The organism is Psychrosphaera aestuarii (assembly GCF_017948405.1).
GTDB classification, from domain to species: Bacteria; Pseudomonadota; Gammaproteobacteria; order Enterobacterales; family Alteromonadaceae; genus Psychrosphaera; species Psychrosphaera aestuarii.
On the sequence record NZ_CP072844.1, the window covers coordinates 1960833 to 2076175 of the forward strand.

Annotated in this window: 96 protein-coding genes, 6 tRNA genes, 4 rRNA genes, 2 pseudogenes and 1 riboswitch (2 of these 109 cut by a window edge); of the genes and pseudogenes, 47 read left to right on the forward strand and 61 right to left on the reverse strand. The window is 39.7% G+C overall.

The features are described from left to right. Positions 1–419, forward strand: partial view of a zinc-binding dehydrogenase gene (locus tag J9318_RS08925; protein WP_210559596.1) — the end only. It extends 610 nt beyond the left edge of the window; only the last 419 of its 1029 coding nucleotides appear in the window; its start codon lies beyond the left edge, outside the window; its stop codon occupies positions 417–419. Positions 420–490: 71 nt separating this feature from the next. Here the strand turns inward: J9318_RS08925 and gndA are convergent, their stop codons facing one another. From gndA to malQ, 4 genes are all read right to left on the reverse strand, one after another. After that, positions 491–2017 carry an NADP-dependent phosphogluconate dehydrogenase gene (gene gndA / locus J9318_RS08930; protein WP_210559597.1) on the reverse strand — a complete coding sequence of 509 codons (1527 nt, stop codon included), beginning with the start codon at positions 2015–2017 and terminating at the stop codon, positions 491–493. Positions 2018–2116: 99 nt separating this feature from the next. Beyond that, positions 2117–4165: a glycogen debranching protein GlgX gene (gene glgX, locus J9318_RS08935; RefSeq protein ID WP_210559598.1), complete on the reverse strand. Its 2049-nt coding sequence runs from the start codon at positions 4163–4165 to the stop codon at positions 2117–2119. Further along, positions 4162–6324, reverse strand: a complete 2163-nt coding sequence (gene glgB, locus J9318_RS08940) for a 1,4-alpha-glucan branching protein GlgB (RefSeq protein ID WP_210562418.1) — start codon at positions 6322–6324, stop codon at positions 4162–4164. The genes glgX and glgB overlap by 4 nt, the downstream gene beginning before the upstream one ends. A gap of 157 nt (positions 6325–6481) precedes the next feature. Next, on the reverse strand, positions 6482–8689 hold the full coding sequence (gene malQ / locus J9318_RS08945; protein ID WP_210559599.1) for a 4-alpha-glucanotransferase: 2208 nt from the start codon (positions 8687–8689) through the stop codon (positions 6482–6484). A 222-nt stretch (positions 8690–8911) separates the two neighbouring features. On the opposite strand from malQ, the gene gap reads away from it, so the two are divergent. Then, positions 8912–9925 carry a type I glyceraldehyde-3-phosphate dehydrogenase gene (gap, locus tag J9318_RS08950; protein WP_210559600.1) on the forward strand — a complete coding sequence of 338 codons (1014 nt, stop codon included), beginning with the start codon at positions 8912–8914 and terminating at the stop codon, positions 9923–9925. Positions 9926–10016: 91 nt separating this feature from the next. After that, positions 10017–10862, forward strand: a complete 846-nt coding sequence (locus tag J9318_RS08955) for a D-hexose-6-phosphate mutarotase (RefSeq protein ID WP_210559601.1) — start codon at positions 10017–10019, stop codon at positions 10860–10862. A gap of 94 nt (positions 10863–10956) precedes the next feature. Here the strand turns inward: J9318_RS08955 and J9318_RS08960 are convergent, their stop codons facing one another. The 5 genes from J9318_RS08960 to zwf are packed head-to-tail and all read right to left on the reverse strand — an operon-like array spanning position 10957 to position 16607. Next, positions 10957–11604: a bifunctional 4-hydroxy-2-oxoglutarate aldolase/2-dehydro-3-deoxy-phosphogluconate aldolase gene (locus J9318_RS08960; protein ID WP_210559602.1), complete on the reverse strand. Its 648-nt coding sequence runs from the start codon at positions 11602–11604 to the stop codon at positions 10957–10959. 37 nt (positions 11605–11641) lie between these two features. Then, on the reverse strand, positions 11642–12595 hold the full coding sequence (locus tag J9318_RS08965; RefSeq protein WP_210559603.1) for a glucokinase: 954 nt from the start codon (positions 12593–12595) through the stop codon (positions 11642–11644). A gap of 7 nt (positions 12596–12602) precedes the next feature. Next, positions 12603–14420 carry a phosphogluconate dehydratase gene (gene edd / locus J9318_RS08970; protein ID WP_210559604.1) on the reverse strand — a complete coding sequence of 606 codons (1818 nt, stop codon included), beginning with the start codon at positions 14418–14420 and terminating at the stop codon, positions 12603–12605. An 18-nt stretch (positions 14421–14438) separates the two neighbouring features. Beyond that, on the reverse strand, positions 14439–15137 hold the full coding sequence (gene pgl / locus J9318_RS08975) for a 6-phosphogluconolactonase (RefSeq protein WP_210559605.1): 699 nt from the start codon (positions 15135–15137) through the stop codon (positions 14439–14441). Then, entirely contained in the window at positions 15138–16607 is a 1470-nt protein-coding gene (gene zwf, locus J9318_RS08980; RefSeq protein ID WP_210559606.1) for a glucose-6-phosphate dehydrogenase, read from the reverse strand. A 290-nt stretch (positions 16608–16897) separates the two neighbouring features. On the opposite strand from zwf, the gene J9318_RS08985 reads away from it, so the two are divergent. Together J9318_RS08985 and pyk are read left to right on the forward strand one after the other, a co-directional pair. Beyond that, on the forward strand, positions 16898–17746 hold the full coding sequence (locus J9318_RS08985) for a MurR/RpiR family transcriptional regulator (protein WP_155693520.1): 849 nt from the start codon (positions 16898–16900) through the stop codon (positions 17744–17746). Between the two features lie 280 nt (positions 17747–18026). Continuing rightward, positions 18027–19463, forward strand: coding sequence for a pyruvate kinase (gene pyk / locus J9318_RS08990; RefSeq protein ID WP_210559607.1), 1437 nt, complete (start codon positions 18027–18029; stop codon positions 19461–19463). A gap of 110 nt (positions 19464–19573) precedes the next feature. Here the strand turns inward: pyk and J9318_RS08995 are convergent, their stop codons facing one another. Further along, positions 19574–21841, reverse strand: a complete 2268-nt coding sequence (locus J9318_RS08995; RefSeq protein WP_210559608.1) for a TonB-dependent receptor — start codon at positions 21839–21841, stop codon at positions 19574–19576. A gap of 294 nt (positions 21842–22135) precedes the next feature. On the opposite strand from J9318_RS08995, the gene J9318_RS09000 reads away from it, so the two are divergent. Further along, positions 22136–23359, forward strand: coding sequence for a NupC/NupG family nucleoside CNT transporter (locus J9318_RS09000; RefSeq protein WP_425314334.1), 1224 nt, complete (start codon positions 22136–22138; stop codon positions 23357–23359). 83 nt (positions 23360–23442) lie between these two features. Here the strand turns inward: J9318_RS09000 and cysB are convergent, their stop codons facing one another. Then, complete coding sequence (cysB, locus tag J9318_RS09005) at positions 23443–24417, reverse strand: HTH-type transcriptional regulator CysB (RefSeq protein WP_210559609.1); 975 nt, start codon at positions 24415–24417, stop codon at positions 23443–23445. Positions 24418–24626: 209 nt separating this feature from the next. Here cysB and J9318_RS09010 point away from each other — a divergent pair, with 209 nt between their 5' ends. Continuing rightward, the gene (locus J9318_RS09010; protein WP_210559610.1) at positions 24627–25388 is read left to right on the forward strand and encodes a hypothetical protein; all 762 of its coding nucleotides are present in this window, start codon (positions 24627–24629) and stop codon (positions 25386–25388) included. Next, on the forward strand, positions 25382–25822 hold the full coding sequence (locus J9318_RS09015; protein WP_210559611.1) for a GNAT family N-acetyltransferase: 441 nt from the start codon (positions 25382–25384) through the stop codon (positions 25820–25822). Before J9318_RS09010 ends, J9318_RS09015 begins: the two co-directional genes overlap by 7 nt. Positions 25823–25847: 25 nt before the next feature. Here the strand turns inward: J9318_RS09015 and J9318_RS09020 are convergent, their stop codons facing one another. Continuing rightward, positions 25848–26774: an electron transfer flavoprotein subunit alpha/FixB family protein gene (locus J9318_RS09020; RefSeq protein ID WP_210559612.1), complete on the reverse strand. Its 927-nt coding sequence runs from the start codon at positions 26772–26774 to the stop codon at positions 25848–25850. Beyond that, a complete protein-coding gene (locus tag J9318_RS09025; protein ID WP_210559613.1) occupies positions 26771–27523 on the reverse strand; it encodes an electron transfer flavoprotein subunit beta/FixA family protein in 753 nt (250 codons plus the stop codon). Before J9318_RS09025 ends, J9318_RS09020 begins: the two co-directional genes overlap by 4 nt. A gap of 237 nt (positions 27524–27760) precedes the next feature. Between J9318_RS09025 and J9318_RS09030 the strand changes: the two genes are divergently transcribed. Next, positions 27761–28231 carry an acyl-CoA thioesterase gene (locus tag J9318_RS09030; protein ID WP_210559614.1) on the forward strand — a complete coding sequence of 157 codons (471 nt, stop codon included), beginning with the start codon at positions 27761–27763 and terminating at the stop codon, positions 28229–28231. Between the two features lie 5 nt (positions 28232–28236). Here J9318_RS09030 and J9318_RS09035 read toward each other — a convergent pair whose 3' ends face one another. After that, positions 28237–28998 carry a class I SAM-dependent methyltransferase gene (locus tag J9318_RS09035; protein ID WP_210559615.1) on the reverse strand — a complete coding sequence of 254 codons (762 nt, stop codon included), beginning with the start codon at positions 28996–28998 and terminating at the stop codon, positions 28237–28239. A 70-nt stretch (positions 28999–29068) separates the two neighbouring features. Between J9318_RS09035 and gloB the strand changes: the two genes are divergently transcribed. From gloB to J9318_RS09050, 3 genes are all read left to right on the forward strand, one after another. Beyond that, complete coding sequence (gene gloB, locus J9318_RS09040) at positions 29069–29848, forward strand: hydroxyacylglutathione hydrolase (protein ID WP_210559616.1); 780 nt, start codon at positions 29069–29071, stop codon at positions 29846–29848. A gap of 94 nt (positions 29849–29942) precedes the next feature. Beyond that, positions 29943–31571, forward strand: coding sequence for a LysM peptidoglycan-binding domain-containing protein (locus J9318_RS09045; protein WP_210559617.1), 1629 nt, complete (start codon positions 29943–29945; stop codon positions 31569–31571). Between the two features lie 52 nt (positions 31572–31623). Further along, positions 31624–32235 carry a hypothetical protein gene (locus J9318_RS09050; protein WP_210559618.1) on the forward strand — a complete coding sequence of 204 codons (612 nt, stop codon included), beginning with the start codon at positions 31624–31626 and terminating at the stop codon, positions 32233–32235. Positions 32236–32246: 11 nt separating this feature from the next. On the opposite strand, the gene J9318_RS09055 is transcribed toward J9318_RS09050, so the two are convergent. After that, on the reverse strand, positions 32247–34676 hold the full coding sequence (locus J9318_RS09055; protein ID WP_210559619.1) for a Lon protease family protein: 2430 nt from the start codon (positions 34674–34676) through the stop codon (positions 32247–32249). 272 nt (positions 34677–34948) lie between these two features. Here J9318_RS09055 and leuS point away from each other — a divergent pair, with 272 nt between their 5' ends. The 4 genes from leuS to nadD all read left to right on the forward strand — a co-directional run bounded on the left by leuS (position 34949) and on the right by nadD (position 39818). After that, complete coding sequence (leuS, locus tag J9318_RS09060; RefSeq protein WP_210559620.1) at positions 34949–37537, forward strand: leucine--tRNA ligase; 2589 nt, start codon at positions 34949–34951, stop codon at positions 37535–37537. 91 nt (positions 37538–37628) lie between these two features. Then, complete coding sequence (locus J9318_RS09065; RefSeq protein ID WP_210559621.1) at positions 37629–38111, forward strand: LPS-assembly lipoprotein LptE; 483 nt, start codon at positions 37629–37631, stop codon at positions 38109–38111. 8 nt (positions 38112–38119) lie between these two features. Beyond that, positions 38120–39172: a DNA polymerase III subunit delta gene (holA, locus tag J9318_RS09070; protein WP_210559622.1), complete on the forward strand. Its 1053-nt coding sequence runs from the start codon at positions 38120–38122 to the stop codon at positions 39170–39172. A 10-nt stretch (positions 39173–39182) separates the two neighbouring features. Next, positions 39183–39818 (forward strand): nicotinate (nicotinamide) nucleotide adenylyltransferase, encoded by a 636-nt coding sequence (gene nadD / locus J9318_RS09075; protein ID WP_210559623.1) that lies wholly within the window; start codon positions 39183–39185, stop codon positions 39816–39818. 33 nt (positions 39819–39851) lie between these two features. Here the strand turns inward: nadD and J9318_RS09080 are convergent, their stop codons facing one another. The 8 genes and pseudogenes from J9318_RS09080 to lrp all read right to left on the reverse strand — a co-directional run bounded on the left by J9318_RS09080 (position 39852) and on the right by lrp (position 47415). Beyond that, positions 39852–40145 carry a DUF3301 domain-containing protein gene (locus J9318_RS09080; protein WP_210559624.1) on the reverse strand — a complete coding sequence of 98 codons (294 nt, stop codon included), beginning with the start codon at positions 40143–40145 and terminating at the stop codon, positions 39852–39854. An 82-nt stretch (positions 40146–40227) separates the two neighbouring features. Next, positions 40228–41541 (reverse strand): serine--tRNA ligase, encoded by a 1314-nt coding sequence (gene serS, locus J9318_RS09085; protein ID WP_210559625.1) that lies wholly within the window; start codon positions 41539–41541, stop codon positions 40228–40230. 42 nt (positions 41542–41583) lie between these two features. Beyond that, complete coding sequence (gene crcB / locus J9318_RS09090) at positions 41584–41958, reverse strand: fluoride efflux transporter CrcB (protein WP_210559626.1); 375 nt, start codon at positions 41956–41958, stop codon at positions 41584–41586. 4 nt (positions 41959–41962) lie between these two features. After that, complete coding sequence (locus J9318_RS09095; protein ID WP_210562420.1) at positions 41963–43294, reverse strand: replication-associated recombination protein A; 1332 nt, start codon at positions 43292–43294, stop codon at positions 41963–41965. Between the two features lie 64 nt (positions 43295–43358). After that, positions 43359–44066, reverse strand: coding sequence for an outer membrane lipoprotein periplasmic chaperone LolA (gene lolA, locus J9318_RS09100; RefSeq protein ID WP_210559627.1), 708 nt, complete (start codon positions 44064–44066; stop codon positions 43359–43361). Continuing rightward, positions 44059–45582 (reverse strand): annotated as a pseudogene (locus tag J9318_RS14155) (DNA translocase FtsK); the annotation flags it as partial. The gene lolA and the pseudogene J9318_RS14155, both read right to left, overlap by 8 nt. A 747-nt stretch (positions 45583–46329) precedes the next feature. Continuing rightward, a pseudogene (locus J9318_RS14160) lies at positions 46330–46755 on the reverse strand (DNA translocase FtsK 4TM domain-containing protein); the annotation flags it as partial. 189 nt (positions 46756–46944) lie between these two features. Further along, positions 46945–47415: a leucine-responsive transcriptional regulator Lrp gene (gene lrp / locus J9318_RS09110; protein ID WP_210559628.1), complete on the reverse strand. Its 471-nt coding sequence runs from the start codon at positions 47413–47415 to the stop codon at positions 46945–46947. 131 nt (positions 47416–47546) lie between these two features. On the opposite strand from lrp, the gene ald reads away from it, so the two are divergent. Further along, positions 47547–48677 carry an alanine dehydrogenase gene (ald, locus tag J9318_RS09115; protein ID WP_210559629.1) on the forward strand — a complete coding sequence of 377 codons (1131 nt, stop codon included), beginning with the start codon at positions 47547–47549 and terminating at the stop codon, positions 48675–48677. Between the two features lie 89 nt (positions 48678–48766). Here the strand turns inward: ald and J9318_RS09120 are convergent, their stop codons facing one another. Further along, positions 48767–49594, reverse strand: a complete 828-nt coding sequence (locus J9318_RS09120) for a hypothetical protein (RefSeq protein WP_210559630.1) — start codon at positions 49592–49594, stop codon at positions 48767–48769. Between the two features lie 168 nt (positions 49595–49762). On the opposite strand from J9318_RS09120, the gene trxB reads away from it, so the two are divergent. The 4 genes from trxB to infA all read left to right on the forward strand — a co-directional run bounded on the left by trxB (position 49763) and on the right by infA (position 52522). Further along, a complete protein-coding gene (trxB, locus tag J9318_RS09125) occupies positions 49763–50713 on the forward strand; it encodes a thioredoxin-disulfide reductase (protein ID WP_210559631.1) in 951 nt (316 codons plus the stop codon). Between the two features lie 49 nt (positions 50714–50762). Then, positions 50763–51494 carry a leucyl/phenylalanyl-tRNA--protein transferase gene (aat, locus tag J9318_RS09130; RefSeq protein ID WP_210559632.1) on the forward strand — a complete coding sequence of 244 codons (732 nt, stop codon included), beginning with the start codon at positions 50763–50765 and terminating at the stop codon, positions 51492–51494. Between the two features lie 12 nt (positions 51495–51506). Beyond that, positions 51507–52208: an arginyltransferase gene (locus J9318_RS09135; protein WP_210559633.1), complete on the forward strand. Its 702-nt coding sequence runs from the start codon at positions 51507–51509 to the stop codon at positions 52206–52208. Positions 52209–52303: 95 nt separating this feature from the next. Continuing rightward, positions 52304–52522, forward strand: coding sequence for a translation initiation factor IF-1 (infA, locus tag J9318_RS09140; protein ID WP_105053115.1), 219 nt, complete (start codon positions 52304–52306; stop codon positions 52520–52522). A gap of 73 nt (positions 52523–52595) precedes the next feature. On the opposite strand, the gene clpA is transcribed toward infA, so the two are convergent. Together clpA and clpS are read right to left on the reverse strand one after the other, a co-directional pair. Then, positions 52596–54866 carry an ATP-dependent Clp protease ATP-binding subunit ClpA gene (gene clpA / locus J9318_RS09145; protein ID WP_210559634.1) on the reverse strand — a complete coding sequence of 757 codons (2271 nt, stop codon included), beginning with the start codon at positions 54864–54866 and terminating at the stop codon, positions 52596–52598. 27 nt (positions 54867–54893) lie between these two features. Next, complete coding sequence (gene clpS / locus J9318_RS09150; RefSeq protein ID WP_210559635.1) at positions 54894–55214, reverse strand: ATP-dependent Clp protease adapter ClpS; 321 nt, start codon at positions 55212–55214, stop codon at positions 54894–54896. Between the two features lie 189 nt (positions 55215–55403). On the opposite strand from clpS, the gene cspD reads away from it, so the two are divergent. Further along, positions 55404–55613 carry a cold shock domain-containing protein CspD gene (gene cspD / locus J9318_RS09155; RefSeq protein WP_210559636.1) on the forward strand — a complete coding sequence of 70 codons (210 nt, stop codon included), beginning with the start codon at positions 55404–55406 and terminating at the stop codon, positions 55611–55613. A gap of 50 nt (positions 55614–55663) precedes the next feature. On the opposite strand, the gene J9318_RS09160 is transcribed toward cspD, so the two are convergent. After that, positions 55664–55963: a PilZ domain-containing protein gene (locus J9318_RS09160; protein WP_210559637.1), complete on the reverse strand. Its 300-nt coding sequence runs from the start codon at positions 55961–55963 to the stop codon at positions 55664–55666. 15 nt (positions 55964–55978) lie between these two features. After that, positions 55979–56350 (reverse strand): response regulator, encoded by a 372-nt coding sequence (locus J9318_RS09165; protein WP_210559638.1) that lies wholly within the window; start codon positions 56348–56350, stop codon positions 55979–55981. Between the two features lie 195 nt (positions 56351–56545). Between J9318_RS09165 and J9318_RS09170 the strand changes: the two genes are divergently transcribed. Continuing rightward, the gene (locus J9318_RS09170) at positions 56546–57301 is read left to right on the forward strand and encodes a TIGR04219 family outer membrane beta-barrel protein (protein WP_210559639.1); all 756 of its coding nucleotides are present in this window, start codon (positions 56546–56548) and stop codon (positions 57299–57301) included. Positions 57302–57435: 134 nt separating this feature from the next. Here the strand turns inward: J9318_RS09170 and hrpA are convergent, their stop codons facing one another. Further along, positions 57436–61470, reverse strand: a complete 4035-nt coding sequence (hrpA, locus tag J9318_RS09175) for an ATP-dependent RNA helicase HrpA (protein ID WP_210559640.1) — start codon at positions 61468–61470, stop codon at positions 57436–57438. A 142-nt stretch (positions 61471–61612) separates the two neighbouring features. Beyond that, entirely contained in the window at positions 61613–62044 is a 432-nt protein-coding gene (locus J9318_RS09180) for a CBS domain-containing protein (RefSeq protein ID WP_210559641.1), read from the reverse strand. Positions 62045–62286: 242 nt separating this feature from the next. Here J9318_RS09180 and J9318_RS09185 point away from each other — a divergent pair, with 242 nt between their 5' ends. Further along, positions 62287–62961, forward strand: coding sequence for a LysE family translocator (locus tag J9318_RS09185; protein ID WP_210559642.1), 675 nt, complete (start codon positions 62287–62289; stop codon positions 62959–62961). Positions 62962–62978: 17 nt separating this feature from the next. Then, positions 62979–64412 carry an exodeoxyribonuclease I gene (gene sbcB / locus J9318_RS09190; RefSeq protein ID WP_210559643.1) on the forward strand — a complete coding sequence of 478 codons (1434 nt, stop codon included), beginning with the start codon at positions 62979–62981 and terminating at the stop codon, positions 64410–64412. A 117-nt stretch (positions 64413–64529) separates the two neighbouring features. On the opposite strand, the gene rrf (J9318_RS09195) is transcribed toward sbcB, so the two are convergent. The 11 genes from rrf (J9318_RS09195) to J9318_RS09245 form a co-directional block, all read right to left on the reverse strand. Further along, positions 64530–64644 (reverse strand): 5S ribosomal RNA (rrf, locus tag J9318_RS09195). A gap of 82 nt (positions 64645–64726) precedes the next feature. Then, positions 64727–64841: ribosomal RNA gene (rrf, locus tag J9318_RS09200) — 5S ribosomal RNA — on the reverse strand. A gap of 162 nt (positions 64842–65003) precedes the next feature. Beyond that, a 23S ribosomal RNA gene (locus J9318_RS09205) occupies positions 65004–67884 on the reverse strand. A gap of 301 nt (positions 67885–68185) precedes the next feature. Beyond that, positions 68186–68261 (reverse strand) — tRNA-Ala (locus J9318_RS09210). Positions 68262–68305: 44 nt separating this feature from the next. Beyond that, positions 68306–68382 (reverse strand) — tRNA-Ile (locus J9318_RS09215). Between the two features lie 108 nt (positions 68383–68490). After that, a 16S ribosomal RNA gene (locus tag J9318_RS09220) occupies positions 68491–70024 on the reverse strand. Together the 16S, 23S and 5S rRNA genes with 2 tRNA genes alongside form the textbook arrangement of a ribosomal RNA operon. A 682-nt stretch (positions 70025–70706) precedes the next feature. Next, on the reverse strand, positions 70707–71606 hold the full coding sequence (gene mmsB, locus J9318_RS09225; RefSeq protein WP_210559644.1) for a 3-hydroxyisobutyrate dehydrogenase: 900 nt from the start codon (positions 71604–71606) through the stop codon (positions 70707–70709). A 16-nt stretch (positions 71607–71622) separates the two neighbouring features. Further along, entirely contained in the window at positions 71623–72744 is a 1122-nt protein-coding gene (locus tag J9318_RS09230) for an enoyl-CoA hydratase/isomerase family protein (protein ID WP_210559645.1), read from the reverse strand. 10 nt (positions 72745–72754) lie between these two features. Further along, a complete protein-coding gene (locus J9318_RS09235) occupies positions 72755–73531 on the reverse strand; it encodes an enoyl-CoA hydratase (protein WP_210559646.1) in 777 nt (258 codons plus the stop codon). A gap of 11 nt (positions 73532–73542) precedes the next feature. Further along, positions 73543–74700 (reverse strand): acyl-CoA dehydrogenase family protein, encoded by a 1158-nt coding sequence (locus J9318_RS09240; RefSeq protein WP_210559647.1) that lies wholly within the window; start codon positions 74698–74700, stop codon positions 73543–73545. Positions 74701–74820: 120 nt separating this feature from the next. After that, complete coding sequence (locus J9318_RS09245; RefSeq protein ID WP_210559648.1) at positions 74821–76317, reverse strand: CoA-acylating methylmalonate-semialdehyde dehydrogenase; 1497 nt, start codon at positions 76315–76317, stop codon at positions 74821–74823. A 224-nt stretch (positions 76318–76541) separates the two neighbouring features. On the opposite strand from J9318_RS09245, the gene J9318_RS09250 reads away from it, so the two are divergent. The 6 genes from J9318_RS09250 to J9318_RS09275 all read left to right on the forward strand — a co-directional run bounded on the left by J9318_RS09250 (position 76542) and on the right by J9318_RS09275 (position 83152). Next, positions 76542–77363 (forward strand): AraC family transcriptional regulator, encoded by an 822-nt coding sequence (locus J9318_RS09250; RefSeq protein ID WP_210559649.1) that lies wholly within the window; start codon positions 76542–76544, stop codon positions 77361–77363. 99 nt (positions 77364–77462) lie between these two features. Beyond that, entirely contained in the window at positions 77463–78149 is a 687-nt protein-coding gene (gene phoB / locus J9318_RS09255) for a phosphate regulon transcriptional regulator PhoB (protein WP_210559650.1), read from the forward strand. Between the two features lie 9 nt (positions 78150–78158). Beyond that, positions 78159–79460, forward strand: coding sequence for a phosphate regulon sensor histidine kinase PhoR (gene phoR / locus J9318_RS09260; RefSeq protein ID WP_210559651.1), 1302 nt, complete (start codon positions 78159–78161; stop codon positions 79458–79460). 76 nt (positions 79461–79536) lie between these two features. Then, complete coding sequence (locus tag J9318_RS09265) at positions 79537–80385, forward strand: tryptophan 2,3-dioxygenase (RefSeq protein ID WP_210559652.1); 849 nt, start codon at positions 79537–79539, stop codon at positions 80383–80385. Positions 80386–80452: 67 nt separating this feature from the next. After that, the gene (locus J9318_RS09270; protein WP_210559653.1) at positions 80453–81199 is read left to right on the forward strand and encodes a TrmH family RNA methyltransferase; all 747 of its coding nucleotides are present in this window, start codon (positions 80453–80455) and stop codon (positions 81197–81199) included. Between the two features lie 72 nt (positions 81200–81271). Next, the gene (locus J9318_RS09275) at positions 81272–83152 is read left to right on the forward strand and encodes a methyl-accepting chemotaxis protein (RefSeq protein WP_210559654.1); all 1881 of its coding nucleotides are present in this window, start codon (positions 81272–81274) and stop codon (positions 83150–83152) included. Between the two features lie 17 nt (positions 83153–83169). On the opposite strand, the gene J9318_RS09280 is transcribed toward J9318_RS09275, so the two are convergent. The 12 genes from J9318_RS09280 to hemA all read right to left on the reverse strand — a co-directional run bounded on the left by J9318_RS09280 (position 83170) and on the right by hemA (position 96500). Then, positions 83170–84039, reverse strand: coding sequence for an NAD(P)-dependent oxidoreductase (locus tag J9318_RS09280; RefSeq protein WP_210559655.1), 870 nt, complete (start codon positions 84037–84039; stop codon positions 83170–83172). A gap of 12 nt (positions 84040–84051) precedes the next feature. Beyond that, positions 84052–85173, reverse strand: coding sequence for a succinylglutamate desuccinylase/aspartoacylase domain-containing protein (locus J9318_RS09285; RefSeq protein WP_210559656.1), 1122 nt, complete (start codon positions 85171–85173; stop codon positions 84052–84054). A gap of 12 nt (positions 85174–85185) precedes the next feature. Further along, complete coding sequence (gene lysC, locus J9318_RS09290; protein WP_210559657.1) at positions 85186–86568, reverse strand: lysine-sensitive aspartokinase 3; 1383 nt, start codon at positions 86566–86568, stop codon at positions 85186–85188. A gap of 77 nt (positions 86569–86645) precedes the next feature. After that, positions 86646–86816, reverse strand: a riboswitch (Lysine riboswitch). Positions 86817–86957: 141 nt separating this feature from the next. Continuing rightward, positions 86958–88076 carry a beta-ketoacyl-ACP synthase III gene (locus J9318_RS09295; RefSeq protein ID WP_210559658.1) on the reverse strand — a complete coding sequence of 373 codons (1119 nt, stop codon included), beginning with the start codon at positions 88074–88076 and terminating at the stop codon, positions 86958–86960. Positions 88077–88187: 111 nt separating this feature from the next. Beyond that, positions 88188–89045, reverse strand: coding sequence for a 3-deoxy-8-phosphooctulonate synthase (gene kdsA / locus J9318_RS09300; RefSeq protein ID WP_210562422.1), 858 nt, complete (start codon positions 89043–89045; stop codon positions 88188–88190). Positions 89046–89098: 53 nt separating this feature from the next. Next, positions 89099–90340 (reverse strand): DUF819 family protein, encoded by a 1242-nt coding sequence (locus tag J9318_RS09305; RefSeq protein WP_210559659.1) that lies wholly within the window; start codon positions 90338–90340, stop codon positions 89099–89101. A 62-nt stretch (positions 90341–90402) separates the two neighbouring features. Further along, positions 90403–91206, reverse strand: coding sequence for a tetratricopeptide repeat protein (locus J9318_RS09310; protein WP_210559660.1), 804 nt, complete (start codon positions 91204–91206; stop codon positions 90403–90405). 30 nt (positions 91207–91236) lie between these two features. Beyond that, positions 91237–91596, reverse strand: a complete 360-nt coding sequence (locus tag J9318_RS09315; protein ID WP_210559661.1) for a SirB2 family protein — start codon at positions 91594–91596, stop codon at positions 91237–91239. 85 nt (positions 91597–91681) lie between these two features. After that, the gene (locus J9318_RS09320; protein ID WP_210559662.1) at positions 91682–93232 is read right to left on the reverse strand and encodes a response regulator; all 1551 of its coding nucleotides are present in this window, start codon (positions 93230–93232) and stop codon (positions 91682–91684) included. An 81-nt stretch (positions 93233–93313) separates the two neighbouring features. Next, on the reverse strand, positions 93314–94168 hold the full coding sequence (prmC, locus tag J9318_RS09325; protein WP_210559663.1) for a peptide chain release factor N(5)-glutamine methyltransferase: 855 nt from the start codon (positions 94166–94168) through the stop codon (positions 93314–93316). Next, the gene (gene prfA, locus J9318_RS09330; RefSeq protein ID WP_210559664.1) at positions 94168–95253 is read right to left on the reverse strand and encodes a peptide chain release factor 1; all 1086 of its coding nucleotides are present in this window, start codon (positions 95251–95253) and stop codon (positions 94168–94170) included. The genes prmC and prfA overlap by 1 nt, the downstream gene beginning before the upstream one ends. Continuing rightward, positions 95250–96500 carry a glutamyl-tRNA reductase gene (hemA, locus tag J9318_RS09335; protein WP_210559665.1) on the reverse strand — a complete coding sequence of 417 codons (1251 nt, stop codon included), beginning with the start codon at positions 96498–96500 and terminating at the stop codon, positions 95250–95252. The genes prfA and hemA overlap by 4 nt, the downstream gene beginning before the upstream one ends. A gap of 133 nt (positions 96501–96633) precedes the next feature. On the opposite strand from hemA, the gene lolB reads away from it, so the two are divergent. The 3 genes from lolB to J9318_RS09350 all read left to right on the forward strand — a co-directional run bounded on the left by lolB (position 96634) and on the right by J9318_RS09350 (position 99198). Continuing rightward, positions 96634–97236 (forward strand): lipoprotein insertase outer membrane protein LolB, encoded by a 603-nt coding sequence (gene lolB, locus J9318_RS09340; protein WP_210559666.1) that lies wholly within the window; start codon positions 96634–96636, stop codon positions 97234–97236. A 36-nt stretch (positions 97237–97272) separates the two neighbouring features. Then, positions 97273–98166 carry a 4-(cytidine 5'-diphospho)-2-C-methyl-D-erythritol kinase gene (gene ispE / locus J9318_RS09345; RefSeq protein WP_210559667.1) on the forward strand — a complete coding sequence of 298 codons (894 nt, stop codon included), beginning with the start codon at positions 97273–97275 and terminating at the stop codon, positions 98164–98166. Between the two features lie 75 nt (positions 98167–98241). Beyond that, positions 98242–99198 carry a ribose-phosphate pyrophosphokinase gene (locus J9318_RS09350; protein ID WP_210559668.1) on the forward strand — a complete coding sequence of 319 codons (957 nt, stop codon included), beginning with the start codon at positions 98242–98244 and terminating at the stop codon, positions 99196–99198. A 68-nt stretch (positions 99199–99266) separates the two neighbouring features. On the opposite strand, the gene J9318_RS09355 is transcribed toward J9318_RS09350, so the two are convergent. Together J9318_RS09355 and J9318_RS09360 are read right to left on the reverse strand one after the other, a co-directional pair. Further along, positions 99267–99638: a hypothetical protein gene (locus J9318_RS09355; RefSeq protein WP_210559669.1), complete on the reverse strand. Its 372-nt coding sequence runs from the start codon at positions 99636–99638 to the stop codon at positions 99267–99269. Continuing rightward, positions 99628–100038 (reverse strand): hypothetical protein, encoded by a 411-nt coding sequence (locus J9318_RS09360; RefSeq protein ID WP_210559670.1) that lies wholly within the window; start codon positions 100036–100038, stop codon positions 99628–99630. Before J9318_RS09360 ends, J9318_RS09355 begins: the two co-directional genes overlap by 11 nt. A gap of 290 nt (positions 100039–100328) precedes the next feature. Between J9318_RS09360 and J9318_RS09365 the strand changes: the two genes are divergently transcribed. The 8 genes from J9318_RS09365 (at position 100329) to J9318_RS09400 (ending at position 104933) form a co-directional block, all read left to right on the forward strand. Then, the gene (locus tag J9318_RS09365; protein ID WP_210559671.1) at positions 100329–100952 is read left to right on the forward strand and encodes a 50S ribosomal protein L25/general stress protein Ctc; all 624 of its coding nucleotides are present in this window, start codon (positions 100329–100331) and stop codon (positions 100950–100952) included. 26 nt (positions 100953–100978) lie between these two features. Continuing rightward, complete coding sequence (gene pth / locus J9318_RS09370; protein WP_210559672.1) at positions 100979–101569, forward strand: aminoacyl-tRNA hydrolase; 591 nt, start codon at positions 100979–100981, stop codon at positions 101567–101569. 47 nt (positions 101570–101616) lie between these two features. Further along, the gene (gene ychF, locus J9318_RS09375) at positions 101617–102708 is read left to right on the forward strand and encodes a redox-regulated ATPase YchF (protein ID WP_210559673.1); all 1092 of its coding nucleotides are present in this window, start codon (positions 101617–101619) and stop codon (positions 102706–102708) included. 329 nt (positions 102709–103037) lie between these two features. Then, positions 103038–103114, forward strand: a tRNA-Met gene (locus J9318_RS09380). A 36-nt stretch (positions 103115–103150) separates the two neighbouring features. Further along, positions 103151–103235 (forward strand) — tRNA-Leu (locus tag J9318_RS09385). Positions 103236–103268: 33 nt separating this feature from the next. Next, positions 103269–103343: transfer RNA gene (locus J9318_RS09390), tRNA-Gln, on the forward strand. A gap of 8 nt (positions 103344–103351) precedes the next feature. After that, positions 103352–103426: transfer RNA gene (locus tag J9318_RS09395), tRNA-Gln, on the forward strand. Positions 103427–103583: 157 nt separating this feature from the next. Then, complete coding sequence (locus J9318_RS09400) at positions 103584–104933, forward strand: OmpP1/FadL family transporter (protein WP_210559674.1); 1350 nt, start codon at positions 103584–103586, stop codon at positions 104931–104933. A gap of 16 nt (positions 104934–104949) precedes the next feature. Here the strand turns inward: J9318_RS09400 and J9318_RS09405 are convergent, their stop codons facing one another. Next, positions 104950–106194, reverse strand: coding sequence for an FAD-dependent monooxygenase (locus J9318_RS09405; protein WP_210559675.1), 1245 nt, complete (start codon positions 106192–106194; stop codon positions 104950–104952). A gap of 196 nt (positions 106195–106390) precedes the next feature. Between J9318_RS09405 and miaB the strand changes: the two genes are divergently transcribed. The 5 genes from miaB (at position 106391) to lnt (ending at position 111995) form a co-directional block, all read left to right on the forward strand. Further along, positions 106391–107821, forward strand: a complete 1431-nt coding sequence (gene miaB / locus J9318_RS09410) for a tRNA (N6-isopentenyl adenosine(37)-C2)-methylthiotransferase MiaB (RefSeq protein WP_210559676.1) — start codon at positions 106391–106393, stop codon at positions 107819–107821. 88 nt (positions 107822–107909) lie between these two features. Beyond that, complete coding sequence (locus J9318_RS09415) at positions 107910–109004, forward strand: PhoH family protein (RefSeq protein ID WP_210559677.1); 1095 nt, start codon at positions 107910–107912, stop codon at positions 109002–109004. After that, positions 108994–109452: an rRNA maturation RNase YbeY gene (gene ybeY / locus J9318_RS09420; RefSeq protein ID WP_210559678.1), complete on the forward strand. Its 459-nt coding sequence runs from the start codon at positions 108994–108996 to the stop codon at positions 109450–109452. Before J9318_RS09415 ends, ybeY begins: the two co-directional genes overlap by 11 nt. Before the next feature lie 90 nt (positions 109453–109542). Continuing rightward, on the forward strand, positions 109543–110412 hold the full coding sequence (locus J9318_RS09425; RefSeq protein ID WP_210559679.1) for a CorC family transporter: 870 nt from the start codon (positions 109543–109545) through the stop codon (positions 110410–110412). Between the two features lie 14 nt (positions 110413–110426). Next, on the forward strand, positions 110427–111995 hold the full coding sequence (lnt, locus tag J9318_RS09430; protein ID WP_210559680.1) for an apolipoprotein N-acyltransferase: 1569 nt from the start codon (positions 110427–110429) through the stop codon (positions 111993–111995). Here lnt and J9318_RS09435 read toward each other — a convergent pair. The 5 genes from J9318_RS09435 to J9318_RS09455 form a co-directional block, all read right to left on the reverse strand. Next, positions 111922–113079, reverse strand: coding sequence for a MalY/PatB family protein (locus tag J9318_RS09435; RefSeq protein WP_210559681.1), 1158 nt, complete (start codon positions 113077–113079; stop codon positions 111922–111924). The genes lnt and J9318_RS09435 overlap by 74 nt on opposite strands. A 38-nt stretch (positions 113080–113117) precedes the next feature. Then, positions 113118–113471, reverse strand: a complete 354-nt coding sequence (locus tag J9318_RS09440) for a DUF1428 domain-containing protein (protein WP_210559682.1) — start codon at positions 113469–113471, stop codon at positions 113118–113120. 11 nt (positions 113472–113482) lie between these two features. Beyond that, entirely contained in the window at positions 113483–113965 is a 483-nt protein-coding gene (locus J9318_RS09445) for a hypothetical protein (protein WP_210559683.1), read from the reverse strand. Positions 113966–114104: 139 nt separating this feature from the next. Then, positions 114105–114764, reverse strand: a complete 660-nt coding sequence (locus J9318_RS09450; protein WP_210559684.1) for a CoA transferase subunit B — start codon at positions 114762–114764, stop codon at positions 114105–114107. 10 nt (positions 114765–114774) lie between these two features. Further along, a protein-coding gene (locus J9318_RS09455; RefSeq protein ID WP_210559685.1) for a CoA transferase subunit A crosses the window boundary here: on the reverse strand, positions 114775–115343 show its 3' portion. The gene runs 130 nt beyond the window's last position; only the last 569 of its 699 coding nucleotides appear in the window; the start codon falls outside the window, past its right edge — the gene reads right to left on this strand; the stop codon is at positions 114775–114777.

Here is a 115343-nt window from a genome sequence, read left to right on the forward strand (position 1 = left end):
ATTATATTAACAAAGACATACAAGGTAGTGTTTTAGAAATCACCTGTCAAAGAGGTGTTGATGCTATCATTGATACTATTGGTGGAGAGACAACATCACAAGATCTAGGGGCGCTTAAGTTTACAGGTTCTATTGCCTGCTTGACACCTTTTGACCCGATAGAAAAAGAACCCTTGTTTACTAAAGCCCCTACTTTAATCGCCATCTCTTTAAATGGAGCCTGGCTATCTGAAGATATGTGTGCTCAGTTAAAGCTAGCTTTCATTGGCAAAAAATTGTTTGAATGTGTTTCGAAAGGCAAGTTAAAAACGCCCGAAATCATCGATGTAAAGTTTGATGCTAGCGCGATTGAATATGCATTAAAACAACAATTGCAGAGAAAGGTTAAGGGCAAACAAGTTGTAATGTTATGCTCATAAACGCAAAAAGCCGCTTTAAATAATTAAGCGGCTTTTTATTAACTGTGACCTTTTGATCGGACGTTAAGTTATTATTTAACCTTAACGATAGGTCTACCAGCAACACTCCATTCAACGTGATACATCTTAGCGCTAGGTTGATCAACGCGAGCAAATGTATGAGCGCCAAAATAGTCTCTTTGCCCCTGAAGTAAATTAGCTGGTAACACGGCACTTCGATAAGAGTCGTAATAAGCTAGCGCTGATGAAAACGCGCCAATTGGAATACCCATCATAGATGAGTTGGCAACGGTACGACGCCAATTTGCTTGATATTTGGCGATTTGGTCGGCAAAAAATGGATCAATTAACAAGTTTGCTAACTCTTCATCTCGCTCGTAAGCTTCTGTGATCGACTGTAAAAATACAGCACGAATTATGCAACCCGCTCGCCAAATTTTTGCTATCCCGGCAAAATCTAAGTTCCATCCTTGTTCTTTAGCCGCCATGCTCATCAATTGAAAACCTTGAGCATAAGCACAAATTTTAGAACAATATAACGCATCATGCAGTTGCGCTATCACCTCGTCTTTGTTTAGCCCTAATTCACTAATCTCTGGACCTTTTAATATGACCGATGCTGCTACCCTATCGTCTTTTAACGTCGATAACGCTCTCGCATAAACCGCGGACGTAATTGTTGGTGAAGGAGCCCCGACTTGTAAGCTACTTACTGCAGTCCACAAACCCGTACCTTTTTGACCGGCTTTATCTAAAATAATATCAACTAATGGCTGATTTGTTTCTGAATCAACTTGTTCTAGAACTTCTGCGCTAATTTCAATCAGGTAACTGTTTAATTCACCTTCATTCCAGTCACGAAATACTTTCGCGATTTCTAATGGCGTCATCGATAAGCCAGTGCGCATGATGTTATAAGCTTCACAAATCAGCTGCATATCAGCGTATTCAATACCGTTATGAACCATTTTTACATAATGGCCCGATCCCGCTTCACCGATATAGGTGGCACAAGGCTCACCCTCTAATACTGGATTACCTGGCTCGTGACGCTCGATTGGTTTTCCTGTGGCAGGATCTACTTTTGCTGCAATCGCCTTGAACATTGGCTCTATACGAGTCCAAGCATATCGATCGCCGCTAGGCATTAGTGATGCTCCAAACCTAGCACCTACTTCGCCACCGGAGACCGCAGTTGTAAAGAATAAAAACTTACCTTCGTAACGTTTTTCACGCTCAACAGTATCAGTCCATAAACTATTTCCCGTATCAACAATAATATCATCGGCCTGAATACCGGCATCAATTAATTTATGACACACATCGTCAACAGGGTTTCCAGCAGGGACAGAAATTATAATTAAATGAGGGGAAGAAAGTTTGGAGAGAAGTTCAGTATAAGAAGTACAAGGGAATATTCGTTGGTCGCCGTTTCTACGTTCAAGTTCATCCTGATTAATAGCGGACTCTACTTTTTCGGTATCTAAGTCGAACGCGGCAATTTTATAACCATTATCGGCTAAGTTCAGGGCTAAATTCTTACCCATGACACCTAATCCAATAAACCCAATATCACATAACGATGATTTATCTGTCATATAAACTTCTCTTTAGAGTGAGCGTTACTTTCAAAATTTGCCGAATTATACAGAAGTCATGCCTAAGTTTATATAAGGCTTGGAAATTAAATATTAACGTCATAAAGGTAATCGCCACAAGCTCAATGAGCGAGGTGATTGGTTATAATGAGTCTGAGTCACTGTAACTTCCTTTAATTCGTTGACTAGACTGGTATCCAATATTCTCTGCGCCGATTTAAAATCACACAAATTATAGTCTACATGACGTTCCGACGCGTTAAGAATTAACAACAACTGATAGCCAAGATCGTCATCGGCAACGACTAAACCTAAACACTGATTTTCATTATTTTGCCAATCGTCTATCTGCTTACTTTCACCATTAGGTTTTAACCAGTTTACATGGTGGTGATAATCGCTATGTTCAAAGTCGTCATCATGTAAAAAACAACGTTGCAGTAATGGAAAACGTTTTCTTATTTGGATCACATATTGCGTAAAACTCAGAAGCGATTGTTGACTTATATCCAAATTCCAACTTAACCAACTAATTTCATTATCTTGGCAATAAGCGTTGTTATTTCCTTTTTGTGTGCGACACACTTCATCACCGGCAAGAAGGTGCGGAACCCCTTGGGAAAAAAGTAAAGTGGCTAATAAGTTTCGTTTTTGTTGTTGTCGCAGTGAGTTGATCGATATGTCATCGGTCTCCCCTTCGACACCATAGTTTTCTGAAAAGTTACCATTATGGCCGTCTCGGTTTTGTTCTAGGTTCGCTTCATTTCTTCGCTGCTGATAGGTCACCAAATCATGCAATGTAAAGCCATCATGATAAGTAATATAGTTAACGCTGGAGGTATGGCTTCGTCGGCCTTTTTTAAAAATATCGCGAGAACCTAACAACCGACTTGCAAGCTCTGGGACTAAACCCAAATCCCCTTTCCAAAATCGCCTCGCGGTATCTCTATACCGATCATTACATTCGAACCATTGCGACGGAAAGTTACCTAATTGATAGCCTTCTGGCCCAATATCCCAAGGTTCAGCAATTAATTTAGCAGCACTTATTACAGGATCTTGTGCCATAGCTCTAAATAAAGCTGCTTTTCGATTATAGCGGTCGCCGTTGCGCCCAAGCGTTGCAGCTAAATCAAACCGAAAACCGTCCACTTGCATTTCCGTTAACCAATAGCGCAATGAGTCCATTATAATTTTTATACCAAAATCACTATCCGCGTTAATGGAATTTCCACATCCAGAATAGTTAACGTAGTTAAAGTTGTAGTCGCCTTCATCACGTAAGTAAAACTCAGCTTCAACTAGACCTTTAAAACTCAATACAGGGCCTTCTGTGCCACCCTCGGCTGTATGGTTGTAAACCACATCAAGAATCACTTCGATGCCGTTGCGGTGTAACTCACGAATCATGGTTTTGATTTCTACAACCGCGTCCTCATTTGCGTATCGTTGATCTGGCGCAAAAAAACTTACCGGGTTATAACCCCAATAATTTGTCAATCCGAGGTTTTGTAACCTCGGCTCCGACATAAAACTGAAAATTGGCATCAATTGAAGACTCGTTATGCCAAGGGATTTAATATAGTCAATACTCGCAGGGTCGATAAGCCCCAAGTATTTACCCCTATTGGATTCAGCGACTTCCCTATTATTGATTGAGAAGCCTTTTACATGCAATTCATAAAGTATCGTTTCATGGCGACTGATATTTGGTTTAGTCACGCCTTGCCAGTCAAATTCACATAACTTAATCTTAGCTTTTGGCAGCATAAATGGGTTTTTGTTAACGTATTGACTCTGTTGCCATACTAAGGATTTATTTAGCGACTTAGCGTAAGGATCGATCAATAGGCGTTGATCAACATCATGGCCTTTTCGAGGTACTTTTTGGATTGCTTGCAATGCATAGAGCCAACTGTCATCAACTCCCAGTATTTCACTATGAAATACTTTTCCCGTTCGACTTGTCAGTTCTACTTTAGTAATGAATTCTTCGGTATCTGGTTTAAAAAAATGTACAAATATTTGAGCCGCATCAGGGGCATAAATAGCAACATTTATTGTGTTGTTATTAAATGTCAGTCCAAGTTTAGTTGCACTTCCTGGCCCAACTCTTGTTAATCGTATGTCCGATTCAGATGTAATCATGAAATGTTCGTTTTAGTTAGATAGAGCGCACTAAGTGGCGGTAAGTTAATCACCATACTATTTTGCTTTCCTTGCCAAGGAATTGAATTTGTATCAAGTTGATAACCGACATTGTAATTGCTCCCCCAATAATACTTACTGTCAGTATTTAGCAGCACTTGATACGTGCCTGTGGTATTCACACCGACTCGATAATCGTCTCTCGGAATAGGCGTAAAATTACAAATAACAATAATTTCATTACCTTCTGCGTCTCGTCGGATAAACGCTAAAATGCTCTTTTCTTCATCTTGATGATCAAGCCACTCAAATCCATTTGTGTCATAGTCAAGTTGATGTAAAGCCTTATTAGTTTTATATAAATTATTTAAGTCTCGATATAGAGTCTGTATTCCTTGGTTTTTATCATTTTCTAACGCATTCCAAGACAATTCGGTGTTGTGGTTCCACTCTTCAAATTGCGCGAATTCATTACCCATAAAGTTGAGCTTTTTACCTGGATGCGCAAACATATAACCTGCATAAACCCTTTGATTTGCAGCCTGTTGCCACTCATCCCCAGGCATTTTTCTAATTAACGATCCTTTGCCATGAACGACTTCGTCATGAGAAAGAGGTAGCACGAAATTTTCGTCATATTGATACACTGTTGAAAATGTGATGTCTCGGTGGTGATAACGTCGATACATAGGATCTTTATTCATAAAGACTAGGCTGTCATGCATCCAACCCATATTCCATTTATAATCAAAACCTAAGCCACCTTCCTCAATTGAATGAGAAACACCTTGATAAGACGTTGACTCTTCTGCAATTGTTATGGACTTTGGAAAACATGACTTAACCTCATGATTCATCCATTTTAAAAGGCTAATCGCTTCGTAGTTATGATTTCCACCATCGACATTAGGTAACCATTCACCCTCATTTCTAGAGTAATCTAAGTACAACATAGATGCTACCGCATCAACTCTAATGCCATCGACGTGAAATTTATCGCACCAATAAACGGCACTTGCTACTAAAAACTGACGAACCTCATCTTTACCAAAATCGTAAATACAAGACTGCCAATCTGGATGCCAACCTTTTTTAGGGTCTTCATAATCGTATAAATGTGTGCCATCAAAGTTCGCTAATCCATGCGCGTCTTCAGGGAAATGAGCAGGAACCCAATCAACGATAACTCCAATTTTAGCTTGATGACAAGCATCTACGAAGGCTTTAAAACCATCAGGATCACCGAATCTGGAGGTAGCAGCAAACATGCCGGTTGGTTGATAACCCCAAGAGCCAGTAAACGGATGCTCTGATATTGGTAATACTTCTATATGCGTAAAACCCATTTCCACAACATAAGGGATAAGTTCGTCAATTAACTCATGATAGCTTAATACCTGATTGTTATTTTCAATGTCTGTTTTGTTTTTCCAAGACCCTAAATGAACTTCATAAATAGACATAGGCTCTTGGTAATGATTAAGTTCTGGTCTGTTCTGCCACTCTGTATCTTGCCACTGGTATTGATTATGATCGTAGACAACGCTGGCAAATGAAGGATATTGGTCGTGGTAAAAACCAATAGGGTCGGCTTTATGAGGAAGTCGCTGTAAATGCTGATCTTTAAGTTCAAATTTATACTTTGAACCAGCCGTTACACCCGGTACGACTAATACAAAATGACCGCAATTGGTTTTTTCCATTGGTAATGCACGACCGTCCCAATGATTAAAGTCACCTATAACACTGCAACTTTGAGCATGAGGGGCATAAACAGCGAAGCGTGTTGCTGGCATATTACTATCTAGCGTAATAAGCTGTGCACCTAACTGATTGTAAATATTCGATGCGCGCTCTCTTACATGATGTACTGCGTAATAAGCTTCTTGTTTATATTGGTAGGGATCATCAACAATTGTTTGTTGTAAGCCACCGGCATGGCTTTTAGTGACTCTCAAGCGATATCGAAACGCTTTACGTCGTTTTGGTAACTCACAGATGAATAACCCCAAGTCATCTGCAATGTCGAAGGTCGCTAACTGTCGATTACGCTTGGCTTCAAGTAATTCAACTTTAACCGCTCCAGGAAACCAAGCTCTAATAAAATAACCTGGCTGTTGTTCGTTCTTGAATAAACCTAACTCGTTAAACGGATGGATAAGAACTGCGCGATTAAGACTATTCGCTAGTGCCGAGCTACTATTAGGTTTATTTTCTGAATTCACTTTTACCACCCATTATAAAGCTAGTGTTTTAATATAAATTGAAACGGGTTTTAATCAAAAACAGCACCTCTTGGTGCTGTTTTATAACGAGTTAAGCTTGCGATCGTGCTTTTGTTAAATCGTGTGTTAGTTGATTAATTTCAGGTTTATTAAAAATATCCTCTAAATTAACGCTTAACTTACGGCGCCAATTTGGATATTCCTCACTAGTGCCCGGAATATTAACTGGCATATCCATTTGCAACCAATCTTCTAACTGCAAACTAAGCAACGCCGTTGCTCCTTTTGCCATGTGCAACTGCAGTCCGTAGTTTAGCTCTTGAGACATGCCAACATAGTTGGCGTCACGACCGACATTGTCAGAAACACTATTATGGCCATGCAAACTGTCTAGTATTGCTTGTTTAGCCTTAATTCGATCGTCATACAACGATTTCATTAATTCATCGCCTGAATACAGTCCTATTTGTTGGCCAAGCTCTAAGTCTTTGCAATGCCAATAGCCGATTAAGGTTGGCATATCATGCGTCGTTAACGTCGCCATAGCTTGTTCTGGATAATGTGAAGGTGAGAAAAATCCACCGTCTTCAGCCTGTTCAAAGAAAAATACTTTATAAGAATGAATGCCATTTTCTTGCAATTTACCAACGATATCATCAGGCACTGTCCCTAAGTCTTCACCAATAATTGCACACTCATTTAAGTGGCTTTCTAACGCTAAAATAGCTAACAAGTCATCGACCGGATAATACACGTATGTGCCCGCCTTAGATGATTCACCTTTAGGTACCCACCAAAGACGAAGTAACGCCATGACATGATCGATACGCAACGCGCCACAGGCATGCATATTCGAGCGAAACAGATCAATAATTGGCTGATATGCTTGCTGATAGAGCTTAACGGGATCCATCGGCGGCAGACCCCAATTTTGTCCAAGCGGACCAAGTACATCTGGCGGAGCGCCTACAGAAGCGTCAGTACAATACAAATCTTTATTTGCCCAGATTTCAGTACTACCCTCGCTTACACCCACCGCTAAATCACGATACGTTCCCATTGCCATGCCTTTTTCAGCACTTACGGCATTGGCTTTTTCCAGTTGCGTTAAAGCAATGAATTGAATATAGGCATAAAAATCAACTAATTCAGCATGTTCCGCCACAAAGTTCTTTACCGCAACCGAATTATAATCTTTAAATTCTGCTGGCCAGACAGGCCAACCCCAGTTGTCACCAATATAGCGGCCTTCAGATTTGAAATGGTCTTGAATTGCATCAAAGGTAGCTAATTGCAAAAGACTATCGCCACCGTCTTTTTTGAAAGACGCAAATGCTTCAGCGTAAGAGGTTTGTTGTTTTAGTTCATTTTCTAAAAAATAATTATAAAGTGGTTTGAGTGCTCGAATTTTTAAATCCATCACTGACTCATAATCAACCAGTTCACTTTGTTTCGCACGAAGAAGTTGTTGCTTAAAGGCGTCGCTATTAACTAACTCTTGGGTATTTTGATCCTTGCTAAATCCGACGACCTGTTCCACATCAATGTATATTACATTTAACCAACGACGAGATGATGGGCTGTAAGGGCTACAGGCATTTCCGTTGTTTGGATATAAAGCATGAATAGGATTTAAACCAACAAAATCTGCACCTCTATCAGCAACTTTTTCAATTAAATATGCTAAGTCAGAAAAGTCACCAACGCCCCAGTTTTTTTCGCTTTTTACGCAATATAATTGAACACTCGGGCCCCAAAGCTTTTTACCATTTACAATATCCGGTTGCTTATAACATTGTTGCGGAGCGACGATTAAACGACCCTCCCCTAGCGGTTCATCGTTCCCATCCTCTAACAGTGTAAGGTCGAAATATCCCATATCTAATTGAAAGTCTATTTCGATTAAATATTGCTGTATTTCAATATCATTGATTTCAACGTTCGCAATTAGTTGATTATCGATTGGTACGACTTTAATTTCTTTAATTAAAGCACCTTGCTGATACACTTTTAACGTTAACTCATCATTCACAAAGTCAATTGGTAGCTTTATAAATACAGGAACAGGCTGATCAACTCGTGAGACGGTAACTGGCTCTAATACGGTTAACCATTGTTGTTTCGTTTCCTCTTCAATCACGTTTAATAGCGCAATTTCATCATCAACTGGATAACCCATAGCCGCGAGAATTTTTGTTTTAGAAGTGTGCTCAATGATGGCTTGGTTTCCCCAAGCATCCGTATACTCAGATTCGATACCGCGGGCGTCCGCCAGTTGTTCGATCAACGATTGGTTCATTGTTATTCCTTGCTGGGAAAAGCTTTGATTAGATAAGCAATCAGAATTATGGGCGCTTACTATAATGTCGTTTACGTAAGTTTGACCACTACATACGTTTGCAAAACAATATTTTAGTATCAGACGCTTCGAAATACTACTGCTCATTACTTTACTTTTAACTTAATTAGATGTAATTTTATTACACTTTTGAAATTACAGTTCACTTTTACAGGGTTACATATGACAATTCGTGTTGCAATTAATGGTTTTGGTCGCATCGGCCGTAATATTCTTAGAGCTTTGTATGAATCAGAAAAAGACTATGACCTTAAAATTGTCGCTATTAATGACTTAGGTGATGCTAGTATTAATGCGCACCTTTTAAAGTATGACACTGCACATGGCCGATTTAACGCTAAAGTACAAAATACAGAAGATAGTATTACCGTTAACGGAGACAAAATTGCAGTAACATCAGAACGTAATCCAGCTAATTTACCTTGGAAACAGTTAGATATAGATGTTGTTTTTGAATGTACCGGTATTTTTGCATCAAAAGAAGAAGCCAGTGCTCATATAGAAGCGGGTGCTAAAAAAGTGATCATTTCTGCGCCAGGTAAGAATGTAGATGCAACTATTGTTTACGGCGTTAACGAAGACATATTAACAAGCGATATGACGGTAATATCTAATGCGTCATGTACAACCAACTGTTTAGCGCCAATGGCTAAAGTTCTAAATGATACAGTAGGCATTGAGTCAGGTTTAATGAACACTATTCACGCTTACACAAACGATCAGCGTTTAAGTGATGTTTATCACACTGATTTGCGTCGAGCTCGTGCTGCTGCAATGTCAATGATCCCGACCAAAACTGGCGCTGCGGCGGCCGTTGGTCTAGTTGTTCCAGAGTTGGCTGGTAAAGTTGATGGCTTAGCCGTACGCGTTCCTACTATTAATGTATCACTGGTAGACTTAACGTTTATTGCCAAGCGTGACACGACAGTAGAAGAAATCAATCAAGTTATAAAGGCTGCCGTCGCCAAAGGCGGATCTTTAGCTGAGGTACTTGCTGTTAACGAAGAGCCTTTAGTTTCTGTTGATTTTAACCATATCCCATACTCGTCAAACTTTGACGCAACGGAAACCCGCGTAACAGGTCGCCTCGTAAAAGTAATGAGCTGGTATGATAATGAGTGGGGCTTTTCTAACCGCATGTTAGATAACGCAGTTTTATTTATGAACGCAAAATAAACAAATTGTAAGTAAGCTAAATACCTTTTAGTTAGCTATAATAAAAAGCGGTTATTTAACCGCTTTTTTAGTGCTTAAACGATGGAAGATAATGAGAACAAAGTACGTAACCACCAAGTTATCAAACGGACAAAAGATTTATCAGGTTGATCACCCTTTTTGCACTGCAACAATAAGTGAATTTGGCGGCCAGCTTTTATCTTTTCAAGACCAACAAGGCGACGAGTGGTTGTGGCTATCCAAGTCTGCTATAAAAGATGGAAGCAAAGCTATTCGTGGTGGCGTACCTATTTGCTGGCCTTGGTTCGGACCTAATGTTGATAAAACTCTTCCACAACATGGTTACGCTCGATTAGTAAATTGGGCACTTGTTTCTGTAGAAGAGGATGAATTTGGCGTACAATTGACACTTCAGCCAGACTTTGTAAATTCTAAATACGAAATCCACAACCTTTCGTTGTTTATGAAAATAGATCTGGGAACGTCGTTATCGATTCAGCTTCATACCGAAAACATCTCCAATTTTTCAGTCAGCTTCAGCCAAGCTATCCATACCTATTTGGCGGTAGATGATATAAACGAATGCAGTATAAGCGGCCTAAATGGCTGTGTGTATTTAGATCAGTTAAAAAACAAAATCAGTCATCAGGAAAATGACTTAGTGCTCAACCAATGGACTGACTCCATATATTCAAACGTACAATCCCCTATTACCTTAGCCAATCGTGGTAAAACTTCTAAAAGCATCGATGGTAATGGCCACGACTCTGTCGTGATATGGAACCCTTGGCAAGATGGCGCTCGACTACTATCTGACTTTGATGATTTAGGCTACCAAAACATGATATGTATTGAGATGGCTAACACAGGCACAACAACGTTAGCACCTCGACAATCGCACACACTAACTCAAGTTATCAGTAAAATCACAAGCTAAATCGTTAATGATTAGATTTTATCAATTAGCGGCCAAAACTTAAAAAGGTAAGCATGACGCTTACCTTTTTAATAAAATGTCTTGTTGTCACTCACTATTTAATTTGGCCTTCGACAGCAGCGCGAGCCAAACGAGTTATTTCTTCCCAGCGTTTCTCTTTAACCACTACATCTGGGCACAACCAAGAACCACCACAACACAATACGTTGTCTAATGCTAAGTAATCTTGATAATTAGAAGGATTTATTCCTCCAGTTGGACAAAACTTAACATTTGGGAACGGACCTCCAATCGATTTTAACGACTGTACGCCACCCGATGCTTCTGCAGGAAAAAACTTAAAATGGGTATAGCCTTTATCTAGCCCTACCATCAACTCTGAAATAGAGGATACGCCAGGGATTAACGCAATAGAACCACTGTTGCCGGCATCTAGCAACTCTGGTGTTAAACCGGGACTTATAGCAAATTTAGCACCCGCTTCGGTAACTTGTTGAAGTTGCTTAGCATTGGTTACCGTTCCAGCGCCAATAATTGCTTGCGGGCAATGTGTCGCTATTTCTTTAATTACCTCAATGGCTGCAGGGGTTCGAAGTGTAACTTCAAGTACACGTATACCGCCAGCGACTAACGCGTTTGCAATAGGCACCGCATCTTCAACGTTGTCGATGACCAAAACAGGCACTACAGGTCCAGCAGCAAATACTTCCGCTGAGTCAATTAACCATTTACGATCTGTCATTTTGAATCCTTAAATAAATCTCTGTAGTTAGCTGTAGTTATAATTCTTGTTTTATGTAAGCTGCGCAACCTAGTAAACCTGGTTGAGGTTCGGTTACGACATAAACAGGAATACCAGAAACGTATGGTTTAAATCGGCCTTTAGCCTCAAAACCAGCTCTAAACTCACTTGTTTTTAGATAGTCAATAAAACGAGGAACTATACCGCCAGCAATATATACACCACCAAAAGTCGCCATTGTTAACGCTAAATTACCGCCAAAACTGCCTAAAATCCTGCAAAACACCCGCATCGCACTTGCAGCCATTTCATCAGTATTATTAATACCATGAGTAGTAATATCTGCAGGTTGAAAGTTTTGTTCAGGTTGTTTATTGATAGTGCATAATGCTTGGTAAATTTGAACTAAGCCCAGGCCAGATAGTAACTGTTCCGCAGACACGGTCGTGTACTTATGCTGCAAATGCTCCAAAATAGCGACTTGTTCAGCATCGGTAGGCGCAAAATCAGCATGTCCGCCCTCTCCACCTAAAGCTATCCACTTTTGTCCACTATGAACTAAATGAGCCACACCTAAACCAGTACCTGCACCGTATATCGCAATAGGCTTGTGCTCTTGAGCTTCGCCGCCACCAACTTGGGTCTTTTGTTCGTCTTTTAGCGAAGGTATCGCCATTGCAATTGCTGTGAAATCATTGATGACATACAACTTATCAAAGCCAAACTTCTGAGCAATCTTGTTTTGTGAAAAGCACCAATGGTTATTGGTCAAATCGACTTTATCGCCAGTAACTGGACAGGCAACATCGATACACGCGTAATGAATGTCAGCATCGATAAAAGATAAGTATTGTTCAATTGCATCATCTATTTTTGCGAAGTCTGCACACCTATAAGTTTGCACATGCTCCATTGATAAATCAGTAAGATTTGCAATTGCCAGTCGAATATTAGTGCCGCCTACATCTGCGACTAAAGCTTGTAATGACATTTTTTCCTTACGCCTCGTGAAAAACACAACTAGCACCTTCTTCAGACGTTGTTAACATCTGCCTCAAGCCATTAAACATCTCACGGCCCATACCTTCACGTTCTGCGCTAAGGTCTTTTGGTGTCACCGTTCGTTTTGCTAACTCTTCATCAGAAACATGAAGTTTTACTAAATTGTTCTCTGCATCAATTTCAATCAGATCACCATTTTGTACTTTAGCAATTAAACCGCCATCTAACGCCTCCGGATATAAATGAATAGCGGCTGGTACCTTGCCAGAGGCTCCGGACATTCGCCCATCAGTAACTAGAGCAACTTTATAACCTTTATCTTGCAATACTCCTAACGGTGGTGTCAGTTTGTGAAGCTCTGGCATACCAACAGCTCTCGGACCTTGATAACGAACTACAACCACACAGTCTTTATCTAAATCACCCGCTTGGAAAGCACCATCTAAATCATGTTGGCTTTCAAAAACAACCGCTGGCGCTTTTACATGTGTTCGACCCTCACGTAAAGAAGATGTCTTAATTACCGCGCGACCTAAGTTGCCGTCTAATACGCTTAAACCGCCGTCCGCTTTAAATGGCGTTTCAATGGTTGCCAAAACTTCAGGATCAAGGGATTTTTCTGGAGCCTCGACCCACTCTAACTTACCGTCACGTATGACAGGCTCTTTGGTATATTTATCTAAGCCTTTCCCGCATATAGTATTAACATCGTTATGAACTAGGCCACCGCGCAACAATTCTTTTATTAGCAATGCCATACCACCTGCCGCTTGGAAGTGATTAATGTCAGCCTGACCATTTGGGTATATTTTTGTAAGTAATGGCGTCGCTGATGACAATGCATCAAAGTCATCCCAATTCACGATAATGCCGGCAGACTTCGCCATGGCAACTAAATGCATTGTATGGTTTGTTGAACCGCCGGTTGCAAGTAATGCAACGATGCCGTTTACCACTGACTTTTCATCGACGATATGACCAATTGGCATATAATCTGTGCCCAAGTCGGTAATACGCGTTGCTTGAATGGCTGCGGCTTCTGTAAGCGCTTCGCGTAATTCTGTGCCTGGATTTACAAAAGATGAACCAGGTAAGTGCAGACCCATTACTTCAACAACTAACTGATTTGAATTCGCAGTGCCGTAAAAGGTACAAGTACCAGCTGAGTGATAAGACTTAGACTCGGACTCTAATAGTTCATCGCGGCCGACTTTACCCTGAGCATAAAGCTGACGCACACGTGCTTTTTCTTTATTTGGAATGCCGGATTCCATTGGTCCTGCAGGAATAAATACGAATGGTAAATGGCCAAAGGACAACGCCGACATCACAAGACCAGGGACAATTTTGTCACAAATGCCCATCATTACCGCACTATCAAACATATTGTGTGATAGACCTACCGCCGCACTCATTGCTATCACATCTCGGCTCATTAAGCTGAGATCCATGCCTGGCTGACCTTGCGTAACACCGTCACACATAGCTGGAACACCGCCAGCAAATTGAGCGACTGACCCAACTTTTTCAACTGCTGCACGAATTTTGTCTGGGTACACTTCGTAAGGTTGATGTGCTGACAACATATCGTTATAGGCAGATATCATACCTACATTGGCTTTAGTTAAGGCTGTTAAGTCTTGTTTTTGTTGACTACTACAAGCTGCAAATCCATGCGCTAAATTGCCACAAGATAAAACGCCTCGATGAGGCCCCTTTTCGCGTGCTCGCTCTATTTTTTCAAGATACGCTTTACGTGTCGCTTTACTACGCTCAATAATTCGATCAGTAACTTCTTGTATAATTTTATTCATTTTATCTCCTAACAATGACTATTTAGTCGTTGCTAACATAACTGTCATCGGAACGTCAGATTGATTTAAAAATGCACTGATGGGTGCTTTGCGAACATCAGTCTCTGATCCAACTCGATTTAATACTGCTTCTTTGCTCTCGCCAACAAGATGTAAATATAGTTGCTTAGCATTCATTAACGCCGTTTTGCTAAATGTCATTCGCTGGTGTGGTGCTGTTGTTGGCTGAGTCGCTAATATTGGCTTTTCTGTCGTTAAACCATCATCTAGTTGTAAACAGCATGGAAAAATAGAAGCTGTGTGACCATCTTCGCCCATACCTAAAATCACAATGTCAAAGGGGGTTTTAATTTTTGATACGTTAGCAGTAACATCTTCAACTGCATCAAACGCATCGGTGTGCGTTGTTTTCATACCAACAAAATTCGCGTCAGCTGCCTTACTTCTTAATAAGTGCTCTCTAACCATAGTTTCATTAGACGCAGGATCGGTAAGAGGAACCCAACGGTCATCAACTAAAGCAATATCTACTTTTGACCAATCCAGCTCAGCGTCTTTTAGCGCTTCAAATAAAGGCTTTGGCGTATTGCCACCTGACACTAATAAACTCGCACGGCCATCTTGTTCAATACCGGCCGATAATTTTTCAACGATTTCTTTAACAAATTGATTATTCAATTCAGAAGATGTCGAAAACTTTTTAATTGTCGCGTTCATTTATTCGTCCCACTCTCTATCGTCTTTTGCCAACATAGCAATTGACGCTACAGGCCCCCAAGATCCGGCTGAGTATGATTTAGGAGACTCATTGGATTTATCCCAAGCGTCCAAAATACCGTCAACCCAAGTCCACGCGGCTTCAACCTCATCCCTACGAACAAATAGGGACTGATTCCCCAACATAGCTTCTAACATCAAACGTTCATAAGCATCAGCGATACGGTCATTTTTAAAAGTATCTGAAAAGCTTAAATCTAGTTTTGTTTGTTGAAGTTCCATTTTTTCGCCAAGCCCAGGAACCTTATTCATTAAATGAATTTCAACGCCCTCATCAGGTTGTAGTCGAATGGTCAATTTATTTGCGGGCAGTGTTTTATATGTCTCTTTAAATATGTTGTGCGGTAACTCTTTAAAATGAATAACGATTTCAGTGCCCTTAATTGGCAGTCGCTTTCCTGTTCTTAAATAAAACGGTACACCCGCCCATCGCCAGTTATCGATATCAACTCGCAATGAAACAAAGGTTTCTGTGGAGCTTTCCGTATTTGCTCCTTCTTCCTCTAGGTAACCAGGTACAGCTTGGCCGTTAACAAATCCAGAGGTGTATTGACCGCGTACGGTTTTATCAGATGCGTTGTCGACTGTAATTGGTCTAAGCGCTTTTAATACTTTTAATTTTTCGTTTCGAATACTGTCAGCACTGACATCAACGGGCGGTTCCATAGCTAATAAAGATAGGATTTGTAACAAATGGTTTTGGACCATGTCACGCATTTGACCTGCGTCATCATAATATCCCCAACGCCCTTCTACGCCTACTGACTCTGCAACTGAGATTTGAACGTGATCGATACATTCATGGTCCCAGTTGTTAGTAAATATCGCATTTGCAAAACGAAGAACGAGCAGATTTAACACGGTCTCTTTGCCAAGATAATGATCGATTCGGTAAATTTGTTCTTCGGCAAAATGTTCGGCTATTTTATCGTTAATTACTTTAGAGGAAGCTAAACAATGTCCGATTGGTTTTTCTACGACAACTCGAGTTTCTTCATTTACTAAACCTGCAAATTTTAAACCGTCACAAATTGCACCAAATACAGAAGGTGGCGTTGAAAAGTAATTCACCATTGTTCTTGTAGATTGATCAACGACGCTAGATATACGTTTATAATCTTCAGCTTGAGTCATATCTACTTGGCAATACTCCAATCTAGCTAAAAATCGAGATTTAATATCACTATCAACCGGTTCTTTTAAAAATCGTTCTAGGCTCTCAGATACAATATTTTTATAACTTTCCAAGTCATGTTCGTCACGAGCAACACCTACTATTTTAGTATCCTCTGCAAGTAGCTGCGAACGTTCCAGTTGATAAAGCGCAGGAATTAATTTACGTCGTGCAAGGTCACCCTTGGTGCCGAACAGAACTAAATCGCAAGGTTTATGGCTTAATTTTTTGGCCATTGATGACTCCACTAAGATGGTCAGTTTATTGTAATTAAACTACATAGCTCTAATGCTATCGAACATATGTAGGCAATGTAAACCCGATTTATGTAATTTTTTTACATAAAAGTAAACTTTTAACTAATTTTGTTGTTTTTCATTAGTAATTAATTTCTAATGCAATACATAAAGTCGAATTGTTATAAATATCAGTCTAATTTTAACCTGTAATTTACAAATAGTGGCAGGTTTTAATCAGTTTCTAATAGTAGCGTAAATTAAGGCTTGTTAGGATTTAAGGAATAAGAATGAATATTCTTGAAAAAATAAACTTACAAATTACAACATTCAGTAAATCTGAGCGTAAAGTCGCAGAAGTTATTATAGACAACCCTGAACAGGCGATACACTCTAGTATAGCTACGTTGGCTAAAATAGCAGATGTTAGTGAGCCTACCGTTAACAGATTTTGTCGTCGGTTAGATACAAAAGGTTTCCCAGATTTCAAACTGCACCTTGCACAAGGTCTTGCAAACGGTACGCCGTATGTTAACCGTCATGTTGACGAAAGTGATGGTCCTGAAGAGTATACGGCGAAGATTTTTGAATCGACGATGGCCTCTTTAAATAGCGCCCGTAAAAGTATTGATATTTCACAAGTAAATAGAGCTGTTGATATCTTAACTCAAGCTAAGAAAATTTCTTTTTTTGGGCTGGGCGCATCAGCATCTGTGGCGCAAGATGCTCTAAATAAATTCTTTAGATTTAACGTTCCTGTAAACTGCTTTGAAGATATAGTCATGCAGCGTATGAATTGCATGAATAGTAGCGAAGGTGACGTTGTAATGCTTTTTTCACATACAGGTAGAACTAAGCAATTAGTAGAGATAGCCGAAATTGCTCGTCAAAACGATGCAACGGTTATAGGCGTAACTTCTAAAGACTCTCCATTAGCAAAAGAATGTAATATTTGTTTAAGTCCGGACGTTCCAGAGGACACAGATCTTTACATGCCAATGGCATCAAGAATTGCACAACTGGTAATTATTGATGTTCTTGCAACTGGATTTACTTTAAGACGCGGACCTAAATTTAGAGACAACCTCAAAAAAGTGAAAGACTCACTGCGCCCTTCCCGTTTTGACAAACGCGATTAATAGCTTAGATCGTTATTCATTGTGATTACCCATTAAAGCAGACATTGATAATTCATATGTCTGCTTTTTTATACATTAACAATTACTTAATACAGATTTCACTTGGCATGTTTGTGATTTAAACCGTTAATTTTTGTTTACTGTTCTATACTTCTTAGTAGTTCATTCTGTAATATTTATTCACAAAGTTCTGTATAAAGCCTTGTAATTTTATTTTATTCTTTCAAAATGTAATTAAATTACAGTTTGATTGTATTTCAACCTATGGAGTTTCCCTTACATGTCCAACGTACTGAGAAGAACGAAAATCGTTTCAACTTTGGGTCCTGCTACTGACAGAGATAATGTTTTAGAGCAAATTATTGCTAGCGGCGTAAATACAGTTCGCCTTAACTTTTCTCACGGTAGCGCTCAAGACCATATAGACAGAGCATTACGAGTAAGGGAAGTAGCCAAAAAATTAAATACGTATGTGGCGATTTTAGGCGACTTACAAGGACCAAAAATTCGAGTTTCGCGTTTTAAAAACGGTAAGATCTATCTTAACGTAGGTGATAAGTTTGTTTTAGACGCCGAAATGGACAAAGACGGCGGCGACGAAAATCAGGTTTGTATCGACTACAAAGATTTGCCTAAAGATGTATCAAAAGGCGACTTGTTGCTATTAGACGATGGTAGAGTACAACTTTTAGTCGAATCAGTTGAAGGCTCAAAAGTATTTACCGAAGTAACCGTTGCGGGTCCATTATCGAACAATAAAGGTATAAACCGAAAAGGTGGTGGCCTAACCGCTCCAGCGTTAACTGAAAAAGACAAAGCTGACATAGTCACAGCGGCAAAAATCGGCGTTGAATACCTTGCGGTATCGTTTCCTCGTAACGGCGCCGACTTGGAATATGCGCGAAAACTTGCAAAAGAAGCCGGTTTTTCTCCTAAAATAGTTGCCAAAGTAGAACGTGCAGAGACCGTAGCCACCGACGAAGCGATTGACGACATTATATCTGCTTCAGATGTAATCATGGTTGCTCGTGGCGACTTAGGTGTAGAAATTGGTGATGCTGAACTTGTTGGTGTACAAAAAAAATTGATTGCCCGTTCGAGACAACTTAATAAGGCGGTGATCACTGCAACACAAATGATGGAATCTATGATTTCTAGCCCAATGCCAACTCGTGCAGAGGTAATGGATGTATCAAACGCGGTATTAGATGGCACTGACGCCGTCATGTTATCAGCCGAAACAGCGGCGGGTGATTTTCCTGTTGAAACAGTGAAAGCCATGGCGAATGTGTGTCTTGGTGCTGAAAAACACCCTAGCGTCTTAAGCTCAAAACATCGTATGGATGTTCAGTTTGATAACATATCTGAAACGGTTGCAATGGCAACTATGTATGCAGCAAATCATATGAAAGGCATCAAAGCGATTGTTGCACTAACGGAGTCGGGAGGCATGGCTCGCCTACTCTCTCGTATTAGTTCGGGATTACCAATTTATGCAATGTCGCGCCACGAAAAAACGCTAAATCGTTGTGCTCTATTCCGCGGTGTTTACCCTTGTATGTTTGACTCAACAAAATTTGAAGACGACGCAAGAGAAGCATTAAAGGAGTTACTTGTAGAGGGTCGCCTTAAAAAAGGTGATTTAATCTTATTAACTCACGGCGATAAAATGGAAACTATTGGTGCTACAAATACGATGAAAATAATGACGGTTTAAGTCATTTTACTGAATAGAGTTGTAAACGTTGAACGACTTATAAAAAGTGCCAATATTAAAAACAAAAAAGCCCAAACAATGTTTGGGCTTTTTCTTATAAAGAATAACGTTTAGAAAAAGTTCTTCTTAACTTCGATACCCCAGCTCATCGGCTCATTAACAATACCTGTATTATTGTTAAAGTCGATACCAGCTTTAAGGTTATCTTCATCAGTGATGTTACGACCAAATACAGCAACTTCAAGATCTAAATCATAGTGAACGTATCCGATACGTAAACCTAACTCAAACTGACCGTCTGTTTTGTATTCTTTCGTTTCATAGATGAATAAGTTTGTATCACCTTGATGAGAATAATCTGTGTAAATAAACAATTCTCCTTCATCAGCAATTGGCATCGCATAACGAGCGGTTGCTGTGAAAATCGTTTTTGGTGCGTTAGGGAAAGGATTGCCATCAACGTATGCAAACCCATCTTCATTTAAACGATCTGTAGGAGTACAAGCACCCGAACCACAAGTTGCAATTAGTAAATTTTCATCTTGAAGTTCAGTATCGTTGTATGAGAAACCAGCGGTTAACGTTAGGTTTTCGTTAACTCGAATTTCTGAATCAATTTCAAAACCTGTGCCTACACCTTTACCTGCATTGGTAAGTCCAATGTTGTTACCATTACCACCAACCGCAGTTAATTGAATATCATCGATTACATAATGGAAAACCGCACCGTTTAAGCGAAGTGTATTGTCAAATAAGTCAGTTTTAAAACCAGCTTCATATGACATAATCGTTTCAGCGTCAGCAACTGAAGGGTAGCCTTCAAAAGCGACATCACGGCCTTGTATTGATTGAGCACGGAAACCATTAGATAAACGAGCATAAACACTCATATTATTATCAATAGTATAGTTAGCCATTGCTTCCCATGACCATTGCCCGTCATCAACTGAAAATGGCGTGTACTCTTGAATAGAAGCAGCACCGATAACAACGGCAAATCCGTCTTCATTCTGCTTACCCACGCTGATTGATTTTTCGTCGTATGTGTAACGAAGACCACCGATGATAGTTAAGTCATCATTAACCGCGTAGGTTGACTGACCAAAAATAGCCCACGTAGAGTTATCGTGGAATACCTCGGTCGCGCCGAAGAAGCCATCTATACTTTCAACACCAAAAGATGAGTCAAAATAGAATAAACCTGTTTGCCATGTTAACTGGTCATTTCCGTTACTAGAAATGCGAAGCTCTTGAGTAAACTGTTTTAAGTCATTAAGACGATCTTCTGTTACTGCACCAAAAGGAATAAACCCAGGGCCGTTACGATTTTCAATCGTACAGTATTCGTTTATAACGCCATCTTGACAAATATAACCACCGTCGATGTCACCTTTTGAGCGCCCATCTGCATTTTCTAACGCAGTGATCGAAGTTAATGTGAAAGCGCCTAAATCGTAATTAATATTTAAGCTCAAACCATCTTGGTCATACTCTTGAGGGTTGTTATCGCCATCGTCATACCAAACCGTATCACGATCATAATTTTCATTTAGCTCATTACTTCCAGTAGTAAGGATATTTGCACGCATCACAGAGGATGTACCTTCTAATGAGCGCTTGTGGAAGTTAAAGAGAATGTCTAAATCTTCAGTAGGATTGTAAGCCAGTTGTAATCGCATAGCTTTTTCATCATGGCCGCCTAATGCGTCGTTTTCACCTGTAAAGCCATTATCAATCCAATCATCTTTAGACTGATTCAACACAGATAAGCGAGCATTTAAGTCATTTGCTAAAGCACCACCAACAGCACCTTCAAGGTTAACCAGTCCAAAACTACCAGCACCCGCTTTAACATAAGCGTCAAAGTCTGAGGTTGGTTTACGACTTGTAAACTTAATGATACCTGCTGTCGTGTTTCGGCCGAATAGTGAGCCTTGAGGACCACGAATGACTTCAACTTGGTCTATATCAAAAAGCGGGAAACTCTTTAATACAACGTTTTCCATTACTACGTCATCCATAATAATAGAAACAGGTTGTGATGCTGCTAAATCGAAATCTGAGTTACCTAGACCACGCATGTAGAATCTTGGTGCTACTCGTCCGTTCGAAGACTCAGCGTATAAACCTGGTACGCGAGCCGCTAAAGACAAAATATCGTCGCCTGAAGAAAACGTGTTTTCAAAACGCTCTCCCGACATCGTTGCAATTGAAACTGGAACATCTTGAATAGACTGTGTACGTTTTAATGCGGTAACAGTAATTTTTTCAAGTTTTGCATCGTCTTGCTCTTGGGCATTTTCTTGAGCGTTCACATTTAAAGATAGTGAAGCTAGTAATGCAGCTTGGATGCTAAGTGCTAATGCAGCCTTTTTCATAAATTTATCCTGAAGATTTAGTTAGAAGTCTTTTTATATCAATCAATTACTTACACAACTCATCGGATGAGAAGATTGACAGAGAAACTTAAGCATGTGCATTGTATGCGAAATAGAAATTTTTGTTTAGTTTAAATTCAGACTTTTTGTCACATTAATTTCATATCTGGCAGATAGATAGTGATAATTTTAGTTAAAATTTAATAAAACGCTTGAATCATTTCATAATCTCCCTATGATCCGTCACCGTGAAAAAAATAATATCTAAATTGTTAGGAGCAAGTGTTTGTGGATATTGATTGGATAAGAAGTTTATTAGGGATCACTGTTCTGTTGATATTAGCGTTTGCTTTATCCACAAATCGTCGTGCAATAAATAAACGAACGGTAATTAGCGCATTTTTATTGCAGTTTTTCTTAGGGGCGATGGTTTTATACTGGGAACCCGGTAAAGATATCTTGCTTAATGTATCTCAAACACTGTCCACCGTGTTTGATTATGCAACCGATGGCATTGTCTTTATGTTTGGTGACAAGATAGGTGGCAAAGAACTTGGCTTTATTTTCGCGGTTCATATTTTACCTGTTATCGTATTTTTCTCATCTTTAATTGCTGTTTTATATTACCTTGGTGTTATGGGTAAATTGGTTAGCATTTTTGGTGGTGCACTTAGAAAGATAACTGGAACAAGTAAACCTGAGTCAATGTGTGCTGCGGCGAACATTGTTGTTGGCCAAGCAGAAGCGCCGCTTGTAGTTAAGCCTTTTCTTAAAACAATGACACGCTCTGAATTATTTGCAGTTATGGTTGGTGGTATGGCGACGGTAGCAGGTGCTATTATCGCTGGTCTAGCGAGTATAGGTATTGAGCTCAAATACTTAATCGCGGCGAGTTTTATGGCAGCCCCTGGTGGTCTTTTAATGGCTAAAATGATTTTACCAGAAACAGAAGAGCCAAAAAATGAACTGTCCGAATTAAAATTAGAAAGTTCTGGTCACGTAAACGTCATTGATGCAGCTGCAGACGGTGCGGGTGAAGGTGTGAAATTCGCAATATCAATCGCAGCTATGCTTATTGCCTTCATTGCTTTGATTGGTTTAGTAAATGGTATTTTAGGCGGTATCGGTGCCTGGATTGGCTACCCTGAGCTAACTTTACAATTAATTCTTGGTTATTTATTTAGCCCGGTGGCATTTATAGTTGGCGTACCTTGGTCAGAGGCACAGCTTGCTGGTTCATTCTTAGGCCAAAAGTTAATCCTTAATGAATTTGTCGCTTACTTAGATTTCCTAAATTATAAAGGTGAGCTAAGTGAAATGACTCAAGTCATAGTTACTTTTGGACTCTGTGGATTTGCAAACTTGTCATCAATTGCAATACTAATTGGTGGTGTTGGTAGCATGGCTCCAACTCGAAGACATGAGTTGGCTGAGCTTGGTTTAAAGGCCGTCATGGCAGCAACCCTAGCGAACCTTATGAGTGCTGCAATTGCTGGTCTGTTTGTCTCACTCACCTAACGTTCATATAACTGCAGAACGTATCTTATAGGATGCGATTTTAGCAAAAAAAACCGGAGAATCTTCTCCGGTTTTTTTATGAATTATTTATTTGGCAAGGTTATTGTTTCAAACATCTTATCAACCTCTTCTTGATTCTTCAGTAAACAAGCTTTCTCTACTCTGTCTTTGGTTAAGTGCGGAGCAAAACGTTCAATAAAGTCATACATATAACCTCTTAAGAAGCTGCCTTTTCTAAACCCAATTTTTGTAGTTGACGCCTCGAATATATGAGACGCATCAATAGTAACGAGATCAGTATCTGAATCATCCATGGCCATCGTCGCAATAACACCCACTCCAACACCTAACCTTACATAAGTTTTAATAACGTCTGCATCAGTGGCGGTAAACACTATTTTAGGCTGTAACCCCTGCTCTGCAAACGCTTTATCTAATTCCGATCTACCAGTAAAACCAAATACATAAGTTACCAACGAATACTTTGCTATGTCATCGAGCTGAATCTTAGTCTTGAGCTTAGCTAACGGATGATCTTTTTGAACAACGATAGACCTGTTCCAGTGATAGCAAGGAAGCATAACTAAGTCGTTGTAAAGATGTAATGCTTCTGTTGCTATTGCAAAATCTGCATCACCTTTTGCTGCTGCTTCACTAATTTGTGAAGGCGTTCCTTGATGCATATGCAAAGAAACTTTTGAATATTTTGACATGAAACCTTGGATAACACTCGGCAATGCATAGCGAGCTTGTGTATGCGTGGTTGCAATATTTAGCTTACCTTGATCAGGAAGCGTATGCTCTTTCGCGACCTGTTTAATGCTGTCAACTTTGCTCAGTATATCGCGTGATAATTCTATAATGTCACGCCCCGACGGTGTAACGTGAGTAAGATGTTTACCGCTGCGACCGAACACTTGCACGCCTAGCTCATCTTCTAACATTCGAACTTGCTTACTTATACCAGGCTGTGACGTAAATAAACTCTCAGCGGTTGCAGATACATTCAAATTATGGTTTTCGACTTCTACAATATAACGGAGTTGCTGTAGCTTCATGTAAATATTTCCCAGTTTGCTTATTCTAAAAATATATACATAATCCAACATTTATTCCATAATTTTTTATATGTTATAAAAGTGTTATCACTACACTAATGTTTAAAATTTGTTTACTATGCAAAGATAGAGACATTTAGTCTAAGCTAGTTACTTGTAACTGTTAATTATTTTTAAGTCTGTGACTAGCCTACTTTTAAGGATTTTTTATGCTTTTCGCCATTATCGTTGGCTTGATTCTTGGTTTAGTCGTAATTGTCGTTGTAACTAACACAATGCAACAACAAAAGAAAAAACTAGAAGACGAACGCCGTCGAGAGATTATTAAGTTTCGCGCAATTTTAGACGAGACAGAAGAAGCTATTCAAAATACGGCTGGTATTCCATTATCGCAAGAAGGTTTTGGCATACTTCTAAATCGTGAATTGTATGCATTAAAAAGCATGCTTGAATTAACGCCTGGCAACAAAGACGTCAAAAACCGTATTCAACAAGTGCAAACCAAGCTAGAAAATAATGACTTTATAGCTGGCGATGCTGAACTAATGACATTACCAGAAAATGAAAAACAATTGATAGGCATAGTGCAAGGCATTAAAAAGTTTAGACTCATTCTTCGCTCAGAGCATGGTAAAGGTAGAATTTCTAGTGAAGCCTTTGTTCGTGAGGATAAAAAGTTTGAAAAATTGCAGCTTCGTATAAATATCGAAACTCAATTAAAGCGCGGCAAAATGGCAATGAGTAAAAATATGACGGGTTCAGCTCGCCAGTATTTTGAAAAAGCAATTATCACTCTTGATAAGCAAAACTACGCAGACGAATATATTATTTCGCGAAAAGCAGAGATTGAGCAACTACTCGAACAAATTACTCAAGATCTTAAGTCAGCTAACCTTGATGATGTTAAGAAAAAGCAAGCTGAAGAAAAAGATGATTTAGACGCCTTGTTTGCACCGAAGAAAAAATGGTAACAGCTTCTATTAAAATAGAAGTCTTTAAGAGAAATAATCAACGAGTCGTTAACGCCTTTTATAAACAATACAAGCGAAATGTTAGTGTTAACAGTAAAGACTTTGTTGTCGTCGCTGTTGAGCAAAGTAAAAATGATAGCGAAAATAAAATCCTTGGTGTGGCTTTTATTAGAAAAATACCAGGGCTACAACCGCCTGAATTATTATTTAGAAGTCTGTTTGTCGCGCCAATACACCGCAACAACGGTATTGCATCAAAAATTATTCATTTAACGCTTCAGCACTTCCCTAGCAAAGCCATTTACACAATAACTGATAAAAGCTTGATTGATTTTTACTCTCAATTTGGCTTTACTGTTTGTAATACGCCACCAGACTCCATTAGTAATTTAAAGACAAAAAAAAGCCCAACCGTAATGGTTAGGCTTTCATAGTTTCCAAAACAGTCAATCTGTTTAGTTAGATTGAAGATTCCAGTTCTGGAAGTGCTTCGAATAAGTCTGCTACTAGACCGTAGTCTGCAACTTGGAAAATCGGCGCTTCAGCATCTTTGTTGATTGCAACAATCACCTTAGAGTCTTTCATGCCTGCTAAGTGTTGAATTGCTCCAGAAATGCCAACCGCAATATATAGATCTGGAGCCACTATTTTACCCGTTTGACCTACTTGCATGTCATTTGGAACAAAACCAGCATCAACAGCGGCGCGAGACGCACCAACAGCGGCGCCAAGCTTATCGGCGATACCGTCTAATAATTTGAAGTTATCACCATTTTGCATACCACGACCACCAGAGATCACAACACTTGCCGCTGTTAATTCTGGTCGTTCAGACTCAGTAAGCTCTTGTGAAACAAATGACGACAAACCAGAGTCACTCAATGAATCAATTGAGACTAATTCAGCACTGCCACCCAAGCCCGCTTTATCAAACGCCGCCGTACGAATAGTAATAACTTTTTTCGAATATTCTGATTGTACAGTTGCTATGGCGTTACCAGCATAGATTGGGCGCGTGAATGTATCCGAGCCTTCAACCGAAATAATGTCTGATATTTGCTCTACGTCTAATAGAGCAGCAACACGAGGCATAAAGTTTTTACCTGTTGTAGTCGCTGCCGCTAGAATATGTGTGTAATTATCAGCTAGTTCAACAACTAGAGCCGATAAGTTTTCAGCTAGCGCATGTTCATAAATGGCATTATCAGCAAGTAGTACTTTAGCTACACCGTCAATCTTACAAGCTTCATCAGCCACTGCTTGGCAGTTTGAACCGGCAACTAAAAGAGTGATGTCACTACCAATTTTAGAAGCTGCATTAACCGCTTTTAATGTGTCTACTTTTAATTCGCTATTGTCGTGCTCTGCGACTAATAAAATACTCATGCGATCACCTTTGCTTCATTTTTTAACTTTTCTACAAGCTCTGCAACAGATTCAACGATAACACCACCAGCTCGTTGAGAAGGCTCTTCTACCTTTAAAACTGTCATTTTGCTTGTTAGTTCAACACCTAAGTCGGCCGCTGAAATAACTTCTAGTGGTTTGCGTTTCGCTTTCATAATATTCGGTAATGAAGCATAACGAGGTTCATTCAAACGAAGGTCTGTTGTAACTATCGCAGGAAGTGATAAAGCAACAGTTTGTAAGCCACCATCAACTTCACGAGTAACAGACACTTTGTCAGACTCAAGTTCAACCTTAGATGCAAATGTACCTTGTGGCATATTTGTTAGTGCCGCTAACATTTGACCTGTCTGATTATTATCAGAATCAATAGACTGCTTGCCTAAAATCACTAAATTCGGCTGTTCTTTTTCAACTAGCTTAGTGAGTAGTTTTGCCACTTGCAATGAGCCTAGCTTAACATCAGCTTCAACTTGAATAGCACGATCTGCGCCTAACGCTAAAGCCGTACGAAGTTGTTCTTGGCAAGCTTTATCGCCAATAGAAACCACAATAACTTCTTCTGCTTTACCCTGCTCTTTTAAACGAACGGCTTCTTCAACTGCGATTTCACAAAATGGATTCATCGCCATTTTGACATTGGCTAAATCTACGTCTGAATTATCCGGCTTAACACGTGCCTTCACGTTGTAGTCGATAACCCTTTTAATAGGTACTAGGATTTTCATATTCTCTCCCAAAATTTACACCAAACTAGCTTTGCTATTCAGTATAGGTTTGATTATCAAATTTATGGCAGACAATTTAATATCAGTTTACGTAAACGTCAACTTTATACACGATGCAACCCGCAATTATTTGTAAAGATAAGTGTTATCTTTCGTTATAAGTGATTATTTTGTATAAAAATGTAGCAATATTCTAAATTGGTACCACACTTAACGTATAACTTAAGAGGTATTTAAATGCATAAACCAAGTCGAAGTGTTGAGTTTCGTTTCCTAGCTGAACCTACCGATGTAAATTTTGGTGGAAAAGTACATGGTGGCATTGTAATGAAATGGATTGATCAGGCTGCGTACGCCTGCGCGGCTGGTTGGAGCGGTAAATATTGTATAACGGTTTCTGTGGGCGCGATAAGATTTGTTCGCCCTGTTCTTGTTGGTAACCTTGTTACTGTTGAGGCTACCGTCGTCCATACAGGTAATTCAAGCATGCATATATACGTCAGCGTCAAAGCAACGGACCCAAAACTAAGTAATCCACTTGAAACAAACCATTGTATTATTACATTTATTGCTGTGGACGCCGACGGCGACAAAGTCCTTGTGGAACCGTGGAAACCTAAAACTAAACTAGATAAAAAATTACAGCAATATGCAATAAATATGAAAGACTTGAGTATTCAAGCCGAAAATAAATTACGTGAAAGCTAAGCTTATTATTTTGTAGCACGCCTAGTTGTTCTATTAAGTGAGCTACTGCGTACCGCTGGGTTGAACATAGTCCGATAGCGAACTCTTGGTCGCACGGGTGTTAACGGCCATTCTCGTTTTTTCGCAACTAAGATACAAACCCCGCCAAGGGACGGACAAAAGCGTTTGAGTAAACTAGGGATAAAACTGCTATCTAGCTCTTGGTCATTTTGTGCCAAAACTGAATAACAAAGGTAGTCTTCTTTTGTAACTTCAAAGCCCAATAAATGAAGCCAATCCTTAACTCGTGCGACACTAAAAAATCGACCTTTTTTAAAGAGTTGAAACTTCTGGCTTGGAACAAATTTTTGCAGCGCTAATGACGACCAAGGGTTAAAAACAGCTAGGATAAGATTACCATTTGGTAATAGAACACGATGAGCTTCGCGCAGTATTTGATGCGGGTCAGAGCCAAACTCTAAAACATGATTCATTACAATAGCGTCAATTGAATTCTCCAGAAATGGTAACTCATCAAACTCCGCAACTACGCCAGTAAGAGGGGTTTTATTATTCAACGTCGTTAAACTAACTTGGGTAGGTATGGTACTTTCGTGACTCTCTAAAACATTACTTAACTGACCAATTTTCAATAAATATTGACCAAAACAATATTTTAACTGTTCAGATATGATGCTTTGTTCCGCTTCGCGCACCTTTTCGCCTAGAGGAATACTTGCCCAATCATTGATAGGTGAAACTGAGTTATAGCCTAGTGCTGGTTTCAATACGTGCCTCTTCTACTGTGGATAGCATTTAGTTAGTATATGTTATACCGATAAAAACAAGGAAACCAATATGTCTAATGTTATCCGTATTCCTGCTTTTAATGATAACTATTTTTGGTTAATGTCAGATAATAAACAACAGGCATTAATTGTAGACCCGGGCGATGCTCAGGTTGTGATGGATGCTCTTCAACGTCGCAATTTAGATTTAACCGATATACTAATCACGCATCACCATGCTGATCATATAGGTGGTGTAGACCAATTATTAAAACAATATCCCAATGCAAATGTATTCGGTCCTGCCACCAGTCGTTTTGATATGGTGACTCATCCATGCTCAGAGGGTGACGTAATCTACCCAAAGGCGACTCAGCAACCATTTAGTATTATCGAAGTACCTGGCCACACTTCAGACCATATTGCTTATTACAGCGCACCTATTCTTTTTGTCGGGGACACGCTTTTTTCAAGTGGTTGTGGTCGTCTTTTTGAAGGAACGGCAGAACAAATGTTAACTTCACTCAAAAAATTAGTCTCGTTGCCACTGGATACTCAAATCTATTGTGCTCATGAATATACATACGCTAATGCACAGTTTGCAATTGCCGCGCTACCGAATAACAAGACTATTCAGGACTTTCTTTTGAAGACAGCGGAAAAAAGGCGTGACGATAAAGCAACGGTCCCTACCTCTTTGGCAACTGAATTAACAATTAATCCTTTTCTTCTCTGCCACACGCTGCCGCTTCAGCTTAGTATGCAAAAGCAATTTGGTTTAGCTACTTTACCTTCTGAGTTAGAGACGTTTACTTACCTTCGAAAATGGAAAGATGTCTTTCAAAATTGATTTGTAGATTAGCTACCATTGCAGGATTAGGTTATTATTGAGGATAGTTTTCCGTTCATGGCTACTCAGCCCCTTACAAAGTGTTATTAATTATATGTTTATAAAGAAAAAAAATATTATCCTCGTGATATCAGCGCTAGTCGCGGTGGCTGGTTGTAATAGTACTCCAGACTATACCGTAAGCACTCAGCAAGAAGTAAATAATGCAAAAGGTATTTTAACTAGTATAGACCCAGACACTATTGCCTCGCCGAGAGAAGTTGTAGACGCATTGACTTTGGCCGCGTTGGAACCAGAAGTGGGATCGTTAGAGTTAGATGAGGCCCCCGCAACGTTTGATGATGTTTGGCAAAGAATCAGCTACCAGCTCTCTATCGAAATTCCGCAGAATCGACAAGTCGTTACCGAACGAAACTGGTACGCTAAACACCCTAGTTACATCACTCGAGTCGCTAAAAGAGCTGAGCCTTTTTTACACTTTATAGTAGAAGAAATTGAAAAGCGTGAAATGCCAATCGAATTAGCGTTACTGCCAATTGTAGAAAGTGCATTTGATCCATTTGCCTATTCACACGGTCGAGCGTCTGGTTTATGGCAGTTTATTCCTGGCACAGGCAATAGATTCAAATTAAAGCAAACTTGGTGGTATGACGGGCGACGAGATGTTGCAGCTTCAACAAGAGCCGCTTTAGATTACTTATCATTTTTACACAAAACCTTAGACGGCGATTGGTTAAATGCCATTGCAGCATATAATTCTGGCGAAGGCCGTGTGTTAAGAGCAATAAAGCGAAATCGAAAAAAACACTTACCGACCGATTTTTGGTCATTAGACTTACCTCGTGAAACGTCTGCTTACGTGCCTAAGCTTTTGGCTTTAGTTGATCTATTGAAACGTTCCGATGAGTTTAATGTTAGTTGGTATCCTATCGCCAATGAACCGGCCATTGCCGTTGTTGATGCAAAAAAACAAATTGATATTGCTAAAGCGGCTGAATTAGCGGGTATGGAATTAAACGATCTTCATAAAATGAACCCAGGGTATAACCAATGGGCAACGGATCCAAATGGTCCTCATAAGTTTATCGTCCCCATTGAAAAGGCCGATTCGTTTAAAGCAAAATTAAATGCGCTAACAGATAATGAGCGTATGGCTTGGACACGATATGTTGTAAAGTCTGGTGATACATTGGGTGGAATTGCAGCAAAACATAAAGTTTCAGTTGCTGTGTTACGTGATGTTAACAAAATAAAAGGTAACATTATTCGTGTTAAGCAAGCATTAATGGTACCTACGTCTTCTAAATCCATTAAACAATATGAATTAACAGCTGGTAATCGCCTTGCAAAAACACAAAATAAACAACGAGGCTCAAGCACTAAGTTAGAGTATATTGTGAAAAGTGGCGATACCTTATGGGATATAAGTAAAGCTCATAAAGTAAACGTAAGAAGCTTAGCAAAATGGAATGGAATGGCTCCTACTGATCCGTTAAAGCCCGGTAAAAAATTAGTAGTTTGGACAAAAACACCCACTTCATCAACCAATGGTGTTGTTCGTAAAGTAACTTACAAAGTTCGAAACGGCGACTCGTTAGCTCGTATTGCACAAAAATTTAAAGTCGATGTTGATGACATTGCCAAATGGAATCAGTTAGACATGAAGAAGTATTTACAACCTGGTCAGGCTCTTAAGCTTTTTGTTGACGTAACAAGAAGTTAAGCTAACTTTATAAGTAGGCTTGCAAAAATGCAGGTCTACTTTGTGAGGAACAATGTTAAAAATAGCGCCCTTTTTATCAAAAGTTATTATTACGACTTCCCTCATTTTATCGTCAAATAGTTATGCAGAATTTAAGCTTGACGGTAATCTCACGGTTGTCGATCCCTATGGAAAAACTCATACTAAAGAGATGCCAATGGGGTTTGCAAGTTCAGCAGAAAAGCAAACCTTTACCATTGGCCCTCATACCTACAAAGTTCCAGGCCAACCAGAAAAGTACAGTATTGCTATTGTACTCCAAGACAATAACTTTGTTTGGGTGCAAGAGTTTCACAACAAGCCAATAAAAACATTTGAATGGCAACTCGGTGAACACAAGATTAGTTTAATTAAAGAGATATTAATGAAGCCGGTAAAAGGCGATTATATCCTTTCAATTGATGACAAAGATTACTTTTTTAATAACAGACTTGCTCAAGTTACCTTCATTTTTAATGAAGAAGGCATAGAAAACATTGATGTAAGTGGCATGGTGGCAAGTCTTGGTTTAAATCGAGCACAAGATAAGTGCGAGACGAGCAGTGATGACCAGGCAGACTCTGAAGACGATGCTACAAAAGAAGACTCTGATAATGAAGATGATAAGTGCCCGCCACCAAAATAACTGGCGAGTAATTACTCGCCAAATTCGTGATTTACTATATCAGCAATGTGTCGCAGCCGTTGCGCTGCAATACCATTTACAGAGTCTCTTGGATAACGTCCTCGTGACGACATCACACCAGCCTGCTTACCCGTCAATATCGTAATTGCATCATCAACATTTTCTACAGCATAAATAGAGAACGTCCCAGCGTTTACAGCGGATGTAACTGATTCATTTAACACTAAGTTTATGCAATTTGTTTTAGGAATTATAACACCCTGCTTTCCTGTTAAGCCTCGTGCTTCACATAAGTTGAAGAAACCTTCAATTTTTTCATTCACACCACCAATTGACTGGACTTGACCATGTTGATTAATCGAACCTGTGATAGCAAGACCCTGATTTAATGGTATTTGTGTAATAGCTGAGAGTAAGGTACATACTTCACCTAAACTGGCACTATCGCCATCAATATGCCCATAACTTTGCTCTAGCGCTATGTTTGCTGAAAAAGACAAGGCAAAGCCTTGTGCGTATTTATTACCTAAATATCCACTTAATAACATTACACCTTTTGAGTGAATTGCTTTCCCAAGTTCTACTTCCCTTTCAATATCAACAACGCCTGTTGATCCGGCATATACAGTTGCTGATATTCTTGCCGGTGTTCCAAATACTGTATCGCCTATTTCTAAAACCGTTAAACCGTTTAATTTACCAACCTGAAAACCATCAGTATCGATAAGAATTTGACCTTCTTGTATGTCTTCAAGGAAAGACTCACTAATTTGTCCAGATCGAACTTTTTTTGCTTCTAAGGCTTCAACAATATGCTGTTTGTCCAATATTAACTCTTGCTGCAGAGCATCAGACGTTTTTGAAGTGAGCTGTTTACGGGCAAAAAACTGAGCCTCCCCAATTAACTCAAGTACATCTGCAAAGCGAGCAGATAACTTGTGCTGATGTTCAGCTTGGCGAAAGCTAAAATGTAAAAGTTGTTCAATGGCTGAAGTATTTAGCGACATATTATGTTGTTTTGCAAAAACTTTAACTTTTTGAATAAAACTGTATAGCGCCTTATCATTTAAAGCGATGTAATGCTCAAAGTCGGCAAGTACTCGAAACAACTCATTAAACTCATTGTCATACTCTTGCATTAAATAATAAAGTTCTCTACTACCCATTAATATTACTTTTATATCCAAGGGGATAGGTTGAGGATTTAAACTAGAGGCATTAACAATATTTGCCTCTCCAGCTGGCGACTCCATCTTTATTTCATGACTTTTTAACGCTAACTTTAGTGCTTCCCACACGGCGGGTTGGTGAATCAGTTTGTCCGCCTCGATTAGCAAATAACCACCATTGGCTTTGTGCAAAGCACCCGCTCTCACCATTTGATAGCTAGTATAGACAGAGCCTTGAACCGAGCTATATTCAATTTTGCCAAACACATTTTGAAAAGTTGGGTTCGCTTCATAAATAATCGGCGCGCCATTATTTGGATCTTGTTTTGTAATGATGTTAGGGATTAGCTGTTCTTCGAGTACTTTTCTAACATCCACTTCATCACGATCTTTCTCTTGCTCCGCCTCGGCTTCTGACGATAGATACTCCTCGACAATTTCAATCACAGTATCCCGCATGTCACGAACAAACTTAACAACACCAAGTTCTGCCGAATATTTGTGCTCTAGATCTTTTAAAATTGGGCGTAATGCATTTTCAATGGTTTGTTTAGTTAACGAACGCTGTGCTTCAAACATCTCCCGCTTCCATTGCGGTAATTCAAGTAAAGTCTCAGTAAGTACGTTCTCTAAGTCATCTATTATTTTATAAAAATGCTGTTTTTCGGACTCGTCAAGTTGACTAAACTCGGTATCACTTAACGGCTTTTCATTCACAACAGGAGCAAAACTAACGGTCCCTTTTTCTTCAAATAAAAGAACATTTTTTGCTTGTGCATTTTGCTCGACCAAATCAATGGCCGTTTGATACTTTTGATTAAAGTGTTTGTCAATGTTACGCCATTTTCGCTGAAAGGATGGGTTATCAAACGCTGCAGGGAACGTATCTAAAATATCATCAATTAAACTTTCAATATCAGTTTTCAGTTTTTTCCCATCACCTGCTGATAAGCGAATTACACTAGGTGAACGATTATCTTCAAAATTATTTACGTAGCACCACTCACTAGGTGTTTGTTTTTCTTTTGCAACGGTTTTTATATGGTCATTTATTAGAGTATGTCTGCCTGTAGCAGGCTCGCCCATCACGAATAAATTGTAGCCCTTCATCGACATATCTAAACCAAATTCCAACGCCTGTTTAGCACGTTCTTGCCCAATAAAATTAACGTCAGCATTAATTTCAGATTGCACAATCTTTGATATTTTTTGAGTGTCAAACGTTGGTGACAGTGCATCAACAGAAAGGCGATATTGTTGGTTTTTGATCATATATCCAGATGTTTTTTAAAATTAACTTAATGTCTTAAGTCTATATTGAATTAGGTAAAAACGCATTGCTTAATTAACATCAAAAAAAGTTCATCATTCACGCTATAATTTCATCAATGACGCTTGTTGCTGTTGTCCGAATTAGTTATCCTTAGCGTCTAATTTTTAAAATATTTTTATAGTATTTTGAACTGTTTAAAAACACATCAAAATACTCGTTTTACTTGTCCATTTCTGGATTTGTAGCACTTATCTAATACTGAGAGCAGTCCATGCAAGCTGAATATAACCATCGCGATATTGAACAAAAAGTTCAACAACATTGGCAAGACAACCAAACCTTCAAAGTGACCGAAGATAGTGAAAAAGAAAAGTTTTACTGCCTTTCTATGTTGCCTTACCCAAGTGGTCGATTGCACATGGGTCACGTTCGAAATTACACTATCGGCGATGTAATCTCACGTTTTCAGCGACTCCAAGGTAAAAATGTAATGCAGCCGATGGGTTGGGATGCGTTTGGTCTTCCTGCCGAAAATGCCGCGATTAACCATAAAACAGCACCAGCTAAATGGACCTACGAAAACATTGAGTATATGAAAAACCAGCTTACTAGCCTGGGTTTTGGTTATGACTGGGATCGTGAGGTTGCGACCTGCACACCAGAATATTATCGTTGGGAACAGTGGTTTTTTACAAAGCTTTATGAAAAAGGCTTAGTTTACAAAAAAACAGCAACCGTTAATTGGGATCCGGTTGATCAAACTGTATTAGCAAATGAGCAAGTGATTGATGGTCGCGGATGGCGTTCAGGTGCACTTGTAGAGCAAAAAGAAATCCCGCAGTGGTTTATTAAAATCACCGACTACGCTGAAGAGTTAATTAATGACTTAGATGCTCTTGAGGGCTGGCCTGAGCAAGTTAAAGCAATGCAGAAAAACTGGATTGGCCGCTCAGAAGGTGCAGAAGTGACCTTTAACGTTGTTGATAGTGAACAGAAAATAGAGGTGTACACTACTCGTCCGGACACATTGTACGGTGTCACTTATCTTGCTGTTGCAGCACAACATCCGATGGCACTAGCTGCTGCTTCATCTAACCCTGAGCTGGCCACGTTTATTGAGGCATGTAAAAGCCAGTCGGTTGCAGAAGCAGACATGGCAACAATGGAAAAACTTGGTGTAGATACTGGTATACGCGCAATCCATCCTCTTACGGGTGAAGTGGTGCCAGTATGGGCAGCGAACTTTGTATTAATGAACTACGGTACTGGTGCAGTAATGTCTGTGCCAGGCCATGACCAAAGAGATTGGGAGTTCGCAACCAAGTATAATCTTCCAATCAAACAAGTTATCAAGCCTGTCGATGCAGAGCAAACCGCTGCACTAAATGAATCAGCTTATACAGAGCGTGGTTTATTGGTCAATTCTGGTGAATTTGATGGATTAGAGTTTGAAGCTGCATTTGAAAAAATTGTTGCTTTATTAGAGTCTAAATCAGCAGGTAAAAAGACAATTAATTATCGATTGCGTGACTGGGGTGTATCTCGTCAACGTTATTGGGGTGCACCTATTCCAATGGCCACGTTGGAAGACGGCACCTCTGTTCCGATTCCAGAGCAAGATCTTCCGGTTGTGTTACCAGAAGATGTTGTTATGGATGGTGCTGCATCACCAATTAAAGCAGACCCTGAGTGGGCAAAAACCACGGTAAATGGCATGCCAGCTCTTCGAGAAACAGATACCTTTGATACCTTTATGGAGTCATCATGGTATTACGCTCGATACTGCTCTCCACAGTCTGATGATAAAATGCTAGACCCTACGCAAGCAAACTATTGGTTGCCTGTTGACCAATATATCGGTGGTATTGAGCACGCTATTTTACATTTATTGTACGCTCGCTTTTTCCACAAATTAATGCGAGATGTTGGTTTAATTGAATCTGATGAGCCTTTCAAACGATTATTATGTCAAGGTATGGTGCTAGCTGAAACTTATTACCGTGAAGATACTAATGGCGGTAAAGTTTGGTTCTCACCAACAGATATTGAAGTTGAACGCGATGACAAAGGCAGAGTTTCGAAAGCCTGGCACAAAGAAGATGGTCAGCCGGTTATTTCATCTGGCATGTCAAAAATGTCAAAATCAAAAAATAACGGTATTGATCCTGAATCAGTAATTCAAACCTTAGGTGCCGATACCGTTCGTTTATTTATGATGTTTACTGCACCGCCAGAACAAACTCTTGAATGGTCTGATTCGGGTGTTGACGGCGCACACCGCTTTATCAAACGTGTTTGGAAGTTATCTCAAGATGTTATCGAGGCTGGGTTGGTTAAAGAGTACGACATTAGCAACTTGAACTCAGAACAAAAATCGTTACGTCGTGAGCTTCATAAAACAATCGCTAAAGTAACGGATGATCTAGATCGCAGAAACACATTTAATACGGCCATTGCCGCTATTATGGAATTGACTAATAAGCTAAACAAAGCCCCTTTAACTTCTGATGTTGATAAAGCGGTAATGTACGAAGCTGTAACGGCTGTGGTTACTATGCTAGCGCCAATCACTCCGCATGTTTGTCACGAGTTATGGTCACAGTTAGGCAATGTTGAAAACATTGATCAAGCCAAATGGCCTGTTGCGGATAAAAGTGCAATGGTAGAAGACGAGAAGTTAATTGTTGTTCAAGTTAACGGTAAAGTCCGCTCGAAACTGACTGTTGCCGCCGACGCTGATGAAGCATTTATAAAGGCGCTAGGTCTTGAAGAAGAAAACGTGAAAAAGTTTACCGATGGTAAAACAATTCGTAAGGTTATTTTTGTAAAAGGTAAGTTACTTAATATTGTGGCTAACTAGTCAAAATATTTACTTTTAGTAACATAACAATGGCTTGGTGGAATCTGCTGCATAAACAGCAACACCAAGCCTCTTTATTAACTGGACTAATATGAAACTCAAGCTTTTTGTTACCGTACTTTTAATCACTCTAGTAGCATCTTGTGGCTTTAAATTAAAAGGTCAGTACTATTTACCAGACTCATTAAAGTCGATTTATGTAAGCTCGGAAAAACGCTTTAGTCCATTGCGTACGCAGGTAATAAAACGCCTGACACAAAACCAAGTCACCATTTTGCAAAACTTTGATAAAACTAAAGCAGAGCTAAAGATTCTTCCAGAATCATTTCAGCGTCGTACGTTGTCTCTTTTCCCCAACGGTCAAGTTGCGGAATACGAACTAATATACATAGCCAATTATCAAGTTACCCTTCCAAATCAACAGCCAAAGTCTTTTAGTGTTGAATTAAGTCGAGAATTTCAAGATGATCCAAATAACGCGTTAGCTAAAGAAAGAGAGCGTGCACTGATATTGTCAGAGCTAAGAGTCATCGCGAGCGATCGACTAATGGCTCAACTAATAATGATCAAATAGGCCTACTTTTGAAGATTTATGCCAACCAACTTCCAGCTGAATTAAACAAAGGCTTAGCGAATTGCTATCTAATTTTTGGAGATGAGCCTTTTCAGGTTAACGAAGCACGTGACTTAATTAAATCTAAAGCCAAACAGCAAGGTATTGATGAATTCATTCGGCTCTCGGACGATGAACAATTTGACTGGGAAGATCTACAACAACATTGCCAAGCAATGTCGCTGTTCTCATCAACAAAATTGATCGAGTTAGAGTTGTCATCAAATAAAATAGGTAAAGTCGGCTCAGACACGTTAAAGCAAATTGCGTCTACACTAACTAGTGACACAGTTCTGGTCATTTTTGGCGGTAAACTGGAAGCGGCACAAACTAAATCAGCGTGGTTTAAAGCAGTATCTCAAAATGGCGTGTTTATACCTATTTATGAAATTGATGGACCCCACTTGCAGCGCTGGCTTAAACAGCAATTACTAAATAGAAACCTCAATTTAACGCCTGATGCGCAAGCATTTCTTATTAGCTTTACTTCAGGAAACTTATTAGCCTGTGCACAAGAGCTCGATAAACTTAAATTATCACACCCAAACTCGCCGACTTTAACGCTAGAACTGATACAGGGGCAAGTCGCGGATCAATCAAGGTATACCGTTTTTCAACTGACCGATGCATTATGGGAAAACAAGCCGGATCGATGTCTATCAATTTTAGGCCGATTAAAACTTGAGGAGTTTGAGCCGAATATCATTTTATGGTCATTAAACAAAGATATTAGCTTAATTTTATTACTGCAAAATGCGCTTAAATTTAACGAAAGTACGTCTGCTATTTTTGACAGTCATCGTGTTTGGAAAAACAAGCAGGCTTTATATACACGAGTTGCGCAGTCAATAAACCCAGAACTTCTTAAGCAAGCTATGAAACAATTATCAGAGTTAGACCAAGCATTGAAGTTTCACACTGTAGACTGTCCGTACACGCTGTTTGCCCATATTTGCTTACTTGTAAGCGGTTACCAAGAGTTAGCAACTTTTCCTTTGCCTTTTGAAATAAACATAGCCTAAGTAGCTTTAAATGAATAACAAACCTCTCGTTGTTTTATATGGCGGCACATTCAATCCAATACATTTTGGCCATTTGAAACCTGTTGCAAGTCTTTCTAAATTTTTTGATATCAAAGAGCTAATTTATATCCCTTGTCATATTCCACCGCACAAAGATAAACCGGCTTTGTCTGCTTTTCATCGACTAGAGATGACTAAATTAGCAGTACGAGAATTTAGTTTTGCGTTTTCTACTGGAGTGAGTGATTACGAATTAAATCGTTCAGAAGCTTCTTATTCGTTGACTACAATAGACTACTTTATTGATAAATACGTACACGAAGAGTTAGCTTTTTTAGTCGGGCTTGATTCATTATTGAATTTTACTAGCTGGTTTAAGTGGCAAGAAATTTTAAAGAAAGTACACCTTATCGTAATGACACGACCAGGCTACCAAATTGAAACGGCTTCATTAGCGCCAGAACTTCAAGGACAGCTAGGCAAACGTATACATCTTGTCGAAACCGACAATGTCGATATATCTTCAACAGAAATTAGAAAAAGCTTTAGTACAAAACTAAATGATTTTAGTGCATCCCCTGAACTAAATGACCTACTTCCTAGTTCAATTATTGAGTATATAAAAAAGCATGAATTGTGTTTTTAATTCTAAATTGAGCTAATGACTATGATTGGCATACTAAGACCAGTGGCTAATCTGTTCTACCTTACCATTAACAATTTTAATCTCGCCCTTTTTTGACGTTAATCCATCCGCACTGTAATTAAGATCAAAAGTCATCACGACTTTCAAGCCTTTGGAAAATGATATATTCCAATCGGCCATAGCAATCGATAACAATTGTAAATGATGCGTTTTACAATACTGAGAACCCGCTAAACGAGCGCGCTCTGCCACTTTACGGCTCTGCCAAAACAAAGCAAAAATACCACCTACAAACATCAATAACCAAACAGTCTGTAAATCAAACACAGCCTACCTCCAATAAAAAAGCGCGGATAAATTATCCACGCCTAATACTCTTTATCAAAAATACGGATTTAATCCTAATTGACTAGCCAATCTTAGTAATACCAGCCATGTACGGCACTAATGCCGCAGGAACTGTAATACTACCATCTTCATTTTGGTAGTTCTCTAAGATAGCTACTAAAGTACGACCAACCGCTAAACCTGAACCGTTCAATGTATGAACAAGCTCTGGTTTTTTAGCACCTTTAGCGCGATAACGTGCTTGCATACGTCTTGCTTGGAAGTCGCCCATGCTGCTGCAAGATGAAATTTCACGATAAGTATTTTGTGCCGGTAACCATACTTCCAAATCGTAAGTCTTAGTGGCGCCAAAGCCCATATCGCCCGTACAAAGTACAACCTTACGATACGGTAATTCTAACTTCTGTAGAATTGTTTCAGCGTGTCCGGTTAACTCTTCTAATGCTTGCGCCGAATCTTCAGGTTTTACAATTTGAACCAACTCTACCTTATCAAACTGGTGCTGACGAATTAAACCGCGAGTATCACGGCCATACGAGCCGGCTTCAGAACGGAAACATGGTGTATGAGCTGTTAATTTAACTGGTAATTCAGACTCATCATAGATTACATCTCTCGCGAAGTTTGTTAACGGTACTTCTGCTGTAGGTATTAATGATAATTTACGTGCATCTTGCTCGTCCAAATTATCAGACTGGCCGGTTAATGGCTGAGTATGAAATAAATCATCGGCAAACTTTGGTAATTGACCTGTGCCTTGAAGACTCTCATTATTCACTAAATAAGGAACATAAGCTTCTATGTAACCATGTTGCTCAGTATGCTGATCTAACATGAATTGAGACAATGCGCGATTCAACCGTGCAATTTTGCCACGCATTACTGTAAATCGGGCACCACTTAATTTTGTACCCATTGCAAAGTCTAAACCGTTACCCAACGACTCGCCTAAATCAACGTGATCTTTTGGTTCAAAGTCAAAGGCCTTTGGCTCACCCCACTTAAGAACCTCTACATTCTCATCTTCAGACTTACCATTTGGTACATCCTCTGACGGTAAGTTTGGTACCGTTAACGCAATCGCATCAATTTCATTTAACAGACTTTGTAATTCTGACTTCGCCGCATCAAGTTTATCGCCTAAGTCGGCAACACTATCTAATAGTGGTTGGATATCTTCACCACGAGCTTTTGCTTGACCAATATTTTTAGATTTTGCATTTCGCTCATTTTGCAATTCTTGTGTTGCCGTTTGAAGATCTTTACGACGGCTTTCTAGTGCTTCTAAACGTGCAACATCAAGTTCAAAACCACGAGTAGCTAAACGAGTTGCGGTTTCTTGAATGTCATTTCTGAGAAACTTAGGATCTAACATCTTTTAATTTTACCTATATAAATTTCTAATATTTAAATTTGGTTATTTTGATGACACTAACTGCATGCCTAAGTAGGCTGCAGCAATACATATAAATACATTAAGCACTATATTTAATAGTGCTTTTTGCCAGAACCCTTGCTGTAACAGCAATAATGAGTCTAACGAAAAAGTTGAGAATGTTGTAAACGCTCCAAACAAACCAATACTTAAAAAAGAGCGCCAAGCAATATCAGAAACTATACCATGTTCTATTAGGCTAAATAAGAGTCCAAGAAAAAATGATCCGATAACATTTACAGTCAAAGTGCCATAAGGGAACCCCTTCCCCATCCAACTCATTACTAAACCGTTTATGCCATATCTCAATGAAGCGCCTATGGCGCCTCCTAAGGCTACAAATAAAACATTATGCATAAGACTAATCTTGCTCCCTGCGATTTAATGACACATTATCAAGGGACTTCAAGTAAGCTAATTTTTCAGCAATCTTTTGTTCTAACCCTCGTGAGGTGGGTTTGTATAATTCGACGTCCATTAACTCGTTCGGAAGATACGTTTCTCCGGCTGCATAGGCATTAGGTTCATCATGCGCATATCGATAATCAGAGCCTTTACCCATATTTTTCATTAGATCCGTTGGCGCGTTTACTAAATGATTTGGAACGGCTAAATCGCCGGTTTCTTTTGCCAATACTTTTGCCGCTTTAAAGGCGACATAAGTGGCATTACTTTTAGCGGCTGTTGCCATAAAAATAGCAGCTTGCGCTATCGCTCGTTCACCTTCCGCTGGGCCTACTCTATGATATACATCCCACGCATTGAGTCCAATCTGTAAGGCTCTTGGGTCGGCATTGCCTATGTCTTCGGAAGCGATCGCTAAAAGTCGACGGGCGACGTAAAGCGGATCTCCGCCACCAGCTAAAATTCGTGCATACCAATACAAGGCACCATCTGGGCTTGAGCCTCTTACTGATTTATGGAACGCACTTATTAAGTCATAAAAGTGGTCGCCCCCTTTATCAAAAGTCGCCATTTGATTGCCGGTTGCTTGCTCAATTATTTCTGCTGTAATAACGCCATCTTCTTCAACAAGATCTGCTGATATTTCCAAAAAATTTAATAGTCGACGTCCATCACCACTACACAAGTTAATGAGTAACTTTCTATTCTCCGGTGTGATGTGAAGATTAAATTGACCAAGCCCTAGTACTTTATCATTTAGTGCTCGGTCGATGAGCTGCTCTAAATCAGATGGTTCGATCTGCTTTAACACGTATACTCTTGCTCGAGAAAGAATCGCATTGTTCAGCTCAAATGAAGGGTTTTCGGTCGTCGCCCCGATAAAGGTAACCGTTCCATCTTCTATATATGGTAAAAACGCGTCTTGCTGACTTTTATTAAATCGATGCACTTCATCAACAAAAAGTACGGTTTTTTTGCCACTTTGTTGACGTCTATGCTCAGCACGCTCTATTGTTGTTCTAATATCTTTAACGCCAGCACTGATCGCTGATAACTTTTCTACATCGGCGTTTGCGCTAGCTGCAATTATCTCTGCCAACGTCGTTTTACCGGTTCCTGGCGGTCCCCAAAGAATCATTGAATGGCAATGTCCAGCTTCTATCATTCGCCAAAGCGCTTTGCCTTCCGATACTAAATGTTGTTGACCAACATACTCAGAGAGTTGTTTAGGACGAAGACGAGACGCCAAAGGGCTGTGACTATTGCCAGTAATAGCACTTTGTTCCAGTTCAAACCCTAGTGAATTTTGCTCACTCACCTTATGCTCCTGCCTCGCATTTTTGCATCACGTATCAATATGACACATTGCCATCTATCGTCGGAAGAGATTGTCGCTGGTCGTCTATATCAACACCTGAAGGTATCTCAAACTCAAACATATCTTTGTTAGGCTCAAATTTACTCTGCTCACTAAGCGTATATTCGCTCACTTGTTGACTACGACTAGTAATAATTATTTTTTGTAACTGTTGTTGGTCTAAAACTAACTTTAACTTTACCACTTGCGCTTGTGATTCATCTTTAGGAGTAACAATGTAATCAGTGCCCTGTTTTACTATATTAAACGTATTCCAAATTGATAAATCTTTAGAGACAAGAAGCGCAAATGGAGTTTGTGTTACGGCTTGTTTGACATCAAAAATACTTACCTGCTCTACAAAAGGATTAAACCACCAAACATAAGTGCCGTTAGAAATCAGTAATTCTTCTTCAGGCGCTGTTACTTCCCAAATAAATTTACCGGGTTGTTTAAAAACCAATCTACCATTCGCCTCATGGATGATATTGCCGTCAATATCGCGTACAACTTGAACAAAGTTCGATTTATAGCCATCAAAGAAATTTAGCCTCTGTTGCAATTCTGTTGAAGCATCTGACGACGCAGAGGCGGACTGCTGCTTAGCTTCGGTACTCTGTGTTGTATCATTTGCAATGTTAATCGCAAAACTATTGTAGCTCGATAATGCAATCATTATCGATAAAGCATAATGTTTAATCATTTATAAAATCCTGTTGGTCTTCACCTCTCACTGGCGGTGGTGCTAACACTTCTCGAGTACCATTATTGGCCGCTCGGCTAACAATGCCCATCGCTTCCATTTGCTCTACAATTCTCGCAGAGCGGTTATAACCAATTCTTAATTTTCGCTGAATACTTGAAATAGATACCTTTCTTGTCTCTGTGACAAATGCTACCGCTTCATCGAATACTGGATCCGCTTCTTCTCCGTCAGCCATTTCAGCAGCCTCTCCCGGAAGCATATTCTCTTCGGTCATTTCGCCTTCAAGTATCTCTTTAATATAATTAGGTTTTGCTTTTGATTTCCAATCATTTACCACTGCATGAACCTCGTGATCATCCACAAATGCACCATGCACACGAGTTGGAACGCCAGAACCTGGCGGTAAATAAAGCATATCACCCATACCCAATAAGTTTTCCGCGCCTTGTTGGTCTAGAATCGTTCTTGAGTCAATTTTCGACGATACTTGAAACGCCATTCTTGTTGGAATATTTGCTTTTATTAAGCCCGTTATTACATCAACCGAAGGCCGCTGTGTCGCTAGTACAAGATGAATACCAGCAGCACGAGCTTTTTGGGCAATTCGTGCTATTAGCTCTTCTACCTTTTTGCCAACAATCATCATCATGTCAGCAAACTCATCAATGACTACAACAATAGCCGGTAGTCTATCCAACTCTGGTGGCATCTCTAGCATGTTGTCGGTACTACGCCACAAAGGATCTCTAATTGGCTTGCCTTCGGCTCTTGCTTGTTCAATTTTTGCGTTGTAACCCTTAAGGTTCCTTACCCCTAATGATGACATCAATTTATAACGTCTTTCCATTTCGCCAACACACCATCGTAATGCATTCGCCGCTTCCTTCATGTCGGTGACCACTTCAGATAATAAATGTGGGATTCCCTCGTAGACAGAAAGTTCCAACATCTTTGGATCTATCATGATTAAACGAACTTCTTCTGGCGTTGATTTATACAACAAACTTAAAATCATTGTATTGACGCCAACCGACTTACCGGAACCTGTCGTACCCGCAACTAACAGGTGCGGCATTTTAGCCAAATCTACAACAACTGCTTTGCCACCAATATCTTTGCCTAACACCATAGTTAGCGGGGAAGCCGCTTTGTCAAACACATCACTGCTCATTACTTCAGATAATCGAACAATCTGACGATGTTTATTTGGGATCTCCAAACCTATATATGACTTGCCCGGTATTACTTCAACCACCCGTACACTCATTGCTGAGAGTGAGCGTGCTAAGTCTTTTGATAGACCAGAAATTTTACTAACTTTTATGCCAGGCGCTAAGTCCAGCTCAAAGCGAGTGATAACTGGTCCCGGGTAAACACCGACAACTTCAGCTTGAATATTAAAATCAAGAAGCTTCGACTCTACGAGTCTAGATACTGCCTCAAGTTCTTCCGGTGATACTGGGTTTTCTACTTTATCTGGGCGATCTAAAAGTTCTAATGACGGTAACGTAATCGGCGGTTTTTCTTGCTTTAACTCTGGAACAACAATATGTGTTGCCTTCGCGTCTGCATTTGTATCGCGCCCTGCCCCATCAGCAGATGTTTGCAATCCTTCTAACGCGCCAAGTATATCGTCATCTGATAAGTCATCATCAATCGAACTGTAACTCATTGGCGTATCAATACCTTCAATATCATCATCTTGATATTCATTTGAGTGAACAGGCTCGTCACCATACTCAAAAGGCATGTCGTCATCTAAAGATAAATCTCGTTTAGATGTTTTCGATTCCTCTACCGTTCTTTTGGGCTTATCGAATACTTTCTTGAGCATGTTCGGAATATTGCTTGAACTACTGGATAACGTAGATTCTGGAACCGACTCTTTAGTGGTTTCTTTATCCACTGCGGTATTTTGTTTCGGCATTGATTCTGTTGATTGCGTCTGGTTGTGATCTTTTAAATCTACATCATTGGCACTGTCCGACTTGTCATCTACGCTTGAAAAGAAGTTAGCAAGTATTGAGTCGTCTCTTTGTTTGTCGTTATCAACGGGAGACTGATTACTTTCCAGAAGTTCAGGCTCTGATATATCAATTGGATTAGAAGTCGCTACGTGTTTTTTTGTTGATTCTGCGTCAAGGCCTAATATAGAACGGCCGACCAAATACAATTGTATTCCACCAAGCCATGTGTACTTTCCTAACGTATCAACAACTTGCAGCCAAGATATTCCTGTCATTAAGGTAAAACCAATCATAACGGCTACCAAAAACAATAAGGTTGAGCCAGTAAAACCTAATAACGGAGACAGTAAATAGGAAATAACATCGCCAATTATACCGCCTGATGAATAATAATAGACATCATCAAAGTTCATACTGCAAATAGCTGAGAAACCAACGATGAATAACACAAAACCAATGAGTCTTAATCCTAAGGCTAAGTAATCAACTTCGACAAGATCGTGAAACTTTCGGAAAAACAACCAGCCAATTACTGATAGTATGACCGGTATAAAAAACGCTAACCACCCGAAGGTAAATAAGAGAATATCTGACAACCATGCACCAAACGCTCCACCAGCATTTTTGATAAATTCGTAATTACCCGTTTTTGTCCAGCTAGGGTCTGCGGGATCGTATGAGAAAAGAGTAATTAAAATGTAAATGGAGATCGCCCCCATTATAATGAGACCAACCTCTAAAAGGCGCTGAAATCCATTTAAAAAAGACGGTTGTTGATCAGTCAAAATTTACATCTCCAGGCTCTTTGTTATTATTGAAAAGTGTTATCGGACAGAGCTCGTCTAATCTACCAAAGAAATAACCTTTTTTCATCGCGTTTTTCGCTATTAACGTGTTATTTTTCTTGGCTAAATGTATATTGGAACGGGTCTATTTGCCTTTACCTCTTCCATTACCACATAAGTTCTTGATGCACTTACGCTTGGCAATTTTAGTAAAGTGTCTCCTAACAACTTTCTGTACGAAGACATATTTTTTACTCGGGTCTTCAATAAATAGTCAAAACTACCGGAGACTAAATGGCATTCTAAGATCTCATCTAAGGACTTTACCGCTTTCGAAAAGTCGCTAAATACATCTTGAGCTGTTTTTTCTAGTGTGATTTCAACAAAAACCAGCAGTGTTGCACCGACTGCTTCTGCATTTAATATCGCTTGGTAACCTTCTATAACCCCTGAGCGCTCTAAGCGTCTCACTCGTTCTAAACAAGGCGTTGGACTCAGTCCAATGATCTTGCTTAACTCTATATTTGAAATCCTACCGTTCTTTTGTAGTTCTACTAAAATCTTCTTATCTATTCGATCAAGTGCGCTTGTCATATCAACCCCTTTTTAAACAGGATAATATCCTGTATTTTTAAATAATACAGTTATTAATTTTGCAAATCCCACAATATAATGTCGCGAAATTTTGATAGATAAGCTATCTACTAATATAAAAGGTAAATAAGATGATTGTAGGTGTTCCTAAAGAGATTAAAAATCACGAGTACCGCGTAGGCTTAACTCCAGCGGCCGCAAAAGAATTTGTTGCTCATGGTCATAAAGTAATTATCGAAACGAATGCCGGTGCATCAATCGGCTTTTATAATGAAGACTACGTTGCTGCTGGTGCTTCTATTATTGACTCCGCAGAAGAAATATTTGCTACCGCAGATATGATCGTTAAGGTAAAAGAGCCTCAACCAAACGAATGTAAAATGTTACGCGAAGGTCAAACTTTATACACCTACTTACATTTAGCCCCAGATCCTCTACAGACTGAATTACTTGTAGCCTCAGGTGCTACCTGTATAGCCTATGAAACTGTTACCGATAACTTCGGTGGTTTACCGTTATTAGCCCCAATGAGTGAAGTAGCCGGCCGTATGTCAATTCAAGCTGGCGCACACCATTTAGAAAAAGCCCAAGGTGGCAGTGGCACTTTATTAGGCGGCGTACCTGGTGTTGCACCTGCTAAAGTTGTTGTTGTTGGTGGTGGTGTAGTTGGTACAAACGCTGCAAAGATGGCCGTTGGTATGGGAGCTGACGTAACAATTCTAGACCGCTCTTTACCTCGCTTACGTCAGTTAGACGATATTTTCCGTGGCACGGTAAAAACAGTATATTCTACGGTTGATGCATTAGATTATTACACAGCCAAAGCAGACTTAGTCGTTGGCGCTGTATTAATCCCTGGCGCGGCGGCTCCTAAGTTAATTACGAAAGAACATATCAAAAATATGAAACCGGGCTCAGTTCTTGTGGATGTTGCAATTGACCAAGGCGGATGTTTTGAAACTTCAAGAGCAACGACTCATCAAGACCCAACATATATTATTGATGATGTGGTTCATTATTGTGTTGCTAATATGCCTGGTGGCGTAGCTCGTACATCAACAATGGCTTTAAACAACGCAACATTACCATTTGGACTTGCATTAGCAAACAAGGGTCCTGTTAAAGCTATGTTAGAAGATAAGCATTTGTTGGCTGGATTAAACGTACACAAAGGTAAAGTTACTTACAAAGCGGTAGTTGATGCTTTAGGTGAGCAACTAAACCTAGAATATATGGACGCTGTTCAAGCGCTATCGTTATAAACTGATTGATAGTAATCATGTAGGTTATATCGTTTTCAATACACCTTGAAAACGAACTTCACAAAAAAGGTCAGCGAATGCTGACCTTTTTACTTTGTATAAACTGTGTGATCTAATAGTTCATACTTTTGTCGTAATTGGATAACAAATTCCTTATTGGCTTCAAGAAATGCATCAAATTCTTTAATCACTTGAGGGTACTTAATTGAAGATAACTGATAGGCATACACTTCATACTTAAAGTTCTTGTTAATTGATATTGTCGGTTGGTTTAATTTTTTAAGATAATAATTGACAACGTTGGGCTCTAAATTAATAGCGTCTAACTGCCCTCTTATTAATTGCTGAATCAACATCATTGTAGATGATGATTCATACAAGGTTACTTTACCCTCGGAGATGTCATCTAACCAAAGCGTAGGAAAAAAACCGAGTAACGTCCCAAGTACCTTCACACTGCTTCGATCGCTTAACTCTGAGTCAACCGTTATTGTCCCTGCTACAAGATCAATGACGGGCTTACTGTAGGCCAGCTTGTTTTCCGCTAACCTTGACACTATTTCAGTTTCATTCCAACGAGCGTTATCAGGGAACTTTAAATCAATATCTTTTTCAAATAACCACATACCAAATCGTTTAACGGGCATTGGATAGTAGATAAATTTATAGCCATACTCGGCAGCAAATGCGTCAAATAACTCGGTTGTAAATGTTGGCTGTTCATTAAGAAAATCAAAAAGAGGAAAGTAAGCAACATCTTCAACGCCTATAACAAGTTCTTTTACTTCTTTTTTCCGAAGAACTTCTGAATTAGTCGTTTCGTTTTCATTATTAAATTGAATGTGGCCAGAAGCATTAGGGCTGACAAATACTATTGCAAATAATAAAGCAACAGCTAATACTATTTGTCGTTCCATACCTCTCTCCGTATTCATGTTGTTTGTCTAACACTAAACCATGAATGATTAAATTTACATCAGTTTAGGGCCTTTTTATAATTTTTTGTATTTAAATTCCCATTTAGGCTTGATGTCATATAAAATTTGCCCCATTACGATACTATAAATTATTTTTGGAGTTACTTCATGAGCGCAGTACAGCATCACAACTTAATCATCCTAGGCTCAGGACCAGCTGGCTACACAGCCGCGGTTTATGCAGCAAGAGCAAACTTAAAACCAGTATTAATTACCGGTTTACAACAAGGTGGCCAACTAACGACAACCACAGAAGTAGAAAATTGGCCTGGTGATGCAAACGATTTAACCGGTCCTGTTTTAATGGAACGAATGAGAGAGCATGCAGAAAAGTTTGAAACTCAAATACTGTTTGACCATATTAATGAAGTGGATTTTTCTAAAAAACCATACACTTTAAAAGGTGATTCAGAAACTTATACCTGCGATGCATTAATTATATGTACAGGAGCCTCGGCACAATACTTAGGCTTAGAGTCAGAACAAGCATTTATGGGCCGCGGTGTTTCAGCTTGTGCAACATGCGACGGGTTCTTTTATCGTAATCAAAAAGTTGCTGTTGTTGGTGGTGGTAATACAGCTGTAGAAGAAGCTCTATATTTATCTAACATAGCTTCAGAAGTACACTTAGTGCACCGTCGTGATACATTTAGAGCGGAGAAAATTCTAGTTAACCGTCTAATGGATAAAGTAGCTAACGGTAACATTGTATTACATACGGATCGTACTCTAGACGAAGTATTGGGCGATGACATGGGCGTAACAGGTGTCCGTCTAGAAGATACGAAGTCTGGCGAAAAAGAAGAACTTGCAGTAATGGGTGTGTTTATCGCTATCGGTCATAAACCTAACACTGGCATGTTTGAAGGTAAACTAGAGATGAACAATGGTTACATCAAAATCAATAGTGGCTTAGAAGGCAACGCAACACAAACTAGTGTTGAAGGCGTTTTCGCTGCTGGTGACGTATGCGATCATATTTATCGTCAAGCTATAACTTCAGCTGGTACAGGTTGTATGGCTGCTTTAGACGCTGAGCGTTACTTAGACGCACAGTAAAAGCTAAAAAGGGCAGATTACCTGCCCTTTACTTTTCGTTAACGAGTCTATGTCTAAATCTCTCACCTACCTAACAGATGACACACAATGGTTTCCTTGTGTGAAAAATGCGTTAGACGAGCCTAGCGGTTTGCTCGCTGTGGGTGGTGATCTCTCGGTAGAACGCGTTTCTTATGCTTATCAGCATGGAATTTTCCCTTGGTACAGTGAGGGTGAGCCGCTTCTTTGGTGGTCTCCTGATCCTCGTGCAGTAATCGACCCAAACGCTATCCGAATTAATAAATCATTAAAGAAATTTTTAAAACGGTGTGATTATAAAGTTACCGTTAATCAATGTTTTGAAGATGTTATTACAATGTGCTCTCAACCTAGAGTTGATGACGGTACATGGATATTCCCCGAAATGATTAAAGCCTATACCGATTTACACTATGCGGGTTACGCGCACTCAATCGAAATTTGGCAATCATCGAATAATCAACAAATCTTAATTGGTGGATTATACGGCGTATTGGTAGGCAGTTGTTTTTGTGGGGAGTCAATGTTTTCGTTACAGCCTAATGCATCAAAAGTTGCACTTTTGTCGCTTGGCGAGCTTATTTCTCCATTTGAAAACGCTTTAATAGATTGCCAAATTGCAAATCCATATCTAATGAGTATGGGAGCTAAAACGGTATCTCGCGAGTGGTTTATTAATAGGCTAGAAAAGGCTAAGGAGAGCACAATTCCACTCTCTGTTTTTAATGCAACCGTTCTTTCGCCTGCTTGTTTGAATAAGTGATAATTGTTTTAAATGCCAAATATTAAACTCGCCGTCTCACAGCCCTTCTCTTGTAGTTATTTGCAAGGAAAAGAAGAAAGGCTGCTTTTTTATTGTGATGACATGCCGATGTCAGCCGATCTATATAGCCTCCTGCAGGCAAACGGATTTAGACGTTCAGAAGATATGGTATACAAACCTCATTGTGACGACTGCAAACAATGTCAATCAATTAGAATCCCTGTTGCCCAGTTTAACCCATCTAAAAGTCAGAAAAGAGTGTTAAACAAATGCCGTCAATTTGATGTGAAGATATCAACAGCAATATCCGACAATTATTATGAGCTATTTGAGAAATACATAAATACTCGCCACGATGATGGTACAATGTACCCAGCAGAGCCTTCTCAATTAGATAGCTTTGCAAAGTGCCAATGGTTATTACCCTATTTTATAGAGGTATATGACAATAACAGTTTAATTGCTGTTGGAATTGGTGATAAAACGGCCGATGCGTTATCTGCGGTGTACACTTTTTTTGACCCCGAATATGACAAATACTCTTTAGGGACATTTATGGTGTTAAAGCAACTTGAATTTGCATCGACTATGAATAAACAATGGCTATATTTAGGCTATTACATCCAAGCGTGCGCTAAGATGAACTACAAAACAAACTTCAAACCTTTTCAAGTGTTACATGACACAATTTGGGTTGAAGTGAAAAGCTTTTAATTAATTGTGATATTACCTTTACTTTACTAAGCTTTTTGGGCAAAATCTGCGCTTATTTTTATACGCTTAACGAAATCCCAGAGGTTATACGCTTAATGGCGAAAGAAGACGTTATTGAAATGCAAGGCACTATCTTAGATACCTTGCCTAATACTATGTTCCGTGTTGAATTAGAAAATGGTCACGTTGTGACAGCACACATTTCCGGAAAGATGCGTAAGCACTACATTCGAATTTTAACGGGTGATAAAGTCACAGTCGAGATGACTCCTTACGATTTGTCGAAGGGTCGTATCACATTCCGTGCTCGTTAATTAACAAAGTTTAATTACGATTAGATAATAAAAAACCGAGTAAAACTCGGTTTTTTTGTTTCATAAAAAGCAACTAATTAGATTCCGCAGCGACTTTCGATTTGCTGGTGAATTTAAATGATAACTCTTTTTCATTTACTTCAATTTCTACTTTGCCGCCTTCTGCTAACTCACCAAACAAAACTTCATTAGCTAACGGTTTTCTAAGTTTATCTTGAATTAGTCTAGACATAGGACGAGCACCCATATCTTTATCATAGCCGTTCTCAGCAAACCACAATCTTGCTTCGTCAGATACAAACAACTCCACCTGCTTTGCATCTAATTGTGACTGAAGCTCCACAATAAATTTATCAACAACTCGCTCGATCACCTTTTTATCTAAATGATTAAACCAAACGATGTCGTCTAAACGGTTTCTAAACTCTGGAGAAAACACCCTATTAATCTCAACCATCGCATCGGTGCTATTATCTTGTTGAGCAAAACCAATTGATTTTCTTGTCGTTTCTTGAACGCCGGCATTTGTAGTCATAACTAAAATAACGTTTCTAAAATCTGCCTTACGGCCGTTATTGTCTGTCAAAGTACCATGATCCATAACTTGTAATAGGATATTGAACACATCAGGGTGAGCTTTTTCTATTTCATCTAGTAGAACAACACAGTGCGGATGTTTTAACACCGAATCCGTGAGCAAGCCACCTTGATCAAAGCCAACATAACCCGGAGGCGCACCTATCAAACGACTTACTGCATGTGGTTCCATGTATTCCGACATATCAAATCTAACTAATTCTATGCCTAATACTTTCCCTAACTGTTTAGTCACTTCTGTTTTACCAACGCCCGTTGGGCCAGCAAACAAAAAGCTACCTACAGGTTTATTCTCATTTCCTAAGCCTGCTCGCGATAACCTAATTGCAGCGGTAAGAGCGTCTACCGCCTTGTCTTGGCCAAAAACAGCCAACTTGAGGTCTCTATCAACATTCTTTAATACATCTTTATCTGATTGCGATACAGACTTTTCAGGGATCCGAGCTATTTTTGCAATAATTTGCTCTATGGCAGAAACATTAATTTGTTTTTTACGCTTTGATTTAGGTAAAACTTTTTGATTAGCACCAGCTTCATCAATAACATCAATTGCTTTGTCGGGTAAATGACGCTCATTGATGTATCTCGCAGACAGTTCAGCTGCAGAACGAAGCGCGGCGTTGGTATATTTTACACCATGATGCTTTTCGTATTTGTCTTTTAAACCAATTAAGATCTTAGTTGTGTCTTCAACACTTGGCTCTACAACATCAATTTTTTGGAAACGGCGAACTAACGCCTTATCTTTTTCAAATATATTCCGATATTCTCCATAGGTTGTTGAACCCATGCAGCGTAACTTGCCGGCTGATAATAACGGTTTAAGCAAATTAGAGGCATCCATAACACCACCAGACGCAGCGCCGGCTCCTATAATTGTATGAATCTCATCAATAAAAAGTATGGCATGCTCTTTTGCTTGCAACTGTTTCAACAAACCTTTGAGACGTTTTTCAAAATCACCACGGTACTTAGTTCCCGCTAATAACGCACCCATATCTAATGAATATACCGTAGCGTCAGCAAGCACGTCAGGAACTTGTCCATTAACAATTTGATATGCGAGACCTTCTGCTATTGCAGTTTTACCTACACCGGCTTCACCAATTAGTAATGGGTTATTCTTTTTACGACGACATAAAATTTGCGCACAACGCTCTAACTCTTCGTCTCTTCCAATAAGCGGATCAATGCCACCAGTCTTCGCCAACTCATTCAAGTTAGTGCACAAGTTATCTAAACTGCTCTCAGAATCTGCACTGTTTTCTTCACCAGAATCTGCTTCGTCAGAGTCCGAGTCGTCACCGTCTTTATCAACACCATGAGAAATGAAATTAACAATATCTAGACGGCTAATATCAAAACTTTTTAGAACATAAACAGCGTGTGATTCTTGTTCACTAAATATCGCGACTAAAACATTCGCCCCGGAGACTTCTTGCTGTCCTGATGACTGAACGTGGAATACCGCTCTTTGCAATACTCTTTGGAAACCAAGTGTAGGCTGGGTGTCTAAATCTTCTTTGTCCGCTTCTTCTGGTAAATAGGGTGTAGTCTGGGCAATGAACTCGGTCAGTTCAACGCGAATTTTATCTAGGTCAGCCGAACATGCTTCTAAGGCGACTTTAGCATCTTGATTATCAAGTAATGCTATTAACAGGTGTTCTACCGTCATAAATTCATGGCGATTTATTTTAGCGTACCGAAATGCATCGTTTAACGTTACTTCTAATGCTTTATTTAACATATTAACCTACTTAATTTATGTAAACGGCTACTCTTGCTCCATCGTACACAACAATGGATGCTGACTCGCTCGTGAGTATTGATTGACTTGAGCAACCTTAGTTTCGGCAATTTCTGCTGAATATGTACCAACCACAGCTTTCCCTTCTTTGTGAACTCGAAACATAATGTGGTTCGCTCGCTCTAAATCCATAGCGAAAAACTTAAGTAAAACTTCTACTACAAAGTCCATGGGGGTGTAATCGTCATTATTCAAGATCACTTTATACATAGGTGGTCTTTTAAGTTTAGACTTAGATGCTTCCTTTGCTAAGCCGGTTCCCTGATCATTGTTGCTTAAATTTGGCATATGCCTCTGAAGCTCCATAAAATTTGTTGATTTATCTAGTATATATAAAAACTTTTATAACATTTAACAATTCGTACTTGTAAAAAATGAATTAATTGACTAATTTATCTACAGTCATTAATTAAGTATGAGTCACTCTCTCATATAATGATTAATAACTGGTTTAATTCTAAATAAGGAAGTAGAAGTATGGCAGTCGGAAAAGTGAAATGGTTCAACAACGCTAAAGGTTTCGGATTTATTCGTGAAGATGGCAAAGAAGAAGACATATTTGCTCATTTTTCAACAATAACTATGGACGGTTATAAAACGCTAAAAGCAGGCCAAGAGGTTGAGTTTGAGCTAAGTGAAGGACCCAAGGGTCTTCATGCAACCAACATAAAGCTTGATGAAAAATAACGAATACATATAGATTCCCTGAAAGGCGTTCTTTCGGGGATTTTTCCGTTCTATAGCTGTTCGTTTATTTCAACACCTACAGTGTAAACACCTGACTCTTCAAGTGTACAACGTACTACTGTGGCAGATGCCTGTAATGCAGGAAGGTCACTGTTTGTACCGTCAACTCTGCACATTATTTGCGTGCCCGGTTCTATATGCTCATCTGTTTCTATAGCCAGACCTGTTGCGCTCAAATCCCTACAGACTGCATCAATTTTTCGTCCCGCATCCGCGTCTGAAATTTCCACTTCTATACTTGTATTTACCATCATTCGAAAAAAGTTACGGTTATCGTCATATCGAATCATGCAGCCCCCTATTCCTTATGTAAGTTTTGCAAATTTTATCAATTTTTCTTTTAACTCAGCGATTTCAAATGGTTTAGTCACATAATCGTCACAGCCACTAGCAAAAGCTTCACTTTTATCCTGACTATTTTCTAATCCGGACAACATTATTATTGGTATAGCCTTTGTTTCAGGCGTATTTTTAACTAGTTTGCAAGTATCGTAGCCATCTAACCCTGGCATACAAACATCAAGCAGAAGCACATCTGGCTTGTCAGAGACAATCTTAGATAGAGCCTCTTGACCAGATTTAGCATACGATATATTAAAAGAGTCACCTAAAGTAATATTCAACATTTCAAAGTTGAAATATTCATCATCGACCAGTAAAACATTTATTTTATGCATTTGAAATCCGAAAACACCTTAATAAATTAAAAACACCAGCCAAACTTACGGGTCACTATTATTCTGCTCCCAAAATAACAATTATCAAGAAAAAATCTAGTTATAAGTTAATATTAATTAATCTAACAATTGACTTTGCTATGACTAAGCATTGAAAATAGAGATACGACAACCTGTCATAATTTAGGAATGAAAATGAAAAAAACAATTATCGCATTAGGATTAGCATTTGCGTCTGCAAGTGCAAGTGCAGCTCCTTTAGTGGACGTTTGGGCTGGAGCGTATGCATGGAATACAACCTATGAAGGCCTTGTCTCTGCAAATCCGAACAGTTTAGATCTACAAGACGATTTAAATTTAGAAGACTCCACAAATAACGTAATTTGGGCTGCATTTGAGCATCCAATCCCGGTTATTCCTAATATCCAGATAAAACAAACCACTCTCGACACTACAGGTTTTGCTCAATTTGATAATAACTACCGTTTTGGTGGCGACACGACAGGAAATGGTCGTTTAGATGTAGTGACTGACCTTTCACACACCGATTATACTTTGTACTGGGGTTTACCTTTACCAGTCGTAACGGTTGACTTCGGTTTAAACGTTCGTAAATTCGATGGTTTTGTAAACATTGGAAATGCGACGGCTGAACTTGATAGCCCAGTGCCTATGTTATTCGCACGTGTTGGAGCTGAATTACCATTTACTGGACTGGCGATAATGGGTGAAGCTAATTATGTAGGTTACGGTGATACAGACCATACAGACTTTCAAATTGTATTACGTTACACCTTGCCTATGATTCCAGTACTTGACGTTAACTTAGAGGCTGGCTATCGCTCGTTTCAGTTAAATATAGACCCTACTGACTTTGATGGTGATGAAGACGACCTAATGGCTGACATTGATATGTCTGGCGCATTTGTTGGCTTGTCTTTGCATTTCTAACTTAAAGTCTCAGTGTTGAGATAAACTGATATTTATTACTGATAAATATCAGTAATAAATATCAGTAATAAAAAAGGAAGCATGCGCTTCCTTTTTTTTGCGATATATTTTGTTAAATCGTTATGAAATTAAAGTTAGAGCGATTGTTGTACGTCCTTGATAGCTTGTTTAATTCGCTTAGACGATATAGGAAACTTTGTACCTAGTGATTGAGCAAATAGGGAAACTTTAAACTCTTCAATCATCCAGTAAATATCCTCAACGTCGCTAGGAATTGGAAACCCTTTCGGTAATTTTTTGACAAGATTGTCGTAGCCTTCATAGATTTTATCCAGTTCTATCTGCGCTTGCCGGTCTTTGACAACATCTACCTTAAGCTTTGCCTGTCTTATCTCTAATGCTTTAATATAACGTAGTAAGTCTTCTAATTTATCAACACCGGACTCACTAACAAAATCTTTATAAATTAGTGATTCTAAGTGTGCTTTTATATATGCGTTCGCCTGTATCATATCCAGTGACACTTTTCCTTTTAAGCTTTTTGCAATCTGATGACCGACATAAAGTATTTTCTCGACTTTTTGCGTTACTTCAAAAACCTTCTCGTTTAACGAAGCCCCCAGTTCTTGTTGCAAGTGGAAAAATTCAGCTTCATTCCTCGGTAAGCGCCCTGCTACTTCTTTTTCTAATGCAGCTTTTACGCAGTCTTTAATTAAAGCTTCGATTTGACCGAATGGATTAAAGTAAAGGACAAGCTTAGATTTGTTAGGTAGCTTTTTTTGCAAATGTTTGATTGGCGATGGCAAAGTTTTGATTAACAAAGCTACAACGCCCTTTAGATGCTCATGTTCTGCTTTTTGTTGGTTATCTAATAGCTCAACATTTATTTTATTATCGCGAACAACCAGCGCCGGAAAAGCCTTAATCTTAAAGCTAGCCTGCTCTTTTACATAACTAGTTGGTAACTCACCAAACGTCCAGTCATCAACATCTTTTTGTTCAATATCATCATCAACCGCTTGTTTTAATGTTTCTTTAACTTTGCCTTGCAGCTTATTCTGTAATTCAAGTAAATCAAAACCTTGCGCAACAATATTTCCTTTGTCGCCTACGACTCTAAAATTCACCTTTAGATAACTATCGATTGAATCCCATTGCCATTGCTCTTTTTCTATTTTTACACCCGTCATTCTAAATAACGCCAGTGATAATACTTCAACTAACGGCTCATCTATTGATACACTTTTTTCTTCAAACCGTTGTAGTACTGCTTTAGCAAAATTAGGGGCTGGGACAAAATTTCGTCGTAATGTCTTTGGTAGTGATTTAATAAGTGCAACAATTAAGTCGTATCGGTATGGCTCTATATTCCAATCAAAGCCTTTATAATGAACTTGGTTTAAAAGTGCCAATGGTATTCTTATTGAAACGCCGTCCGCGTAGTCTTGCCCTGGTTCAAAGTCATATTCAATTGGCAACGTTAACGTATCCTGGCGCCAAAAATCAGGAAAGTTTTTAACCGTTGATTCTGAAGATTCTACTAACGCAAAATCCTTAAACTCAGCCACCAACAACTCAGAATTATTTACCTTAATCCATTTTAAAAGTGCGGCCCTGTTATTAATGTCAACAGGGAGTCTATCTTTATAAAACTCAACTAACTCAGGTTCATCTTTTAACACATCACGGCGACGAGTTTTATTTTCTATCTCTTTGATGCTTTCAATTAACGCTTGGTTTTTAGACAGGAATGATGTTTGACTTCCTAACTCACCATAAACTAATGCGTTTTGTATAAAGATATGCTGGCTTTGCTCTACATCAATCTTAGAAAAGTTAACTCGCTTTCGAGCGACTATTATTAACCCAAATAAAGTTTGTGTTTCATAGGCCATTACGGCCCCTTGCTTTTTATCCCAATAAGGCTCCGCATAACTTCTTGATACTAAATGTTGTGCAAGCGGTGATATCCAGTCAGAATCAATTTTGGCTGCGTACCTAGCGTAAAGCTTTGATGTTTCTACTAGTTCCGCAGCCATTACCCATTTAGGTGTATTTTTAAAAAGGTTTGAACCCGGAAATATATGAAAATTGCTATTTCTCGCGCCTTGGTATCCTAACGCTTTTGGCTTTTTGTCGCCTGACTTCTTATCTTCTCTAACAATTTTTTGGCCAATATGACTTAGCAAACCTGACAATATAGCTATATGAATTTCTTGATAATTTCTATCAACTGTTGGATTGTCAATAAACTCTTCGGCGAGTTCTTGTGTGTTAGATTTCGACATTTTTACGTTTGTCTTAATTCCGAGTTCGGCAAGCGTTGATTCAATTTGAAACACTAAATCTTGCCATTCACGAACTCGCAAATAACTAATAAATTCAGTTTTACAGCGCTTTCTAAACTGTGACCGCGATTCATTATTTTGCTGGGCTATTAAGTAATCCCATAAATTTAAAAATGAAATAAAGTCTGAATCTTTGTCTTTAAATCTCGCATGACTTTCATCTGATTTTTGTTTGAACTCTGATGGTCTCTCTCTGGGATCTTGAATACTTAACGCTGTGGCGATAATAACCACCTCATGCAGAACGTTGGTAGATTGGGACGAAAGTACCATTGTCGCTAAACGTGGATCGAGAGGCACTCGACTTAATTGATGTCCAATTTTTGTTAATTGACTAATGGACTGATTACGACTTTTATTACGTGAGCGTTTCGCTAACTTATTTTTAGACTGTGATATTGCACCTAGCTCTTCTAACAAGCGCATACCATCGGAGATAAAGCGGCTATCAGGCTTTTGTATAAATGGGAAAGATTCAATTTCGCCCAAATCTAAAGATAACATTTGTAAAATGACAGACGCTAAATTTGTACGAAGTATTTCTGGGGCTGTAAATTCCGGACGAGAATTAAAATCTTCCTCGCTATAGAGTCTTATACAAATTCCAGGCTCTGTACGTCCACAACGGCCCTTTCTTTGGTTTGCACTGGCTTGTGATATGGGCTCTATAGGCAAACGTTGTACTTTTGTCTTGTAGCTATAACGAGAAATTCTAGCCGTACCTGTATCAATTACATATTTAATACCAGGTACGGTTAATGACGTTTCGGCAACGTTAGTCGCTAACACTATACGTCGCTGGGAATGTTGAGCAAATATACGGTTTTGTTCTGCTGCAGAAAGCCTAGCAAATAAAGGAAGCACTTCGGTATTACGGAATTTACGCTTAACGAGAGCATCTGCTGTATCGCGAATTTCACGCTCACCATTCATGAATAGTAAGATGTCTCCAGGCTCTTCATGATCTAGTTCCTCAATTGCGGCAAAAATACCATTTATTTGGTCACTGTCTTGGTATTGCTCTGCTACAACATTGTCTATTGAGACGTCTTCAAGAGGCCGGTATCTGACCTCAACGGGATATGTACGCCCACTTACCGATATAATTGGCGCATCAAAAAAGTGTTTACTAAAGCTTTCTGGATCTATTGTTGCGGAAGTAATAATAACTTTTAGGTCTGGTCGTTTAGGTAACAACTCTTTCAGTAAACCTAAAATAAAATCGATGTTTAAGCTTCGTTCATGCGCTTCATCTATGATCAAGGTATCATATTGATTAAGGTATCTATCATGCTGAAGTTCAGCAAGCAAAACACCATCCGTCATTAACTTAATATAGCTATGTTCTGAAACTTGGTCATTGAATCTAACTTTATAACCAACGGCTTGACCAAGTTCACTTTGTAATTCCTCAGACAAGCGATTAGCTACACTGCGAGCGGCCAATCGTCTTGGTTGAGTGTGCCCGATTTTAGCTTCAATACCTCTTCCTAGTTCTAAGCACATTTTAGGTATCTGAGTCGTTTTACCTGAACCAGTTTCACCAGCAATAATAACAACTTGATTAGATTCAATTGCGTCTTTAATTTCTTGTTGTTTTTGACTTACAGGTAGTAGCTCTGGATATTCAATTGCTGGTTTATTCGCAATTTTTTTGGCTTTTAAGGCTTTGGACTTTTCAGCGGCTAATTCAATTGACGACAATAGTTTAGCACGTTTATTTTCATCGCTAATTTTAGTTAACGATCGAAGCCGAGACTTCAATTTAAAGAAGTCTTGACGTAAAACACCGTCGATAATTGAGTAATTGATTGATTGCACTACGAGCCTAAAATATCTAAATTTACAAATGTTAGTGAGATTCTAACATTGATATTGGCTCGCAAAAAGCAATAAGAGTGGCAGTCTCAAAGGCTTATGCTAAGTCGTTAAACATTACTCTGCCCTATAACGTTGTGTAGGGCTATACGAAATGTGAGCCTTTTTCATATATCGAATGTAAATGTTTATCTAATGCACTTAGTACTAGAGTCCGCGTTAAGCTTCCTACTAAATGGCCATCGTCATCTACAACAGGGTACACTCTTGGTTTGGAGACTAGCATATCCTCAGCGACAGCTAGAATACTGTCATAAGGCTTAACTAACATTGTTTCAGTAGACATTACCTCTGACACACACTTTGATGCTTCGCCACTGTGATATGTAGAAGATAACATAGCTTTTAAACAATCTTGTTCCGATAAAAAACCGATAACTCGCTTTTCATCATTAACAACTGCACCACCAGAGCTTTTTGATTCCAGCAGTTTTTCTACTGCTTCAACCACCGTTTCGGTGCCTTTAAAGTGTATAGGACGACTATTCATGTGATCTTTAACTTTAACTGATTCCATATTAAACCCTTATTTTATGTTGCTTCTATAATGCTAGAACTTTTTCTGAAAATTGCCTTGTTTTTCTGATACTTTTACGAAAATTTAGTCTCGCAAAGCAGTTAGTAAGATTTTTGCCATTGTTAGTGATCGACATTTCCAGAAATCGTTATTTGAAAGTCAATTAATTGTTAAAACTAAGTTAAACATATCTATATAACCTTTAAGAACTATGGGAAAATGAAAACTGAAACGGAGTAAAAATGAATATTGTAGATTGGTTTTCTTTGGCGATTGTTTGCTTGTTAGGTGCTGCGACCCCCGGCCCGAGCCTAGCAATAATTTTAGGACATACTTTTACAAGCAATAAAACGGCTGGTCGCTGCGCTAGTGTTGCGCATGCGTTTGCTATTTTATTGTATGCGTTTGCTACTGTTTTTGGATTGGCTAAACTTTTTAACGAATTTCCGATAGTAGCTACTTCAATTGTATACGCTGGGGCAGCTTACTTGTTATATTTAGCGGTGAACATATTGAAGGCCGCAAGTACGTTAACTACAGATGAAATAGCGACTTTAAACACCAAGGTTTTAGACAATAATGTTCAAGCAACCGTCGAAAACGAGGTTAGTCTTAATACTTATGTAAAAGCTAGTCGAGAGGCTTTTCTAATCGGTTTTTTAAACCCTAAATTAGCGTTTTTCTTTCTCGCGTTGTTTTCTCAGTTTGTACCAGTGGATGCGGTTGGTCTAGATTTAGCTCTGATTTTATTAGGTACAGTGTTTTTTATTGATATGCTCTGGTACTTATTGGTGGTGGAACTGGCCGATAGAAGCCGAAGTAAACTATCTGTGAACAATAAAACTAAAGTTATATTGCTCCGTACACAAGCAATCATTTTCTTATTAATAGCCGTCAATAGTATTTTTTGGCGTTAAGTATTCAACAGGTGATTATGTCTCATTCTCAACCCTCTATATATTGGTATGACTTTGAATCATGGGGAACTAGTCCTAAAAAAGATAAACCAAGCCAATTTGCTGGTGTCCGCACAGATTTAGACCTTAATATAATTGGTGAACCATTAGTAGAGTATTGTCAGATTCCAAATGACTATTTACCTCATCCAGAGGCTGCTTTAATTACAGGTATAACGCCACAAAAAACGTTACAAAAAGGTTTAATTGAGCCCGAATTTTTTAAACTTATTCATACTGAAATAGCTAAACCTAATACAACTTGTATTGGATATAACAATGTCCGCTTTGACGATGAAATGATCAGGTACGGCTTATATCGAAACTTTTATGATCCCTATGCCTACAGTTGGCAAAATAATAACTCGCGCTGGGATATTCTTGATATGGTTCGGGCATGTTATGCGTTAAGGCCAGATGGTATTAATTGGCCTGTAGACGCTGAAGGTAAACCAAGCTTTCGCCTAGAACTTTTGACAAAGGCAAATAACATTGAGCACGGTGCTGCGCATGATGCCCTTTCAGATGTTATTGCTACTATTGAACTTGCTAAGCTGATAAAGAATAAGCAACCTAAACTATACAACTTTCTATTTGAACACAGAGATAAAAATAAACTCAGTGAGCTTATAGATATTTATAGTTTAACTCCGCTTGTTCATACATCAGGCATGTTTTCGGCTTGGCAAGGTTGCACAACTTGGATAGCACCTATTGGTTTTCATCCTAAAAATAAAAATTCAATTATCGTTTATGACCTAACTAAAGATCCTACTCCATTAATAGGATTAGGCCCTGAAGCTCTCGCAACAAAGATGTATACCAAAACGGTCGATCTGAATGGTGAGGAGCGGATCGGACTAAAAACAGTTCAATTAAATAAATGTCCTGTTTTAGCCCCGGCAAAAACACTTCTTCCCGAAAATGCTGAAAGACTTGGCATAGACAGGGAAGCCTGTTTAAAAAATCTTGCTACATTAAAAGCCAACCCTGAGCTTTTAATCGCCCTTAATGATGTATTTACGTTCGAAAAAGAATACGAGGTCGAGAGTAACCCCGAATATCGTTTATATGAAGGTTTTACGTCTACAGCGGACCAACACCAGAAAAAAACAATTCATCAACACGCAATTGAAGATCAATGGAAGCTTGATGTGAGTTTTGAAGACCCAAAATTGAATCAGCTATGGCGCTTATATAAAGCTCGATACTTTACTTCTATGCTATCTCAAACAGAAGCAAATTGGTGGCAACAATATCGAACAGATAAACTTATGCATGGCGTTGATAAGCCTAATCTAACAATGGATGAATTCCAGATGGCTCTTGAATCTTGTGCAGTGAAACAAGATGGAAATGAAAAGAATATGGCAATTTTGAAAGAGTTGTACTTGTACGTCCAGTCTATATAGTTACCTTGGAAGGTTTTAGGGCGCTATAATGATTGAAGCGTATTCATGAGAAAAAGTATTACCAATAACGTCCCTTAAAAGCAAAAAGCCCGCACAAGTGCGGGCTTTTTTATGGGGACTTGACAGTGAGCTACTCTCGCATAGCAAATGCTACACTACCATCGCCGCAGTTGCGTTTCACTTCTGAGTTCGAAATGGAGTCAGGTGGTACCACAACGCTATTGCCATCAAGTATAAATTGTTTTGCTCGGGCTAAGGCTTAAATAAGAGCAAAATAAAACCCCTCGCACATGGTGCAAGGGGTTAGTATGGGAGCCTGGCGGTGAGCTACTCTCGCATAGCAAATGCTACACTACCATCGCCGCAGCTGCGTTTCACTTCTGAGTTCGAAATGGAGTCAGGTGGTTCCACAGCGCTATTGCCACCAGGCAAAGCTGTTACATACAGGGATGTATTTATGTCGCGTAGCCATGGATGGCTTGGAGCGACTAGTTAATACACCAATGTACTAAAATTTGTCTTAACAATCAGAAAGCTGGATATTCAACCAAAATAATTTTGAGTCTCTGTAGGAGAACACTTAAGCGTTGTATGGTTAAGCCTCACGGGCAATTAGTATAAGTTAGCTTAATGCCTCACAGCACTTCCACACCTTACCTATCAACGTTGTAGTCTTCAACGACCCTTTAGGACAGTTAAACTGTCAGGGATGACTCATCTCGAGGCTCGCTTCCCGCTTAGATGCTTTCAGCGGTTATCGATTCCGAACGTAGCTACCGGGCAATGCCATTGGCATGACAACCCGAACACCAGCGGTTCGTCCACTCCGGTCCTCTCGTACTAGGAGCAGCCCCTCTCAATCATCCAACGCCCACGGCAGATAGGGACCGAACTGTCTCACGACGTTCTAAACCCAGCTCGCGTACCACTTTAAATGGCGAACAGCCATACCCTTGGGACCGACTTCAGCCCCAGGATGTGATGAGCCGACATCGAGGTGCCAAACACCGCCGTCGATATGAACTCTTGGGCGGTATCAGCCTGTTATCCCCGGAGTACCTTTTATCCGTTGAGCGATGGCCCTTCCATACAGAGCCACCGGATCACTATGACCTACTTTCGTACCTGCTCGACGTGTCTGTCTCGCAGTTAAGCTTGCTTCTACCATTACACTAACCGTACGATGTCCGACCGTACTTAGCAAACCTTCGTGCTCCTCCGTTACTCTTTGGGAGGAGACCGCCCCAGTCAAACTACCCACCAGACACTGTCCACAACCCCGATAAGGGGCCAATGTTAGAACATCAAACATACAAGGGTGGTATTTCAAGGATGGCTCCACCTGAACTGGCGTCCAAGTTTCATAGCCTCCCACCTATCCTACACATGTAGGCTCAATGTTCAGTGTCAAGCTGTAGTAAAGGTTCACGGGGTCTTTCCGTCTAGCCGCGGGTACACAGCATCTTCACTGCGATTTCAATTTCACTGAGTCTCGGGTGGAGACAGCGTGGCCATCATTACACCATTCGTGCAGGTCGGAACTTACCCGACAAGGAATTTCGCTACCTTAGGACCGTTATAGTTACGGCCGCCGTTTACCGGGGCTTCGATCATGAGCTTCTCCGAGGATAACCCAATCAATTAACCTTCCGGCACCGGGCAGGTGTCACACCCTATACGTCATCTTTCGATTTAGCAGAGTGCTGTGTTTTTAATAAACAGTTGCAGCCACCAGGTCACTGCGACCCACTTCAGCTCCGATAGCAAGTATCTTCACCTAATGTGGGCGTACCTTCTCCCGAAGTTACGGTACCATTTTGCCTAGTTCCTTCACCCGAGTTCTCTCAAGCGCCTTAGTATTCTCTACCTGACCACCTGTGTCGGTTTGGGGTACGGTTCTTAATCATCTGAAGCTTAGAGGCTTTTCCTGGAAGTATGGCATCAATGACTTCATCACCTTAGTGACTCGTCTCGTATCTCAGTATTAGCCGCCCGGATTTACCTAAGCAGCCTACCTACATACTTTCACACGGACAACCATCGCCGTGCTCACCTAGCCTTCTCCGTCCCCCCATCGCAATGATTAAAAGTACAGAAATATTAATCTGTTTCCCATCGACTACGCATTTCTGCCTCGCCTTAGGGGCCGACTTACCCTACCCTGATTAGCATGGGATAGGAACCCTTGGTCTTTCGGCGTGGGGGTTTTTCACCCCCATTATCGTTACTCATGTCAACATTCGCACTTCTGATATGTCCAGCACACTTCTCAATGCACCTTCAGCCACTTACAGAACGCTCCCCTACCTAGCGTAATAAATTACGCTACCGCAGCTTCGGTGTTATGCTTAGCCCCGTTACATCTTCCGCGCAGGCCGACTCGACTAGTGAGCTATTACGCTTTCTTTAAAGGGTGGCTGCTTCTAAGCCAACCTCCTAGCTGTCTAAGCCTTCCCACATCGTTTCCCACTTAGCATAAACTTTGGGACCTTAGCTGGCGGTCTGGGTTGTTTCCCTCTCCACGACGAACGTTAGCACCCGCCGTGTGTCTCCCGGATATTACTTTACGGTATTCGGAGTTTGCATGGGGTTGGTAAGCCGGGATGGCCCCCTAGCCCAAACAGTGCTCTACCCCCGTAAGTATTCGTCCGAGGCTCTACCTAAATAGATTTCGGGGAGAACCAGCTATCTCCCGGTTTGATTAGCCTTTCACTCCTAGCCACAGGTCATCCCCTAACTTTTCAACGTTAGTGGGTTCGGTCCTCCAGTTGATGTTACTCAACCTTCAACCTGCCCATGGCTAGATCACCGGGTTTCGGGTCTATACCTTGCAACTTATTCGCCCAGTTAAGACTCGGTTTCCCTACGGCTCCCCTATTCGGTTAACCTTGCTACAAAATATAAGTCGTTGACCCATTATACAAAAGGTACGCAGTCACAGAACAAGTCTGCTCCTACTGCTTGTACGTATACGGTTTCAGGTTCTATTTCACTCCCCTCACAGGGGTTCTTTTCGCCTTTCCCTCACGGTACTGGTTCACTATCGGTCAATTGGGAGTATTTAGCCTTAGAGGATGGTCCCCCTATCTTCAGTCAAGGTTTCTCGTGCCCCGACCTACTTAATATGTCCAACATGGCTTGTCGTGTACGGGACTATCACCCACTATCGTTGCACTTTCCAGAGCATTCCACTAAACCATGCTGATTCGGCTGTTTCCCGTTCGCTCGCCGCTACTTAGGAAATCTCGGTTGATTTCTTTTCCTCCGGGTACTTAGATGTTTCAGTTCTCCGGGTTCGCTTCGCATAGCTATGTATTCACTATACGATACCCTAAAAAGGGTGGGTTTCCCCATTCGGAAATTCTGGTTTATAACGGTTTTTATCACCTTAACCAGACTTATCGCAGATTAACACGTCCTTCATCGCCTCCAATTGCCAAGGCATCCACCGTATACGCTTATTCACTTAACCATACAACCTTAAATGCTCTCGCAAATTCAGTCGCAGTTTATGTGTCATATTTATTGGTTACTTGGTTTGTATAAGACCAAGAACCTGACATAAATAACGCTTGAGTTTTCTCTTACAGTGATAATCAAAATTATTTTTTTAGTTGTTGAATAACAAATAAATAAACAATAATGTTTACCTTATTTTTTTATCAGCTTTCCAAATTGTTAAAGAGCATGAGTTTATAAAAAACTCTAAACGATGCACACTCACTACAATGTGTATGGTTTAGGGTTTTGAATCGAGAAACTGAGTGTCAGTATGGTGGAGCTACGCGGGATCGAACCGCGGACCTCTTGAATGCAAATCAAGCGCTCTCCCAGCTGAGCTATAGCCCCATACTGAAGTCACGTCATTAAAACGTTGGTCCAAATCGAAGATTTGGTAGGCCTGGGCAGACTTGAACTGCCGACCTCACCCTTATCAGGGGTGCGCTCTAACCAGCTGAGCTACAGGCCTATCGTTTATGCTACAAACTCTCGAATGCAGCTAACAGCTTGCAGCTTTCTCGCTCATTATTCGTAATTAATTATTTGTGTGAACACTCTGAAGGTGTAACTTCGTTTATAAGGAGGTGATCCAGCCGCAGGTTCCCCTACGGCTACCTTGTTACGACTTCACCCCAGTCATGAACCACAAAGTGGTAAGCGCCCTCCCGAAGGTTAAGCTACCTACTTCTTTTGCAGCCCACTCCCATGGTGTGACGGGCGGTGTGTACAAGGCCCGGGAACGTATTCACCGTGGCATTCTGATCCACGATTACTAGCGATTCCGACTTCATGGAGTCGAGTTGCAGACTCCAATCCGGACTACGACAAGCTTTATGGGATCCGCTTACTCTCGCGAGTTCGCAACCCTTTGTACTTGCCATTGTAGCACGTGTGTAGCCCATCTCGTAAGGGCCATGATGACTTGACGTCGTCCCCACCTTCCTCCGGTTTGTCACCGGCAGTCTCCTTAGAGTTCCCACCATTACGTGCTGGCAACTAAGGATAAGGGTTGCGCTCGTTGCGGGACTTAACCCAACATTTCACAACACGAGCTGACGACAGCCATGCAGCACCTGTCTCATAGTTCCCGAAGGCACTAAAGCGTCTCTGCTAAATTCTATGGATGTCAAGAGATGGTAAGGTTCTTCGCGTTGCATCGAATTAAACCACATGCTCCACCGCTTGTGCGGGCCCCCGTCAATTCATTTGAGTTTTAACCTTGCGGCCGTACTCCCCAGGCGGTCTACTTAATGCGTTAGCTGCGCAAGACAACTCTTAAGAGTCAAACTGCTAGTAGACATCGTTTACGGCGTGGACTACCAGGGTATCTAATCCTGTTTGCTACCCACGCTTTCGTACATGAGCGTCAGTGTCGACCCAGGTGGCTGCCTTCGCCATTGGTATTCCTTCAGATCTCTACGCATTTCACCGCTACACCTGAAATTCTACCACCCTCTGTCGCACTCTAGCCATCCAGTTTCAAATGCAGTTCCCAGGTTGAGCCCGGGGCTTTCACATCTGACTTAAATGGCCGCCTGCGTACGCTTTACGCCCAGTAATTCCGATTAACGCTCGCACCCTCCGTATTACCGCGGCTGCTGGCACGGAGTTAGCCGGTGCTTCTTCTGCGAGTAACGTCACACCTAGCCGGTATTAACGACTAAGCTTTCCTCCTCGCTGAAAGTGCTTTACAACCCGAAGGCCTTCTTCACACACGCGGCATGGCTGCATCAGGCTTTCGCCCATTGTGCAATATTCCCCACTGCTGCCTCCCGTAGGAGTCTGGACCGTGTCTCAGTTCCAGTGTGGCTGATCATCCTCTCAGACCAGCTAGGGATCGTCGGCTTGGTGAGCCTTTACCTCACCAACTACCTAATCCCACTTGGGCTTCTCTAAAGGCGGGAGCCGAAGCCCCCTTTGAGCCGTAGCTATCATGCGGTATTAGCAGTCGTTTCCAACTGTTGTCCCCCACCTAAAGGCAAATTCCCAAGCATTACTCACCCGTCCGCCACTCGTCATCTTCTAGCAAGCTAGAAATGTTACCGTTCGACTTGCATGTGTTAGGCCTGCCGCCAGCGTTCAATCTGAGCCATGATCAAACTCTTCACTTAAAAGTTTAATCGCTACCCATTGAATTCTGTTCAAATAAATTTCGTTCAGACACTCAATTGATAGTTACAAGTACTAAGCTGCCTTCCGAAGAAGAACCTTAGTGTGTTTTGTTACTACTCATCGGAGTGCCCACACAAATAATTAATTACAAATTGTTAAAGAACGTTCAGAGCCTTTCTGCTCTTGGTCGAGACCTTGTCTCAACCGGGATGCGCATTCTACACTTCCCTAATTTGTTGTCAACGTTTTTATCAAATCTTTTTCGTTTTTTTGAAGAAGTTTTCTAAACCGTTTTGAGTCAAATCAAACCACCTTTACTTAACGTTTCAAGCCGTTTGATGTCTCCCTGACAACGAGGACGCATTTTAGGGAGTTTTAGAAATAGCGCAAGCACTAATTGCAAATATTTCGCTAAAAAGCGCTCGAATGATTAAGTATTGTACAAAACGTTTATTAAGCAAACCATTTTTACTTTTTTTTCGCTACAAACCATTTAACGTAGGCTAGTAAAGGCAACTAGGTTAGTTATACAGCTAACTAAATACCAAGCTAATTGCCATTTATCTTAATAGCGGAGTCTTTAGAAACGAAAAACAACACCTAATAAGGATATCCCCTACTGAACACCATCCAATTGCTTACAAATTAGCTATTCAAACTTACTGTATAGCGGTTAAAAGGCTACTTTTGACTAAACTGCTTAAAAATACTAGAAAAGTCTAATTCACCGTTACCCGATTTTTGATGTAAAGCGTATAAATTTCTTGTTAACGCTCCCATTGGTGTCGACGAGCCAGAAGCGATGGCAGTATCCATAGCTAAACCTAAGTCTTTAAGCATTAGGTTAGTCATAAAGCCAGGCTTGTAATCATTACTTGATGGAACTGACTCTGAAACTCCAGGGCACGGGTTGTAAACGTCCAAGGTCCAGTTACTTCCTGAGCTGTTTGACATGATTTCGGATAACTTACTTGGATCTAGTCCATTATCTATACCAAGCTGTAAAGCCTCTGAAGTGCCAACCATTAAAATGCTCAATAGCATGTTATTACAAACTTTCGCTATTTGACCTGCACCAACTTCACCAGCATGGAAAATATTTTTACCCATTACTTCTAATATAGGTTTAGCTGCGCTGAACTGCTCTAATTGGCCACCAACCATAAAGCTAAGGGTGCCATTCGTTGCGCCAGCAACTCCTCCAGAAACAGGTGCGTCAATACAACCTACATCAATATTATTTAATTCAATATAAAGTGCTTTAATAGTTGCAGCATCAATTGTTGAGCAGTCGATTACTAGCGCACCTTTCTTTAAATATCTATTCGGCTGGTCTGCTGGGCCAATTAAACTCTTATAAAGACTTGCTACATGCTTTCCTGCTGGCAACATTGAAATAATAATATCTGCATCCGCCACTACAGCTTCAGGCGTGTCAGCTGCCTTCGCCCCTAAGCCCACTAGTTCGTGAACAGCTGAAGGAACTAGGTCGTAAACACAAACTTCGTATCCTGCTTTGACTAGATTGGCCGCCATAGGGCCACCCATATTACCTAGTCCAAAAAAACTAATCTTTTTCATTAGGTCTTCCTTTACATTATAAAGAATTAAGTGGATGCGACTTTGCATCCCAGATTGATACAAAAAATGAATCTACAACGTCATCAGGAACATCATGAATAGTGGCATACTTCCAAGAGGGTGAATTATCTTTATCTATCAATAGAGCTCTTACGCCTTCTGGGAAATCTCCGTCCGATGCGCACTTAACGGATAAACCTAGCTCCATTCTAAAAGCGGATGCTAGTGTTAGACTTTGCCCTTCCTTTATTTGTTTAAATATTAACTTTGCACTCAATGGACTGCCGTGCGCAAGAGACGCCTGTGCCTTATTAAACCATTTATCGTCTGTCTTAAAGTCTAATATGTCTACTATGGCTGAATTTGCTGAATCGCAGTTATTCAAGGCAGTCATGAAGTCCACAAACTTAGCGATATTACCTACTGGTTTTTGTGATTTACTGTTGTCTTCAAAGGTTTTCAATAAATCGGTAAGTTTTTGACGATTTAAAGCAACCGTATTACCCCAGTTTATAAGTAGTAACTCTTCTACTAGCGTTTGTTTTTGATCAGCGGAAACAAAGTGATCGGCTAGTTGAACATATTTAGCATCCGCTGCGTTTATAGATGCACCTGTAAGTCCAAGAAACAAACCACAGCCATCAGGCATCTTGTTTAAAAAATGACTACCACCGACATCTGGATATAAGCCAATTGTTATCTCCGGCATTGCAATTCTGGACTTTTCTGTGACAACACGATGACTAGCGCCAGCTAGCAGACCTAAACCACCTCCCATCACTATGCCATGTCCCCACAATAAAATAGGCTTTTTATAAACGTGAATCAGATGGTCTAACTTGTATTCTTTTGCAAAAAACGTTTCTACGTCTTGAGCTACGTTACCTGAACCCGCTTCTTTTGCAGCATTATATAGCTGTACTACATCACCACCGGCGCAAAAGGCTTTTTCACCCGCTCCTTCCAGCATGACGATGGCAATAGAGTCATCGTCTTGCCAAGATACTAGTTGTGAATATAGCAACTCAACCATTTCTAAGCTTAATGCATTTAGTGACTTTTCAGAGTTAAGTGTCGCCACCGCAATTTTTTTATCGTTTACAGATTCTAATGTCTTAAATAATACAGGGTTTGTCATTGCGATTCCTTTATTCATTTAACCAAACAGGAGCACGTTTTTCTAAAAACGCATTTACACCTTCTTTTTGATCTTTAGTATCAAAGAGCGCGACAAATAGCTCACGTTCTAGTGGTAATGCACTATTAATAGAACCATTACGACCAGCCTGAATTAATGATTTACACGCTGTAATAGAACTCGGACTTTGCGCAGCAGTTTGTTTCGCAAGTTCCATGGCAGCCTCTAAGGACTTGCCCGTTGGTACTACTTCTTCAACTAAACCTATTTTTTCAGCTTTATCTGCATTAATTCGCTCACCACACAGTATCATGCGTTTTGCCCAGCCCTCACCAACTAACCAAGCTAAATTTTGAGTTCCACCTGCACATGGCAACAAGCCAACCTTAGCTTCTGGTAAAGCTAACTGTGCTTGTTCTTCACAAATACGAATATCACATGCAAGAGCGACTTCAAGGCCGCCCCCCATTGCATAACCGTTAATCGCTGCAATTGACACACCATTAAAATCCCGCAAAGATTCAAAAGCAGCACCAAATACTCTTGCCATATCCGACGCAACACCTTTATCGCCATCGGCGAACACATTTAAATCAGCGCCAGCTGAAAAAAACTTATCGCCCTGACCTGTTAATACCAAAGCATATACAGACTTGTTGTTATTTAACTCCTCAACCATCAGCTTTAGCTCAGATAAGCTTTCAAAAGTCCAAGTATTAGCAGGAGGATTATTAAATGTGATTAATGCTATATGCTCAGAAATAGTCAATTTTAGTAATGAAGACATTTCACTCTCCGTTATAAGATATCTGCAGCGGCTTCATCGAGTAAACGACGAGCAATGATTAAACGCATGATTTCGTTAGTTCCTTCGAGGATTTGATGCACTCTAACGTCTCTAAAATGACGTTCTAACGGATACTCCTTGATGTAACCATAACCACCATGAATTTGTAGTGCCTCATTACACACCTGAAAGCCGATATCGGTTGCAAAGCGCTTCGCCATTGCACAATATGCGGTAGCTTCTGGATCGCCGTTATCAAGTTTAAATGCGGCTAACCTTACCATTTGCCTTGCGGCTACAAGCTCAGTTGCCATATCCGCTAGTTTAAATTGTAAAGCTTGAAACGCCGCCAGAGGTTTACCAAATTGAACTCGTTCTTGCATATAATCTTTTGCGGTTTCTAATGCTTGCTGTGCTGTACCAACAGAACACGTCGCTATATTAATTCGACCACCGTCCAACCCTTTCATTGCTAAAGAAAATCCTTCACCTTCACTTGCCAGTAGGTTTTCTACTGGAACACGAACGTTATCAAAGGTAATTAATTTGGTAGGCTGAGCATTCCAGCCTAGCTTTTCTTCCGCTTTTCCATAAATCACCCCTTCAGCATCTGCTGGAACTACTACTGCAGAGATGCCTTTTGGCCCTTCACCGCCAGTGCGAACCATTACGACTAAAACATCTGTTTCGCCTGCACCTGAAATAAACATTTTAGAGCCATTAATTACATACTCGTCGCCGTCTATTTTTGCAGATGTGCGTAACGAGGCAGCATCCGATCCGGATCCAGGTTCAGTTAAACAATAAGAGGCTAACTGCTCACCCATAACAAGACCTGGACACCACGCATCTTTAATCTTTTCAGTTCCCCAGGTTGCTATCATCCAGGTCGCCATATTATGAATTGTTAACATAGCCGTCGTTGCTGTGCAGCCTTTGGACAATTCTTCAAATATTAACGAAGAGTCTAGACGAGACAAGCCCATACCACCGGCTTCTTCTGGTGAATACAACCCACAAAAACCTAACTCACCCGCTTTTTGCATAACATCTTTAGGGAAAATATGTTCTGCATCCCACTTTGCTGCGTGTGGCGCGAGCTCTGCATCTGAAAACTGTTTAGCTAAATCGATAAATGCACGTTGATCATCATTTAATTCAAAATTCATGTTTGACCCTTGTATTTGATATTTGACATTTAAGCCGAGTGACACATTTATACGTCTTATCGTTAATAAGCGTTTTATTTTTATGTTTGTGTCACTCTAGGTAATTTTATTGGTTCACGATTACTTCAGCGTGATAGACATATTTGGTCCGGCAGCAGCCGCAACATCGTCTTCAAACCAACGTGCTGTAATTGTCTTTGTTTCAGTATAAAACTTAACCGCTTGTTTACCGTATGCATGCTGATCACCAGCAAATGAACCCTTCCAACCTGTAAACGAGAAAAATGGCAGTGGCACTGGAATTGGAATATTGATACCGACTTGACCGACTTCAATATTGTGTTGATATTTGCGAGCGGCACCACCTGAGGAAGTAAAGATAGACGTACCATTACCATACGGATTGTTATTTATAAGCTCAATGGCATCATCAAGCGTATCTACATTCATTGTTAAAAATACTGGGCCAAATATTTCTTGTTTATAAATTTCCATATCTGCACTAACGTCAGTAAACATAGTTGGGCCAACCCAGTTTCCGTTAGGGTAACCTTCAACCTTGCAATTAGAACCATCTAAAACACAGTTGGCACCTTCTTTTTTACCTTGTTCAATCAGGCCTTCGATGCGCTGTTTTGCTTGAGGCGTAATTTGTGGGCCGTAAGCGGCTTCTGGATCTGAATAATGTCCTGGTCGAACCGAAGCAAGTTTTTCACGAATTTCAGGAATCCACTCTTTCGCCTCTCCAACAAATACAGCAACAGAAATGGCCATACAACGTTGACCTGCAGCACCAACAGACGCACCTACAATATTATTTATCACTGCATTTTTGTTAGCGTCTGGCATAACAACCATATGGTTTTTCGCACCTAAGAAGGCTTGAACACGCTTCATGTTGTCAGTACCTGTTTTGTATATGTACTGGCCTACGCCTACAGAACCAACAAACGAAATTGCTTTTACTTCAGGCTCGTGCAGAAGACGATCCACTTGCTCTTTATCACCATGCACGACCTGTAAAACGCCTTTTGGAGCGCCAGCTTCTTCAAATAACTCAACTAAACGTGTTGGACATAGAGGGTCTTGCTCTGATGGTTTAAGTATAAATGTGTTACCGCAAGCTACCGCCAATGGAAACATCCATAATGGAATCATTGCAGGGAAATTAAATGGCGTAATACCGACACACACACCCAACGGCTGGGTATAACTATATGTATCTATGTTACGGGCTACGTTTTCTACTGTTTCGCCCATCATCATAGATGGAATATTAGCCGCATGTTCTACTACTTCTATTCCTCGCCATACATCACCCATAGCATCTTCATGTGTTTTGCCTAATTCCTCACAAATAATGCCTGCTAATTCTTCTTGGTGTTCTTTTAATAAATGGGCATAACGCATCATGACTCGCGCTCGCTCTGAAATAGCCACTTCTTTCCAAGTCTTAAATGTCTCTTTGGCACTTGCAATTGCCGCATCCATTTCTGATGGCGTTGCAGCAGGCACTTGGGCAATAACTTCTTGTGTCGCTGGATTTGTAACATCAATTAAACGAGTAGACTTTGACTCAACCCACTCACCGTTTATGTATAAAGGAACCTGTTTCATGACATTGCCTCTTAAAATAATTATGTGACCATTTTATAAATTTTATTGTGGTCGCTTTTGAGATTACAGCCATTAAAGCAAACAAAATCATTGAAAGAAATTGATTAAATTGCTTTTTTGATGGACTATCTTGGTACAAATAAGCGATTAAAATATTGTATATGAGCGTAACTTCTAATTGGCCCTTACCTAAATCGAGTGTAAGGTTTCTAGTGCCAAAGCCAATGATTAAACAACTACAGCTTAGCTCGTTATCTCGAGGCCTTTTACCACTTGCCTTTGGCTATTATGAAAAAGCAATTGGTCATGAAATTACGAGATCAGATCATGATGATAATTTAATTCTTTGCTGTGTAAATGGCAGTGGCAGTGTCACGGTAGGTAAGAAAACCTATCAGATGAATAGTAATGATGTGATTTTTCTACCAAAGGGTTATTCACATCGTTATAAAGCAAGTGTAAAAGATCCTTGGTCAATCTATTGGGCACATGTTGACGGTCATATGTTTGATGAGTTCATGGATATTATTGGCATAGACGGCAACAATCTACACATGACTTTAACGGAGCCACAAATCGTTATTAATGAATTTAAGCAACTCATGGAATCGAGGCATTTGGGTTACCAACTCAATCGATTTTTTGTGGCGTCAAATATGTTAAAGAAAATTTTCAGTTTAATGACATTACAAAGACCAATAGTTTCGTTATCAACAAATAGAAATTTGTCTGCGCATTCAATTCATGTTTACTTTGATAACAATATTGATCGCCTATTAAATTTGAATGACATGGCCAAGTACTTTGGCTTGTCGAAGTTTTACTTTGCGAAAAAGTTTCAACATATGATGGGCAATAGCCCTATAAAGTACTTTCTGGAGCTAAAGATACAACGAGCTTGCAAACTTCTAGACTCAACTGATATTCCAATTAATAGTGTTGCAAAAACACTCGGGTTTGAAGATCCTTATTATTTTTCGCGACTGTTTAAAAGCATTATGGGTATTTCACCATCGATTTATCGACAATCGCGACATGGTCACTAAAATGTTAAAACTAAATTTATTTTGTAATAATTCCGTCACATTTAGCGTTAATAATAAAAGTCGAACTATAGACAAGAACCCAAATTGGTAGATACCTTTATGTCGAGTAAAATATTAATCATTGAAGATGAGTTCGCAATTAGAGAAATGCTAACCTTTGTTCTAGAACAAAATGGCTATTCTGTTATCGCAAAAGAAAGCTACACCGATGCCCAACAGGCACTGTTACATGAGTCTCCGGCGCTAATCCTACTGGACTGGATGTTACCAAATATGAGTGGGATCCAAGTCGCGAAAAAACTTAAACAGTCTGACTCTCACAAATCGATACCTATTATTATGCTCACCGCCCGAAGTGAAGAGGATGATAAAATCCAAGGTTTAGAAGTTGGTGCCGATGACTATATTACTAAACCATTTTCGCCAAAAGAACTTATTGCGCGAATTAAAGCCGTATTAAGAAGAACGCAACCTACCGCTACCGATGACCCAATCGAGATAGTAGGATTGAGACTTGACCCAATTAGCCACCGAGTAACTGTAGATGGTAAAGAGCTCCACTTAGGCCCGATGGAATTTAAACTTTTGCACTTTTTCATGACTCACCAAGAGCGTGTATACAGTCGCGACCAATTGTTAGATAATGTCTGGGGGACAAACACTTACGTTGAAGATCGAACCGTAGATGTGCATATCAGACGCCTTCGTAAAGCGTTAGAAACACATGACAAGTTGATACAAACCGTACGTGGTTCAGGATATCGATTTTCAACTCGCACGGACTAATTTAACTGTATGTATAAAAAGCCTTCCATTTGGCAAATCATTATTCGTCTACTTTGGATGTATGCGCCTTTCGCTATTATAGGTCAGGCGTTAGGCTACTACTTTAGTGCGACTATATTATTTTGTGTCATCATGCTGTTTACACATTACTACCAATTGTTAAAGCTGAGTAAATGGCTTTGGGAACAACGTGGTATATATCCACCTAAAGCACTCGGTATTTGGTCAAATGTATTTGAAGGAATCTACACACAACAACGTAGAAACGTAAAAAAGCGAAACGAATTAACGACGTTAGTCCGTCGCTTTCGTTTAGGAGCGGAAGCGTTACCAGATGGTGTTGTAATTTACGACAAAGAACGACGAATTTTTTGGTGTAATAAAATTGCCCAAAAAATGTTGAACCTAAAATGGCCCGCTGACAAAGGCATACGTATTGATAACTTAATTCGCATGCCTGAATTTATTGATTACTTAGACGACCAAGCATACCAAGAACCTCTAGAAATTCCTTCTCCTACAAACGATACTGATGTTTATGAAATTAGAGTTGTGCCCTTTGAGTCTGACAAGTGGACACTTATTGTACGAGACATTACAGAATTACATCAGCTAGAACAGATGCGAAAAGACTTTATCGCAAACGTTTCACATGAATTAAAAACGCCGTTAACCGTGATGCGCGGATACCTTGAAATGACCGAGGAGTTAGACGATATTGACTCAGCGATGTGGAATAAAGCGCATACTATGATGGTTGAACAAACCACACGAATGGATGAGCTTGTTTCACAATTGTTATCGTTGTCTAAAATGGAACGCCAAACGCCTCTTGATGAAGTTAGCATTATAAACATTCCAAAAATACTTGAATTATTAGTAGAGGAAGCCATTAGCTTATCGGCTAATCAGCATAAGATTACTGCCGACATAACCCCTTCTTTAATGATGAAAGGCAACGAGTCAGAATTACGGAGCGCTTTTTCTAATTTAGTTTTTAATGCTATTAGGTATACACCTGTTAACGGTAATATTCATATTTGCTGGGAGATGACTCAGTCTGGAAAAGCTAAATTTTCTGTCACTGACGATGGTGTTGGTATTGAAACGAATCATATTCCTCGGTTAACTGAACGCTTTTATCGAGTGGATGAAGCCAGAACAAGAAAAACCGGTGGCGCTGGTTTAGGCTTATCAATTGTAAAACATGCACTAGCCAACCATAACTCTAAACTTGAAATCACGAGCAAGCTAAATCAAGGCAGTTGTTTTTCGTTTAGGATCCCGAAATCTTTGGTTAGCAAACAATAAACACTCGCTCAGACTACAGCTTTTAACCTCCTTTGTGGTAACCTTTTGGCAATGACATTGATTAGAGATAAATATAATGAGTTGCCCTCATCAGAATAACTTTCGCCCGTTAGAAGAGTCAATCCATACCGACTTCAAAGACAGCATGTCTTATGGCGACTATCTAAACTTAAATCAAATACTAACTGCACAACATCCTATTAGTAGCGAGCATGATGAAATGCTCTTTATTGTAATTCATCAAGCAAGTGAATTATGGTTGAAACTAGCTGGACATGAATTATCCGCGGCAATAACTTTTATCGAAAGTGAACAATTTGGCCCAGCATTTAAAGTTATATCTAGAGTAAAACAGATTTTCCTTCAACTTACCCAGTCATGGAATATACTTTCTACACTCACCCCCGTTGACTATTTAAAATTTCGAGATGATTTAGGCCAGTCTTCGGGATTTCAGTCTTACGGATACCGTAAAATTGAGTTTATGCTCGGAAATAAAAATAAAGATTTGATAAAGGTACATGCTGCAAATGAGGTAGTTCACAAAGAACTTACTCAACTATCGAACTCTCCAAGCCTTTATGATGTGGTCATAAAAATAATGGCTAAACGAGGCTTTACGTTAGATGCGCACGTTCTAAATCGCGACTATAACAACCCTTATCAAGAAAACGAATCCGTCTTAAACGCTTGGGTCAATGTTTATCAAAATGCCGAACAACATTTTGAGCTTTATGAGTTAGCCGAAAAGCTCATGGACATAGAGGACTCATTCCAAAACTGGCGTTTTAAACACATGTATACTGTGCAACGTATTATAGGTAATAAGCAAGGTACGGGCGGTTCGTCAGGTGTGGCGTTCTTAAAAAAAGCGCTAGAGATTAGCTTCTTTCCAGAGTTGCTTACACTTCGTACTAAATTGTAAACAAGAGCAATGAAACGGGTGGGAATTGGTGTTAAAATCTACTCTTTCTTATGCTGACTAGATTACCATGATTTCAAAAAAACAAGTAAAGCGCATCAAAGCATTATCTACTAAAAAACAACGTCGCCTAAGTCAGGAGTTTTTAGTCCAAGGCGAAAAAAATGTCGTAGAATTATTGAATTCAGAACTCAATATTGTAGACCTTTTTGCTACTGACACATTTAGTACAAAACATAGTCATTTACTAACCGGTGTTAATGTAACTAACATTGATGCTGAACAATTAAGCCAGGTTAGTACGATTACTACTAACCAGGATGCGCTTGCCATTGTGGAGCAACCACGTTTTTCAATGCCTTGCCAATTAAATGGCTTAGTATTGGCACTAGATGATGTTAATGATCCAGGTAATTTAGGCACTATTATCCGTCTTGCTGATTGGTACGGTGTGTCAGATATATTACTAAGTGAACGCACCGCCGATGTATACAACCCCAAAACAATAAGTGCAACAATGGGCGCTTTTACTCGAGTTAAAACTCATAGAGTTGACTTGGTTCATTTCCTATCGAAAGTAACCCAACCTATCTTTGGTGCTTTTTTAAATGGCGAAAGCGTTCATTCATGCAAATTTAACACAAACGCTATTATTGTAATGGGCAATGAGTCCCATGGTATTAGTAATGAAATAGAAGCTTTAATTAGCCAAAAAGTAACTATTCCATCTTTTGGTGCGTCTGAATCACTCAATGTTGCAATGGCAACCGGTATTATTTTAGATAATGCCCGGAGAACACTATCATTTAACCATTAATTTTTGCCAAATACTGATATTCGTCTAACTTTATCTAGAGAGCAGTTCATTTTGTTTATTTAGGATTTTAATATGAAAATTAGTATGGGCACGAGTATTAAGCAGAAACTCCTCATCAATGCTGTTTTGGTCGCGTCCGGGATGGTTCTGTTACTTATTCTTTTACTATTCTCTAACTACAAAAACGAACAGTTTGCCTCCGCAGTTCAGTATATAGATAACATTAATCGACATATCATGCAGTCAGATATTGAGGAGAAAGTGTTTCTTCAGTCAAAAGACCTAGCACACCTGGATAATTTTGAGGCTCTGCAAGTTAAAATTGCACAGAATAAAGTTCAATTTATCAGTCTGTTACAAAACGAGTCATTTAGCACAGTAGAAATAAACCGCTTTACCCTTGCCCTCGAAGAATACAAAAAACAATTCGAAACACTCGTTGCCTTGCAACAAGTTATTGGATTAAACCCAAAGGACGGCCTTTATGGTGAACTACGTGCGTCGGTTCACAATATTGAGACGATTCTAAAAGCCCAGGATAATAATGTGCTTTTAGTGGATATGCTTCAATTACGCCGTGCTGAAAAAGACTTTATGCTTCGCAACGATATAAAGTATTTAGACAAGTTTAACGACGGAATAGCTAAACTGAGTAAAAATTTAAAGAATGAAAACCTCGACGATTCATTAAAAAGCAAAATATCGACATTACTAAGCGACTACCAAGTTAAGTTTAATAACCTAGTAGACGCTCAAACAAAGATTGGTTTAAATCAAGATGGTGGGGTCAGAAAACAACTTCTTGATGCGAAACAAAAGCTTAAAGTCACTCAGAATGCAATGGAAAGTACAATTACGAAGAATATTGCTGATGCTCAGTTACAAACTCAATTGTTTGGTTTTATTCTATTCATTATCCTTATAGTAGTAATTATGTCATCCACATTTGTGACGAGCAGAAAGGTACTTAACCCTATTAATCAAATATCTACTACCATTGATAATGTTAGGCAGAACAATGACTTGACTGGAGACTCTAACTTTGACGGTAATGACGAGGTTTCTGAAATGGGTCGCCAGTTCAATTCTTTAATTTTAGACTTTAGAGAATTAATTTTACGGGTCAACAGGGCCGTAAAAACGTTAGATAGTGCAACCACATCCCTTGTCTCTAATTCGAATGACAATCAAAATTCTTTAGATATTCAATTAAGAGAAACAGAGTCGGTCGCCGCTGCGGTGACGGAAATGGGAGCAACAATTAAAGAAATCGTCACGAACACCGAGGATGCAGCTCGAAAAGCATTAAGCAGTAACGAAAATGCCGAACAAGGTTCACAACAAGTAAACATGACGATTGAGAGCATCAACTTTTTATCCGATAAGCTAGACACCGCAGTGAATGATGTAAATGCGTTAGCCGAAGAAAGTAAAAACGTAGGTTCTGTGCTTGATGTTATTAGAGGTATCGCTGAGCAAACTAACTTACTTGCGTTAAATGCTGCTATTGAAGCCGCTCGAGCTGGCGAACATGGTCGTGGTTTTGCCGTGGTAGCGGACGAAGTAAGAACGTTAGCAATGCGTACTCAAGACTCAACAAAAGAAATCGAAACGATAGTTACGTCATTGCAAAATAGAATTAACGATATTGTTAGTGTTATAGATCAATGTCAAGAGCAAGGTTCAACATCAACATTACGGGCGTCTGAAGCCGGTGAAAAATTAATTTCAATCACGGAAGATGTAAAATCTATTATGGATATGAATACTCAAATTGCCACCGCAATCGAGCAGCAAAGTAAGGTAGCCGAAGAGGTAAATCAAAACGTAGTGGCGATTCGTGATGTTGCCGATAACTCGTTTCAACGCGCTAAGGAAAATGCGGCAAGTAGTGAAGATATTTCAAAGCAGGCTATTATCTTGCATTCATTTATTGATAAATACAAAGTTTAGCCTGCTGTTTTAATTGCTTATCTAAACGCTTCTAGTCTTGCCAATAGGCTAGAAGTATCCCATCGTTGTCCGCCAAGCGCTTGCACTTCAGAATAGAACTGATCAACTAGCGCTGTGAGCGGTAATTGTGAGCCATTGCGTCTAGCTTCATCAAGAGCAATGCCTAAATCTTTCCTCATCCAGTCCACAGCAAAACCAAAGTCATACTCACCTTTCCACATAGTTTCATGACGATTATCCATTTGCCAGCTCCCAGCAGCTCCTTTTGATATTGCTTCGACAACATCAACCCCATTTAAACCTGCTGAGCGAGCAAAGTGTAAACCTTCCGCAATGCCTTGCACCACACCTGCAATGCAAATTTGGTTAACCATTTTTGTTAATTGTCCAGCGCCTGATTCACCCATCAATTTGGTAAATTTTGCAAAGCTTTTTATAACTGGCTCTACTTTTGTAAAGCTCTCTGAATTACCTCCAGCCATAACCGTTAGCTGGCCATTTTCTGCCCCCGCTTGACCGCCTGAAACCGGCGCATCTATAAATGACAAACCCTTTGCCAAACAAACAGAAGACAATTCTCTTGCGATATCAGCGGAAGTTGTTGTGTGATCGACAATAACACAACCTGGTTTTGTGCCAGCTAAAACTCCCTCTTCGCCAGACATGACCTCCTTGAGATCGGCATCGTTGCCAACACAAATAAACACAATACTCGAATCTTGTACTGCTAGTTTGGGCGTTGACTTATATTCGCCTTTAAACTTTTCGGCCCATGCCTCAGCTTTTGATTCAGTGCGGTTATAAACAGTTACATCATGTCCTGCTTTTACTAAATGCCCTGCCATTGGAAAGCCCATTACACCCAAGCCTATAAAACTAACCTTCATAAAGTTAACCTTCTAATTTTCGTCAACCGCAATTTTGTAAAGTTGTGTCCCAACTTGGACTGCGGCTGATGGATAATGAAGTATGACAATACCGGAGCTTGGCGCAGTTATATTAACTAAGCCTAAGTCACTATCAAACTCCAAAGAATTTAATACTCGAGCGATCGTCTGCCCTTGCAAAACACGGTCACCCGCTTTAGCTAAATACTCTACCATGCCTGCATGTTTTGAAAATAGCGTTTTGTAATTTGTTAATGGCGTAACCGTTATTGCTTTTTTGACAATGCCTGGCCCACCGGCAACCAACTGTTGTGATCTCATATAATTAACAATACCAGCCATATCATCAAAAGCTTGCGTTAAACAGATATTCTCTTGAGAGCCAAGCTCAACTGTGAACGCCTTTACTCTATAGTTAAACTCGATTCCATATTCTTTCAACGTATTGCCTAAGTCTATCCAAGGCGTAAAACTGGCCTCATCCAATGCACCTGCGAAACTAGGTGGAATAGAAATAATATTTTCGATATTAAAATGTAACGCATCATCAATTAAAAAGTCTGGACTATATATATGTCTGGTTGATGATGGCCCTGTATGGAGGTCGATAACATAGTCGGCATTGGCGGCCAATAACTGTAGCTTATAATTAAGGTATTGAGCCGTATTTACTCCCCACTCACTATTAATCGAATGTACAATTGATTCTTTTAAGTATTGTCTAAATTTACTTCGCAGGTCTAGCGACGAATACTCGCCAGCCACTAATTCTTTAATTTTAAGTGACGAAATAAACTGTTTCGCTATATTTTTATGATAATAATAAAAACGGTTCCAATTGTTCCCCGTTGTTGCATCAAAACGCCCTTGTAGATACTCTCCTGCTCTTTGCGTGCGTCCAAAAGGATTGCAGTTTGGCACTAAAATAAAATTGGCTTGCAATTTCAATTTAGGTAGCATCTTTATTAGTTGGTAGATAACAGCGCTACCCTGCATTTCGGCGGCGTGAACAGCACTCTGAATATAAACCGTCGGGTTTTCATTACTGCCACTGTCTATATGGTATACAGGAATACCAATCTCTTGACCGGCTATATCCTGATTTAGTGTAAGCAGCTCTTTAGTCATCTTCATTTTAAACAACCTTCATCCAAATATCTGATCATGAATACTTGCTACAATCTCTTTGGCATCACTTTGCTTAACCAAAAAACAAATATTATGCTTACTCGCACCATGGCAGATCATTCTTATTTTGTGTTTACTCAAAGAGCTAAATAAATGGCCGGTGGTGGATTGACTATCATGTTGCGCAGTATGATTTCCAATAACAGCGATCAGCGATAGTTGTTTTTCGATAGCTACACCACAAAAATCCTCTAATTCAATAATGCAGGCGTGAGGTAGAATATTTTCGTTTTCGTCACTACCGTTTACGTTATCTAATGTCAAAGCAACGGAAATTTCTGACGTTGTTATTAAATCTACAGACAATTCATACTTTGCCAAAATTGCAAAAACACGTGCTAAAAAACCACTCGCCAATAACATATTAGGGCTTGTTAAGGTTACCAATGTTTGGTTTTCACGTAATGCAATTGCCCGTATACCCGAGGTCGATATTTGATTTGTTAATTTAGTTCCTCCGGCTTCTGGAGATTGACTCGAACCAACAAAGACATCGATTTGGGCACGTATAGCAGGGAGTAATGTTGCCGGGTGTAATACTTTTGCTCCAAATGTCGCAAGTTCGGCGGCCTCATTAAAGCTAATAGTTTTGATTGGTTTTGCATTAGTCACAATTCTCGGGTCTGACGAGTATATTCCCGCGACATCTGTCCATATTTGCAATGTATCTGCACTTACCGCTTCGGCCAATAGTGCCGCCGAAAAGTCGGAACCGCCGCGGCCGAGTGTGGTTGTATTACCAAATTGATCTTGGCCTACAAAGCCCTGTGTAACATACAGATTGTCAGCCAAATGCGGCGACAATTTCACGTCTGTATTTGCCTTTATGGCTTGTAAGTCTGGTCTAGCGTGACTGAAACGACTATCTGTCGCAATAATTTCTCGAGCATCAATACACGATATTTTTACACTAGTTGACTTTGTATTTGCTTGCTCAATCAGTATTTTAGTGAATATATAACTTGAAAGTCTTTCTCCAAAGGCAAGAATTTCATCTGCTAGCTTTAGGCTATATTGCACTTGGATTTCTTTTGCTAAGTCTTTAAGTAAGTCCAATTGGTTATCGATATACAATCTGCTTTCGAGCTTATCCGATAACGGTTCAATTATTGAATATTGAACCTGTCTAATATCAGCAATTAACTGATTTGATTGACTTACGCTTGTTTCACGTGATGCGAGCTCTACGAGCATATTAGTTACACCTGCTGACGCAGAAACAACAACCACTCTGATAGACGGATTATAAAGCACAATATCTGCGCAGCGTAACATTGCTGCATGATCTTTAAGGCTAGTTCCGCCAAACTTGGCAACAGTTAAAGGTAGGTTTAATGACATACAATTCCCAAATCTAAAAATAAGTTTTGGGGAGGGATCAGGCACAATAAGAGGATAAGTGAAACACTAGTGACTTACTGGCCAGAAGCGCTCCACCATTTCGGTGACAACCGCTAGAAATCAATCTAAACGGCCGAACAACCCTCTTCTCAATAAGTGTTGTCCTCGGCGATATTTCCCTCATAAGTATTCATTAAGGTTGAGACCTCTCCTACTTATTACCTAAACACCGCACCTCTTCTGACGTTGCTTTATGCAACATATCGAACTTTGTCGACGGCGCCACTTTAATAAACTTTAGAGTAAAAAGTCAAATTAAATTAGGTAGATATTTTTCTGCCTTTTGGCACCCGTTCAACAGAATTTTATTTATACAGTTTTAGTCTATTTTAAACGCACTCTAAGCTAATACAGCCAACTGAATAACCAGCACCAAAGCTACACAAAATGCCTTTATCACCAGTAACAAAATCATCTTTATATTTGTGTAATGCCACTATCGAACCTGCTGATGCCGTGTTTGCATATTCATCTAAAACTAATGGTGCGTCTAAAAACTCAGGCTCTCTGCCAAGTAATTTTTTAGCGGCAAACAGATTCATGTTGATGTTTGCTTGATGTAACCACATGCGTTTAACATCGCTTACTTGCCAGTTATTTTTATCTAAATGACTAGATATTGTTGAAGTTACAATAGGTAGTAACTCCTTAAAGACTTTTCGCCCTTCTTGATAAAAATAAGCGTTATCTTCTGGTAATTCATCATAACAATGATCAACATAACTATGGTTACATCGAATATTATTTGAGAATTGTGTAATTTGATCGGTTGATACAATACGAAACTGCTGGGCAGATGTTGCAGTTTCTTGCTTTTCTAGAATAACGGCTGTAGCAACATCACCAAAAATAAAATGACTATCGCGGTTTGTATAATCGAGTTGCGGGGTAGTAAACTCTGGATTAACGACCAATACACATTTTGCGGTCCCCGCCAACAGGGCATTATAGGCATTTATAATGGCAAAGGTTGCCGTTGAACAAGCAACATTCATATCAAAAGCGAAACCTGACGCCCCTAGTATTTGTTGTACTTCAACCGATAAGGCAGGATAGGCACGTTGCATACTAGAGGAACCAAGGATAACTAAGTCAATGTCAGCTGCATTTTTATTGGCATTGGTTAACGCTTGTTTGGCAGCCTCTACTGCCATTAAAACCATCTCTGGTGGCTCGTCTGGCAAGTTTTTCTGCATTTTTGGATGCAAGACACTTAGGTCAGTAATACCTTCTTTAACCATCGCATAACGCGACTTGATGCCAGATGCCTTTTCAATAAATTCTACACTCGAACGCTTTTTTTCTTCAACCGTTCCAGCTTCGATAGCCAATTTATTTTCTTCATTAAATTGGTCAGCATATTGATTTAAAACATCCACCAACTCTTGGTTTGATATCTTATGAGGAGGGGTAAATAAACCAGTACCCGAAATAACGATAGATGACATAGTGAGACTTTCCATTTAAGAAATCATAATGTCGTTATTATCTAAGTCTAGTAGCAATAAGGCAAATTTAATTGAAAGAGCCTACGTTAGGCTCTTTACCAGCATCAACAATTAAAGATCGTTTGCAGATGTGTCTAACGGAGGAAAAGATTTAATTAAGTCGTCAACTTGCTTCATTTGAGTCAAAAAACCCTCCAGTTTAGCTAGCGGTAATGCACATGGTCCATCGCAAAGCGCTTCATTTGGATTAGGATGCGCTTCAATAAATAACCCAGCCAGTCCCAATGCCATTCCGCTTCTCGCTAATTCCGCAGCCTGTGCTCTACGTCCGTCAGCTGAGTCAGTTCTACCTCCTGGTCTTTGTAAGGCGTGAGTCGCGTCAAACATAACTGGAGCCATTCGTTTCATGTCGTCCATACCCAACATATCAACAACTAGATTGTTATATCCAAATTGACTGCCACGCTCACAAAGAATAATTTTGTCATTACCTGACTCATGAAACTTTTTAATTATATGCTTCATTTCATGTGGTGCTAAAAATTGTGGCTTTTTAACATTTATAATGGCGTTGCTTTTACCCATCGCGACAACAAGGTCAGTTTGACGTGCAAGAAACGCTGGTAGCTGAATAATATCGACAACCTCGGCAACCGGTTTAGCTTGATGCGGTTCATGGACGTCAGTAATGATAGGAAGGTCAAATTGCGTCTTAATTTCTTCAAAAATTTTAAGCCCTTCTTCTAAGCCAGGCCCTCTATACGAGTTAACCGACGAACGATTGGCTTTATCAAAGCTTGCTTTAAAAACATAAGGAATACCAAGTTTGGTTGTAACATCTTTATAAGTCTCTGCAATCTTTAACGCTAGATCTCTAGACTCTAATACATTCATGCCTCCAAATAATACAAACGGCTTATCGTTCGCTAGTTCTATACTTTTACCAATTTGTATTACTTGAGTATTTATTGCTGAAGTCATTATATATTCTCTACTTTATCTAAATTATTAGGCATCGACCGTTAACTGGCAATAACCTGTAATATTTGTCCACAAAACCAGGCTGCATAAGTGCCAATAGCATAACCTAACACCGCAAGTAACACTCCTACAGGTGCTAATGCCGAGTGAAAGGCTGAGGCAACAATTGGTGCGGATGCGGCTCCGCCAACATTAGCCTGACTACCCACCGCCATGTAAAACAGTGGCGCTTTAATCAGCTTAGCGACGCTCAACATTAACGTCGCGTGAATAACCATCCAAATCGCTCCTAGCAAAAAGTATAGAGGACTTTCAAAAATGGCCAAAACATCCATCTTTAAGCCTATTGCTGCGATTAAAAAATACAAAAATGCCGAACCAACCTTTGATGCCCCAACCGCTTCTATTTTTCGTAATCGCGTAAAAGACAGAGCGATACCCATGGCACTTGCACTCACAATCATCCAGAAAAATTTACTGTGAAAACTTAATTCTTTACTGTCTGGGTAATGTTCCATCATAAATGGTGTGACGACATCGGAAAAAATATGAGCAACGCCAGTAACTCCAAAGCCCACTGCGCAGATAATCATTAAATCATCCAGATGTGGAATTCTTGCGTGCCTCTTTTGAAACTCTAAAACGCTAGCCTTGAGGTTTTCCAATGCACTGGTATCAGCACCCGTTTTTTCATCGATCGCTTTTGCATTACCCGCCAGTAACAGTAAAACCGCCATCCATATATTCGCCATAATAATATCGACGGCAATCATGGAAGAGAATATAGTGTCACCTACTTCATAAATCTCTTTCATAGCGGCTTGGTTAGCACCGCCACCAATCCAACTTCCTGCAACGGTCGTCATCCCTCGCCAAACATCTTGAGGACCATTGTTGCCAAGTAATTCAGGATAGAAGAACGACAGAATGAGCAGTGCAATTGGACCACCAATAACAATCCCAACAGTACCAGTAAGAAACAGAATAATCGCCTTTGGTCCGAGTTTAAGTATACCCGGTAAATCGACACTTACGGTTAGTAAAACTATACAAGCAGGAAGTAAAAAACGTGATGCAACATAATAAATGTTGTTTGCTGCGTCGGTACTAACTAAACCAGCAGAATTAAAAATAGAAGGTATAAAATAACACAGTAATAAAGCAGGGACATACTTATAGAATGATTGGAACTTAGGGTTCGAGCTCCTACTTGTATAAAATACCGCACCCAAAATTAATGCTAACAACCCCAACAAAGTGGCTTCATTTGTTATTATTGGCATTGAGATTATTCCTTATTATAATTTGGATGCAAGGCTCAAACTACCGAAACTGACATACCTTACTAATGTATCGTATGAATTGGCAGTACTTGTTCTTCTAATTGAGACCTAAAAAAGGCTGCCATAGGATCATTTGGGCATGCTTTTAAAAAGTATTTGATATCGTCTGTTGCGGCTTGATCGCAATCTAATTGTTGTAACACTATCCCTCTATCTCTTCTTTCATAAGGATCCTCAGGTAAAATAGCCATCAGTGTTTCAACACACAACAAGGCTTCCTCATAGAAACCCTCTGCCAATAAACATAGCTTCTGTTCACTCACAATTTCTTTAATTAACTCTTCACTATCAATAGGTTTGGCAAATACAGCTAAACCGTTTAGCATGCTTTCATTCATATCATCGCTAGTAATAATGTACTCCGTCGCGCCTGACATGGAATCAATAACAATAAGCTCGGAATTACTCAGTTTTACAACCAAGGCGATATCATCTTGCAGCTCTGCGATGAACGAGTTGAAGCCTAATTCTCTCAAGAGGTAATCCATCACTATCGCTAAGCTTAGGTGATTACCAGTTCGAGATTCTACACAATAGCTCACAGAGCCTAAGGCTGACTCCGGCAAATCTTGTAAACCTGGACCAGAAAAGGCTAACTCATCAAAAATACTGTCTATCACGTCATACAGCTCTTTCTGAGTTGGCTCTTCAGACACCTGATATCTAGACAAATGAGTCACCATTTCATCCAACGTTTGTTCTAACGCCGTTTTTGAATAGCTAGTTTGCCAGTTTTCTTCAAGTTCAATAAGCTCAAGCAACAAACACTGACCGTATGCGCTTTTTCTAAACCAATTTGCTGACATATTCTCTCTTACTACACTTAAATTGAAAGGTTATGCCAACTTATGAATTGCCATAAATGCGGCCATTATCAGACTGACCGATGCACCAGTTAACATGGCTATTGCACGTTGTTTATTTGTTGCTTTGATTGCAAGCGCAGCAAATACGATATAAGCAATGACAAATAGGACTTTTATGGTGAGCCAGTTTTGCATAATTGGGTACTGTTGAATCACAATGCATAAACCAATGGCCGTCGCGATAAGTAACGTATCAATGATATGAGGTAGGATTTTTAAAACTTTTGGTAAAGACTGACCTGCAATTTGTACTTTATAAAAGCGAAAATAAAACAAAACAACGCTTAATAAAATAAACGTCAAATGAGCGTGTTTTAAAGCGATATACATCTTAAACCCTTAAATAAATTTTATAATTATAAAGCGCGTACTTTGTTGAGTAAGCGATAGTAACAAATTTATTTAATTTTATCTGCTAGCTTTTGTAAACACGTTCAAATTCTTGATCATTTTCTAAAACCAGTTTGATAAGCTCCGGGTCAAACTGCTTTGACGATTCCAATTTAAGATACTGGATGGCCTTCTCGTGTGACCAAGCCTCTTTATATATTAAGGCACTTCTTAACGACTCATATACATTAGCCACTTTAACTATTCTTGCAAATAAATGGATGCTCTTGCCTTTGATAGCTTGCGGGTAACCCGTACCATCCCAATTTTCATTATGTTGATAAGCAACAATAGCAGCATATTGAATAATTTCACTTTTAGAGCCATCTAATATTTCTAAGCCTCTTATTGGACACTGCTTAACCTTTTCCCATTCAATTTCGTCAAGGTCATATTCTTTTTTTAGCAATTCATTCGATAAGGAAATCTTACCGATATCGTGCAAGGGAGCGGCTTTTTTTAACATTTCCAGCTCAGAGTCACCTAAGCCAAACCATTCGCCTAACATGGTTGATAACTGCGTGACTCTTCGGATATGACCACTTGAATCATTTAAGCGTTTCTCAACGGCCCCACCTAATCGCTCGAGCAATTCAGTTTGTGACGAATCAAGTTCAACTTTAAGTTGAATACTCTCGTATGCAATTTGTACATTCTTTGCAAACAATTCAACGAGATCTTTTTGACTTTCGGAAATGTCTGAGGGTAAACCAGATACAAACAACAATGAGTTAGTGGAGTAACGACTGTGACAATAAGCGATTAAGTAGTTGTCTTGATATACGATCGATCTTGATGTGATCGCTTGTTTAAAAGCGTTGTTAAGGTTATTGTCTTTAACAACGCCTAGCTCTGAAACTAACAAGCCCACTTTATCCGCAAACTGCCCTTGCGCTGCTATTACTTTTAAATCATGTTCTTTTTTTCTAGCTGTGCAATTAACCATAAAACTATCAGTGGCGTATATAGCTTGCTCTTCGCCACAGCCTAATACTGAGGTTAATTGCTGCATAACACCCTCAATAAACTGATCCATCGAATGAACATTGAAAATATCTGCGGATGCCGATATTATTTTTCGAAGACCGTCATGACTTTTCTCTAACGCTCGGATATCTCTATATGACCGTAAACCAGACAACACTACGGTAAATAATTTTTGAGCCGTTAGTTCTGTTTTTGATTTGTAATCGTTTATGTCGTAATTAACAATAACTTGCTTTTCTGGTGCCTGACCTGGTTGGCCGGTTCGAAGGATTATACGGACTTTATGATTATTTAATTCGTTACGAATGTAGTTAGCGACATTTAAACCTGCGTCATCCGTTTCCATTACCACGTCTAATAAAACAATGGCGATGTCATTGTGCTGGTTAATAATTTCTTTTGCTTCAGCACCACTATAGGCGCTAATAAACTCAATGCTTTTATCTTGAAAAACAAAATCACTCAGCGCAAGCTTGGTTACCGCATGAACTTCAGGTTCATCATCAACGATTAGTACTTTCCAACAACCAATTGTTTTTACTGACTCAACTTCTGGTGCATCACCTGCAAACAAAAAATCATCAACCATGATAACAGACTCCGTTTAATCTTAATGGTCAACCACGATGCGTACATAGCACCTGTATAGATAATAGACTAAACGCAAACTTTAAAAATAGCCAATTGTTATGCGATCATTTTGACCCAAATCAACAAATGTCTTTATGTTTTTAAACAGGTTTTTATTAAAAGCCTGTCGTACTATAGCGCCTTGGTCGTAACCATGCTCAACAGCTAGAAGCCCTGGCGAGGTTAAGTATTTAGGAGCGTTTGCAATAATATGCTCTAGGTCTGCGGTACCAGACGCCTCAGCAACAAGCGCACTTTTAGGCTCAAACTGCACATCACCTTCAGATAAATGTGGATCTGTTGGATCAATATAAGGTGGATTACTCACTATAACAGCGTATTTTTCAGAGCCTACATTAGAAAACCAATCACTTTGTATGAACTGACAATTTTCAACTTTATTTCGTTGCGCATTTCGACGCGCTAAATTAACTGCGTCGTGATTAAAGTCGGCACCAAGCCAGCTCATCGATGGTAATTCGCTAGCCAAAGCCAAAGCAATTGCGCCTGTGCCCGTTCCTAAGTCTAATCCTCTACTCTGATCGGTAATATTTAGGTTGTTAATTGATTCTAAAACAACTTCAACTAAGGTTTCAGTATCCGGGCGTGGAATTAGAGTGCTGTTATTAACTTCTAAGTCTAATGTCCAAAAGTCTCGGTGACCTATGATATGGGCAACAGGTCGTCCTTTTGCTCTCTCAGCAACTAATTCAAAGAAGGCTGAATATTGAACGTCATCTAGAGTTCTATCTGGCCAAGTAAACAAATATGACTTTGGTTTATTTAAAATATGTAGGAGCAACAACTCAGCATCTAGCTTTGCTGAGTCTGAGATCACTTGGAGAGAATCGGCGGCCAGTTGAATAGCCGCCTCTATTGTAACTAGCTTTGTCACTACTCTTCTGACATCGACGCTAGTAGGTCTGCTTGATATTCAGTCATTAATGGCTGAAGTACACAATCAAGATCGCCCTCAATGATTTCGTTTAGCTTATACAGAGTTAAATTTATACGATGCTCTGATAAACGCCCTTGTGGAAAATTGTAGGTACGAACACGTTCTGAACGATCGCCACTGGCAACTAAATTACGACGCATACTCGTTTCTTCAGCATTGCGTTTTTCATCTTCAGCGGCTTGGATTCGTGCACTCAACACCGACATAGCTTTAGCTTTGTTTTTATGCTGTGAACGCTCATCTTGGCATTCAACTACAATGCCTGTTGGTAAGTGGGTAATGCGAACTGCAGAGTCAGTTTTGTTAACATGCTGACCACCTGCACCTGATGCTCTGTAGGTATCAATTTTTAAATCTGCGGTGTTTATTTCAATCGCTTCGGCTTCTGGTATTTCTGGCATTACTACTACAGTACAAGCTGAAGTGTGAACGCGCCCTTGCGACTCGGTTTCAGGCACACGCTGCACTCGATGTCCACCTGACTCAAACTTCATCGTTCCATAAACATCGTTGCCAGTAAAATGAGCGACGATCTCTTTATATCCGCCATGTTCACCTTCGTTAGAGCTCATAACTTCAACTTTCCAGCGCTTTGATTCAGCATAGCGACTATACATACGGAATAAGTCGCCCGCAAAAATGGCAGCCTCATCACCGCCGGCACCGGCACGTATTTCTACGAAGCAGTTATTGGAGTCATTAGGATCTTTTGGCAGCATAAGTACTTGAAGCTCATCTTCAAGTCGCTCAATTTCTTTTTTGGCAAGTTTGATTTCTTCATTCGCCATTTCTCGCATTTCAGCATCATCTTCTTCCAGCATTAATTTTGCTTCTTCTAAGTCGCTAACAGCTGACTGAAATTGCGTAAATGCTTTAGTAACGTCTTCTAGATCAGAGTACTCTTTAGACAAGGCTCTAAAACGCTCTTGATCTGAAATTACACTTGGGTCGCTAAGTAATGCTTGAACTTCTTCATAACGCTCTACTAGGCCTTCAAGTTTTCTTTCTATTGATTCTTTCATTGGATCCCCAATACGGTTTTCATAATAGCCAACTGTTCACTATTCTGATTCTCTGCAGCTTCTTTAAGCGCTGATGTTGGTGCATGAATCAGTCGGTTTGTTAATTTATTCGCCATTTCAATGAGTACCGTTTCTGGATCATTGCCGGCTTGAATTTGATTTAATGCTCTGCTTAACAGTTCGTCTTTCGTTGCAATACTTTGCGTGCGGTAATCTTTTATAAGGTCAACTGAGTCTAAGGAGCTTATCCAATCGGAGAAAATACTTGCTTTACCGTCTATTATTGCTTCGGCTTCAACAGCGGCTTCACTTCGTGCCTGCATGTTACTAGCAACGATGTCTTGCAAGTCGTCGACTGTATATAAATAGGCATCATCTAATTCAGCAACTTCAGGCTCGATATCACGAGGAACTGCTAAATCAACTAAAAACATTGGCTTATGTTTACGCTGTTTAAACACTTTTTCAATTAAGCCTTTGCCAATAATAGGCAGCGTGCTTGCTGTTGAACTAATAACAACATCTGCTGTTAAAATTTCTTCACTAATTTGACTCAACGTACAAACTTTAGCGCCAAACTGTTCCGCTATGCCTTCTGCTCGACTGAGGGTTCTATTTGCAACTATGATATCTTTCGCACCTTGCTCGTAGATATGTTTAGCCACTAGTTCTATCGTTTCACCTGCCCCAACCAATAATACTTTTTTTCCAGTAAACTCACCGAAAACTTGTTTTGCTAGCGTTACAGCCGCATATGCAACCGATACCGCATTTGTTGCTATATCTGTTTCAGTTCTAACTTGCTTAGCTACTGAAAAGGACTGCTGAAACATTCGTTCGAAGTAAGTTTGTACGGTACCGATAGATTTGGCTTGCTGATAGGCTTGTTTTACTTGCCCAAGTATTTGCGGCTCACCTAGAACCATTGAGTCAAGACCACTCGCAACTCTCATTAGGTGACGTGTAGCCTCTATATTTTGGTGAATGTAAACATGTTGATTCAGCTCGTCTTCACCTACTTGATGAAATTGTGCTAACCAATTTACAACATCTTGTGCTTTTGCTTGTTCACCAAAGCAATAAATTTCTGTACGATTGCATGTCGATAGGATCACTGCTTCATCACAACCTGCATTGCTTCGAATGGTTTTTAACGCTTCTGGCAAACGCTCAGGCGTAAACGCGAGTCGCTCCCGAAGTGCTACCGAAGCAGATTTGTGATTTATTCCTAACGCGATTACGGACATAAAATACTTATAATGATCCAAGATGTGAAAAACACGCAATTCTACGAAAATCGCAGACTTTTTGAAAGCCTGTAACTCGCTTAATTACAAGATATCGTAGTAAAAACATAAAATAACTTTAGCTGAGACTAAAATGACATACTTTAAATCTACCTTTCTAACGATACTAACACTTGTTTTGATCAGTGCGTGTACAACACTACCTGACTCGTCAAGTGCGCTAAAAGTAAAATCTGCAACGGAATTATCACAGTGGACGGCGCGTGGAAAGATTTTATTGGTGTCTGGCAAAGAAAAAGAAAGCGCCTATTTTTATTGGCGACAAGACAGAGATGATTTTCAGTTTACTTTATCGACGTTTATCGGCGTTGATGTACTTTCATTAAAATATGAAAACGGTATCGCCACTCTGAAATTAGACGGTAAATCATATAGTGACAATGACCCCCAAAGATTAGTTGCTCGTTTGACCAACAAACAAATTCCATTCAAAAAACTACCACTGTGGTTATTAGGCTCAGCGGTAAAAAAAGATGTTATTGATCCGATATATATAAATAAAACTGAATTGCAATCTTTTGCTTTTAAGGAGTCTGGATTTAATAAGCAAACTTGGCGCATAAATTACAGTGAACGCGAACCGGTTTTAAAACTAAGATTACCTAAAGGTATGACAATAAAATCTTCTGATTCTCGAATTAAAATCGCCATTTCCAATTGGCAACTCGAAGGTTAAAACAACCTAACTATAGTATTTTAAGGCTAAATATAAATGACAGTGACAAAACTGACGCTACTTTCCCCTGCCAAGTTAAATCTTTTTTTGAATATCAATGGGCAGTTAGAAAATGGTTATCACGAACTGCAAAGTCTATTTCACTTTTTAGACTATGGCGACGAAATGACTTTTATTGCCTCTCCTAATCAAAACAACACCGGCACGGTAAATTTATCCTGCAACATAAAGGCACTTGAGTCGCAAGATAATTTAATCTTCAAAGCGGCAAATAAGTTAAAACAACATGCTTATGATACTGGACTTGCTCGTTGTTCAGGCCTCCCTAATATTCAAATTGATCTAAATAAGAAATTACCCATGGGCGGCGGTGTCGGAGGTGGATCGTCAAATGCAGCAACCACATTGTTAGCTTTAAATAAGTTGTGGAACTTTAATTTAAGCATTCCCATGTTAGAAACAATTGGCCTTAGTATTGGCGCTGATGTGCCGATTTTTGTTAACGGCCAAACGGCCATTGCCGATGGTGTAGGAGAAAAGTTAACTAACTATCCTATAAAAGAAAAATGGTATTTGGTTTTAACGCCAAAACAAAATGTAAATACTGCTGAATTATTTTCTTCACCTCTTTTGCCGCGAAATTCGCCGAAAATACCGCTAGATGAAATTAAATACCAAGGTATTGAATCGCAATTTAAAAATGATTTTGAAAAGTTAGTTTATAATCGTTATCCAAACGTTGCCAAATCATTAGACTGGTTGTTAGAATATGGGCCGGCCAGGATGACTGGCACTGGCGCTTGTGTTTTTGCTGAGTTTGATACTCAGAACGAAGCAAAAGAGGTACATAATCGACTGCCTGTCGACCTGACTGGATTTGTTGCAAAAGGATGCAACACTTCCCCGACGCACCAAACGCTGTTTGGCTAATAATTATTAGAGGTTCGGTTAATTTAGGCTAACCTCATTATAAAACTAAAAGCATTTTTGCTATAGGATATCTCTGTGCCTGATATAAAGCTCTTCGCTGGAAACGCTACCCCAGAACTTGCCGAAATCATCAGTAACCGTCTTGACATCGACCTGGGTAACGCCACTGTAGGCCGTTTCAGCGACGGTGAGATTAGTGTTCAAGTAAATGACAACGTTCGAGGATCGGATGTTTTCATCATTCAATCCACTTGTGCTCCTTGTAATGACAATCTAATGGAATTAATTGTAATGGTCGATGCGCTTAGGCGTGCATCTGCTGGTCGAATTACAGCTGTTATTCCATACTTTGGTTACGCGCGCCAAGACCGACGAGTTCGCTCTGCTCGTGTTCCAATTACCGCAAAAGTTGTAGCCGATTTTCTTTCAAGTGTAGGGGTAGACAGAGTTTTAACTGTTGACCTTCACGCTGAACAGATTCAAGGCTTCTTTGATGTACCCGTTGACAACGTGTTCGGTAGTCCAATCTTAGTAGACGACCTACGTAAAAAAGGTTTCGATTTAGCCGATGATGTTGTTGTTGTCTCGCCAGACATTGGTGGTGTAGTAAGAGCTCGCGCAATTGCAAAACTACTAAACGACAAAGACTTAGCGATAATAGACAAACGCCGCCCGCAAGCTAATGTTGCACAAGTCATGCATATCATTGGTGATGTAAAGGGTCGCGACTGTATTATGGTTGATGACATGATTGATACTGGTGGCACACTATGTAAAGCAGCTGAAGCTCTCAAAGCTCAAGGTGCAAAACGTGTATTTGCTTATGCAACACACCCTGTTTTCTCTGGTAACGCCATTGAAAATTTAAAAAACACGGTAATTGATGAAGTTATTGTTACCGACTCAATACCTCTGCCTGCGGACATTGCCGCATTGCCAAATGTTAGACAACTAACACTAGGTAATATGCTTGCAGAAGCCATTCGTCGACTCAGTAATGAAGAGTCAATATCGGCGATGTTTGATCACTAAACAACGCTAAATGGTTGCAACAAAAAAGCGGCCATGGCCGCTTTTTTAATCAAACAAAATACTATCTTTTATTTGCATTCTAATATGATGTTAGCTGACGTAATTTCTGCCACGTTTTTGTAACCTAACTCTCCTGCACGCAATGCATCATCTGAGGCTATTTGAAAAACATTAATCGTGCCTTCGTCCTGACCGCACGCTTGTGGATACATTAAACCATCGTTACTGCGTTGCGAACATCGAACGTTGATATTGGCAGACGCCAGCTCTGTTTCCATTTGTTGTAATGAGATTCCTTCAGAAAAACACTGTTTTTTGTTTGCATCTTTAAAAACATTTATATAAGTGACTCGTTCGTTTTTATTTCCAGTATCGCCATTGCTGACTGCTTCACACGCAACAAGCACGAGTGCCGATAAAACAAGTAAACTACTTTTCATTATCAATCCTATATTCTGTTGGGTTATCAAACGATGAAAACACATCTGTGCTTTTATTCGAGTTCAAAAACTTGTCATATACAATATCAATAACAACAACTAAATAAACCGATAATAAATAACCGATGAATATAACTGCGGTGGTATTGTCGATGTTTTTAACGAGTAACGAAGATATAAACAGTAAAAAATTAGCAATTATTCCTGAATATAAAAGGCCGATAATACCATCCCGGATATTATCTAGTTTTATAAATGCTGCTGGTAAACTTATCATCGCTACTGCGAGCCAATAATAGTCCGGAATAGTTTTAGGAGCGCTGATAGTTACTTTATAAATAGCAAGCACAACTATTGTTAACATAGGTAAGAGCGCAATTAAACGCAGTAATCTTCGCATGGTATAACTTCTCCAAACGTCAAAGTCTTCTTTGATCTTATTATTATGTTTTCTATTTTTGCATATTAGTTTTAATTTATTTATGCGACAAGAATTTTATTTCCGTTTAATTTGATGCCATAACCATTATTACCTATTAAAGAAACTTCTGAGCAAACATCTTGCTATGCACAAAAATGTTGAGTAAATAAGCGCTTTCAATTAGAATACCGCGCCCCTGATATTTGGGGATATGAGTTTTCTCTTGGTCGCGGGAGAAAACATAAACTTTTTATTTTTTGGAGAATTCCATGTCTGAAGCTATTTATACATTAGAAGCTACAGTTCGTACTGACAAAGGTACTGGTGCGAGCCGCCGCCTACGTCATGCTAACCAAGTTCCTGCAATCTTATACGGTACAGATAAAGACGCGCTTAACCTTGCTTTATCTCACAACAAAGTATGGCAAGCACAAGCACACGAAGGTTTTTACTCGCACATTCTTACTCTTGTTATCGACGGTAAGAAAGAAGAAGTAATTCTTAAAGACGTTCAACGTCACCCGTTTAAGCCATTGATCATGCACTTGGACTTCCAACGTGTTGATGCTAAGCAGAAATTACACACTAACGTTCCAGTTCACTTCATTGGTGAAGAGTCTGTAACTAAGTCTGGTGCTGTTGTTGCTCACACTATGACTGAGATAGAAATCACTTGTTTACCGAAAGACCTTCCTGAGTTCATCGAAGTAAACGTTGCTGATTTAGAAATCGGTCAAACTATTCACATCAGCGATCTTAAATTGCCAGCTGGTGTTGCGTCTGTAGAATTAGCAAAAGGTGAATCTCACGATCTAGCCGTTGTTACTGTACACGCACCAAAGACTAAAGCAGAAGATACTGACGAAGCTTCAGAAGAAGCAGATTCAGAATAATCTGTGTTGAATAGACGTACACTAAAATGAGTACCGATATTCAACTAATCGTGGGCCTGGCTAATCCAGGCCCCGAATACAAATACACCCGCCATAATGCCGGTGCCTGGTTTATCGAAGAACTATGCCGAGCACAAAATGTTACCCTTAAAAATGATCCCAAATACTTTGGTTATACCGGTAAATTACTCATTGACGGTAACGAAGTTCGAGTGCTAATTCCCACCACCTTTATGAATTTAAGTGGAAAATCTGTTAGTGCACTTGCAAACTTCTTTAAAATTAAACCAGAGCAAATTCTTGTCGCGCATGACGAACTAGATATGCCTCCAGGAAAAGTAAAGATCAAACAAGGTGGCGGACACGGCGGCCATAACGGCTTAAAAGACATAATCGCTAAATTGGCGAATAACAAAGAATTTTATCGACTCCGTATTGGAATCGGTCATCCAGGTAGTCGTGAAAAAGTGACTGGCTGGGTGTTGGGCAAAGCCCCTCAAGTAGACCAAGAAAAAATAGATGCAGCAATAGACGAAGCAACGCGTTGCATGGACATTTGGTTTAAACAAGATTTAAAAAAAGCACAGAGTAGATTACATTCATTCAGTGCCGAATAAATTAGCTAAAATAAGCACAACATTGATTTTTATTGTAAGGAACCATCATGGGTTTTAAATGTGGCATCGTAGGCTTACCAAATGTTGGTAAATCAACTTTATTTAATGCATTAACAAAAGCAGGTATCGAAGCTGCAAACTTTCCATTCTGTACTATCGAACCTAATACTGGTGTTGTTCCGGTTCCAGACCTTCGTTTAGATAAACTAGCAGAAATTGTTAATCCTCAGCGAGTCATTCCAACAACAATGGAATTTGTAGATATTGCCGGTCTAGTAAAAGGTGCATCCAAAGGTGAAGGCTTAGGCAACCAGTTTTTGGCCAATATTCGTGAAACAGATGCAATTGGTCATGTTGTTCGTTGTTTTGATGACCCAAACATTGTTCACGTTGCTGGTCAAGTAAACCCACAAGAAGACATTGACGTTATCAATACTGAATTAGCACTTGCAGATATGGATTCAATTGACAACGCGATGTTCCGTAATGCTAAAAAAGCCAAAGGTGGCGACGCAGATGCTAAGTTTGAAATCAAAGTACTTGAAAAGTTAAAGCCTATCGTTGATGAGGGTGGCATGGCCCGCTCTGTTGAGCTTACGAAAGAAGAATTAGCAGCAATCAGCTACTTAAATCTACTCACTATGAAGCCAACTATGTATATCGCAAACGTTGCAGAAGATGGATTTGAGAATAATCCGTTTTTAGACAAGGTTCGAGAGATTGCTTCAACTGAAAATGCGGTTGTTGTTGCGGTTTGTGCAGCCATCGAGTCAGAGTTATCTGAATTAGAGCCGGAAGATTTAGCCGAATTTATGGAAGATTTAGGTTGGGATGAACCTGGTTTAAACCGAGTGATTCGTTCTGGTTATGAGTTATTAAGACTGAATACATACTTTACTGCTGGTGTAAAAGAAGTAAGAGCTTGGACATACACGTCTGGTTCTACTGCGCCACAAGCCGCTGGCAAAATTCACACTGACTTTGAAAAAGGCTTTATTCGTGCCGAAATCGTTGGTTACGATGATTTTGTTGAAAATGGCGGTGAATCTGGCGCAAAAGAAGCTGGAAAATGGCGCCTTGAAGGTAAAGATTACATCGTTAAAGACGGCGACGTTATACATTTCCGCTTCAATGTTTAATCTTTAGTTTAAATATTATTTTTCACAAACAAAGCCTTCTTATTCTGAAGGCTTTTTTTTTGAACAAATGCCGAGCTTTATACGTAACACAATTATCGGCTGGCTAAACAAGTTCCGTTTTTAATGATCTAGATTTTATTTTAATAGTTAATTTTTACGTTAAAATTTCGTTGAAAACGTCTCTTTTTATACAAAAAACCACCGAGTTGAACAAATTAAAGCCAAACGATACGTTAAGTGACATTTTCTTTAAAAAAGCAGTTGACGACAAAGGGTCGCATCAGCATAATACGCCACATCGCTTGAGGCGGTAATCGAAACAACGGAATGGCTACGTAGCTCAGCTGGTTAGAGCACATCACTCATAATGATGGGGTCCCCTGTTCAAATCAGGGCGTAGCCACCACTCGATTACACTACCAAACCTCAAGGCAAAAAATTTGCGGGAGTGGCGGAATTGGTAGACGCGCTGGATTTAGGTTCCAGTATCTTCGGGTGTGAGAGTTCAAGTCTCTCCTTCCGCACCATATTAAGACATGTTTTCACATGCAAAGTTTAGTTGGGATATCGCCAAGCGGTAAGGCAGCGGGTTTTGATCTCGCCATTCCCAGGTTCAAATCCTGGTATCCCAGCCACTTATTGTTGGAGTATCGCCAAGCGGTAAGGCAGCGGGTTTTGATCTCGCCATTCCCAGGTTCAAATCCTGGTACTCCAGCCACTATTTAAAGCCTCGCAATGCGAGGCTTTTTTCTTTCCTAAATTTGTAACCATTCTTCCACTTTATATTTACTTTGCTTTTTATGTATTTTTCTTTACGATATTTTTAAATGTGTCATACACTTATTTGAATATTAGATTCAGGGAGCATAATAAGTTTGCGTAATACAATTATATCTAGTGTCTTGTTTGGCCTTTTTGCTACTTATACTTCAAATAGCAATGCTGATGAATACCATTACAAAAACATACTCATTGGTACTAAGGCCATTGGTCTTGGTGGCGCTTTTACTAGTATCGCAGACGACATGTCCGCTGTTTTTTACAACCCTGCTGGATTATCAAGATCAAAACTAAACAACTCCGCTTCGTTGAGCACTTTTTCCTGGGAATCTAGCGAACTCAACGATGTTTTTTCAAACAAAGCTAACTTTTCTCGTTCTTCTTTTTCAATTATTCCGAGCTTCTTGGGAACCGGTAAAAATACCGACCTTTGGCATTGGAGTTTAGTATTTGCGGTATCAGATTTATCAACTGAGCGTAACTTTTCACAAGTAGAGGTACCGTTTTTATCTGAAACTGGTGCTGAAATTGGTAGGCAAACCGAGTTTGGCAATATCGATCTTGATAACGCTTCTTATGACCTAGGCATAGGAGGCGCGCTAAACATTAATAGCAATTGGTCTTTTGGTGCATCAGTGATTGCCAAATATAAGCAATTTGAGACTGTACAGGGCTCGGGTATTGATATTGCGATTCCGGTACCGTCAGGCTTGCTTAAAAGTGGTTTTACAGCCACAAGACGTTTAAAAGATGAAAATATTATAGCCACACCTCAATTGGGATTATTATACAAAAGTGACGGTTTTAATTGGGGGTTAAAGTTTGCTAAAGACATCGCCCTAAATCGCAGTTTTACTGGTAGCCATCAAATTACGGTATCGTCACTAGTACCTCTTCCTCCATCAGTAAAGACATCAAGTGTCGGTACAGTTACTGGTACAAAAAAGCAAGAATACGGTACAAACGTTTCCACCGGTTTTTCATCTATAGTCAGTGATTTACTGGTTAGCTTTGACGTTGACTATTATTCTGCGGTCAATGTCGAGGAGTTTAGTATCTCCTCCACGCAACCGCCGATAAATAGAGATTTAAAAAAAGTTATTAATTACTCTATTGGATTTAGCTACCCATTATCTGACGAAAACTTGCTTAGGTTTGGTATTTTTACCGATAATTCAAATGGCGAAATAGATATCAGTCAACCTTTTCAACGAATGGAGGTTGTAGACATGGTTGGTTTTAGCCTTGCCGTTAATACCAATGCATTTGGTTTCCCGCTATCTATTGGTGGTTATTACAAACATGGTGAGGGCCAAGTGAGACTTGCTGATATTCGAGTGGTTGAAGACATAGTCGGCATGCAACTTTACCCAATGGCAAACGATAATGACATTAGTACCATGAAACGTGACTCTTTTGTACTCTACATAAGCGCCAACTTTTAAGACGTAAGTGGTTAAGCTAAAACCCTAATGCCTTTTTCATTACTGCTACTTTGGCTTGCGGAAATAAATTTGCGGTGTTTAACAAAATACTTCTAGCAGACTTATGTATTGTTTTTTCATTAGAAAATAAGTGATAAAACGTATCCATAACCGAAGACATTAGAAGGCTGTCTGCTTTTCGTTTTATATTGTATTTTATCAACGCTTTATCTAACTCAGATGTTCCTGACTTACCATTATTTAACAGGGAGTCATCAGATAAATCTAAACTGCTGAGCAACGACAATAACTGTGCATTGTCTTTAAACCCTAAATTAACACCTTGACCGGCGAGTGGATTAATTGTGTGGGCAGCATCACCCACTAATACAATTCGATTGTTATAATATCGATTAGCTTGACGCCGAGTTAATGGGAAAGATGCCGTTTGTTCAATATCAAAGTCACCGGGTAACTTTGGAAAAGTCGCTACTATTTGTTTTTTTAACGATACAAAGTCTAGTGCTTTTAATTCTTCAACTTTTTCTTTGCTGTCATACCAAATCAAACAGGCGTAATTGTCGTTTAAAGGCAAAAAGGCTTTAGGCCCACTGGGTTGGAATTGCTGCCAAGTTATATCTTGTTCTTCAAATCGAGTATTAATAGTAATACTAAAACACTGTTGTTGATAATCCCAGCCAGAGGTACCAATATTGGACAACTGACGAACTTTACTATTAGCGCCATCTGCGCCGACTAGCAAATGACAAACAATATCTTGTTCGCCCGCACCATTAATCAATCGGACTTCGGTTTGATTAGTAGGCAATGACATTATCTTTCCAAGATGACAACCAAATACGACTTCAATATTAAATTGACTTTGTTTGATTGCTTCATATGCGGCTAACTGAATTGCTTCGTTACGTACTAGAAAACCTAAATGGCTTTCATTAATATCTGCGGCACTAAATTCTACCGTTGGTGCGCCCTGCTCCCACGTGGCTAGTCTCTTAAACTGGCACATTGCTTTGGGTTCAATTTTAGACCAACAGCCAATACCCTCTAACCAGTTTTCACTATACCTGTTTATTGCTGAAACCCTCAATGGTGGCTTAGCTAGCCAAGAGACCTCTGGTTTTACATGCTCCACCAATAACACTGATTTACCTTGTTTACCAAAGCCTAACGCCAGAGAAGCGCCAACCATTCCGCCGCCTATAACAACAACGTCATATTCTGTTTTATTTAGTGTATTTAGATTGGACTCTGGAAATTCCATGCAGTTTCTCAGTTGTTTTAGCTCGTTTTATTATGCCAGAAACATCAATAACACCAAGGTCTTTAAGATAATTTTCTTTAATCAATTTATGCTGTTGCCATTTAGTGGATTGAATTCACTTTCAGTTCTATCGTTTTCACTGTAAAATACGCGACCTTTTTATGAACAACTTTTCCATACGATTTACGAGAGAAGAATGACAAAAAAACTACATATTAAAACCTGGGGCTGTCAAATGAACGAGTACGACTCGCAGAAAATGGCAGATCTTTTGGATGACAGTCATGGATATGAGTTTACTGAACAAGCAGAAGATGCCGATGTTATTCTACTGAATACCTGTTCTATCCGTGAAAAAGCACAAGAAAAAGTATTCCATCAACTAGGTCGTTGGAAAAATCTTAAAGCTAAAAAGCCTGACTTAATTATTGGTGTTGGTGGCTGTGTTGCCTCACAAGAAGGTAAACACATACGTGAGCGTGCTCCATATGTTGATATGGTATTTGGCCCACAAACATTGCATCGCCTTCCAGAAATGATTGAACAAATCAAAAAAGGTGACGGTGAATCAGTCATTGATATTTCATTCCCGGAAATTGAAAAGTTTGACCGATTACCACAACCGACGACGGATGGTCCGAGCGCATTTGTCTCGATTATGGAAGGATGTAGCAAGTATTGTACATTCTGTGTTGTACCTTACACTCGTGGTGAAGAAGTATCTCGTCCAGTAGATGATGTTATTTTTGAAGTTGCACAACTTGCTGAGCAAGGCGTTCGCGAAGTCAATTTACTTGGCCAAAACGTAAATGCATTTCGTGGTGCCACACACGATGGCGACATCTGTCATTTCAGTGAATTATTACGTTTAGTTGCATCAATTGATGGTATCGACAGAATTCGTTACACAACGTCACATCCGGTTGAATTTACTGATGATATTATCGCAGCCTATGAAGACGTTCCTGAATTAGTGGATCACCTTCACTTACCTGTTCAATCTGGTGCTGACCGTATATTAACGCTTATGAAGCGCGGCCACACAGCCATTGAATACAAGTCTCAAATTCGTAAGCTACGTAAAGTTCGCCCGAATATTAGTATGAGCTCTGACTTTATTATTGGTTTCCCTGGCGAAACAGCTGAAGATCACGCAAAAACAATGAAATTGATTGAAGACATTGGTTACGATCATAGCTTTAGCTTCATATACAGCGCACGCCCTGGTACTCCAGCGGCTGACTTACCTGATGATGTACCAGAATCAGAGAAAAAAGAGCGTTTATACGAACTACAAAATTTAATTACCCATCAAGCAATGCAAATTTCGCGTTCAATGTTGAATACTGAACAACGAATTTTAGTTGAAGGTCCGTCAATAAAGAATCCAATGGAGCTTCGCGGACGTACTGAAAACAACCGTGTCGTTAACTTTGAAGGTCCACACACCTTAATCGGTGGTTTTGCTGATGTTAAAATCGTAGACGTCTACACTAACTCATTACGTGGCGAGTTTATTCGTGGCGAAAACGAAATGGGTCTACGTCAAGAAGTTGCACCGTCGGACATTATTGCAAAACGACAAACGAATACTGATGAGCTAGGTGTTGCCACTTTTGCTCCTTAGATTTATATTCGTAGTATTGGTTTAATATCTTAAAGTGCCATGATTCGTCATGGCCTTTTGCTTATATAATTCAGGGGAATAAAACAAATTGCCTAAAAAATTGAACAGTGTGGAATTATTTTTAGAGCCAGCAAACAAAGATCGTCTGGCGTCATTAATCGGCCCTTATGATGACAATATTAAACATATTGAGCGACGTATGGGTGTTGAAATAACCTACCAAGGCAATAAGTTTAAAATCGTTGGCAACCCGGCTAACGTTGTTGCGGTTAATGAAGTTCTGAAAGATTTGTACATAGAAACCCAGCCCGATCCTAAAGAAAAAAATAAAGTTAAAGCCAAAGAGCTTTTACCCGACCATATTCACTTAGCGTTGCAACAGTCAAAAATCTTGGATCAAGAGATTGAAGGTTATGACAATGAAGTTGTTATTCGTACTCGAAAAGGCAACATCAAGCCTAGAAATAGCAATCAAGTTGAATACGTTAAAAATGTACTTAATCACGACATTACATTTGGTATAGGTCCAGCTGGTACAGGTAAAACCTATCTTGCCGTAGCTTGTGCGGTTGATGCACTTGAACGTCAAGAAGTAAGGCGTATTTTGTTAACTCGTCCAGCCGTGGAAGCGGGTGAAAAACTTGGCTTTTTACCTGGCGATTTAAGTCAAAAAATAGACCCATATTTACGTCCTCTTTATGATGCCCTATTCGAAATGTTAGGCTTTGAAAAGGTTGAGCGACTAATTGAACGTAACGTTATTGAAGTAGCGCCGCTTGCTTACATGCGCGGTAGAACGCTAAACGACGCTTTTATTATTTTAGACGAAAGCCAAAATACCACCGTTGAGCAGATGAAAATGTTCCTTACTCGTATCGGCTTTAACTCAAAAGCAGTGATCACCGGTGATATAACTCAAGTTGACTTACCACGCGGAGCAAAGTCTGGTCTGCGTCACTCGATTGAAGTGTTAGCTGATGTAGAAGATATTAGCTTTAACTTCTTCAAAGCCGATGATGTCGTTCGACATCCCGTTGTGGCGAAAATCGTTATGGCCTACGAGAAGCAAGAAGAACAAGAACGTAGAGCTAAGGCTGAACGAGAACAACAAGCTAAAGAAAAAGCTGAGCAAGAAAAAGCACTTCGTGAAGCGGCTTTAAAGGATATTAATCGTGAGCGTTGAACTGGATTATCAAAATGTCAGTACTGATAAATCAGTACCATCAGAGCAACAATGTTTAGCTTGGTTAAATGCTTTTTTACCACAATTCAAAGATTTGTCTGAATTAACGGTTCGTATTGTTGATGAAGATGAAAGTCAGCAACTTAACAGTGACTATCGAGGAAAAGATAAACCAACTAATGTTTTGTCTTTTCCCTTTGAGGCACCGCCGCATATTGAGTTGCCTTTACTAGGCGACTTAGTGATATGTGCTCAAGTTGTTAACAAGGAAGCCGTCGAGCAAAAAAAATCATTTGATGCACATTGGGCTCATATGTTGCTTCATGGAACCTTGCACTTGCTCGGTTACGACCATATCTCTGATGCCGATGCTGATGAGATGGAAGGCTTAGAAATCGAAATATTAAACGAAATGGGCATTGAAAACCCTTATTTAGAAACTGAATAAACTTAATAATAATCTAATTGACATTTTGTATGGTTATCTAACAAAATGGCAATTGTTGTGTTTAATAACTATAGGAACATTCTGACTAGAATGAGTGACGACAACCCACATAGTAGCAACGGTTCATCGAATAAAGGTTGGATAGAGAAACTTGGCCAGCTCTTTACTGACGAACCGAAAAGCAAAGAAGACGTAGCCAATATCATTGATGTTGCTGCGCAAAATGACCTAATCGATCTAAATACTAAAAATATGATAGACGGTGTAATGGAGATCGCTGATTTGCGGATCAGAGATATCATGATACCTAGGTCCCAAATGATTACTCTCGATTTGTCTGATACACCTGATAAATTTATTCCATTAATGATCGAATCTGGCCACTCTCGTTTTCCTGTAGTCACCGAAGACAAAGACCATGTTGAAGGGATATTATTAGCAAAAGACTTATTAAGTTTGCTAACAGACCGAGAGCAAGAGATTGATTTACAGTCTTTATTACGCCCAATTGTAATTGTTCCAGAAAGCAAGCGGGTTGATACGCTTCTCCGTGAGTTCAGACTAAATCGTTATCATATGGCAATAGTTGTAGACGAATATGGCGGCGTTTCTGGTCTTGTTACAATCGAAGATATTTTAGAGCTAATTGTTGGTGAAATTGAAGATGAGTTTGACTCAGAAGACAATCAAACCGATAACATTCGTAAAGTGTCTAAACACGTTTATATGGTACAGGCACTAACAGAACTGGACGACTTTAATGAGTTTTTCAAGTCTGACTTTGACGAAGAAGAAGCGGATACCATTGGCGGTATTGTCTTACACGAATTTGGTCATATGCCGGAAAAAGGTGAAGAAGTTTTAATTAATAATATTAAATTTAAAGTTCAATCTTCAGATACTCGCCGAATCCAGCAACTTATGGTGACCCTTCCAAAGAAAAAAATAACCAAACCATAATGGATTTTTAAGGCATGGAAGCGATAACGCTAAAACGTTATATTCCTGTTGGACTTATGTCGCTAGGTGTTGCAAATACCCTAGCGTACTCTCCCTTCCAAAATTGGTGGCTACCTTTTGTCACTTTATTTTTTTTAATTGCAGCAATTACCAGTGCTAACACAGCAAAACAAGCTGCAAGATATGGATTTTATTACGGCCTAGGTTGGTTCGGTGCTGGTATTAGTTGGGTACATGTTGCCATCGCCGATTTTGGCGGCTTACCCTTAATTGCATCTGTCTTTCTTATGGCTTTATTAGTCGGTTACCTTGCTCTTTTTCCAGCTTTGGCATCTTGGTTAACATTTAAAAACTTAAAAAGATTTCAACTTTGGGGTTTTCCCGCATTTTGGCTTATTGCCGAGTTTCTTCGCGCTATACTATTAACCGGTTTTCCATGGCTGTCTCTTGGCTACAGCCAACTTGAGGGGCCGTTTAGATCTCTGGCACCTATTGTTGGCGAATTTGGCCTACAAGCTGTTGTTGCCGTTATGGCGGTATCAGTTTATCAATTTATTTCTAAAGCTAGACAAGCGTTAGGTCGTAAAATAGATGGCTTAGCGATTACCTTAATAATATTCATTCTGGGTTTAAGTATTTATAGTACTCAGAAAGATTGGACCGGAGAGTTAAAACGAACCGTTCGTTTAGCGTTAGTTCAAGGGAATATAGAACAAAGTATAAAATGGCAGCCGGAAAACGAATTGCCAACGATGGAAAAATATCTGTCGATGTCGACAGACTTTTTTAGTCAACACGACCTGATCATTTGGCCGGAAGCGGCCATTCCAAGACTAGAAATACTGGCAAATGACTATTTACGTGAAGTTGACAAGCTGGCAGCTGAAACAAATACCGCATTAGTTACTGGTATTGTTGATTATCAACCAGAAACGAACCTTGCGTATAATAATATTATTGTACTTGGTAAAAAACGCGCAGATGATCAATTTGGCCATTATAGCTACTTGCACAATAACCGCTTTAACAAACACCACTTGTTGCCAATTGGTGAGTTTGTTCCCTTCGAAAGTGTGCTTCGCAAGTTAGGCCCAATTTTTGATTTGCCAATGTCGTCGTTTTCTCGAGGTTATTATCAACAAGACAATTTGATTGCACAAGGCCTAAAGATCAGTCCGGCGATTTGCTTTGAAATAGCATTTTCAGAACAAGTCCGAGATAACTTGTATGATAACAGTGACATCATTCTTACCGTTAGCAATGATGCATGGTTTGGAGCGTCACACGGCCCTTGGCAACATTTACAAATTGCTCAAATGCGCGCGCTTGAATTTGCAAAGCCGGTTGTCCGAGTAACCAATAATGGAATTACCGCTATCATAGATCAAAACGGCGAAATAATTAGTCTTTTACCTCAATTTAAAGCGGCCGTATTGAGCCATAAGCTCGATATATATGAAAGTAATACCATCTATCGAGAATTCGGTAATTCCATCGCATGGTTCGGTGTTATTTTAATATTGTTACTTTCTTTAATCGCTCAACGGCTTCAACCAACATCTCTCTTGAGCAAGCAAAGTTAATTCTCGCAAATTGAGGCCAACCAAAGTCTATTCCCGGCGACGGCCCTAATCCTAGTGATTCTAAATAAAGCTGTAAGTTTTTGCGATTAAGCCCACTGCAATCTATCCAAGCTAAGAATGTCGCCGCTGAAGGATGATAAGTCAAACCAGCAATATCCTTTATTTGCGAAGCTAAATACTTTTGATTTTCTCGTAAATATTCAAGTTGCTGTAAATACCAATCATCACATTCGTTAAATGCCACCGTTGTTGCCAACACACCAAAATTATTCGCTGACGGCGCAATTCCCTGTCCTGCAGCTTTAAATTTTGCACGGGTTTGTTTGTCTTGAATTACCGCAAAGGATACGCCAAAACCAGCCACGTTAAAGGTCTTACTTGCGGCCATCAATGTCACTGCCTGTTCGCCTATTTCAGTTAAACTACCGGCTGGAATATGTACTTGGCTTTGTTCTAAAATTAGATCGGCGTGAATTTCGTCTGAGCACAACTTTACATCGTGTTTTAGGCAGATACGTTGAATAACGTCTAGCTCAGCACGAGTGAATACCGAACCACAAGGGTTCATGGGATTACACAATAAGAACAATTTTGTACTAGGCTTCGCGGCTTTTTGTTCTAACTCGTCTAAATCTAGTTGCCAACGACCATTAATGAAACTCGTTGATATCGTTTCTTGAATGAGGCTGTTTGATAATGGCGCGTTGAGCAACGGCGGATAATTTGGCACTTGAACCAACACGCCATCTCCTGGTTTGCAAAAGGCCTGACACATCATATTAAAGGCGGGCACGACACCGGGAGTCCAAACAATCCAATCGGACTGCACCTGCCAATTATACTGTTTGAATAACCAACGTTGTATGGCCGGAATCGCCGCTTCATTTTGGTACGGGTTATGATAGCCAAATACACCATGCTGTACTCTTGATGTTAAAGCTGAAATGATTGCTGGTGCGCATTCATACTCAGAGTCAGCGACCCATAAAGGTAAAATATCTCTATTGCGATACTTTTCCCACTTTAAGCTGTTGGTATCTCGGCGGTCGACATATGGATTAAAGTCACCCGTTTTAATTGCCATGCTTTACTGCCTATTGTTTACTAACGTAAAAAACCACTTTATTCATTTACAATAACTTCAAATCCGCCGTAGATAAGTCTTGCGCCGTCAAAAGGCATGTCACTAAATAGGCCTTCTAAATCTTTATCTTGTTCTATTGCTGGCCACGCAGTTTCTCTGGCGACTTTATCTGGCCAGATTATCCATGAAAATACCACTGTTTCATCTTTTTCACATTTAACCGCAAGAGAAAAAGAAGTCACCTTCCCTTCCGGCACATCATCGCCCCAACATTCTACTACTGATAGTGCGCCATGTTTTTTAAATGCTTGTGCTGTTCCTTTAGCAAACTCGATATACTCTTGTTTTTTAGCTGATTTTACCGCAACTATAACACCGTCAATATATCCCATGAACATTGTCCTTATTCTGCATTATTTAATGTTCTACCTAAAGGTAAGTCTGAACATTGATGTTGTTTCATACTATTGTTATTGAGTAACTCTACAAGCTTTATTTCGGCGGCTGCATCCGGTAGGACGATCAACTTTATTACTCGTGCTACTTCGATTGCACCACTACAATGGTTGGATTTCTTTTTACTCATAATTAATTGTGGCTCTATGTTCCCAACCACATAGGCGCCTAGTAACAAACCTTTAATTGGATCACTTACATTCTGGTGCGTTAGCCAAGGTGTATTTTCTGGACTGACTTCAACCAAAACATCTTTGCTTGTCTCTGCAAAGTTTAATATTTTCCGAACGGCGGAAAAACCAGTCTCAGATATAGGAGCTTGCTTGTATTCTGAAATAAGATTTAATACTTGCGACTTACTAATAGTGTGGTCATCCTTGCCAAAAGCACTCACTGACAGCATTAATAAAATTAATAATAAGCTACGCATAATTGCTCCTGTTTAACCAAATGTTTAATAAGTGTAGTTAATTTAACTCAAGAAGAGCAGGAAATAAAAAAACCAGTGAATTATCACTGGCTTTTACGAATTAACTTAACGTAAGCACGATAAAATACGCGTTAGAACTTTACGCGAATTGCATTTCTTTTACGTCATCAGGTACAACAAGCTTACCTGCCGTTTTTTCCTTTATTTCTTCCACCGACACGCCGGGCGCTGTTTCACGTAATACAAACGCGCCATCTTCCACCTCAAGTACGGCCAAGTCAGTCACTATTTTAGTAATACAGTTAACACCGGTAAGAGGGAGTGTACATGACGATAATAACTTTGATTCACCGTGTTTATTTGCGTGTGTCATGGTAACAATTATGTTCTCGGCGCCTGCGACCAAATCCATAGCACCGCCCATGCCTTTTACTAACTTGCCTGGGATCATGTAACTTGCAATATTGCCAGCTTGATCTACTTCAAACGCCCCCAGTACAGTTACATCAACATGCCCACCACGAATCATTGCAAAACTTTCTGCCGAGCTAAAAATAGCAGCACCTGTTGCAGTTGTGACTGTCTCTTTACCAGCATTAATCATGTCCGCATCAACTTGATCTGCGGTTGGGTAAGGCCCCATACCTAACAACCCATTTTCAGATTGCAACATTACTTCAATGTCATCAGGCACGTAGTTTGCTGCCAATGTTGGGATACCTATACCTAAATTTACGTAGTCACCGTCATTAAACTCTTGTGCCACACGCTGAGCGATTTGTTCTCTTGATAAAGCCATGGTGTACTCCTTAATCTCGTGTGGTTACTTTTTCAATTCGTTTTTCAAATGACCCTAAAATAACACGGTCAACATAAATGCCTGGAGTCTGAATTTGAGATGGCTCAATCTCACCCGGCTCAACAATTTCCTCAACCTCAACAACAGTAATTTTTCCAGCTGTTGCCGCCATTGGATTAAAATTTTGTGCCGTATGGCGGTAGACACAATTGCCATATCGGTCTGCTTTCCAAGCTTTAACAATGGCAAAGTCACCGGTGATGCTTTCTTCTAATATGTAGTTTCTGCCGTTAAATTCGCGAACTTCTTTACCTTCACCAACTAATGTTCCATAACCTGTTGCAGTATAAAACGCTGGGATCCCGGCACCGCCAGCACGCATTTTCTCGGCTAGCGTGCCTTGTGGAGTAAGTTCAACTTCAAGCTCACCATCTAATAATTGCTTCTCAAACAATGCATTTTCACCTACATACGAAGACACCATTTTTTTTATCTGCTTGTCTTCTAGTAAAATGCCTAAACCAAACCCATCAACACCACAGTTATTGGAAACTACAGTTAGGCCTTTGGTACCTTTGT

Bases quoted from the DNA above. Each gene is read 5' to 3' on its own strand.
- gndA (WP_210559597.1), bottom strand. From the start codon at position 2,017: ATGACAGATAAATCATCGTTATGTGATATTGGGTTTATTGGATTAGGT.
- glgX (WP_210559598.1), bottom strand. From the start codon at position 4,165: ATGATTACATCTGAATCGGACATACGATTAACAAGAGTTGGGCCAGGA.
- malQ (WP_210559599.1), bottom strand. From the start codon at position 8,689: ATGAACCAATCGTTGATCGAACAACTGGCGGACGCCCGCGGTATCGAA.
- gap (WP_210559600.1), top strand. From the start codon at position 8,912: ATGACAATTCGTGTTGCAATTAATGGTTTTGGTCGCATCGGCCGTAAT.
- J9318_RS08955 (WP_210559601.1), top strand. From the start codon at position 10,017: ATGAGAACAAAGTACGTAACCACCAAGTTATCAAACGGACAAAAGATT.
- J9318_RS08960 (WP_210559602.1), bottom strand. From the start codon at position 11,604: ATGACAGATCGTAAATGGTTAATTGACTCAGCGGAAGTATTTGCTGCT.
- J9318_RS08965 (WP_210559603.1), bottom strand. From the start codon at position 12,595: ATGTCATTACAAGCTTTAGTCGCAGATGTAGGCGGCACTAATATTCGA.
- edd (WP_210559604.1), bottom strand. From the start codon at position 14,420: ATGAATAAAATTATACAAGAAGTTACTGATCGAATTATTGAGCGTAGT.
- pgl (WP_210559605.1), bottom strand. From the start codon at position 15,137: ATGAACGCGACAATTAAAAAGTTTTCGACATCTTCTGAATTGAATAAT.
- zwf (WP_210559606.1), bottom strand. From the start codon at position 16,607: ATGGCCAAAAAATTAAGCCATAAACCTTGCGATTTAGTTCTGTTCGGC.
- J9318_RS08985 (WP_155693520.1), top strand. From the start codon at position 16,898: ATGAATATTCTTGAAAAAATAAACTTACAAATTACAACATTCAGTAAA.
- pyk (WP_210559607.1), top strand. From the start codon at position 18,027: ATGTCCAACGTACTGAGAAGAACGAAAATCGTTTCAACTTTGGGTCCT.
- J9318_RS08995 (WP_210559608.1), bottom strand. From the start codon at position 21,841: ATGAAAAAGGCTGCATTAGCACTTAGCATCCAAGCTGCATTACTAGCT.
- cysB (WP_210559609.1), bottom strand. From the start codon at position 24,417: ATGAAGCTACAGCAACTCCGTTATATTGTAGAAGTCGAAAACCATAAT.
- J9318_RS09010 (WP_210559610.1), top strand. From the start codon at position 24,627: ATGCTTTTCGCCATTATCGTTGGCTTGATTCTTGGTTTAGTCGTAATT.
- J9318_RS09015 (WP_210559611.1), top strand. From the start codon at position 25,382: ATGGTAACAGCTTCTATTAAAATAGAAGTCTTTAAGAGAAATAATCAA.
- J9318_RS09020 (WP_210559612.1), bottom strand. From the start codon at position 26,774: ATGAGTATTTTATTAGTCGCAGAGCACGACAATAGCGAATTAAAAGTA.
- J9318_RS09025 (WP_210559613.1), bottom strand. From the start codon at position 27,523: ATGAAAATCCTAGTACCTATTAAAAGGGTTATCGACTACAACGTGAAG.
- J9318_RS09030 (WP_210559614.1), top strand. From the start codon at position 27,761: ATGCATAAACCAAGTCGAAGTGTTGAGTTTCGTTTCCTAGCTGAACCT.
- gloB (WP_210559616.1), top strand. From the start codon at position 29,069: ATGTCTAATGTTATCCGTATTCCTGCTTTTAATGATAACTATTTTTGG.
- J9318_RS09045 (WP_210559617.1), top strand. From the start codon at position 29,943: ATGTTTATAAAGAAAAAAAATATTATCCTCGTGATATCAGCGCTAGTC.
- J9318_RS09050 (WP_210559618.1), top strand. From the start codon at position 31,624: ATGTTAAAAATAGCGCCCTTTTTATCAAAAGTTATTATTACGACTTCC.
- J9318_RS09055 (WP_210559619.1), bottom strand. From the start codon at position 34,676: ATGATCAAAAACCAACAATATCGCCTTTCTGTTGATGCACTGTCACCA.
- leuS (WP_210559620.1), top strand. From the start codon at position 34,949: ATGCAAGCTGAATATAACCATCGCGATATTGAACAAAAAGTTCAACAA.
- J9318_RS09065 (WP_210559621.1), top strand. From the start codon at position 37,629: ATGAAACTCAAGCTTTTTGTTACCGTACTTTTAATCACTCTAGTAGCA.
- nadD (WP_210559623.1), top strand. From the start codon at position 39,183: ATGAATAACAAACCTCTCGTTGTTTTATATGGCGGCACATTCAATCCA.
- serS (WP_210559625.1), bottom strand. From the start codon at position 41,541: ATGTTAGATCCTAAGTTTCTCAGAAATGACATTCAAGAAACCGCAACT.
- crcB (WP_210559626.1), bottom strand. From the start codon at position 41,958: ATGCATAATGTTTTATTTGTAGCCTTAGGAGGCGCCATAGGCGCTTCA.
- lolA (WP_210559627.1), bottom strand. From the start codon at position 44,066: ATGATTAAACATTATGCTTTATCGATAATGATTGCATTATCGAGCTAC.
- lrp (WP_210559628.1), bottom strand. From the start codon at position 47,415: ATGACAAGCGCACTTGATCGAATAGATAAGAAGATTTTAGTAGAACTA.
- ald (WP_210559629.1), top strand. From the start codon at position 47,547: ATGATTGTAGGTGTTCCTAAAGAGATTAAAAATCACGAGTACCGCGTA.
- J9318_RS09120 (WP_210559630.1), bottom strand. From the start codon at position 49,594: ATGGAACGACAAATAGTATTAGCTGTTGCTTTATTATTTGCAATAGTA.
- trxB (WP_210559631.1), top strand. From the start codon at position 49,763: ATGAGCGCAGTACAGCATCACAACTTAATCATCCTAGGCTCAGGACCA.
- aat (WP_210559632.1), top strand. From the start codon at position 50,763: ATGTCTAAATCTCTCACCTACCTAACAGATGACACACAATGGTTTCCT.
- J9318_RS09135 (WP_210559633.1), top strand. From the start codon at position 51,507: ATGCCAAATATTAAACTCGCCGTCTCACAGCCCTTCTCTTGTAGTTAT.
- infA (WP_105053115.1), top strand. From the start codon at position 52,304: ATGGCGAAAGAAGACGTTATTGAAATGCAAGGCACTATCTTAGATACC.
- clpA (WP_210559634.1), bottom strand. From the start codon at position 54,866: ATGTTAAATAAAGCATTAGAAGTAACGTTAAACGATGCATTTCGGTAC.
- clpS (WP_210559635.1), bottom strand. From the start codon at position 55,214: ATGCCAAATTTAAGCAACAATGATCAGGGAACCGGCTTAGCAAAGGAA.
- cspD (WP_210559636.1), top strand. From the start codon at position 55,404: ATGGCAGTCGGAAAAGTGAAATGGTTCAACAACGCTAAAGGTTTCGGA.
- J9318_RS09160 (WP_210559637.1), bottom strand. From the start codon at position 55,963: ATGATTCGATATGACGATAACCGTAACTTTTTTCGAATGATGGTAAAT.
- J9318_RS09165 (WP_210559638.1), bottom strand. From the start codon at position 56,350: ATGCATAAAATAAATGTTTTACTGGTCGATGATGAATATTTCAACTTT.
- J9318_RS09170 (WP_210559639.1), top strand. From the start codon at position 56,546: ATGAAAAAAACAATTATCGCATTAGGATTAGCATTTGCGTCTGCAAGT.
- J9318_RS09180 (WP_210559641.1), bottom strand. From the start codon at position 62,044: ATGGAATCAGTTAAAGTTAAAGATCACATGAATAGTCGTCCTATACAC.
- J9318_RS09185 (WP_210559642.1), top strand. From the start codon at position 62,287: ATGAATATTGTAGATTGGTTTTCTTTGGCGATTGTTTGCTTGTTAGGT.
- sbcB (WP_210559643.1), top strand. From the start codon at position 62,979: ATGTCTCATTCTCAACCCTCTATATATTGGTATGACTTTGAATCATGG.
- mmsB (WP_210559644.1), bottom strand. From the start codon at position 71,606: ATGAAAAAGATTAGTTTTTTTGGACTAGGTAATATGGGTGGCCCTATG.
- J9318_RS09230 (WP_210559645.1), bottom strand. From the start codon at position 72,744: ATGACAAACCCTGTATTATTTAAGACATTAGAATCTGTAAACGATAAA.
- J9318_RS09235 (WP_210559646.1), bottom strand. From the start codon at position 73,531: ATGTCTTCATTACTAAAATTGACTATTTCTGAGCATATAGCATTAATC.
- J9318_RS09240 (WP_210559647.1), bottom strand. From the start codon at position 74,700: ATGAATTTTGAATTAAATGATGATCAACGTGCATTTATCGATTTAGCT.
- J9318_RS09245 (WP_210559648.1), bottom strand. From the start codon at position 76,317: ATGAAACAGGTTCCTTTATACATAAACGGTGAGTGGGTTGAGTCAAAG.
- J9318_RS09250 (WP_210559649.1), top strand. From the start codon at position 76,542: ATGATTAAACAACTACAGCTTAGCTCGTTATCTCGAGGCCTTTTACCA.
- phoB (WP_210559650.1), top strand. From the start codon at position 77,463: ATGTCGAGTAAAATATTAATCATTGAAGATGAGTTCGCAATTAGAGAA.
- phoR (WP_210559651.1), top strand. From the start codon at position 78,159: ATGTATAAAAAGCCTTCCATTTGGCAAATCATTATTCGTCTACTTTGG.
- J9318_RS09265 (WP_210559652.1), top strand. From the start codon at position 79,537: ATGAGTTGCCCTCATCAGAATAACTTTCGCCCGTTAGAAGAGTCAATC.
- J9318_RS09270 (WP_210559653.1), top strand. From the start codon at position 80,453: ATGATTTCAAAAAAACAAGTAAAGCGCATCAAAGCATTATCTACTAAA.
- J9318_RS09275 (WP_210559654.1), top strand. From the start codon at position 81,272: ATGAAAATTAGTATGGGCACGAGTATTAAGCAGAAACTCCTCATCAAT.
- J9318_RS09280 (WP_210559655.1), bottom strand. From the start codon at position 84,039: ATGAAGGTTAGTTTTATAGGCTTGGGTGTAATGGGCTTTCCAATGGCA.
- J9318_RS09285 (WP_210559656.1), bottom strand. From the start codon at position 85,173: ATGAAGATGACTAAAGAGCTGCTTACACTAAATCAGGATATAGCCGGT.
- lysC (WP_210559657.1), bottom strand. From the start codon at position 86,568: ATGTCATTAAACCTACCTTTAACTGTTGCCAAGTTTGGCGGAACTAGC.
- J9318_RS09295 (WP_210559658.1), bottom strand. From the start codon at position 88,076: ATGTCATCTATCGTTATTTCGGGTACTGGTTTATTTACCCCTCCTCAT.
- J9318_RS09305 (WP_210559659.1), bottom strand. From the start codon at position 90,340: ATGCCAATAATAACAAATGAAGCCACTTTGTTGGGGTTGTTAGCATTA.
- J9318_RS09310 (WP_210559660.1), bottom strand. From the start codon at position 91,206: ATGTCAGCAAATTGGTTTAGAAAAAGCGCATACGGTCAGTGTTTGTTG.
- J9318_RS09315 (WP_210559661.1), bottom strand. From the start codon at position 91,596: ATGTATATCGCTTTAAAACACGCTCATTTGACGTTTATTTTATTAAGC.
- J9318_RS09320 (WP_210559662.1), bottom strand. From the start codon at position 93,232: ATGGTTGATGATTTTTTGTTTGCAGGTGATGCACCAGAAGTTGAGTCA.
- prfA (WP_210559664.1), bottom strand. From the start codon at position 95,253: ATGAAAGAATCAATAGAAAGAAAACTTGAAGGCCTAGTAGAGCGTTAT.
- hemA (WP_210559665.1), bottom strand. From the start codon at position 96,500: ATGTCCGTAATCGCGTTAGGAATAAATCACAAATCTGCTTCGGTAGCA.
- lolB (WP_210559666.1), top strand. From the start codon at position 96,634: ATGACATACTTTAAATCTACCTTTCTAACGATACTAACACTTGTTTTG.
- ispE (WP_210559667.1), top strand. From the start codon at position 97,273: ATGACAGTGACAAAACTGACGCTACTTTCCCCTGCCAAGTTAAATCTT.
- J9318_RS09355 (WP_210559669.1), bottom strand. From the start codon at position 99,638: ATGAAAAGTAGTTTACTTGTTTTATCGGCACTCGTGCTTGTTGCGTGT.
- J9318_RS09360 (WP_210559670.1), bottom strand. From the start codon at position 100,038: ATGCGAAGATTACTGCGTTTAATTGCGCTCTTACCTATGTTAACAATA.
- J9318_RS09365 (WP_210559671.1), top strand. From the start codon at position 100,329: ATGTCTGAAGCTATTTATACATTAGAAGCTACAGTTCGTACTGACAAA.
- pth (WP_210559672.1), top strand. From the start codon at position 100,979: ATGAGTACCGATATTCAACTAATCGTGGGCCTGGCTAATCCAGGCCCC.
- ychF (WP_210559673.1), top strand. From the start codon at position 101,617: ATGGGTTTTAAATGTGGCATCGTAGGCTTACCAAATGTTGGTAAATCA.
- J9318_RS09405 (WP_210559675.1), bottom strand. From the start codon at position 106,194: ATGGAATTTCCAGAGTCCAATCTAAATACACTAAATAAAACAGAATAT.
- miaB (WP_210559676.1), top strand. From the start codon at position 106,391: ATGACAAAAAAACTACATATTAAAACCTGGGGCTGTCAAATGAACGAG.
- J9318_RS09425 (WP_210559679.1), top strand. From the start codon at position 109,543: ATGAGTGACGACAACCCACATAGTAGCAACGGTTCATCGAATAAAGGT.
- lnt (WP_210559680.1), top strand. From the start codon at position 110,427: ATGGAAGCGATAACGCTAAAACGTTATATTCCTGTTGGACTTATGTCG.
- J9318_RS09435 (WP_210559681.1), bottom strand. From the start codon at position 113,079: ATGGCAATTAAAACGGGTGACTTTAATCCATATGTCGACCGCCGAGAT.
- J9318_RS09440 (WP_210559682.1), bottom strand. From the start codon at position 113,471: ATGGGATATATTGACGGTGTTATAGTTGCGGTAAAATCAGCTAAAAAA.
- J9318_RS09445 (WP_210559683.1), bottom strand. From the start codon at position 113,965: ATGCGTAGCTTATTATTAATTTTATTAATGCTGTCAGTGAGTGCTTTT.
- J9318_RS09450 (WP_210559684.1), bottom strand. From the start codon at position 114,764: ATGGCTTTATCAAGAGAACAAATCGCTCAGCGTGTGGCACAAGAGTTT.